This window comes from Thalassotalea agarivorans (assembly GCF_030295955.1).
Lineage (GTDB): Bacteria > Pseudomonadota > Gammaproteobacteria > Enterobacterales > Alteromonadaceae > Thalassotalea_D > Thalassotalea_D agarivorans.
On sequence record NZ_AP027363.1, the window covers coordinates 288357 to 403699 of the forward strand.

119 protein-coding genes, 4 tRNA genes and 3 rRNA genes (2 of these 126 cut by a window edge) are annotated in these 115343 nt (G+C 41.8%); 78 read left to right on the plus strand and 48 right to left on the minus strand.

Features of this window, described 5'->3' with window-relative positions; genetic code table 11:
* The 5 genes from QUD85_RS01280 to rsgA all read right to left on the minus strand — a co-directional run.
* A protein-coding gene (locus QUD85_RS01280; RefSeq protein WP_093332031.1) for a M56 family metallopeptidase crosses the window boundary here: on the minus strand, window positions 1–705 show its beginning. 888 nt of this gene lie to the left of the window's left edge; 705 of the gene's 1593 nt are visible here — the first part of the coding sequence; it begins with the start codon at window positions 703–705; its stop codon lies beyond the left edge, outside the window.
* 83 nt (window positions 706–788) lie between these two features.
* Complete coding sequence (locus QUD85_RS01285; RefSeq protein ID WP_093332028.1) at window positions 789–1178, minus strand: BlaI/MecI/CopY family transcriptional regulator; 390 nt, start codon at window positions 1176–1178, stop codon at window positions 789–791.
* A 199-nt stretch (window positions 1179–1377) separates the two neighbouring features.
* Window positions 1378–2106: a glycerophosphodiester phosphodiesterase gene (locus QUD85_RS01290; protein WP_093332024.1), complete on the minus strand. Its 729-nt coding sequence runs from the start codon at window positions 2104–2106 to the stop codon at window positions 1378–1380.
* Entirely contained in the window at window positions 2107–2973 is an 867-nt protein-coding gene (asd, locus tag QUD85_RS01295; RefSeq protein WP_093332021.1) for an archaetidylserine decarboxylase, read from the minus strand. It abuts the gene before it with no gap.
* A 94-nt stretch (window positions 2974–3067) separates the two neighbouring features.
* The gene (gene rsgA / locus QUD85_RS01300; protein WP_093332018.1) at window positions 3068–4102 is read right to left on the minus strand and encodes a small ribosomal subunit biogenesis GTPase RsgA; all 1035 of its coding nucleotides are present in this window, start codon (window positions 4100–4102) and stop codon (window positions 3068–3070) included.
* Between the two features lie 116 nt (window positions 4103–4218).
* On the opposite strand from rsgA, the gene orn reads away from it, so the two are divergent.
* Both orn and QUD85_RS01310 read left to right on the plus strand, forming a co-directional pair.
* On the plus strand, window positions 4219–4764 hold the full coding sequence (orn, locus tag QUD85_RS01305) for an oligoribonuclease (RefSeq protein WP_093332077.1): 546 nt from the start codon (window positions 4219–4221) through the stop codon (window positions 4762–4764).
* Between the two features lie 82 nt (window positions 4765–4846).
* The gene (locus QUD85_RS01310; RefSeq protein ID WP_093332016.1) at window positions 4847–5332 is read left to right on the plus strand and encodes a DUF4442 domain-containing protein; all 486 of its coding nucleotides are present in this window, start codon (window positions 4847–4849) and stop codon (window positions 5330–5332) included.
* Between the two features lie 133 nt (window positions 5333–5465).
* On the opposite strand, the gene QUD85_RS01315 is transcribed toward QUD85_RS01310, so the two are convergent.
* Genes QUD85_RS01315 through QUD85_RS01330 form a run of 4 tightly spaced genes read right to left on the minus strand, consistent with a single transcriptional unit; the run spans window position 5466 to window position 9479 of the window.
* Window positions 5466–6728, minus strand: a complete 1263-nt coding sequence (locus QUD85_RS01315; protein WP_093332014.1) for a sensor histidine kinase — start codon at window positions 6726–6728, stop codon at window positions 5466–5468.
* 8 nt (window positions 6729–6736) lie between these two features.
* Window positions 6737–7432, minus strand: a complete 696-nt coding sequence (locus QUD85_RS01320; protein ID WP_093332010.1) for a response regulator transcription factor — start codon at window positions 7430–7432, stop codon at window positions 6737–6739.
* Window positions 7429–8355 (minus strand): alpha/beta hydrolase family protein, encoded by a 927-nt coding sequence (locus QUD85_RS01325; RefSeq protein ID WP_093332008.1) that lies wholly within the window; start codon window positions 8353–8355, stop codon window positions 7429–7431. Before QUD85_RS01325 ends, QUD85_RS01320 begins: the two co-directional genes overlap by 4 nt.
* Window positions 8352–9479, minus strand: a complete 1128-nt coding sequence (locus tag QUD85_RS01330) for a type 1 glutamine amidotransferase domain-containing protein (RefSeq protein ID WP_093332005.1) — start codon at window positions 9477–9479, stop codon at window positions 8352–8354. Before QUD85_RS01330 ends, QUD85_RS01325 begins: the two co-directional genes overlap by 4 nt.
* Before the next feature lie 209 nt (window positions 9480–9688).
* Between QUD85_RS01330 and lexA the strand changes: the two genes are divergently transcribed.
* From lexA to QUD85_RS01355, 5 genes are all read left to right on the plus strand, one after another.
* The gene (gene lexA, locus QUD85_RS01335) at window positions 9689–10303 is read left to right on the plus strand and encodes a transcriptional repressor LexA (RefSeq protein ID WP_093332002.1); all 615 of its coding nucleotides are present in this window, start codon (window positions 9689–9691) and stop codon (window positions 10301–10303) included.
* Window positions 10304–10764: 461 nt separating this feature from the next.
* Window positions 10765–12252, plus strand: a complete 1488-nt coding sequence (gene coxB, locus QUD85_RS01340; RefSeq protein WP_093332074.1) for a cytochrome c oxidase subunit II — start codon at window positions 10765–10767, stop codon at window positions 12250–12252.
* A gap of 11 nt (window positions 12253–12263) precedes the next feature.
* Window positions 12264–13850, plus strand: a complete 1587-nt coding sequence (gene ctaD / locus QUD85_RS01345; RefSeq protein WP_093332000.1) for a cytochrome c oxidase subunit I — start codon at window positions 12264–12266, stop codon at window positions 13848–13850.
* 8 nt (window positions 13851–13858) lie between these two features.
* Window positions 13859–14401: a cytochrome c oxidase assembly protein gene (locus QUD85_RS01350; RefSeq protein ID WP_093331997.1), complete on the plus strand. Its 543-nt coding sequence runs from the start codon at window positions 13859–13861 to the stop codon at window positions 14399–14401.
* 15 nt (window positions 14402–14416) lie between these two features.
* Complete coding sequence (locus QUD85_RS01355; RefSeq protein WP_093331995.1) at window positions 14417–15301, plus strand: cytochrome c oxidase subunit 3; 885 nt, start codon at window positions 14417–14419, stop codon at window positions 15299–15301.
* 11 nt (window positions 15302–15312) lie between these two features.
* Here the strand turns inward: QUD85_RS01355 and QUD85_RS01360 are convergent, their stop codons facing one another.
* Window positions 15313–15522, minus strand: coding sequence for a DUF2909 domain-containing protein (locus tag QUD85_RS01360; RefSeq protein ID WP_093331994.1), 210 nt, complete (start codon window positions 15520–15522; stop codon window positions 15313–15315).
* A gap of 23 nt (window positions 15523–15545) precedes the next feature.
* Between QUD85_RS01360 and QUD85_RS01365 the strand changes: the two genes are divergently transcribed.
* From QUD85_RS01365 to QUD85_RS01390, 6 genes are all read left to right on the plus strand, one after another.
* Window positions 15546–16271 carry an SURF1 family protein gene (locus tag QUD85_RS01365; protein WP_093331992.1) on the plus strand — a complete coding sequence of 242 codons (726 nt, stop codon included), beginning with the start codon at window positions 15546–15548 and terminating at the stop codon, window positions 16269–16271.
* Between the two features lie 4 nt (window positions 16272–16275).
* Window positions 16276–16830 carry a hypothetical protein gene (locus tag QUD85_RS01370; protein ID WP_093331990.1) on the plus strand — a complete coding sequence of 185 codons (555 nt, stop codon included), beginning with the start codon at window positions 16276–16278 and terminating at the stop codon, window positions 16828–16830.
* Entirely contained in the window at window positions 16830–17822 is a 993-nt protein-coding gene (locus tag QUD85_RS01375) for a COX15/CtaA family protein (RefSeq protein WP_093331987.1), read from the plus strand. The genes QUD85_RS01370 and QUD85_RS01375 overlap by 1 nt, the downstream gene beginning before the upstream one ends.
* Window positions 17823–17832: 10 nt before the next feature.
* Window positions 17833–18738, plus strand: coding sequence for a heme o synthase (gene cyoE / locus QUD85_RS01380; protein WP_093331985.1), 906 nt, complete (start codon window positions 17833–17835; stop codon window positions 18736–18738).
* Window positions 18739–18741: 3 nt separating this feature from the next.
* Window positions 18742–19374, plus strand: coding sequence for an SCO family protein (locus tag QUD85_RS01385; protein ID WP_093331982.1), 633 nt, complete (start codon window positions 18742–18744; stop codon window positions 19372–19374).
* Window positions 19375–19445: 71 nt separating this feature from the next.
* Window positions 19446–19859: a DUF2147 domain-containing protein gene (locus QUD85_RS01390; protein ID WP_093331980.1), complete on the plus strand. Its 414-nt coding sequence runs from the start codon at window positions 19446–19448 to the stop codon at window positions 19857–19859.
* A 149-nt stretch (window positions 19860–20008) separates the two neighbouring features.
* Here the strand turns inward: QUD85_RS01390 and QUD85_RS01395 are convergent, their stop codons facing one another.
* The gene (locus tag QUD85_RS01395) at window positions 20009–21058 is read right to left on the minus strand and encodes a polysaccharide deacetylase family protein (protein WP_093331976.1); all 1050 of its coding nucleotides are present in this window, start codon (window positions 21056–21058) and stop codon (window positions 20009–20011) included.
* Window positions 21059–21124: 66 nt separating this feature from the next.
* Between QUD85_RS01395 and QUD85_RS01400 the strand changes: the two genes are divergently transcribed.
* Complete coding sequence (locus QUD85_RS01400; RefSeq protein ID WP_245732148.1) at window positions 21125–22471, plus strand: MATE family efflux transporter; 1347 nt, start codon at window positions 21125–21127, stop codon at window positions 22469–22471.
* A complete protein-coding gene (locus QUD85_RS01405) occupies window positions 22468–22890 on the plus strand; it encodes a GNAT family N-acetyltransferase (protein ID WP_093331974.1) in 423 nt (140 codons plus the stop codon). Before QUD85_RS01400 ends, QUD85_RS01405 begins: the two co-directional genes overlap by 4 nt.
* 136 nt (window positions 22891–23026) lie before the next feature.
* On the opposite strand, the gene nfuA is transcribed toward QUD85_RS01405, so the two are convergent.
* Window positions 23027–23605 (minus strand): Fe-S biogenesis protein NfuA, encoded by a 579-nt coding sequence (gene nfuA / locus QUD85_RS01410; RefSeq protein WP_093331971.1) that lies wholly within the window; start codon window positions 23603–23605, stop codon window positions 23027–23029.
* A 144-nt stretch (window positions 23606–23749) separates the two neighbouring features.
* Here nfuA and QUD85_RS01415 point away from each other — a divergent pair, with 144 nt between their 5' ends.
* Window positions 23750–26290, plus strand: coding sequence for a M14 family zinc carboxypeptidase (locus QUD85_RS01415; RefSeq protein WP_093331969.1), 2541 nt, complete (start codon window positions 23750–23752; stop codon window positions 26288–26290).
* A 7-nt stretch (window positions 26291–26297) separates the two neighbouring features.
* On the opposite strand, the gene QUD85_RS01420 is transcribed toward QUD85_RS01415, so the two are convergent.
* On the minus strand, window positions 26298–27065 hold the full coding sequence (locus QUD85_RS01420; RefSeq protein WP_177168935.1) for a ComF family protein: 768 nt from the start codon (window positions 27063–27065) through the stop codon (window positions 26298–26300).
* 75 nt (window positions 27066–27140) lie between these two features.
* On the opposite strand from QUD85_RS01420, the gene bioH reads away from it, so the two are divergent.
* A complete protein-coding gene (bioH, locus tag QUD85_RS01425) occupies window positions 27141–27908 on the plus strand; it encodes a pimeloyl-ACP methyl ester esterase BioH (protein WP_093331964.1) in 768 nt (255 codons plus the stop codon).
* A 144-nt stretch (window positions 27909–28052) separates the two neighbouring features.
* Here the strand turns inward: bioH and pyrE are convergent, their stop codons facing one another.
* A complete protein-coding gene (pyrE, locus tag QUD85_RS01430; protein ID WP_093331961.1) occupies window positions 28053–28694 on the minus strand; it encodes an orotate phosphoribosyltransferase in 642 nt (213 codons plus the stop codon).
* Window positions 28695–28709: 15 nt separating this feature from the next.
* Window positions 28710–29423 (minus strand): ribonuclease PH, encoded by a 714-nt coding sequence (gene rph / locus QUD85_RS01435; protein WP_093331958.1) that lies wholly within the window; start codon window positions 29421–29423, stop codon window positions 28710–28712.
* A gap of 152 nt (window positions 29424–29575) precedes the next feature.
* Between rph and QUD85_RS01440 the strand changes: the two genes are divergently transcribed.
* The 6 genes from QUD85_RS01440 (at window position 29576) to QUD85_RS01465 (ending at window position 37568) form a co-directional block, all read left to right on the plus strand.
* Entirely contained in the window at window positions 29576–30082 is a 507-nt protein-coding gene (locus QUD85_RS01440) for a thioredoxin family protein (protein WP_093331955.1), read from the plus strand.
* Window positions 30082–30768: a gluconate 2-dehydrogenase subunit 3 family protein gene (locus QUD85_RS01445; RefSeq protein ID WP_286219618.1), complete on the plus strand. Its 687-nt coding sequence runs from the start codon at window positions 30082–30084 to the stop codon at window positions 30766–30768. Before QUD85_RS01440 ends, QUD85_RS01445 begins: the two co-directional genes overlap by 1 nt.
* Before the next feature lie 2 nt (window positions 30769–30770).
* A complete protein-coding gene (locus tag QUD85_RS01450; RefSeq protein WP_093331950.1) occupies window positions 30771–32501 on the plus strand; it encodes a GMC family oxidoreductase in 1731 nt (576 codons plus the stop codon).
* Window positions 32494–33414: a DM13 domain-containing protein gene (locus QUD85_RS01455; RefSeq protein ID WP_093331947.1), complete on the plus strand. Its 921-nt coding sequence runs from the start codon at window positions 32494–32496 to the stop codon at window positions 33412–33414. The genes QUD85_RS01450 and QUD85_RS01455 overlap by 8 nt, the downstream gene beginning before the upstream one ends.
* A gap of 73 nt (window positions 33415–33487) precedes the next feature.
* Window positions 33488–34351, plus strand: coding sequence for a YicC/YloC family endoribonuclease (locus tag QUD85_RS01460; protein WP_093331945.1), 864 nt, complete (start codon window positions 33488–33490; stop codon window positions 34349–34351).
* 118 nt (window positions 34352–34469) lie between these two features.
* Complete coding sequence (locus tag QUD85_RS01465; RefSeq protein WP_093331942.1) at window positions 34470–37568, plus strand: FG-GAP-like repeat-containing protein; 3099 nt, start codon at window positions 34470–34472, stop codon at window positions 37566–37568.
* Window positions 37569–37613: 45 nt separating this feature from the next.
* Here the strand turns inward: QUD85_RS01465 and QUD85_RS01470 are convergent, their stop codons facing one another.
* Window positions 37614–37898, minus strand: coding sequence for a MazG nucleotide pyrophosphohydrolase domain-containing protein (locus tag QUD85_RS01470; RefSeq protein WP_218139608.1), 285 nt, complete (start codon window positions 37896–37898; stop codon window positions 37614–37616).
* A 228-nt stretch (window positions 37899–38126) separates the two neighbouring features.
* Here QUD85_RS01470 and QUD85_RS01475 point away from each other — a divergent pair, with 228 nt between their 5' ends.
* Entirely contained in the window at window positions 38127–39095 is a 969-nt protein-coding gene (locus QUD85_RS01475; RefSeq protein WP_093331938.1) for a DUF4382 domain-containing protein, read from the plus strand.
* 42 nt (window positions 39096–39137) lie between these two features.
* On the opposite strand, the gene QUD85_RS01480 is transcribed toward QUD85_RS01475, so the two are convergent.
* Window positions 39138–40694 carry an AbgT family transporter gene (locus QUD85_RS01480; protein ID WP_093331935.1) on the minus strand — a complete coding sequence of 519 codons (1557 nt, stop codon included), beginning with the start codon at window positions 40692–40694 and terminating at the stop codon, window positions 39138–39140.
* A 171-nt stretch (window positions 40695–40865) separates the two neighbouring features.
* On the opposite strand from QUD85_RS01480, the gene QUD85_RS01485 reads away from it, so the two are divergent.
* The 4 genes from QUD85_RS01485 to QUD85_RS01500 all read left to right on the plus strand — a co-directional run bounded on the left by QUD85_RS01485 (window position 40866) and on the right by QUD85_RS01500 (window position 43654).
* Window positions 40866–41111, plus strand: a complete 246-nt coding sequence (locus QUD85_RS01485) for a DUF6482 family protein (RefSeq protein ID WP_093331933.1) — start codon at window positions 40866–40868, stop codon at window positions 41109–41111.
* Between the two features lie 125 nt (window positions 41112–41236).
* Window positions 41237–42076 (plus strand): pirin family protein, encoded by an 840-nt coding sequence (locus QUD85_RS01490; RefSeq protein WP_093331929.1) that lies wholly within the window; start codon window positions 41237–41239, stop codon window positions 42074–42076.
* An 81-nt stretch (window positions 42077–42157) separates the two neighbouring features.
* On the plus strand, window positions 42158–43075 hold the full coding sequence (locus QUD85_RS01495; protein WP_143047975.1) for a patatin-like phospholipase family protein: 918 nt from the start codon (window positions 42158–42160) through the stop codon (window positions 43073–43075).
* A gap of 51 nt (window positions 43076–43126) precedes the next feature.
* Window positions 43127–43654 carry a hypothetical protein gene (locus QUD85_RS01500; RefSeq protein WP_093331924.1) on the plus strand — a complete coding sequence of 176 codons (528 nt, stop codon included), beginning with the start codon at window positions 43127–43129 and terminating at the stop codon, window positions 43652–43654.
* Here the strand turns inward: QUD85_RS01500 and QUD85_RS01505 are convergent.
* Both QUD85_RS01505 and QUD85_RS01510 read right to left on the minus strand, forming a co-directional pair.
* Window positions 43647–44372 (minus strand): hypothetical protein, encoded by a 726-nt coding sequence (locus QUD85_RS01505; RefSeq protein WP_093331921.1) that lies wholly within the window; start codon window positions 44370–44372, stop codon window positions 43647–43649. The genes QUD85_RS01500 and QUD85_RS01505 overlap by 8 nt on opposite strands.
* Entirely contained in the window at window positions 44372–45319 is a 948-nt protein-coding gene (locus QUD85_RS01510; RefSeq protein WP_093331917.1) for a precorrin-2 dehydrogenase/sirohydrochlorin ferrochelatase family protein, read from the minus strand. Before QUD85_RS01510 ends, QUD85_RS01505 begins: the two co-directional genes overlap by 1 nt.
* Window positions 45320–45473: 154 nt before the next feature.
* Here QUD85_RS01510 and prmA point away from each other — a divergent pair, with 154 nt between their 5' ends.
* The 17 genes from prmA to tuf all read left to right on the plus strand — a co-directional run bounded on the left by prmA (window position 45474) and on the right by tuf (window position 63471).
* Entirely contained in the window at window positions 45474–46355 is an 882-nt protein-coding gene (prmA, locus tag QUD85_RS01515) for a 50S ribosomal protein L11 methyltransferase (RefSeq protein ID WP_093331914.1), read from the plus strand.
* Between the two features lie 167 nt (window positions 46356–46522).
* Window positions 46523–47491, plus strand: a complete 969-nt coding sequence (gene dusB, locus QUD85_RS01520) for a tRNA dihydrouridine synthase DusB (protein ID WP_093331911.1) — start codon at window positions 46523–46525, stop codon at window positions 47489–47491.
* A 13-nt stretch (window positions 47492–47504) separates the two neighbouring features.
* Window positions 47505–47792 (plus strand): DNA-binding transcriptional regulator Fis, encoded by a 288-nt coding sequence (fis, locus tag QUD85_RS01525; RefSeq protein ID WP_093331909.1) that lies wholly within the window; start codon window positions 47505–47507, stop codon window positions 47790–47792.
* 144 nt (window positions 47793–47936) lie between these two features.
* The gene (gene purH / locus QUD85_RS01530; RefSeq protein ID WP_093331906.1) at window positions 47937–49523 is read left to right on the plus strand and encodes a bifunctional phosphoribosylaminoimidazolecarboxamide formyltransferase/IMP cyclohydrolase; all 1587 of its coding nucleotides are present in this window, start codon (window positions 47937–47939) and stop codon (window positions 49521–49523) included.
* A gap of 140 nt (window positions 49524–49663) precedes the next feature.
* The gene (locus QUD85_RS01535) at window positions 49664–50467 is read left to right on the plus strand and encodes a class I SAM-dependent methyltransferase (protein ID WP_093331904.1); all 804 of its coding nucleotides are present in this window, start codon (window positions 49664–49666) and stop codon (window positions 50465–50467) included.
* A 40-nt stretch (window positions 50468–50507) separates the two neighbouring features.
* On the plus strand, window positions 50508–51797 hold the full coding sequence (gene purD / locus QUD85_RS01540) for a phosphoribosylamine--glycine ligase (protein WP_093331902.1): 1290 nt from the start codon (window positions 50508–50510) through the stop codon (window positions 51795–51797).
* Window positions 51798–52502: 705 nt separating this feature from the next.
* Window positions 52503–54045, plus strand: a 16S ribosomal RNA gene (locus QUD85_RS01545).
* Between the two features lie 477 nt (window positions 54046–54522).
* Window positions 54523–57407 (plus strand): 23S ribosomal RNA (locus tag QUD85_RS01550).
* A 142-nt stretch (window positions 57408–57549) separates the two neighbouring features.
* Window positions 57550–57664: ribosomal RNA gene (rrf, locus tag QUD85_RS01555) — 5S ribosomal RNA — on the plus strand.
* The 16S, 23S and 5S rRNA genes sit together here, the layout of an rRNA operon.
* A gap of 1056 nt (window positions 57665–58720) precedes the next feature.
* Window positions 58721–59767: a UDP-N-acetylmuramate dehydrogenase gene (gene murB, locus QUD85_RS01560; RefSeq protein WP_286219619.1), complete on the plus strand. Its 1047-nt coding sequence runs from the start codon at window positions 58721–58723 to the stop codon at window positions 59765–59767.
* Window positions 59764–60741 (plus strand): bifunctional biotin--[acetyl-CoA-carboxylase] ligase/biotin operon repressor BirA, encoded by a 978-nt coding sequence (birA, locus tag QUD85_RS01565; protein WP_093332479.1) that lies wholly within the window; start codon window positions 59764–59766, stop codon window positions 60739–60741. Before murB ends, birA begins: the two co-directional genes overlap by 4 nt.
* A complete protein-coding gene (locus QUD85_RS01570; protein ID WP_093332477.1) occupies window positions 60738–61466 on the plus strand; it encodes a type III pantothenate kinase in 729 nt (242 codons plus the stop codon). Before birA ends, QUD85_RS01570 begins: the two co-directional genes overlap by 4 nt.
* A gap of 150 nt (window positions 61467–61616) precedes the next feature.
* Window positions 61617–61692 (plus strand) — tRNA-Thr (locus QUD85_RS01575).
* 29 nt (window positions 61693–61721) lie between these two features.
* A tRNA-Tyr gene (locus tag QUD85_RS01580) sits at window positions 61722–61806 on the plus strand.
* 234 nt (window positions 61807–62040) lie between these two features.
* Window positions 62041–62114, plus strand: a tRNA-Gly gene (locus QUD85_RS01585).
* Window positions 62115–62130: 16 nt separating this feature from the next.
* Window positions 62131–62206, plus strand: a tRNA-Thr gene (locus QUD85_RS01590).
* 80 nt (window positions 62207–62286) lie between these two features.
* On the plus strand, window positions 62287–63471 hold the full coding sequence (tuf, locus tag QUD85_RS01595; protein ID WP_286219620.1) for an elongation factor Tu: 1185 nt from the start codon (window positions 62287–62289) through the stop codon (window positions 63469–63471).
* Window positions 63472–64676: 1205 nt separating this feature from the next.
* On the opposite strand, the gene QUD85_RS01600 is transcribed toward tuf, so the two are convergent.
* Entirely contained in the window at window positions 64677–64955 is a 279-nt protein-coding gene (locus QUD85_RS01600; RefSeq protein WP_093331358.1) for a hypothetical protein, read from the minus strand.
* 203 nt (window positions 64956–65158) lie between these two features.
* Here QUD85_RS01600 and QUD85_RS01605 point away from each other — a divergent pair, with 203 nt between their 5' ends.
* Complete coding sequence (locus QUD85_RS01605) at window positions 65159–65404, plus strand: VF530 family protein (protein WP_093331361.1); 246 nt, start codon at window positions 65159–65161, stop codon at window positions 65402–65404.
* A gap of 1 nt (window position 65405) precedes the next feature.
* A complete protein-coding gene (locus QUD85_RS01610) occupies window positions 65406–65879 on the plus strand; it encodes a LabA-like NYN domain-containing protein (RefSeq protein WP_093331364.1) in 474 nt (157 codons plus the stop codon).
* A gap of 1 nt (window position 65880) precedes the next feature.
* On the opposite strand, the gene QUD85_RS01615 is transcribed toward QUD85_RS01610, so the two are convergent.
* Entirely contained in the window at window positions 65881–66975 is a 1095-nt protein-coding gene (locus QUD85_RS01615; RefSeq protein WP_093331366.1) for a porin, read from the minus strand.
* A 361-nt stretch (window positions 66976–67336) separates the two neighbouring features.
* On the opposite strand from QUD85_RS01615, the gene rplN reads away from it, so the two are divergent.
* From rplN to QUD85_RS01705, 18 genes are all read left to right on the plus strand, one after another.
* On the plus strand, window positions 67337–67705 hold the full coding sequence (gene rplN / locus QUD85_RS01620) for a 50S ribosomal protein L14 (protein WP_093331584.1): 369 nt from the start codon (window positions 67337–67339) through the stop codon (window positions 67703–67705).
* Between the two features lie 12 nt (window positions 67706–67717).
* Window positions 67718–68032 (plus strand): 50S ribosomal protein L24, encoded by a 315-nt coding sequence (rplX, locus tag QUD85_RS01625; RefSeq protein WP_093331369.1) that lies wholly within the window; start codon window positions 67718–67720, stop codon window positions 68030–68032.
* An 18-nt stretch (window positions 68033–68050) separates the two neighbouring features.
* Window positions 68051–68590 carry a 50S ribosomal protein L5 gene (gene rplE / locus QUD85_RS01630; protein WP_093331371.1) on the plus strand — a complete coding sequence of 180 codons (540 nt, stop codon included), beginning with the start codon at window positions 68051–68053 and terminating at the stop codon, window positions 68588–68590.
* 11 nt (window positions 68591–68601) lie between these two features.
* Entirely contained in the window at window positions 68602–68907 is a 306-nt protein-coding gene (rpsN, locus tag QUD85_RS01635; RefSeq protein ID WP_093331374.1) for a 30S ribosomal protein S14, read from the plus strand.
* Between the two features lie 19 nt (window positions 68908–68926).
* The gene (gene rpsH, locus QUD85_RS01640) at window positions 68927–69316 is read left to right on the plus strand and encodes a 30S ribosomal protein S8 (protein ID WP_407705084.1); all 390 of its coding nucleotides are present in this window, start codon (window positions 68927–68929) and stop codon (window positions 69314–69316) included.
* Window positions 69317–69326: 10 nt separating this feature from the next.
* Window positions 69327–69860, plus strand: coding sequence for a 50S ribosomal protein L6 (rplF, locus tag QUD85_RS01645; protein WP_093331379.1), 534 nt, complete (start codon window positions 69327–69329; stop codon window positions 69858–69860).
* A 9-nt stretch (window positions 69861–69869) separates the two neighbouring features.
* A complete protein-coding gene (gene rplR, locus QUD85_RS01650; protein ID WP_093331382.1) occupies window positions 69870–70223 on the plus strand; it encodes a 50S ribosomal protein L18 in 354 nt (117 codons plus the stop codon).
* 9 nt (window positions 70224–70232) lie between these two features.
* A complete protein-coding gene (gene rpsE, locus QUD85_RS01655) occupies window positions 70233–70736 on the plus strand; it encodes a 30S ribosomal protein S5 (RefSeq protein ID WP_093331384.1) in 504 nt (167 codons plus the stop codon).
* A 6-nt stretch (window positions 70737–70742) separates the two neighbouring features.
* Complete coding sequence (gene rpmD, locus QUD85_RS01660; RefSeq protein ID WP_093331387.1) at window positions 70743–70922, plus strand: 50S ribosomal protein L30; 180 nt, start codon at window positions 70743–70745, stop codon at window positions 70920–70922.
* Window positions 70923–70925: 3 nt separating this feature from the next.
* The gene (gene rplO / locus QUD85_RS01665; RefSeq protein WP_093331389.1) at window positions 70926–71360 is read left to right on the plus strand and encodes a 50S ribosomal protein L15; all 435 of its coding nucleotides are present in this window, start codon (window positions 70926–70928) and stop codon (window positions 71358–71360) included.
* Window positions 71361–71368: 8 nt separating this feature from the next.
* On the plus strand, window positions 71369–72694 hold the full coding sequence (gene secY, locus QUD85_RS01670) for a preprotein translocase subunit SecY (RefSeq protein WP_093331392.1): 1326 nt from the start codon (window positions 71369–71371) through the stop codon (window positions 72692–72694).
* 18 nt (window positions 72695–72712) lie between these two features.
* Window positions 72713–72829 (plus strand): 50S ribosomal protein L36, encoded by a 117-nt coding sequence (gene rpmJ, locus QUD85_RS01675; protein ID WP_093331394.1) that lies wholly within the window; start codon window positions 72713–72715, stop codon window positions 72827–72829.
* 158 nt (window positions 72830–72987) lie between these two features.
* Window positions 72988–73344: a 30S ribosomal protein S13 gene (rpsM, locus tag QUD85_RS01680; RefSeq protein ID WP_093331397.1), complete on the plus strand. Its 357-nt coding sequence runs from the start codon at window positions 72988–72990 to the stop codon at window positions 73342–73344.
* A gap of 15 nt (window positions 73345–73359) precedes the next feature.
* Complete coding sequence (gene rpsK / locus QUD85_RS01685; RefSeq protein ID WP_093331400.1) at window positions 73360–73749, plus strand: 30S ribosomal protein S11; 390 nt, start codon at window positions 73360–73362, stop codon at window positions 73747–73749.
* Between the two features lie 22 nt (window positions 73750–73771).
* On the plus strand, window positions 73772–74392 hold the full coding sequence (rpsD, locus tag QUD85_RS01690) for a 30S ribosomal protein S4 (RefSeq protein ID WP_093331402.1): 621 nt from the start codon (window positions 73772–73774) through the stop codon (window positions 74390–74392).
* A gap of 25 nt (window positions 74393–74417) precedes the next feature.
* Window positions 74418–75407, plus strand: coding sequence for a DNA-directed RNA polymerase subunit alpha (locus QUD85_RS01695; RefSeq protein WP_093331405.1), 990 nt, complete (start codon window positions 74418–74420; stop codon window positions 75405–75407).
* Between the two features lie 41 nt (window positions 75408–75448).
* A complete protein-coding gene (rplQ, locus tag QUD85_RS01700; protein WP_093331407.1) occupies window positions 75449–75853 on the plus strand; it encodes a 50S ribosomal protein L17 in 405 nt (134 codons plus the stop codon).
* Between the two features lie 156 nt (window positions 75854–76009).
* On the plus strand, window positions 76010–76909 hold the full coding sequence (locus QUD85_RS01705; RefSeq protein WP_093331409.1) for a phosphoribulokinase: 900 nt from the start codon (window positions 76010–76012) through the stop codon (window positions 76907–76909).
* A 90-nt stretch (window positions 76910–76999) separates the two neighbouring features.
* Here QUD85_RS01705 and QUD85_RS01710 read toward each other — a convergent pair whose 3' ends face one another.
* From QUD85_RS01710 to QUD85_RS01755, 10 genes are all read right to left on the minus strand, one after another.
* The gene (locus tag QUD85_RS01710) at window positions 77000–77404 is read right to left on the minus strand and encodes an OsmC family protein (RefSeq protein ID WP_093331412.1); all 405 of its coding nucleotides are present in this window, start codon (window positions 77402–77404) and stop codon (window positions 77000–77002) included.
* 65 nt (window positions 77405–77469) lie between these two features.
* Complete coding sequence (locus QUD85_RS01715) at window positions 77470–78267, minus strand: DUF1338 domain-containing protein (protein WP_093331414.1); 798 nt, start codon at window positions 78265–78267, stop codon at window positions 77470–77472.
* A 170-nt stretch (window positions 78268–78437) separates the two neighbouring features.
* Entirely contained in the window at window positions 78438–79907 is a 1470-nt protein-coding gene (astD, locus tag QUD85_RS01720) for a succinylglutamate-semialdehyde dehydrogenase (RefSeq protein WP_093331417.1), read from the minus strand.
* 20 nt (window positions 79908–79927) lie between these two features.
* Window positions 79928–80947, minus strand: a complete 1020-nt coding sequence (astA, locus tag QUD85_RS01725; RefSeq protein WP_093331419.1) for an arginine N-succinyltransferase — start codon at window positions 80945–80947, stop codon at window positions 79928–79930.
* Between the two features lie 17 nt (window positions 80948–80964).
* Window positions 80965–82170 (minus strand): aspartate aminotransferase family protein, encoded by a 1206-nt coding sequence (locus QUD85_RS01730; protein ID WP_093331586.1) that lies wholly within the window; start codon window positions 82168–82170, stop codon window positions 80965–80967.
* A gap of 327 nt (window positions 82171–82497) precedes the next feature.
* On the minus strand, window positions 82498–83079 hold the full coding sequence (locus tag QUD85_RS01735; protein ID WP_093331422.1) for an anthranilate synthase component II: 582 nt from the start codon (window positions 83077–83079) through the stop codon (window positions 82498–82500).
* 71 nt (window positions 83080–83150) lie between these two features.
* A complete protein-coding gene (locus QUD85_RS01740) occupies window positions 83151–83486 on the minus strand; it encodes a hypothetical protein (protein ID WP_093331425.1) in 336 nt (111 codons plus the stop codon).
* A 1-nt stretch (window position 83487) separates the two neighbouring features.
* Window positions 83488–84039, minus strand: a complete 552-nt coding sequence (locus QUD85_RS01745; protein ID WP_093331427.1) for an RNA polymerase sigma factor — start codon at window positions 84037–84039, stop codon at window positions 83488–83490.
* Window positions 84040–84042: 3 nt separating this feature from the next.
* Window positions 84043–84402, minus strand: a complete 360-nt coding sequence (locus tag QUD85_RS01750) for a DUF6249 domain-containing protein (protein WP_093331430.1) — start codon at window positions 84400–84402, stop codon at window positions 84043–84045.
* 60 nt (window positions 84403–84462) lie between these two features.
* Window positions 84463–84963, minus strand: a complete 501-nt coding sequence (locus QUD85_RS01755) for a GNAT family N-acetyltransferase (RefSeq protein WP_093331588.1) — start codon at window positions 84961–84963, stop codon at window positions 84463–84465.
* A gap of 24 nt (window positions 84964–84987) precedes the next feature.
* Between QUD85_RS01755 and QUD85_RS01760 the strand changes: the two genes are divergently transcribed.
* Window positions 84988–86127 (plus strand): DUF481 domain-containing protein, encoded by a 1140-nt coding sequence (locus tag QUD85_RS01760; protein WP_177168925.1) that lies wholly within the window; start codon window positions 84988–84990, stop codon window positions 86125–86127.
* 43 nt (window positions 86128–86170) lie between these two features.
* Here the strand turns inward: QUD85_RS01760 and rraA are convergent, their stop codons facing one another.
* From rraA to QUD85_RS01785, 5 genes are all read right to left on the minus strand, one after another.
* Window positions 86171–86656 carry a ribonuclease E activity regulator RraA gene (gene rraA / locus QUD85_RS01765; RefSeq protein WP_093331435.1) on the minus strand — a complete coding sequence of 162 codons (486 nt, stop codon included), beginning with the start codon at window positions 86654–86656 and terminating at the stop codon, window positions 86171–86173.
* A gap of 79 nt (window positions 86657–86735) precedes the next feature.
* A complete protein-coding gene (locus QUD85_RS01770) occupies window positions 86736–87086 on the minus strand; it encodes a gamma-butyrobetaine hydroxylase-like domain-containing protein (RefSeq protein ID WP_093331438.1) in 351 nt (116 codons plus the stop codon).
* 1 nt (window position 87087) lies between these two features.
* Window positions 87088–88416 (minus strand): HslU--HslV peptidase ATPase subunit, encoded by a 1329-nt coding sequence (hslU, locus tag QUD85_RS01775; protein WP_093331440.1) that lies wholly within the window; start codon window positions 88414–88416, stop codon window positions 87088–87090.
* Between the two features lie 24 nt (window positions 88417–88440).
* Complete coding sequence (hslV, locus tag QUD85_RS01780; RefSeq protein WP_093331443.1) at window positions 88441–88959, minus strand: ATP-dependent protease subunit HslV; 519 nt, start codon at window positions 88957–88959, stop codon at window positions 88441–88443.
* 144 nt (window positions 88960–89103) lie between these two features.
* Entirely contained in the window at window positions 89104–89802 is a 699-nt protein-coding gene (locus QUD85_RS01785) for a PEP-CTERM sorting domain-containing protein (RefSeq protein WP_093331445.1), read from the minus strand.
* Between the two features lie 236 nt (window positions 89803–90038).
* Between QUD85_RS01785 and QUD85_RS01790 the strand changes: the two genes are divergently transcribed.
* The 5 genes from QUD85_RS01790 to alr all read left to right on the plus strand — a co-directional run bounded on the left by QUD85_RS01790 (window position 90039) and on the right by alr (window position 94659).
* On the plus strand, window positions 90039–90599 hold the full coding sequence (locus tag QUD85_RS01790) for an RNA polymerase sigma factor (protein WP_093331448.1): 561 nt from the start codon (window positions 90039–90041) through the stop codon (window positions 90597–90599).
* A complete protein-coding gene (locus QUD85_RS01795; RefSeq protein WP_093331450.1) occupies window positions 90589–91092 on the plus strand; it encodes a hypothetical protein in 504 nt (167 codons plus the stop codon). Before QUD85_RS01790 ends, QUD85_RS01795 begins: the two co-directional genes overlap by 11 nt.
* 15 nt (window positions 91093–91107) lie before the next feature.
* The gene (locus tag QUD85_RS01800; protein ID WP_093331453.1) at window positions 91108–92055 is read left to right on the plus strand and encodes a DUF4097 family beta strand repeat-containing protein; all 948 of its coding nucleotides are present in this window, start codon (window positions 91108–91110) and stop codon (window positions 92053–92055) included.
* 103 nt (window positions 92056–92158) lie between these two features.
* Window positions 92159–93562, plus strand: coding sequence for a replicative DNA helicase (gene dnaB, locus QUD85_RS01805; protein WP_093331455.1), 1404 nt, complete (start codon window positions 92159–92161; stop codon window positions 93560–93562).
* An 11-nt stretch (window positions 93563–93573) separates the two neighbouring features.
* Complete coding sequence (alr, locus tag QUD85_RS01810; protein WP_245732140.1) at window positions 93574–94659, plus strand: alanine racemase; 1086 nt, start codon at window positions 93574–93576, stop codon at window positions 94657–94659.
* Here the strand turns inward: alr and zur are convergent.
* Window positions 94656–95093 carry a zinc uptake transcriptional repressor Zur gene (gene zur, locus QUD85_RS01815; protein WP_093331458.1) on the minus strand — a complete coding sequence of 146 codons (438 nt, stop codon included), beginning with the start codon at window positions 95091–95093 and terminating at the stop codon, window positions 94656–94658. The two genes, alr and zur, sit on opposite strands and share 4 nt — an antisense overlap.
* Window positions 95094–95226: 133 nt before the next feature.
* Here zur and QUD85_RS01820 point away from each other — a divergent pair, with 133 nt between their 5' ends.
* From QUD85_RS01820 to arsB, 3 genes are read left to right on the plus strand one after another with little or no spacing between them, the layout of a single operon-like run.
* Entirely contained in the window at window positions 95227–95550 is a 324-nt protein-coding gene (locus QUD85_RS01820) for a metalloregulator ArsR/SmtB family transcription factor (RefSeq protein WP_177168926.1), read from the plus strand.
* Window positions 95551–95561: 11 nt separating this feature from the next.
* Complete coding sequence (locus tag QUD85_RS01825; protein ID WP_093331593.1) at window positions 95562–96032, plus strand: arsenate reductase ArsC; 471 nt, start codon at window positions 95562–95564, stop codon at window positions 96030–96032.
* Window positions 96033–96042: 10 nt separating this feature from the next.
* A complete protein-coding gene (arsB, locus tag QUD85_RS01830) occupies window positions 96043–97059 on the plus strand; it encodes an ACR3 family arsenite efflux transporter (RefSeq protein WP_093331463.1) in 1017 nt (338 codons plus the stop codon).
* Here the strand turns inward: arsB and QUD85_RS01835 are convergent.
* Genes QUD85_RS01835 through QUD85_RS01850 form a run of 4 tightly spaced genes read right to left on the minus strand, consistent with a single transcriptional unit; the run spans window position 97056 to window position 100219 of the window.
* The gene (locus tag QUD85_RS01835) at window positions 97056–98276 is read right to left on the minus strand and encodes a sensor histidine kinase (protein ID WP_093331466.1); all 1221 of its coding nucleotides are present in this window, start codon (window positions 98274–98276) and stop codon (window positions 97056–97058) included. The genes arsB and QUD85_RS01835 overlap by 4 nt on opposite strands.
* A gap of 1 nt (window position 98277) precedes the next feature.
* Window positions 98278–98970: a response regulator transcription factor gene (locus QUD85_RS01840; RefSeq protein WP_245732141.1), complete on the minus strand. Its 693-nt coding sequence runs from the start codon at window positions 98968–98970 to the stop codon at window positions 98278–98280.
* Window positions 98970–99365 carry a DUF3019 domain-containing protein gene (locus QUD85_RS01845; protein ID WP_093331468.1) on the minus strand — a complete coding sequence of 132 codons (396 nt, stop codon included), beginning with the start codon at window positions 99363–99365 and terminating at the stop codon, window positions 98970–98972. The genes QUD85_RS01840 and QUD85_RS01845 overlap by 1 nt, the downstream gene beginning before the upstream one ends.
* An 8-nt stretch (window positions 99366–99373) precedes the next feature.
* Window positions 99374–100219 carry a MipA/OmpV family protein gene (locus tag QUD85_RS01850; RefSeq protein WP_286219621.1) on the minus strand — a complete coding sequence of 282 codons (846 nt, stop codon included), beginning with the start codon at window positions 100217–100219 and terminating at the stop codon, window positions 99374–99376.
* 429 nt (window positions 100220–100648) lie between these two features.
* Between QUD85_RS01850 and QUD85_RS01855 the strand changes: the two genes are divergently transcribed.
* On the plus strand, window positions 100649–105727 hold the full coding sequence (locus QUD85_RS01855; protein ID WP_093331473.1) for a S8 family serine peptidase: 5079 nt from the start codon (window positions 100649–100651) through the stop codon (window positions 105725–105727).
* A gap of 306 nt (window positions 105728–106033) precedes the next feature.
* On the opposite strand, the gene QUD85_RS01860 is transcribed toward QUD85_RS01855, so the two are convergent.
* The gene (locus QUD85_RS01860; RefSeq protein ID WP_093331475.1) at window positions 106034–106315 is read right to left on the minus strand and encodes a pyocin activator PrtN family protein; all 282 of its coding nucleotides are present in this window, start codon (window positions 106313–106315) and stop codon (window positions 106034–106036) included.
* A gap of 226 nt (window positions 106316–106541) precedes the next feature.
* Here QUD85_RS01860 and QUD85_RS01865 point away from each other — a divergent pair, with 226 nt between their 5' ends.
* From QUD85_RS01865 to QUD85_RS01875, 3 genes are read left to right on the plus strand one after another with little or no spacing between them, the layout of a single operon-like run.
* Window positions 106542–109526, plus strand: coding sequence for an Eco57I restriction-modification methylase domain-containing protein (locus QUD85_RS01865; RefSeq protein WP_093331477.1), 2985 nt, complete (start codon window positions 106542–106544; stop codon window positions 109524–109526).
* Window positions 109527–109534: 8 nt separating this feature from the next.
* Window positions 109535–110656, plus strand: a complete 1122-nt coding sequence (locus QUD85_RS01870; RefSeq protein ID WP_093331480.1) for a DUF262 domain-containing protein — start codon at window positions 109535–109537, stop codon at window positions 110654–110656.
* The gene (locus tag QUD85_RS01875) at window positions 110646–111320 is read left to right on the plus strand and encodes an MAE_28990/MAE_18760 family HEPN-like nuclease (RefSeq protein ID WP_093331482.1); all 675 of its coding nucleotides are present in this window, start codon (window positions 110646–110648) and stop codon (window positions 111318–111320) included. The genes QUD85_RS01870 and QUD85_RS01875 overlap by 11 nt, the downstream gene beginning before the upstream one ends.
* Window positions 111321–111497: 177 nt before the next feature.
* On the opposite strand, the gene QUD85_RS01880 is transcribed toward QUD85_RS01875, so the two are convergent.
* The 6 genes from QUD85_RS01880 to QUD85_RS01905 all read right to left on the minus strand — a co-directional run.
* The gene (locus QUD85_RS01880; RefSeq protein ID WP_093331485.1) at window positions 111498–111944 is read right to left on the minus strand and encodes a GNAT family N-acetyltransferase; all 447 of its coding nucleotides are present in this window, start codon (window positions 111942–111944) and stop codon (window positions 111498–111500) included.
* A gap of 384 nt (window positions 111945–112328) precedes the next feature.
* Complete coding sequence (locus QUD85_RS01885; RefSeq protein ID WP_093331487.1) at window positions 112329–113960, minus strand: N-6 DNA methylase; 1632 nt, start codon at window positions 113958–113960, stop codon at window positions 112329–112331.
* Window positions 113950–114138: a hypothetical protein gene (locus tag QUD85_RS01890; RefSeq protein WP_093331490.1), complete on the minus strand. Its 189-nt coding sequence runs from the start codon at window positions 114136–114138 to the stop codon at window positions 113950–113952. The genes QUD85_RS01885 and QUD85_RS01890 overlap by 11 nt, the downstream gene beginning before the upstream one ends.
* Before the next feature lie 274 nt (window positions 114139–114412).
* Window positions 114413–114754: a hypothetical protein gene (locus QUD85_RS01895; protein WP_093331493.1), complete on the minus strand. Its 342-nt coding sequence runs from the start codon at window positions 114752–114754 to the stop codon at window positions 114413–114415.
* 50 nt (window positions 114755–114804) lie between these two features.
* Window positions 114805–115077 carry a hypothetical protein gene (locus tag QUD85_RS01900; protein WP_093331495.1) on the minus strand — a complete coding sequence of 91 codons (273 nt, stop codon included), beginning with the start codon at window positions 115075–115077 and terminating at the stop codon, window positions 114805–114807.
* A 26-nt stretch (window positions 115078–115103) separates the two neighbouring features.
* Window positions 115104–115343, minus strand: partial view of a hypothetical protein gene (locus QUD85_RS01905; protein ID WP_093331498.1) — the 3' end only. 303 nt of this gene lie beyond the right edge of the window; 240 of the gene's 543 nt are visible here — the last part of the coding sequence; its start codon lies off the right edge, out of view; its stop codon occupies window positions 115104–115106.

The following is a 115343-nucleotide window of genomic DNA, read 5'->3' on the forward strand; positions in this document are numbered from 1 at the left end:
TGAAATCCAGCCAACAGCCGGATGGAAAAACAACAATATTTCGACCAGCGTTTGCACGAAATTAACAATGTAGTCGTGTCGTTTAACATGCGCCAATTCATGCAATATAAGCATTTCTAATTGTGCAGGAGTTAAACCCGTCAGCATGCTTGTTGGAATTAATACGGTCGGTTTTAACCATCCTAATGCCATTGGCACAGTTGCTTTTTTCGATAGCAAAAATGCAGGCACCTTACTCAAACCTATTTGATCACATAAGCGTAAAAACGTCGCCAGTAATTCCGGATCTTTAGGAGTGAATGAGTCTTTTGGTAGCTGATTAACTGCTTTTAAGTCGAGGGCAAGTTTAACCGTTAGAATAAATACGCTGGCAAACCAACCAACGGACAAATAGGGAAGATACTGGTTGCTTCGCACACCGAGAATCGTGGTTTCGTTTGAGACAATTTGGAACGACACATAATGCTGTTCCACCACGGACGCTAATTGAGGCTCAAAAACGAGTGCAAAAGTAACAATGGGTGCAATTAAGCACATTAACATTGCTGAACACGCGGCGTTATATCGAGCTTTTGAACGGTTAACAGGAGTGATTAACAGGTAGATTCTGAGGACGGCAGCAATAAGAAGCCCTTGCCACAAAAAGTGCAGCAAAGATACAGCTAGACTATATAACACAGGGCTATTTAGAACTTCGTTAAGCATAGTGTTAAGGGCCCATATACTTGGGCTTCTTTATTGTTAAATCACCGGCACTACTTGGGTAGTAGTGCATATTTTAATTATGTTTAGTTTGCGCGTTTTTCTATTTCATCCAACATACTGCGGATGTCATTTATTTCTTGACGCGTCGTATTATCGTCAATAGCTCGTTGAACTAGACTTGACGTAGATCCACCAAATGCTTTGCGAATCAAATCCTTGACTAGGGAAGATTGCGTAATCATTTGGCTCTCTGCAGCAGAGTATACATGAGCACGGTTGCTTTCGTCTCGGTTAACAAGCGATTTTTCGTGCATAATTTGTAAAATCTTTAATACCGTCGTATAGCCAGTGTTTTGGCGTTTACTTAATGTTTCATGAATCTGACGTACAGTCGCCGGACCGATCTCCCACAAAATATTTAGTAACGTCAACTCAGCCTCGGTAGGCTTAGTACCGTTTTTCTCTCTCGCCATAGATAATTTCCTTTGCTTTAAAGTGAGTGGGTCTTCACTTTATGTCTAGCGGTAGGCATTACTGGAAGTAACCAAATAAGCTAGCGGAAAAGATAACCACTCATATATCTTTTTTTACGAACTGCATCGTACCGTTAGTTTCGTTTTAACTCAACTGTTTTTTAACAATTGACAAATAAAAAGCTATAAGCTGTTGTTATTATTTTAAAATAATTTTTAATTCTTGAATTGTGCTAGCAGGGGTATTAGTTATTATTGCATCGACGCCTAGCGCATAACATCGTTCAATATCTTGTGCTCGATCTACGGTATACACCCATACGTACAGTCCATTTTTTTTCGCGTCATCAACAATTTCTTTATTTAAGCAATCTATGGTGACATGTAACCCTGATGCATTAAGCTTCGTCGCAAAACCCGACAGACTGAGTGGGCAGCTTGCTGTTAACGGCGAAACTGGAAAATCAGAAATTTTGTTAGCAAGGTATCCAATTAGCGGGTGATTAAATGAGGAGACAATCAACTGCTTTGGCTTAAAGTTAAAGCTTGTGGTGGCTTCGTACAGTGTTTGTTCAAGCACGCGACAAAGCCTAGCTAGCGTATTTTTATCACAATCGGCAGTCTTAAGTTCGATGTTGACGATGCAACGACCATTAATGCGTCTTAGTATTTCACTGAGCAAAGATATGTGTTGGTTTTGAGGCAAAGCAATTTGTTGCAGCTGCTTTAAGGTAAAATCGTTTAAGTCGCCATCAAGCGAGCTAATGCGGTCAATGTAATGATCGTGGCAAACAATCAGCTCACCACTTTTATGCAGATGCACATCAAGTTCAATGCCATCAGCCCCTTCGACAAGTGCTTGTTCAAAGGCAAGCACTGTGTTTTCTGGGCAGTTATGACTTGCGCCTCGATGTGCAACAACCAGCATCTATTTAACCATATCAGCGAAGTGCTCGCCTAAGCGTGTCACAGTTTCTGGGCCAGCGTCTGTATTGAATTCGACCATATTTGGTTCAAACGTCGCAATAACGGTAGAGCCTAATTTAAATCGGCCCATTTCGTCGCCTTTCTCGAACGTGATTGCGCCGATACCTTCTGCCGGATATTGCCATCTAAAAATATCTTTACCTGCGGGTGGTGTAATCGTGCCAGCCCAAGTTGTTTCGATACTTGCGACAATGGTCGCGCCGACTAATGTCATTGACATTTGGCCATGCTCGGTATCAAAAATACACACCACGCGTTCATTGCGTGCGAATAAATCTGGCACATTTTGAGCAGTTAGTGGATTCACCGAAAATAGTTCACCTGGTACATAGATCATTTCACGCAGCGTTGCTTTCATCGGCATATGGATACGGTGATAATCTTTTGGTGCTAAATAAATACACGAAAACTTTCCACCTACAAAAGGTGCTGCAGTTGCTTCATCGCCACCGAGTAAACTGGTTAAGCTGTAATTAAAGCCCTTTGCTTGAATTAATTGGCCATCAACAATATCACCTTGTTGGCTGATAGCGCCGTCGACAGGGTAACAAAGTGTGCTTGCATCTTGATCGATTGTACGAGCACCTTCTTCTAGCTCACGTGTAAAAAAGTCGTTGAATGTTTTGAAGTCAGACGCATTTTTCAGTTTTGCCTCTGCCATGTTGATGCCATAAGCTTTAATAAAGCTTTCAATGGCTTTGGTCGTTAACCAGCCCATTTCAGCGGCAGCTAACTTGCCTACTAGGCGTGAAATTAAATGCTTTGGCATTGCGTATTGCAATGCAATTTTAACTCTATCTAATGACATGATTGTCCCTGTTACTACTCTAGATCGCGTGATCATACGCGCGTATAGTGAGTTAACTCATTGCGCATATTGTGACTAACCCTTACAAGGGGGATTAATTGAAGCGCGATGTTAACGTATTTTCATCTAAGCTAGAAATTATACGATGAAAACTATCTAAACGCTCTTCATAAATTTTACCAGATTGTACCGCTGCTTGTAGGGCGCAGCCTGGATCATTAAGGTGCTTACAATCTCTAAACTTACAGTCCCCTAAAAACTCTGCAAATTCAACGAAGCCATTAAATACTTGCTCTGGTGTTAGGTGCCATAAGCCGAATTCTCGAATGCCAGGTGAGTCTATCAGGTCGCCACCATCTGGGAAGTGAAACAAACGAGCAACGGTTGTGGTATGTTGGCCAAGCCCAGAATTTTCCGAAACATCTTTAGTGATCAAATCCAACCCCGGCATTAAAGCGTTAGTTAACGTTGATTTACCTACCCCCGACTGACCAACAAAAATTGAGGTCTCATCGGCTAATTTTTGTTTCAGCGCGTCAATACCATGGCCAGACTCACTGCTGGCAAACATAATCTCATAACCTATATCGCGATAGATATTGAGACTTTCTTCGATAATATCAGCGAGCTCGTCATCTAATAAATCGACTTTGTTTAATAAAATAGTTGGCTTGATGCCAGTGTTCTCACATGCAACAAGGTAACGGTCAATAATGTCGCTATTGTAGGCTGGTAGTACCGAAGAGACGATAATGATTTGACTGATATTGGCGGCAATGGGTTTTACGCCATCATAAACATCGGGCCTTGCTAGTGTTGAACTACGATCTTTTACCGCTTCAACGACACCGCTTACTGTATGCTTTGTTTCTTTTCCTTTTCGCCATAAGACTTTATCGCCGCAAACAAGTGAGGTGATAGTGCGCCTGATGTTGCAGCGAAAAATGTCGCCACTGCTATCTTCGATATCAGCATGCTGACCAAAACGGCTAATCACCACACCGTCAATCGGTGCAGAAAGCTCGTCGTCTAACCATTGCGTCTGGTCTTGTTTGGTATTGAGCTTCTTAGCACGATTCTGCTTAATGCGTCGCGCTTGCCCTTTTGTCAGTTTTGTCTTTTTGGCCACTAATTATTGTCTTAAATCGTTTCTCTGTTTAAATGCATTGAGAAGAAAGAATGATCTGCCGTATTATACTGATTAATTTATAGTTGAGCTAATATGCAATTAAAATGGGTGAATCAATGTCCAAGAATGATACGAATTTGATTTGGTTAGATCTGGAAATGACGGGTTTAGAACCGGCGGTTGATGTAATTTTGGAGATCGCAACAATCGTCACAGATAGCGACCTTAACGTGTTAGCAGAAGGGCCAGTGTTTGCTATTCATCAGAGCGATGAAGTGTTGGAAAACATGAACGAATGGTGCATTGAAACGCATGGTAAATCTGGCCTAACACAGCGTTGTAAAGACAGCACTACCGATTTAGCAAGTGCAATGGCCGAAACTACCGCTTTTGTTGCACAGTATGTTGATAAAGGAAAGTCGCCGATGTGCGGCAATAGTATTGGTCAAGATCGCCGTTTTCTAAACAAATATGCTCCAGACTTTGAAGATTATTTCCATTATCGCAATTTAGACGTGAGCACGATCAAAGAATTAGCGCGCCGTTGGAAGCCTGAAGTGTTGAAAGCGGTTAAGAAAACAGGCACCCACTTGGCACTTGATGATATTAGAGAGTCGATAGAAGAACTCAAAGTTTACAGAGAACTATTCTTCAAACTTTAATTGATAATGTGCAATAAATACTTGCAGGTCTGACCAGTATGAGCCATTATGAAGCAAGTATAGCGTTTATAAGAGCTGAGTTATGGCTAATCGTTTAAATAAAGCCGTTCAATTTGTCTACAAAATGCCCAAGGCATGGCATTCGTTTTTGCTGACTAAACTGTTTAACACGCAGGTAAAGTATGCAGGAACATCGAAAATCAAACTGTTGAAAGTGAGTGAAGAGGAAGCAATCCTTACCATTCCTAACAAAAAGCCAATTCAAAATCATATTGGTGGGGTTCATGCTTGTGCTGCGGCATTACTTGCTGAATCAACAACGGGCATTGTCGTTGGCGTGAACTTGCCAGACGATAAAATCCCGCTGATCAAATCGATGACGATAAAGTACAAAAAGCGCATGCAAGGTGGCTTAATCGCAAAAGCGACACTATCTCCGGCATATATTGCGCGTATGAAGAATGAGGAAAAAGGTGATTTCATCGTGCCAATCAACATTGTTGATGAAAGCGGTGAAGAACCTATTGAAGCGCTAATGGAATGGGCGTGGATATCAAAGAAAAAGTAGTATTTAAAAACGAAAAAGCGAGCTTAGTAGCTCGTTTTTTTTGTTGAATTTATACATGTAGTAAGTAACAAATTGGTTAGGAACACTGTACATTGTTTTAGTCAGTGCTGTGATTGGTGTAACTTTGTTTGATTTAAACTACGTTATCATGTCTGCCTGTCGGCAAGGTTAATCGAACTAAGGTGCCTGAGTTATCAGAAGAAATTGAAATTGATATATCAACTTTTTCGCATAAACGCTTAACTAAAGATAAACCTATTCCAAAACCTGCGCTTTGCTCTCCTTTTACGCCAGTCCGGTATACATCTTTGTATATTTCAGGTGCGATCCCTTCGCCGGAATCTCGAATATCTAAACGATTATCTTGATAGGCGATGTTAATAACCCCTTGCTGCGTATGTTGAAAAGCATTAGCGAGTAGATTACCAACGATCATAGCAAGTGCTTGTTTGTTAGATACTAGGCATACATCTCTTGATACGTCTAGATGCAATGCTATATCTTTGCCTTCCAATAACCCGTGGTGTTCAACAATACATGCTTCGAGTAGTGGTAAAAGCGAAATAGTTTCCTGCTCAAAATCAGTTTCTCGTGCTAACGCGAGCAGAGCGCTAATAAAAGACTGCATTTGCTTTTGCGCATCGGCAATTCGGTTTATTAGCGTTATCTGATCCGGTTGCAAATCGGTGCCTTTAATCAGCGTTAAAGCGCCATCACTGATGGCTATAGGGGTGCGAAGCTCGTGCGATACGTCCCGAGTGAATTGCTGTTCCCTTTGAATAAACTGATCTATTCGATGCATGGCAAGATCGAGTTTCTTTGCAAAAAGTCCAATTTCATCATGTGCAAACGAATCTGAAAATCCGCTCGGAATTGTCTGTGCATCCACTTCAGACAACACATCCATTAAATTATCTATAGGCTTAACAATACGTTTTGCTAGTCTCCAAGACACAAACGCAACGACACATGCTGTTAACAGTAAAAAGATAAACTGGGTTTTAAACATGCCACTTTTCATATCCCGAACAATGAGATACTCGCTAACTTCCGCCACTAAGTAACCACTATCTAGTGCTTTTAGGTGGTAGTGTTTATCGTTGTCGCCTGGAAATTCAATACGATTTGGTTCTTCGTTTAGTAAGCCTTGAATTGCCTTTGGCAACTCATTTTTAGAGGCATAAAAGCTGACAAAGGACAGATTTGGCTCAGGCATTTGCCCGTTTTCAATTTGTTGTTGAACATGTGACAATTCGCTTTTTAATAGTTTGTCGAACAACGAATCTTCTACTAGATACGAAAACAGCAAAGACAAAGCTGATAGAACTAAAAAGATAATGGCCGAGCTAGCAATAAAATAAACAAAAATGCGAGACCGAATTTGATTTGAAAACATCTTCACCTCTATAGATCTAAACTAAATCCAATGCCGTGCAAGGTTTTAATTAAAGGTTGTTGGAAAGGTTTATCTAACGCTTTTCTTAATTGATAAAGGTGAGAGCGCAGTGCGTCAGATGAGGTTTGGTCATCTCCCCAAATACGTTCGCACAATTCACTGCGAGTAACGGCTCTGGGGTGTGCTTCCATTAGAATATGTAAAATGCTAAATGGAATAGGTTGCAGATGGATTTTATGTCCCGCTCTAATGACCTGTTTTGTGGAGATATCTAAACTGAGCCTTTGCTGCGCAGTGCCAAGTGATAGTACTTTCGGCTTATGCAAAGAGTGCCGCTGCGCGAGCGCAATGACCCTGACATATAGCTCTTCCAGTGCAAATGGTTTCGTTAGATAGTCGTCAGCACCCTGTGCAAAGCCTTTCAACTTATCGTCAAGTGTATCTCTAGCTGTAAGCATTATGATGGGTATATGTCGTTGCGATTTTTCGCGCAATTGCTGACAAACAGCTAGGCCATCCATCTTTGGCATCGCAACATCCAACACAACGACATCATAGAAATTTTCGAGCGCAAGACTTGTAGCTTGAAGCCCATCGTAGGCAAAATCTAGTTGCAGATTTTTTTGCTCGAAGAAGGTTGCGATATTTTTGCTTATCGCAACATTATCTTCCACGATGAGCACTTTAAGCGCACTATTGGTCATTTAAACCAACCTGATAATTGATTGTAGTACCCTGTTGGTAACACATGTCCGCCGTCAAATTGGATGTGTTTTTTGTCATCGATGGCAATCATTTCAAACAACTCTTGGTTTTCTGATTTAGACGCGTATTCGTCATCATTGGCTGTCACTAACCATAGCGTATCGACATTGATTGCTCTAGCGAAATTTTTGGGCGCTACAATGGCTGTTTTGTCGTCGAGGTAAGGCGGAACTATCGACAATACATGCTCAATTCGTTGGTCTGTGCTGGCTAATAAGAGCGAGACTTGCGCACCCATGCTATAGCCGGCCACATGAGTTTGTTCTTTATCAAATTGCGATTGGTTGTCCATCCAATCGAGTAAAACGCGGTAATCTTTTACTGTATCTACAACCATCTGTTCATAGGGATCTCGTTCACCCCAAAAGTGCATGTCATCCATAATATCGATAATACTATATGCTGCATCTTTTCGTTTACCGTGATTTCGGCTGTCGATAGCAATTACTATATAGCCGCTTTCGAGCGCTTGCTCAGTGATTTTGTGAGTTTGCTCTAGTGTTGGACGTTGTTTAAAGCTGTCCATCCACCAGCGATTTTCACTGCGTCCCATCGCATGAATGCCAATTAATACAGGATACTTATCGTTGCTATCGGCATGAACATTTACAGGGTATTGAATGCGACCATTTACATTAGCACCGTCAAAACTAGTGTAGGTAAAGCTATAGCTATTGGCCGATTGCTGCTGCATCTTCATATTTATCGCACTGGTTTGATATTGATATCTCTTTGCGATGATTTCAGGGTTTACTTGATAGTCTTTCAATCCCCAAATTGCATACCAAATCGCCCCGAGTACTGCTAAAACGCCAATAATAGATGTCATCATTTTTTTCCAATTTTGCTTTAGCCAGTTCATGATTTTGTCGCCTCATCAAGCAGGATGTTAATCTGTTCGTTTTCAGGAAACTTAGTTTTTGAGTGCTTCAAAACGTTGATAGCTTGTTGTGGATTGTTTTGGTCTAAATAGGTTTGTGCAATTGCGGTATATAACATTGGATGGTCAATATCTTTTGACGTTAACTCCATTAGCATTAACGCAACGTTGCGCTCAGCTTCAGTATTGGCATATTTACTTTGGTAAACACCGAACATGGCCAGTAGCATAGGGCTGTAATCTTGCTTGCTGGTCTCAAAAGTTTGCTTTGCAGCCTGACTATCAACATAAAACTGCTCTACTAGTTTTATTGTATTGTCGTCTTTGAATTGGGGCAGATTGTCTGTGGCTAATCCCAACTTTTCAACAACCGCAATAGCGCTATCTGCCGTTGAAAAAGGATTTTGTCCTGTCACTAAACGGCCATCAATGCTTACTTGATTTAGCATCAATCCATCTTTTATTAGTTGAGCGCCTTGTGCCTTTATTTGATCCTCTAATGAAAAAGGTAATTGCCATTTCTTGGTAAACGCTTGTTCCTCAAGGTTGGTAAAAGCTGATATTCGCTTGCCTGCAAGTAGATATTCTCCATTGCTAAGTTTTATATCCAAAAGCGCGGCAGGACCATGGCATACTGCAGCAACAATACCGTTTTGCTCATAGATTGATTTGATCAATTGTTTTAGCTTTTGGTCTTTAGCCAAGTCATACATTGGTCCTTTGCCTCCAACCACGTATATGGCGTCATACATGTTTGGATTGATGGTGCTCAATGATTTGGTTTGTTTTAGCAATGTGACTGCTTGCTGATCAGTAAGAAATTGTTTGTTGTAAGGTTTTTCAGTGTCAAAATTGTCTGTAATGAGTTCACCGCCACTTGGCGAAGCAAATGTTACGTTAGTACCTGCAGACTTAAATACAAGGTATGACTTACTCATTTCATCAAATTCATAACCAGGCTTTATCAGCTCTCCTTGCTCATTTTTTTCGCCGTAACTACTCAGTACCATTAAAATATTTTTGTTATCTGCTTGCGCTGAATTGCCCAAACTACAGATTAACGTAAACAAAGTTATTGCTAAGTTTTTTTGAAATTTTGTTTTCATTTGTGTGCTCCATTGTTTTGTTAGGAGGACAATGTAGCAATGTGGATGTGAAGAGAGTGTGAAGATGGGGCTAGCTAAATTTGGCTGGTCCTTGTTTAGTTGCTCACTGGGTTTCACATATAACCACCTAATCCTACGGATAATTTTGCTTGCCTTTCGTTATTACCTGTATATACTGACAATACTGTACGTAAAAACAGGTTGGGTAAATGAAGCCGTTAACGCCACGTCAATCACAAATCTTTGATTTAATTAAAGAGAAAATATCCGAAACAGGTATGCCACCCACACGCGCGGAAATCGCCGACTTTTTTGGCTTTAAATCAGCTAATGCCGCAGAAGAGCATTTAAAAGCGCTGGCTAAGAAAGGCTACATTGAAATGTTGCCTGGCACGTCGCGTGGAATAAAGTTGGCCGACGAGTTCTTAGAAGAAGAGGGGCTTCCGTTAATAGGTCGTGTAGCTGCGGGCGAACCGATATTGGCGCAGGAGCATGTTGAAGACAGGTATCAAATCGATGGGGCTTTATTTCATCCACCGGCAGATTACTTACTGCGTGTAAATGGCGAAAGCATGAAAGATATCGGCATTTTAGATGGCGACTTATTAGCAGTACATCAAACCACTGACGTACACAATGGGCAAGTTATTGTTGCGCGTGTTGAAGAAGACGTCACCGTAAAACGCTTTAAAAAAGAAGGCAATGTCGTGTATTTGCATGCTGAAAACGAAGATTTCGCGCCAATTAAAGTTGATTTAGCGCATCAGCCTTTCTTTGTAGAAGGTATTGCTGTAGGTGTTATTAGAAACGCTGATTGGATGTAATAACTGCTCTTAGTATGTTGTTTATATAGAAAAGACCCTTAAGGGTCTTTTTTTGTACAAAAAATAACCTCTTTATTCTGCTCCCTTTCAACTTTTTTCACTTTTTTTGATAAATTGATTATTTATTGAACTAAGCGCTATCCTTTATTACTTCTAGTTATAGAGTTATTACTCCATTGTTATTAAAGCAAAATTTGCAATTGCTTGCGATAAAAGGACTAGATCTTGTTTATTTTTTAAGTAATTCTAGTATGGAATTTAACCGCATTGTTAAATCAGAATAAATAATTAAAAAAAACCAGATCCTGGTACTCATACAACAAGAAATGGGCGAAAAATATCGAGAAATACGTTTTCTCATAGGGGATTTTTCGCACTGCTAACCGGGCAGGAGGATAACTCGCGTGATTAGACGTAATCTAGCGTTGCTGTTAATTTCAGGTTTGTTCGCTAATAGTGCAATGGCACAGTCGAAATACAACCTGACTGAGGGGGTAACAGCAATCAGTAAGGAAGTATACGATCTCCATATGCTTATCATGTACATTTGTGTCGTGATAGGTGTGATCGTATTTGGTGCGATGTTTTGGTCAATGTACTTTCATCGCAAATCCAAAGGTGTAAAAGCTGCAACATTCCATGAAAGCACAAAAGTAGAAATACTTTGGACCGCAATTCCCATTATTATTTTGGTTGCTATGGCTATTCCTGCCACGCAAACGCTAATCAAAATGGAAGACAATTCTGCTGCAGATATGACTGTGCAAGTAACAGGCTCGCAATGGAAATGGCACTACAAGTATTTTGAAGAAGATATTGAATTCTATTCTGTTTTATCTACGCCTCGTGACGAGTTCGATGACCTAGACGGTGTCGCCTCCGATAAAGGTGAAAATTACCTATTAGAAGTAGATAAGCCTCTTGTTATTCCTACCGGCAAGAAAGTTCGATTTGTTATTACCTCTGACGATGTTATTCACTCTTGGTGGGTACCAGCGTTTGCGGTTAAACAAGATGCTAATCCAGGTTTTATTAACGAAGCTTGGACAAAAGTTGATGTACCAGGTGTATATCGCGGCCAATGTGCTGAGCTTTGCGGTAAAGACCATGGTTATATGCCAGTTGTCGTCGAAGTAAAATCACAAGAAGACTATGACGCCTGGGTTGCTGAGCAAAAAGAATTGCAAGCTCAAGCGGCAGAAGCGGAAAAAGCCTCGCTTAATGCTCAAATGACCATGGATGAAGCGATGGACTTAGGTGAAACTATTTACGTAGCGCATTGTGCAGCGTGTCACCAAGCTTCAGGTCAAGGTTTACCGCCGGCATTTCCTGCCCTTAAAGGTAGCCCAATTGCGTTAGGCGATGCGAATGCACATATCGATATTGTATATAACGGTAAAGCGGGCACTGGTATGCAAGGCTATGGTAAACAACTTAGCTTGAAAGAACTTGCAGCTGTTGTCACCTATGAGCGAAATGCTTGGGGTAACAATGTCGGTGATATTGTGCAAGCATCTGATGTACAAGCATTCACTACTGGCGGTGGTGGAGCGGATTCTGCCCAGGCGCCAGCGCAAGCCGAAGAAGCAGCGTCTGTTGAAGAAAAACCTGCTGAAGATTTAACAAAAGTCTACTCAAAAGATGAGCTAATGACCCTTGGCGAACAAGTCTACATGCAAGCATGTGTTGCTTGTCATCAAGCTGGCGGTCAAGGTTTACCACCTACATTCCCGTCACTACTGAAAAGTCCAATTATTACCGGCGATGTAACAGCACACATTGATATGGTGCTTAACGGTAGTAAGAAAAATCCTGCAATGGCTGCGTTTGCTAATCAATTAACAAAAACAGAAATTGCAGCTGTCGTTACTTACGAGCGAAATGCTTGGGGTAATGATACAGGTGACGTCGTTCAACCAGCAGATGTTGACGCTGTAAGTGCGAAATAGGGGAGATAATAATGACTACAGATGTAATTGATTCGCACCATGACGATCATCATGATCACAAACCAACAGGATTAAAGCGCTGGTTACTTACAACTAACCATAAAGATATCGGCAGCTTGTACTTGTGGTTTGCATTCATCATGTTTTTGGTTGGTGGTGCTATGGCCATGGTGATTCGCGCTGAATTGTTCCAGCCGGGTCTACAAATTGTTGAGCCAGATTTCTTTAACCAAATGACCACCGTGCATGGTTTAATAATGGTCTTTGGTGCCATTATGCCGGCCTTTACCGGGCTTGCGAACTGGATGCTTCCTATGATGGTAGGTGCACCAGATATGGCATTGCCACGACTTAACAACTGGAGCTTTTGGATTCTTCCATTTGCCTTCTCTATTTTGTTAGCGTCGTTCTTTATAGGTTCAGGTGCACCAAACTTTGGCTGGACCTTCTACGCGCCGTTATCAACAACATATTCAAACGGTAGTACCGCCTTCTTTGTATTTGCGGTTCATATTATGGGTATTTCATCCATTATGGGTGCGATTAATATTGTCGTAACCATTATGAATATGCGTGCGCCAGGTATGACCTACATGAAGATGCCGCTTTTTGTTTGGACCTTCTTTATAACCGCTTACCTGCTTATAGCCGTCATGCCGGTGCTGGCAGGGACGGTGACTATGGTGCTAACTGATACCTATTTTGGTACTAGTTTCTTTGACGCAGCCGGTGGTGGTGACCCAGTATTGTTCCAGCATATTTTCTGGTTTTTTGGGCATCCTGAAGTGTACATCATGATCTTGCCAGCATTTGGTATTGTATCGATGACCATTCCAGCGTTCTCTCGTAAGAAATTGTTTGGATATTCATCAATGGTATATGCAACAGCGTCAATCGCGTTCTTGTCATTTATCGTTTGGGCGCATCACATGTTTACCACAGGTATGCCGCTCTTTGGTGAACTCTTCTTCATGTATTGCACCATGTTAATCGCCGTGCCAACAGGCGTTAAAGTGTTTAACTGGGTGGCAACTATGTGGAAAGGGGCGATTAGCTTTGAAACACCAATGTTGTTCTCAATAGCATTTGTTATTTTGTTTACGCTTGGTGGCTTTTCAGGCCTGATGCTGGCAATCGTACCTGCTGATTTCCAATACCATGACACTTACTTTGTTGTTGCTCATTTCCATTATGTATTGGTTACAGGTGCACTGTTCTCAATCTATGCTGGCGCCTATTACTGGTTGCCGAAGTGGACAGGGTACATGTACGACGACAAGCTCAGTAAATGGCATTTTTGGTGTTCATTGATATCGGTAAATCTACTGTTCTTCCCAATGCATTTCTTAGGCTTAGCGGGTATGCCACGTCGTATTCCAGATTACGCGTTGCAGTTTGCTGACTTTAACATGTGGGTCAGTATCGGTGGCTTTGCCTTTGGTTTATCACAGCTAATTTTCTTAGCGGTCGTGATCAAGTGTATTCGCGGTGGCGAAAAAGCGCCGGCGAAACCTTGGGATGGTGCTGAAGGGTTAGAATGGACTGTGCCAAGTCCAGCGCCTTACCACACCTTTGAAACACCACCTAAAATCGATTAGGAGGCGATATGTCAGACAATAGGCAGCAAGCAGTTAATAAAAGCGTTAAAAAACTAGTTCTCGTTGTATTTGCAATGTTTGGTTTTGGCTTTGCTTTGGTGCCTTTGTATGACGTGTTTTGTGAGATCACCGGGTTAAATGGCAAAACCTCTGGCGAAGCTGCTCAAGTTTCTACTGCAGGTATCGATGAATCGAGGGAAGTTACCGTTCAGTTTATTAGCCATTTAGCCAAAGGTATTCCTTGGAAGTTTGAACCTATGGTGCGCGAAATTAAAGTGCACCCCGGCGAAATGAAAGTGGTTAAGTTCTATGCCCTTAACCAATCAGAACGCGACATTATAGGTCAAGCTGTTCCTTCGGTATCTCCGGGCCAAGCAGCAATCTATTTTCAGAAAATAGAATGCTTCTGTTTTAATCATCAGCCATTGAATGCGCAACAAGACGTGGAAATGGCATTGCAGTTCTATATCGATCCTGAACTGCCTAAAGATATCAACATGCTGACCTTGTCGTACACCTTGTACGATATAACGGCGCAAGTTGATTCGTAAGATAGGGGAAGAGTTGTGACAACAAAAGAATACGAATCGTATTACGTACCTGCCCAAAGTCACTGGCCAATTGTTGGCGCCGTGGCACTGTTTTTAATTGCGATTGGTGCAGGTAGCTACGTATCGGGTATGGCTACAGGTGAAACCACCTTTGGCGCTGTTACCTTGTGGGCCGGCATTGGCGTCATCGTATATATGATGTTTGGCTGGTTTAATAACGTTATTACTGAATCAATGGCAGGTAAATATAGCCATCAGATGGACAATTCATTCAAGCAAGGGATGAGTTGGTTTATTTTCTCTGAAGTAATGTTCTTTGCTGCCTTTTTTGGCGCATTGTTTTACGCCCGCATGTACGCAGTACCTTGGTTAGGTGGTGACGGTAATAATTTAGCGACTAATGAAATACTATGGCCGGAATTTGTTGCTGAATGGCCACTAATTAAAACGCCAGATGGCACAGAAACAACAGCTATGGGTTGGTACGGCTTACCACTAATTAATACCCTAATATTGTTGGCGTCATCGGTTACTGCACATTTTGCTCACGTATCGCTAGAGCAAGAAAAACGTGGACAGTTAAAATTCTGGTTAGGCTTTACCGTTTTACTTGGTGTGATTTTCTTATTCTTGCAAGTCGAAGAATACATGCACGCCTACTCGGATGAAATGCGCCTTTACTTAACTAGTGGTATATACGGTAACACGTTCTACTTGCTGACTGGCTTCCACGGTATGCATGTAACGTTAGGTACCATTATGTTGATCGTTATGTTCATTCGTATTTGGAAAGGACATTTCACCAAAGACAACCACTTTGCGTTTCAAGCCGCAAGCTGGTACTGGCACTTCGTTGATGTTGTCTGGGTACTACTGTTTGTTTTTGTCTACATTTTGTAGCAACAAACAAACTATCTTGGATGGGGGTTAGGTGTAATAACCCCCGTTAATATCAACACCACAAGTAATAACACGATAGCAGCAGAAAACATCACTCTGCGTCCGATAAATTTGCTCATTGGTGGTTTGTTTGGATTGTTACTGTTCATCACAAACAAGGCGCGAAACAAGTTAAAAATCATCAACGCAAGTAGCAGTAGAATTAACCCTTTTATCCACATAGTAGAACGTATCCATATTAGTAATGCTTCAAAACATAGTATCAAAGATTCGCCTTCCTTGGTTATTTTTTACACTAGCCGTAGCGGCTATTTTATTGAATCTGTCCCATTGGCAATATGAACGCAGTATTGAAAAGAAAATACGTGAACAAAAGATTAGTCAGTATCAGCAACAGCAGCCCGCAAGCGTAGTAAAAGTTCAGCAGTTAATGGCTGATGATTTTGACGTCAATGACTTACCTATGCAGGTCACAGGCCACTTCGATAATGAACATGCCTACTTGTTAGATAATCAAACCTTGGAAGGTCGCGTTGGCTACCGCGTGCTTAAAGTACTAGTGAGCGAAAATGTTAGGGTGTTGGTGAACTTAGGCTGGGTGGCTGCGCCAAAATATCGCGACCAATTGCCAAAAATCGATGCGATTGATGGCCAACATACCATACGGGGTCATATTCGTATTATTGAGCAAAACATCACCTTAGCGAATGAAACTCAGCACAATCAATGGCCTATGCGAATTCAGCAAATAGACTTGGATAAAATATCCTCACTAATCGGTCAAAAACTGTTGCCCTTTGTCCTCTACTTAGATAAAAAAGAAGTATTGGGATACCAAAAAAACTGGCAGCCAATTGTCATGCCATGGCAAAAACATCAAGCCTATGCAGTGCAATGGTTCGCGCTAGCAATCGCTTGGCTTAGCTTGATGTGCTGGGCTGCATTTCGTCATAACAATAAGAAGCGGTAACCAGATGAATCAACAAGAAAAACAATCTGTAAAAAAATCTCGTAGACAGCTATTAATGCTACTAGCTGTATTTATTATTCCTGTTATCGTGGCAAAAATTGCGCTGTCCAATGCATGGTTATCGGAAGCTGTCACCAACAAGGGCGAATTAGTCGATAACATCGAACAGGTGATCACCTTTTCCAACGATAAAACAGATGAAAAATGGTTGTTGCTCGTTAAAGTCGACCAGCAATGTGGTGACTACTGCGCGAGTTACATGCAAACCATAGAAAACACCTACACAGCGTTAGGTAAAGAAATGCCAAGAACAGTGCCAGTTGCACTGGTAGGCGATCAGGATACAGGCGCTTTTACTGCAACACCAAAATGGTATATGGCTACAAAACAAGCAGACAAAACCGCCTTATTTCAATCGGACTATGTCTATGTTGTTGATCCACTCGGTCGCGTCATCATGCGTCATCACATTCCTACAAACAGTGAAGCATTACCGGCCATGGGCAAAGCTATCCTCGCTGATATGAAGAAGTTACTGAAGTATTCGAGGATTGGTTAATGTTTAATTTAAGAAAACTGGTCTTTGTTGCCATTTTACTCGCTATTGTTGTTGTCTCGTTGGGCGCTTATACGCGTTTAACCCATGCAGGCTTGGGCTGCCCTGATTGGCCAGGTTGTTATGGTTTAATCGATGTGCCTGAAACGCCAGAACAAATTGCAGCCGCAGAAAAAGCCTTTCCTGAACGACCTGTAGAACCACAAAAAGCATGGAATGAAATGATCCATCGTTATTTTGCCGGAAGCTTAGGCTTGTTGATTGCTTGGATAGCTTTTGTGTCAATTAAAAAACGAGAGTTTGGCTCACCCGTTAAGTTGCCAATACTATTACTCATTATCGTTACTTTCCAAGCCGTATTAGGTATGTGGACCGTTACCATGAAGCTAATGCCGATAGTGGTTATGGCTCATTTATTAGGTGGCTTCACTACGCTGTGTTTGCTGTTTTTACTTTATCTGCGGCTAAACCCTTACCGCATTCGCAGCGGCGATAAAGCTGCGCGTAAATACAAAAAATATGCCGGTATCGGCATTCTAATTCTTACTATCCAAATAGCTTTAGGAGGCTGGACGTCGGCCAATTATGCTGCCTTAACTTGTACGGAATTACCTATTTGCCAAGACGGTTGGGTTGAGCGTATGACTTGGGGTGATAGTTTTGATCCTATACCGCCAGAGCGTGAGACCTATGAGTATGGTTTTTTAACGCACAACGAGCGTTTAACTATTCATGTCTTTCATCGTATTGGCGCCATCATTACTGCGCTCTATTTAGGCTGGTTGGCACTGATGGTTATGCGACGCTCGCAAACCTATTTCTTCAAACAAAGTGCTGGCATTGTTGCGGGGTTACTTGTTATTCAAGTGATGCTTGGCGCGTCAAATGTCTTTTATTCTTTGCCACTGTTTATAGCCGTTAGTCACAATGTGGTTGCAGCATGCTTGATGATGGCAATGATCGGGCTCACCTATAGCTTGATGCGGAAAACTTAGGAGTAAGATCATGTCAAAATCTACCACAGTTAATGTCGTTGCATCTCCTCGCGCAAGTTGGCGTGATTACTATCAAATCACAAAACCACGCGTTGTGGCCTTACTTGTATTAACCGCATTGGTTGGTATGTGTTTATCTACGCCGGGCGCTATTCCTTGGCAACTGTTGGTTAATAGTATGCTTGGTATTTGGTTATTATCTTCGGCCGCTGCGGCGATTAACCATATCGTAGACGAAAAAATAGATGCGGTGATGAAGCGTACCTATAAAAGGCCAATGCCAAACGGCAAAATTACGCCATTTAACGCCATCTTCTTTGCTTGTATTCTAGCTTTTAGCGGCTTCACATTATTGTATGTGGCGGTTAACCCGTTGACCGCGTGGCTTACTTTATCCGGTTTAGTTGGCTACAGCGTTATCTATACCATGTACCTAAAGCGAGCAACGCCACAAAACATTACCATTGGCGGTTTAGCTGGCGCTATCCCTCCATTATTAGGTTGGACGGCAATGACCAATGAAATACACGGTCATGCGCTATTGCTTGTGCTTATCGTCTTTACTTGGACACCACCACACTTTTGGGCATTAGCTATTCATCGCAGAGACGACTATGCCAAGGTCAATATTCCTATGTTGCCTGTAACACATGGTATTGAATTCACTAAAACACAGGTATTGTTATATACCATCTTGTTGTTTGTCGTTTGTTTGATCCCATATTTGGTTGGCATGAGTAATTGGCTGTATTTAGTTAGTGCGGTGGTGCTTAACAGTATCTTTTTCGCCTATGCCTGGAAGCTTAAGTTTTATCCGGAAGAAAGCACAGCGATGGATACCTTTAAGTTTTCTATTGTGCATTTAATGCTTTTGTTTATCATGCTGCTGCTCGATCATTATTTATTACCGGTGTAACTTGTGAAGAAACTGCTTTACGTCATTCTTGCGCTTACCGCTGCCATTTTAGGTGCTGTGGTTTTTAATCAATTGTCGCAAAAACCAAAGCCCACACACGCGCTTTTTTACGAAACACCACGCGCGGTATCGGCGTTTGCATTAACCGATCATTTAGGTCACACACTCGATAAATCTTGGCTGGAAGGGCATTGGACCTTCGTCTTTTTAGGCTACACCTCGTGCCCAGATATATGCCCAGCAACGTTGCAGAATTTGAATTTTGCTTATCCTAAGTTGAAGCAAATAGACGATCGCGCACGTATTGCTTTAATGTCAGTAGACCCGTTGCGTGACACAGCGGAAAAATTAGCACTGTATATTAATTACTTTAATCCTGAGTTTGTCGCCATGACCGGCGACCACGCCACACTTTACCCGTTAGCCCGCGAAATGGGCATGATGTATTCCATAGTCGACACCGTACAAGAATCATATTATACCGTCGACCATAGCGCTTCTGTGGTACTGTTTAACCCCGCGGGCAATATTGCTGCGGTGTTTAAAACCAAACATGCACTTGGTGAAATCCCTACGGTTAATCCAGCCGATGTGGTGGAAGATTTTGATCGCATCGTTGCTTTGTCTGAAGGCTAGTTTGCCGCATTGACCATTGCTCGACCCTTATCTAGGCTTAAATCATTCTAACGTTTCGGTTTGGAGATTTTATGCGCTTAATATTGGCTTTGTTCATACTTGGCTTTCCTGTCATTGCTTTGGCACAAACGCCTTTCGGTAAATGGAAAACCATTGATGATGATACCGGTGAAGCTAAATCCATCGTCGAGATTTATCAAAAAGATGGCAAGCTTTATGGCAAGATAGCCGACTTGCTTCAAAAACCTAACGATACCCTTTGTGATAAATGCCAAGGCGACCTAAAAGATAAGGTGCTTGTTGGTATGGATATTATTTACGCTATGGAACAAGATGGTGACAAATATAGCGAGGGTGAGATTATGGACCCTGAAAACGGTAAGTATTACGACTGCAAGTTGTGGCTTGATGACAAAAATACGCTTAAGGTCAGAGGCTACATTGGGTTTTTCTACCGCACTCAAACGTGGTACAGAACAGAATAAAAACAGCTGCGTGCTGCGATTAATGAGCTGCGAGCAAAAACAAAAAAGCCAGTTGAGATTTAAACTGGCTTTTTTAGTCTTATTTTCGAAGCCCGAAGCCCGAAGCCCGAAGCCCGAAGCCCGAAGCCCGAAGCCCGAAGCCCGAAATGCTATAAGTGATACCAACTTCCATCTTCTTTCAAAATAAACCAAGGCTTTGAATACCAATAGTATCGACCTGGCTTACTAATGCTCGGTGCGGTGCAATTACAACGTTGGCGACCTGGCGGCAATGGGGCGCTAAAGTCTATGCGAAATTGATTGTCGCTGATCCAATTAATTTTCTGTTTACCAAGACCAGAGATAAAACACGCCACCATAGATTTATAGAAATCATCCACTTCTAACGTAAAAGTAACCGATTGTGTTTCACCCACTTTATAGAGCGTATTAGCTTGTTCGCCTTCAAGCGAGATATTAAAAGCCAATGAATTTAATTTATCGCGCAAGGGGCGCAGTTTGTCATAAGGCTTAGAGGCGGGAAAGCGAGGAATAGAGCTTAAATCAGTGTTCAAACCTACGGCACCAGACTGCTGCGATAATGAAACAAAACCCTCATCTAGCAGCGCTTTTTGCATATTCGGCACATATTCACCATAGGGGTAGGCAAAGTACTTCCAGGTTTGGCCGGTTTCATCCAAAATCTTTTGCTCCGCTTGTTTTAGTTTGTCAATGTACTGAGCAGTCCACGCAGACTCTTCCATGCCATCTGAAATGCGCGCCATCGAATCGTGTTCCCAACCATGGTTGGCAATTATCGCGCCTTCATCACCCATTTTCTTGAGTTGCTGCCAAGACAAATAGGATTTAGAACCTCGGTTCACAATGCCAGGATTAACGAAGATGGTGTAAGGGTAGTTATATTTTTTAAGGATAGGTACGCCATTTTCCAATATGTCGGTATAAGCGTCATCAAAAGTAATGACAACGGTTTTGTCTTCCAACGCTTCTCCCTTCTTCAGACGTTCAACCATCTCAGACAGGGCAATCACTTTAAAATCGTTGTCTTTAAGAAATTGCATGTGTTTTTCAAACTGCGCTGGCGATATACTGGTGCTTGCAGGCGTACTATCACTAACATGGTGATATTGCAGAATGACCGATGCAAATGTTGCTGGCGAAAGCGCAATAAGCCAAAGAGAGAGCAACAGGGATTTCATGTGTATTCCTTAAAAATAAACGGCACTATAAAAATATATAACTTAAACAGCTAGATAGGAAATTATTTGTTAAATAAGTCAGAGATAAGCTTGCACAAACAGCTATTAACCTTAGCGATTCCGATGATCTTATCGAATATCACTGTACCCCTGCTAGGCTTGGTGGATACAGCTGTTTTAGGGCATTTATCGCAGCCTTACTTTCTTGGAGGAAGTACGATAGGTGTGATGCTAATCACCTTTGTTACTTGGTTGTGTGGCTTTTTACGCATGTCTACTACTGGGCTAGCGGCACAGGCCTATGGCAAGCAAAATAATGAAGAAAATACTTATGTCTTGTTCAGAGGTATTGTTGTCGCACTGGCTATTGGATTAGCGGTTATCGTATTGCAAATTCCGTTTATTAGTTCAGGTTTACTGATTGCGGGAGGCAGTGAACAAGTTCAGTTTTATGCCCATCAATATGCCAGCATTCGTGTCTATGGCTTGCCGGCGGCACTCGCCAATTTAGTGATTTTAGGCTGGCTTTTAGGCAACCACAAAGCGAAAGCCGTGATGTGGTTATTGATATTAACCAATTCGGTTAATCTAATATTAGATATCTTGTTTGTTGTGGTGTTTGATTGGCAGGTAAAAGGTGTAGCTTGGGCAACATTGATCGCTGAATATTCGGGGTTCTTAGTCGCTGCGATTTATATTTTTAGACTTAAACGCACTCAAAATACCGAAGTATCGCTGTCGCTATTTAAGAAAGTCGCTGAGCTTAAATCGCTGACCACGTATTTTAAATTAAACGGCGACATTTTAGTGCGTACGATTTGCCTGCAAATAAGCTTTTACTTTATTACTTTTCAAGGGGCCAGATTAGGTGATGTAGTGGTCGCTACCAACGCCATATTAATGAACTTCATATTACTCATCTCATTTGGGTTAGATGGCATCGCCAATGCGGCAGAAGCGATGGCGGGTAAAGCCTATGGAGAGTCTGCGAAAGCCAAATTAAAACAAGTTGTTACAACATCTTTGTGGTGGACGGGTATGCTAGCTATAGTGTATTCGTTAATGTTTGTTTTTGCAGGGGAAGCCATTGTTGGCTTGTTGTCGGATATCGATAGCATCATCGCATATGCAGACGATTACTTGTGGTGGATGGTGATCATACCACTATTTGCTTGTTGGTGTTTCCTATTTGATGGAATATATATAGGGTTGATGCAAGTTAAAGTGATGAGAAACACTATGGCGTTAGCCACTTTTGCGGTGTTTTTCCCTGCTTGGTACTTAACTTCATCATGGGGAAATCATGCATTGTGGTTCGCTATGTCGATGTTTATGCTGTCTCGTAGCGTATTTTTATGGTGGCATTACCGATTTAAACTGTTTGAACAACTATCTTTTAAGGCCGAAACATGAATGTTCAATTAGCAGACGAAACTACGTCTTTAGTACAAATAGCGCAGGTATTACATGAATTGCGCCCCCAATTTTCAGCAGAGAATATCCAAAGCCAAATCAAAGAACAAATGGCCGATGGTTATCAAATTGCCTATGTAGAAGAGGCCGGGGAAGTCCTTTCGGTAGCAGGTTTTGTATTTGGCAAAAAGCTTGCCTGGGGTAAGCACATATACGTCGATGACTTTGTTACCACACAAGATCAACAATCAATGGGGGCAGGTAAGTACTTGCTTGATTGGTTAAAACAGCATGCAAGAGATCACGGCTGTCAGCAATTGCATTTAGACTCAGGCGTACAACGATATATGGCGCACAAATTCTATTTACGAGAAGGATTTATTATTGCTAGCCATCACTTCTCGGTATCACCTTTATAGAATGCTGCGTGCTGCGGGATGTTAGCCGCGAGTAAAACGAAAAACGCCAGTTGAAAGCTCAACTGGCGTTTTTTATTCTGTTAGGAAGCCCGAAGCCCGAAGCCCGAAGCCCGAAGCCCGAAGCCCGAAGCCCGAACTAGTAGTACGAATGTTCACCGCGTTGGTGTTCGGTCATGTCACGCACACCTTTAATTTCATCGCCCATCTGAGCGATAAGTTGTGACTCAATGCCGTCTTTTACTGTGACATCGATTTGGCTACAGCCATTACAGCCACCACCAAATTGTAGCACCGCATAACCGTCTTCTGTGATTTCCATTAGCGTACATTCACCACCATGGCCGGCTAGCTGAGGATTAACTTCTGCTTGAATAAAGTAGTTAACGCGATCAAACAAAGGTGCATCATTAGCAACTTTTCTTAGTTTTGCATTAGGTGCTTTTAACGTTAATTGTGAACCCATTTGGTCAGTAACAAAGTCAATTTCCGCTTCTTCTAAGAAAGGTTTGCTTTCTTTGTCTACGTAAGCAGAAAAACCTTCATAAGGAAATTCAGTATCTTCAGGTTCAATAGCATCAGCAGGGCAATATGAAACGCCGCACTCTGCAGAGGCGGTACCTGGATTTACAACAAAAATACGAATGTTAGTGCCGTCTGCTTGTTGCTCTAAAAGTTTGGCAAAGTGAGCTTGTGCTGATTCAGAAATATTGATCATTAGAATTACCTTACTGCTTTCGCAAAAATACTTGAGTGTTTTACTCAGGTATGTATTTTACATTGCTTTGAAAAATAGTGCTAGGGGCTGTTATCATTAGCCTCTACTATTTGGGGATAAAAAAAGAACTTTCAAGGGTTTTTGATGAATTTGAAACAAACAATCGTAACGCTTTGTTGTGCGTTGTTAGTCACGATAACACATGCTAAAACGGCGCCAGAGTTTATAGGGGCTAATCATAGCTACAATACAGACATTCCACTGCCCGCGGCTAGCTTAGGTTTTGAATTAGGTGAGCGCCATATTCGCCATGATCAACTGGTGGCATACATGGAAGCTGTGGCAAACGTTTCAGATCGCGTTAAGCTAACAGACATGGGCCGAACCACAGAGTTCCGCAAGCAATTATTGTTAACCATTTCATCACCTGAAAACTTAGCCAATTTACCAGCATTATTAAACGAGCGTAAAGATTACCAAGCGCCTTTGAAAGATAACAAATTGATCGTCTGGTTAGGCTATAGCGTGCATGGCGATGAAATTAGTGGTGCTAATGCGTCGCTAGCCGTGGTCTATCATTTCGCCGCGAGCCAAGATAAATCAGTCGATGAACTTTTAAAAGACACCATTATTGTTGTTGAGCCAAGCATAAACCCCGACGGTATGGATAGATTTGTCAATTGGGTCTACACCCACGGCGGCATTACCCCAAATGATGACGCTAATCATATTGAACATCATCAAGGTTGGCGCACAGGCCGAACCAACCACTTTGGTTTTGATTTGAATCGAGATTGGTTGTTACTCGCTCACCAGGAAACGCGCAATCGTTTAAAGTATTTCCATCAATATCGCCCACATGTGTTGGGGGATTTTCATGAAATGGGCGCTAATTCGAGCTACTTTTTTCAGCCGGGTATTCCTAGCCGAACCAATCCATTAACTTCGAAAGAAAACATTGCACTGACTAATGAACTAGCCAAGTTTCATGCCGGCGCATTAGATCAAGAAAAAAGGCTGTATTACAGCAAAGAAAATTTTGACGATTTTTACTATGGTAAAGGCTCAACTTACCCAGATATTAACGGCAGCGTTGGTATCTTGTTTGAGCAAGCAAGCAGTCGTGGTATGCAACAGCAAACGGTCAATGGCTTGCTTACCTTTGAATACAGCATCCACAATCAAGTGTTAACGTCGTTGTCTACTGTCGAAGGTGCATGGAAGAACCAGCAACGATTGAAAACGTTTCAGCGTGAATTCTACAACGGCGCAAAAGACAGAGCTGATGATGAGAAGTTTGACGGCTACATTGTTGGCAGCAAAGACACACATCGAATGACGTTGTTTTTAGATAAACTAAAACAGCATCAGATCAATGCATATCAAGTGACTAAAAGCATCACAGTTAACAAGAAAACGTATCGTTCGGACGAGGCATATTATATCCCGCTAGCGCAAGCGCAATACGGATTGATTAAAGCACTTTTTACGACCCAAAAAAGCTTCCAAGACAATACCTTTTATGACGTCTCAGGGTGGACTTTACCGCTTGCTATGGACATCCCATTTGCACAAGTAAAAAGTAGCCGCAGCGTAAAAACAGCGCAACAAGCATGGCAAAAAGCAAGTGACCTAACCCAAGATGTAGCGGCAGATGGTTATGCTTACATCTTTAACTGGCATTATTACAATTCTCCTGCGTTGCTCAATGATTTGCTAGCTAGTGGTATTTCAGCAAAAGTGGCTACTAAGTCGTTTGGCGCGGAAATAGACGGCAAAAAGCGTGTTTTTCCTGTGGGCACTGTCATGATTCCTGACGCCCTTCAGCAAAACACAGATTGGCAACAGCAGTTAATCGTTACGGCGAAACGCCATAAAGTTCCATTACAAGCATTAACGACCGGCTTTTCAACTTCAGGTATTGATTTAGGTAGCGGTTCTTTCCGCTTACTTAAGCAACCGAAAGTACTATTAGTGGGAGGTAAAGGCACATCGCAATACGAAGCTGCTGAAGTGCTTTACACGCTAGATCAGGAATGGAAAATTCCTGTCACTGTGGTTGAAAAACAGCGACTGCATCGTATAGACCTTGCTGACTATAGCCATGTTTTCATGGTGGATGGTGTTTATAGTGATGTCACCGCATCTTTAAGTAAAAAACTTGATGCGTGGGTTAAACAAGGTGGCGTTATATATGGTCAGAAACGTGCAGCACAATGGTTAGCGACAAAGGGCATGCTAGATATCGACTTTGTCTCTAAAAAGCAGATTGAAAGTGTTTTTGATACAGGCGATTTAAGCTATCAAGACAAAGAATCGCTAGCGGCGAGAAAACGCATTGCTGGTGCAATTTTTGAATCAACCATCGACCTATCTCATCCATTGGCATATGGCTTTGGTGATGCACAGTTACCGCTATTTAGAAACAGCACTTTGATAATGGAATTACCTATTAAGCCATTTAGAACGGTTGCAAAATATACAGAGTCGCCGTTAATGAGTGGCTACACCGACGAATTGCTAGTTGACCAAGTAGCAAACAATGCCGCTATTGTTGCGCATAACCATGGTAAAGGTAGAGTGGTTGCAACGGCGGATGTTCTGGCGTTTCGCGGTTACTGGCAAGGCAGTGCAAAACTATTGGCTAACATTTTGTTCTTCGGCCACGCCTTCAGCGCGAACTAAAAAGTGATTAAGCACCCTGAGTCGATACTTGGGGTGCAATGGGTAGTTTTCCTGTTATTGCTATAGCGGCGGTGACGACAATAATGTCCTTCGCCCCTGCACGCTTGAGCAATTGCGCTAGTGTGTCAACGGTAGTGCCTGTGGTGAGCACATCATCGACTAAAATAATCTTCATCGGTATGTTGTTATGACGGGCTAAGGCAAATGCTTGTTTGAGGTTGCGCCGCCGCTCTACACCACTTTTCCCAACCTGTTGTTCCGTTGCTTTTACGCGATAGCACAGCGCGTTGTTTAGCGGCAGGTCAAGCTTGTTCGCTAGATGTTTTGCCAACTCGCTGGCTTGGTTATAGCCGCGCGTACTCCAGCGATGCATATTGAGAGGCACTGATGTTACAACATAACCTTGCAACATATCTGGTGGAATAGCCGCCATACAATGGCGCGCCATCATATTACCTAGTATTGCAGCAAGTGCAGGTGAGCGTTGGTACTTTAATGCATGAAGCAGTGTTTTAGTGGGCTGTTGGTAAGGCGATAACGCAATTAACTTATTAAAGTGTTTATGGCTCACCTTTTGTTGAACATTGGGCCAATGTAATAAATCTTGATGGCACAGAGACAAATTAATACGCGGTATTTGCGAATAACAGGTTTTACACAAGCACATCGGTTGATGGCTATTTTGTTTGCAAAGCATGCATTGGCCAACGAGCGTTTTTAAACGTCTTATCCAGCGCAGCAACAAAGCATTGAGATAACGGTGATGAGTTAGCATAATCCTTATTTGTACTTGCGAGCTTGCATACATACTCGTAAGATACGCGCATTCGATCCTTGAATAAGAATAAGCATGGCAAATAAATTAAGTCTGTCCAGTTTTGGAGAAGGGCAACCGATAGTATTTATCCACGGTTGGGGATTAAACTCGGGCGTTTGGTTACCTATAGCGCAGGAGCTACAAAGTGACTTTCAGGTAATCACCATAGACTTGCCAGGCTTTGGCCAAAACCTATCTACAATACCTGCTCAGTATTCTCTGACGAATGTCGCAGAGATGATCGCTGATGCTATTCCAGACAATGCTATTTTGGTGGGTTGGTCATTGGGCGGGCTCGTGGCGACTCAGATAGCACTCGATTTTCCAAATAAGGTGAAAAAGCTTGTCACTGTTGCAAGTACACCATGTTTTGTTGAGAAGGAAGCTTGGCCGGGTATCAAGCCACATTTGTTGCAAGGTTTTCATAGCCAGTTGTCTGATGATATCGAAAAAACCTTATCGAACTTTCTAAAGATTCAAGCGATGGGTAGCCCGCAGGTGAGACAAGATATCAAACAAATTAAACAGCTTGTGATGGATTTACCTATTCCTCAAAAGAGCACATTGGATGATTCTCTTTCACTGTTAGATACAGTAGATTTAAGACAAACCTTAGTAAATGTGCAGCAGCCATTTTTGCGCCTTTACGGCAAGTTAGACAGCCTAGTGCCTAAAAAAGCAATTGCATTGATCAATGAACTGTCGCCAAAAAGCGATCATATTGTGTTTGATAAAGCCTCGCATGCGCCGTTTATTTCGCATCCAGAAACGTTTGTGGAAACCCTGAAAAACTGGATTTAGGGGTACGTTGGTTGGCAGGTATAAAAAGGGCAGCTAAGCTACCCTTTTTATTAATTCTGAAATGTCACGAAACACCCCTGGACTATCACTTCTTTAGGAGTGATACTCTCTAAAAGAAAGTCGTACAAACAGCAAGATTAAGCATTAGATCCCGTAATCTTCGCGATATTGCTTAATCGCCGCGAGGCTTTCTGTCATGTCACCTTTTTCTTCAAGGTAGGTAATTAAATCACCTAATGTCACAATCGAAATGACTTTTGTGCCAAAGTCGCGTTCAACTTCTTGAATAGCCGAAAGTTCACCTTTACCTTTTTCTTGTCTATCAAGGGCAATAAGCACACCTGAAAGCTCTGCGCCATTTGCTTGGATGATTTCCATCGATTCACGAATAGCGGTACCTGCGGTGATCACGTCATCTACAAGCATTACCTTACCTTCAAGCGCAGAACCAACAAGATTGCCGCCTTCACCATGGGTTTTTGCTTCTTTGCGATTGAAGCAATAAGGCATGTCCATATCATGATGGTCTGCAAGCGCAACGGCGGTTGTTGTAGCAATAGGAATACCTTTGTAGGCAGGGCCAAAAAGTAGATCAAAATCGATACCACTGTCAGCTAGTGCTGCTGCATAGTAGCGGCCCAACTTAGCTAAATCACCACCTGTATTAAACAAACCAGCGTTGAAAAAATATGGGCTAGTACGACCTGACTTTAAGGTAAACTCGCCAAAGCGAAGTACATTCTTAGCAAGGGCAAATTCAATAAATTCTTTTTGATAGGCTTTCATTTTTAAACTCTTTACTTAGGCAAGCGCTGCTTTTTGAATGTCGAACAATTCGTTAATACCTTGCTTAGCAAGTTGCATCATTGCATTCATTTCGTCGAAACTAAACGGCTCTTCTTCAGCTGTGCCTTGCACTTCGATAAGTTTGCCTGTGTCTGTCATCACAACATTCATGTCTGTTTCAGCAGATGAATCTTCTGCATAGTCTAAATCGGCAACAGGTTCGCCTTTGTATACGCCAACCGAGATAGCAGCAATCATATGCTTAAGCGGGTTGGTTTTGATTAGCTCTTTTGCACGCATGTAGTTAAGTGCGTCAACAAGAGCAACACAAGCACCAGTGATAGAGGCTGTTCTTGTGCCACCGTCGGCTTGAATAACATCACAATCAACTGTGATAGTGTTTTCACCTAGCGCTGATAAATCAACGGCAGCACGCAGTGAGCGCGCAATAAGGCGAGATATCTCAAGGGTACGGCCACTTTGTTTGCCACTTGCGGCTTCACGGCGCATACGGCTGTGCGTTGAACGCGGTAACATGCCATATTCAGCGGTTACCCAGCCTTTACCTTGTCCTTTTAAAAAACGTGGTACGCCTTCATCTACAGACGCGGTGCAAATGACTTTTGTATCACCAAATTCAATCAATACTGAACCTTCAGCATGAGCGGTAAACTGGCGCGTTACCGTTACAGGACGAATTTGCCCTAACGTTCTACCACTTGGACGCATGGTATCCCCTTAACAATAAAAATAAATTGCTGCGCATTATAGTCGTTTAGTCGATAAATCGCACTATAGAAAATGTTGCAGTTGTGAAATTATCTGGAGAATCTTTGGGTCATTGTTTACAGTTGAAGTAATAGTAGAGAAAAAGAGTTGGTATGAAGGCATTTTTGATGAGCATGTTAGTGCTCTTCTCCAGTAACGCATTAGCGGATGAAGTTAGCTTAGATCATGCACTACCAGAGTACAGCGTGGTTTATGATGATAAGCGCGATCCGTTTAAAGATGCAGTAGCAGCTATTGCACTCGCGCAAGCCACTAATCGTAATATATTGATCGAAATAGGCGGCAACTGGTGTACTTGGTGCCACAAAATGGATGCCTTTTTAGAAAAAAATCCTGACATCTACCAGCAGCTACACAATAACTTTGTAGTGCTCAAGGTCAATGTGAGCGACAGCAATGAAAACGAAGCCTTTATGCAATCGCTACCGCCGGTACTGGGCTATCCTCATATGTACGTGTCTAGCGCGTCAGGTAAAATGTTGCTGTCGAAAGATACGGCAGAACTGCAACAAGACGGCGCCTATTCTGCAGTGCAATGGCAACAGTTTTTAACGCAGTGGCAGGTAAGCGACAAAGCGCAAATAGCAGAGGCGAAATAATGCAAGGATTCTTTGATTCAACTTATAAAACGCCAGCCTGGTATCGCCGAAAAATAGAAAACAAGGCGCGACGCAAATTTTTAAAGTCCGCCATGGGGGCGAGTGCATTAACCTTGATGCCAGTACCTTTGTTAGCAAAGGCAAATCAAGCCAATGACCAGCGCCTTGCTACAGACCCTTGGTTAACCCTCGACAGCACCCTAAACCACCTTTTACCCCAATCAGAGATAGGCCCAAGCGCCAAAGATATCCAAGCAATCCAATATTTATTTAATGTCATTGATCAACAACCCATCGATGAAGACGAAAAAGCATTCATCTTTAAAGGTGTTGGATGGCTTAATGGATTTTGCCAAAGCAAACTCAATAAAAATTTTGTTGAGTTAGAGCAAGAAAACAAAGAAGCAATGCTGCGCGCAATTAGTGGTTCAACGGCGGGTCGAAATTGGATAAATACATTGATTAATTACCTATTTGAAGCAATGCTTTCGCCACCAGCGTATGGCGGTAACCCTAATGGTGTAGGTTGGACATGGTTGCAACATCAAGCTGGCTTTCCTTTGCCGAAAGAAGGCAGCAGATATTATGAATTGCCAACCTATCAACAGATAAAAATAAGCTTTCAACCTTGGCGTAAAAATGCACTGGCAAAAACGTCTCATCCAAACGGCAAAAAGGCGGTATAAGCATGAAACACTATGACATTTGTATTGTTGGTAGTGGCGCGGGTGCTTCCCCCATTGCCTATGAACTGGCTAAAGCAGGCGCAAAAGTTGTTGTGCTTGAAAAAGGGCCATGGCTTACCGAAAAAGAATTCTTTAAAGACGAACTGGCCATTAGCCTGCACGATGCATACAACCCATCGCTTAAAGATGAAAAGCATGTAATTGAAGAAGAATACGAAGACAACCAAGGCAACTCGTATTGGCAAGGTGAAGCTACTGACGAATCCGGTTGGAGTTTTTGGAACGGTAATATGGTCGGCGGCTCGTCTAACTTGATGAGTGGTTATTTCCACCGCTTAAAACCTGTCGATTTCAAATTAAAATCAACCTATGGCGACATTGAAGGTGCCAATATTGCAGATTGGCCGATTAGCTACGATGAGTTGGAGCCCTACTATGCGAAAGTAGAGCAGGTAGTCGGGGTGTCGGGCAAAGTGTTAAATCATCCTGCGCAGGAACCTAGATCAACACCAGATTTTCCGTTTCCGCCGTTAGCGGAACATGGCGTATCAAAATGGATAGATGAAGCGGCTGAGCGTATCGGTTTTCACAGTTTCCCTGTGCCACGTGCTGTGCTCTCAAGGCCTGCGATGGGGCGTCGTAGCTGCGAATATTCAGGTTATTGCTCAAGCTATGGTTGTTCATCAGGTGCAAAAGGTAGCGGCCGAGCGGCCTTGTTAAATCATGCGGTGGCGTCAGGCAATTGCGATATTATTCCGCACGCTAAAGTATTCCATATCGACTCAAACGAACAGGCTGATGTCACGCAAGTTAACTACTATGACAAAAAAGGCCGAAAGCAAGCGGTTAAAGCGTCATTGTATGTGGTTGCGTGCCAAGCAGTAGAAACATCACGGTTATTGTTAAGTTCAAAGAGCAAAAAATTCCCAAATGGTTTGGCTAATAACAATGGTCAGGTGGGTAAAAACCTGGTCTTTAGTGCGGGTGGCACAGGTGCAGGCGATTTTTTCTTTAAAGACTTAACCAAAGAACAAGAAGCACAACTTCGCCAAGTTGGGCCTTTTATCAATCGCGGCCTACAAGACTGGTATGAAATTAACGACAAATCATTCGTTGGCGCTAATCCCAAAGGGCAGGCGAAGGGCGGCACTATTGATTTTCTTTTTCACCAAAACCCGATTGCTCGCTCATACGGCAGCCAATGGAGTAACGACGATGAGCTAATGTGGGGCGATGATTTAAAAGAAAGCCTATTTACAGAATTTACCACCTACAAAACGCTCCGTTTTGAAGTGTTCAACGACTGGTTACCCACTGACGATTGCTTTGTTACGTTAGACGACGAAGTAACCGACAAATGGGGCGATAAAGTGGCTAAAGTGCGTATAGGGTATCATCCACACGATTTAAAAGTAGGCGAGTACATCGCCGAAAAAGGTGAAGAACTATTGCGTGCTATGGGTGCAAAAAATGTGTATTCGTCAGTCAGTGGTTATCCACCCTCTAACTTAATGGCGGGTGGTTGTCGTTTTGGCGATGACCCAAAAACTACGGTACTTAACAAAGACTGTCGCGCGCATGAAGTGAGCAACTTATATGTGACAGACGGCTCTTTTATGCCAACCGGTGGCAGCGTGCCCTACACCTTCACTATTTATGCCAACGCTTTTCGCGTTGCCGACAAAATAAAAACACATTGGCAAAATAAAAACAAAGGACAAAACAATGTTTAATCAAAAATTGTATGTGGTTGCCTTTGCAACCATACTAACAGCAGCGTGTGGTTCAGATTCCTCCTCTAGTGATCCACAACCTATGGCTCCTGACTTATCGCAAGGTTTGTTTGTTGATGCCAAGGTTACAGGTCTTAAATACGACACGGCAACACAATCGGGCTTTACCGATGAGGGCGGCTACTTTAACTATATTGCTGGTGAAGACGTAACCTTCTCTATCGGTGGTATTCGTTTTCCAACCGTTGCAGCTAAAGAGTTACTCACTCCGTTAGATTTGTTTAATACGGACAACATCGACGATATAGAAGTGCTTAATACCATACGTTTGTTGCAATCACTTGATGATGATGGTGATTTATCTAACGGCATTCAAATCCCTGAAGTGGTGCATCAATTAGCAAGTACCATAAGTATAGACTTTAACGATCCCAATTTTATCGACGAATTGTCTGAGTTAATTGAACTAAGTGGCGTGATGAACACCGGCTTCGTTTCACTTGCGGAAGCTAAAGCACACTTTTTAGATACATTGGCACAATATGACATTACGCCGGCGCAAAACTGTGGCTCTGACCATCCTATGGTGGGTTATAGCGGTACCTTCACCACCTTTTCACACGACGTTGCCGGTACAGCAACCATCGTGGACAATTGCACCATTGAAGTGACCAATTTCAGCTACGACGGTGGTGGCCCGGATGTCTATTTTTACGGCGCAATTGACCATGCCTATGCGGGCGCGGACGCCTTTTCTATTGGCACACAACTAACCGGTACTGTATTTAACGACGACACTGTTGTTTTGAATTTACCTAGCAGTAAGTCGTTAGATGATTTGAATACCTTAAGCGTTTGGTGTGTCGACTTTAGCGTCGATTTCGGCTCATTGCGCTTTGAAGCCAGTCAATAGCGCAAATTTCACTGGTTATCACAAAGGCTGTCGTGCATAATTTAGCAAGCTTAAATAAACAATAGGTTTGTACATGATCCACAGCATGACAGCATTTGCTCGCACAGAAGTAAAAGGCGAGTGGGGCAACGCCATTTGGGAAATCCGCAGTGTTAATCAACGTTTCCTGGAAACGTATTTTCGTCTGCCAGAACAGTTTCGCGGTATGGAGCCGGTGTTACGAGAGCGTTTTCGTAAAGCATTAGCGCGCGGTAAAGTGGAATGTTCATTGCGTTATAACGCGAATGCGTCTGCTAAAGGCAACCTAAACCTCAATCAAGACATGGCGATGCAACTTATCAAGCATGCCAATTGGGTCAACGAGCAAACCTTAAATAGTCAAATTAATCCGGTTGAAATCATGCGCTGGCCAGGCGTTATGGAAGCCGAAGAAACCGATATGACAGAAATCCAAGCGCAGCTGCTTGGCGCTTTTGATCAAGCCTTAAAAGATTTTATCGCCGCTCGTGCTAGCGAAGGTAAGAACATGAAGGAACTTATCGAACAGCGTTTAGATGCCATTATCGTGCAGGCGGAAACCGTTAAAACACAAATGCCAGAAGTGGTTAAGTGGCAACGTGAAAAAATCATCGAAAAGTTTAATGACGCTGGTATCGAACCAGATTCAACGCGTTTAGAGCAAGAATTAGTATTGCTGGCGCAGAAAATGGATGTAGACGAAGAAATCGATCGCCTATTCAGTCATGTTAAAGAAACTCGCAATATTCTCAAAAAAGGTGGCGCACAAGGCCGCCGTTTAGACTTCATGATGCAAGAATTTAATCGCGAAGCTAACACCCTTGGCTCTAAATCTATCAACGCTGACATCACCAACGCCGCTGTTGAATTGAAAGTACTGATTGAGCAGATGCGCGAGCAAATTCAAAATATCGAATAATAGCAGGGAGGCGATTGGCCTCCCTTCTTTTTACCTACTTTAAAATTGTTGATTGTTAACAAAATAAAACTGCGTTAATCTAACCTGATACAAATAAAATTAAAAATAGGTTGGTGACATGGAAAAGTGGCGGTTATCTAATGGGTTAAATGTGGTGCTTGTGCTGATGTTGGTATTGGCCTGTGTTTCTTGCAAAGAAAATAGAAGCCAACCGCTATTAGAGGTACCTTTAGGCTCATATGAAACTACAACATTTCAAAGCGGCGATGCGTCATTCTATCGGGTAGAGTTGACTGCACAAACAACTGGTGACTATGCCCACGTATCGCTGCAAAGCAATGGATTGTTGCTAATCGATAACCTGGTTCTCCCTAACAACATAGCGCCGCACAAACTCTCTGCGATAATCCAATTAACGCCTAATACTGCGCACCAATTTGATTGGTCTGCGTTCGCCGCGCCGATCACACTGACGGATATAAAATTTACGCCAATAACAGATACATCGTTACCAAAATTTAAAGATATCTCAGAGCAAGCGGGATTAGAAAAAGCTGATTCAATTAAATACGGCGGTCCTACAATTGCTGATATTGATCAGGATGGTGATTATGACTTCATCGTTAATAATCACAACGCGGAATCGAGCAAACTATATTGGAACAATGGTGACGGCACGGTTACTAAGCATAATCAGAATCTTGCACGTTGGTTCATGCATGATTTGCATGGCACAGCCGCAGCTGATTATGACAAAGATGGTGATTTGGATATTGTAGTCACTATGGGTGGTGGTAATGGTACTAACCCGTCAAAAGCCAATTTTTATAAAAATGATAACGGCAATCTCGTGTTATATACAGGTGATGTGGGGATAGATCGTGGTGGGCGTGGACGCGGTGCTCGTTGGTTAGACGCTGACATGGACGGCGATTTAGATTTACTGCTTTTTAATGAAGCAAGTCTTACTAAAAGTAAGCCACAACATTACTTTTATGAAAATACAGGCGATGGCACATTTAGCTTTCGCGATGTCGCAGATATTCAAGATGTTGAACCTTCACGCGTGTTGGTGACTGATATCAACAATGACCAGATCAGCGATATTATTTTCTATGGTCATCATGCACCTTCACTATGGATAGGCAACGGTGACTTCACTTATAAAAATGCTACTTATCAATTTCCTGAACAGGTTCAGGTGTTCAACGACGTGATGGCGATTACCGATATCGATATAGATAATGATGGTGATCTAGATTTGTATTTAGCGCGTGGCAAAGAATTTGGGTTGGGCAACCACCCGTCGCTAGACCATGACGCGATAAACATGGAAATGGATTTTAAGCCTCGTGCTAGCAAAGGCAAAGAAATCATAAATTTTGAAGCACCGAATAGTATTAGATTCTATAAGTATCGATTTTTGGCTCAAGGTATATACCGCGACAAAGACTATCCAATGTTCTTAGGTAGCGATAAGCAAAGATATGTACCTAAACTTGGCGAAGATATTCAAATATCGCAAAAACAAGCGCAGGGTTGGCCTGAAGATATATCAAAAGATGGAATGTATTTTGGTTATTTAGGCGAGCAACAATGGCGTTTGGCGATAGTAAGAAACGGCGATATTTTTTGGGGGTTTGGTTTTAGCTTGTCAGGTGTAAGTACCGTTTCACCAGAGTTTTCACCAGAAAATAGAAATATTGCAGATGTTTTACTGCGCAACGACAACGATAAGTTTATTGACGTATCTGAGCAATGGAACATTCCTAAGGGGGTAAACTCTTTAGGAGTTACACGAAGCGATTTTAATAATGATGGTCTTCAAGACTTGCTAGTGTATCGCTGGGGAAGAATAGGGCAACGTATCTCGGATCTTTTACTGATAAACACAGTTGATAATAAATTTGAATCAATGACACAACATGGCGCTAATGATGTTGGTGGACCAGGCAATGGCGATATGGGACAAGCCTTTGATTTTGATTTAGACGGAAATATCGACGTGCTTAGCGGTAGTGAAGGGGGGCAATGGTACTTGTATCGCAACCAAGGTGGTATGGGGAATTATGTATCAGTTCGAGTTAGAAATTCGCCGCAAAAAAATATAGACGCTTATGGCGCGCAAGTTTTGGTAGACACAAATGATACGCGTTTTACTAAACGAGTAAGTTCGCGTGGCGAAATATTTTCACAGAGTAAGATGGATATTGTGCACTTTGGTCTAGCCAACGCGCAAAACATAAAGCGAATAAGTGTGCGCTGGCGCAATGGCGAAACAGTCGAATTTACAGACAAAGCGGTAAATCAGTTGCTAGATACTAATGCTGTTGACCCAAAAACTATGACATTCAAACAGAACGACATTGAGCTTAGAGTTGGTGCTGCTTTTCCGCTTACCGTGAACGTTACTCCAGCAAATGCAAATCGCGCGGTTGCTTGGTCAAGTAACAACACATCGGCGGTCACTGTTGACGATAAAGGTGTCATTCGCGCGCAAGGAAAGGTGGGTGAAAGTGCCGTTATTTCAGCAATGAGTGTGGCAAACAAGATGACCAAAGATGTAAATGTTGTATTAGTTGATTGGCATGAAAAGCCGGTAGAAGAGATTTCAATTTTATCAATAGATAGTCCTATTTATACTGGTGAAAGGTTGGTTTTAGATGCTGATATTTTACCCATTGATGCCGATAATGCTTCACTTGCGTACACATCAAGTGACCCGAGCATTGCTTCAGTAGATAATCGTGGTTTAGTTACAGCGATATCACCTGGAGAGGCAGTTATTAGCGTCGCAACCTTATCGGGCGCTAGCGCTGAAACATCGATTCGCGTTGAAGCATTAATTATGCCTTTTGTTGAGATAACGAATGCCAATGAACTAAAGCAAGCGTTAAGTTCAGCACAAGATGTTACTGTAAAAGTTAAATATCATGCGGGATCTGGTAATTCAGTTATTTCTTCCGACGAAGGGGGGTTGCGTTTTTGGCTACGTCATTTTAAGTACAAATGGATTCCAGCTAAAGACATTGAACTGATAGATACTTCTGTACTCAATACCACTTCCGGTAGCAGTGAAATGACGTTTTCGCTAAAAGGATTAACGCCAACAACAGATCTACCTGCAGGACACTTTTATCAATTTAGAGTGTCGTTTACTAATAGCAAAGGACAGATGATAGACAGTCATATTTACCCGATAAACATCGTAAAATAGTTGGCAAATAGTTGGGGAGCAGCATATTCAGCTCCCCAATTAGAATTATTTGATTCTTCCTCTATTACCGCGTTCGGCATTCTTTTGCATTTTTAGCGCGATCACTTTTTCCATATCGATACCTTGCCAATGAGCAAGGTCTAGCACACGCAGTATGATATCGGCGAGTTCTTCGCCAAAGTGTTCGGTAGGTGTGTCGCCACGACATTCATTAACCGCTTCGCCTACTTCAGATGCGATAAGTGCTAACGCTTCTAACGGCGTTTTGTTGTGCCATCCCATGGCTTCTACCCAGTCATAATTTGCTTTTGCTATGTCGTTAATGTTCATTGATTCGCTGATCCTATAGAAAGACATACTCGTCACAGATTACTTAATGTCTTACTAGGTTAACAATAATTAATTTCTATTAGTATTTGTTTCATACGATTGTTTTATATGGCTTTTATCCAACTCAATCTTATTTCTACGAAATAGTTAGTAGAAATTTCTGGTGTCTATGCACAATACTGGCTAAACTTTAGTATTAACAGAAACAAAGTTTTATCTGGAAAAAATATGACTAAGAATAAATATCTCATTCCTTTGCTATTGAGCGCGGGTCTACTTGCTGCTTGTGATGATTCTGACTCTCAATACACTGATTTCAACCTTGCTATTAGTGACGCGCCAGTAGACGACCTTACTTCAGTAATTGTCTGTTTTAATGCGGTTGAATTGAATGGTCAAAGCGATCTCACCTTTGAAGTAGGTCAAGACGAAGCGGCTATCGCTGCGAATGACATTTGTAAAGATGAGCAGGGAAACACAATTCCGAACACAGTAGGAATAGACTTGTTCGAATATACCGGAATGGATGCTATCTCTTTTATATCATCTGCACAAATTGAAGCAGGCGAGTATAGCCAACTTAGGTTGCAGATGTCGCCAGGTTCTTATGCGATTATTAAGGGCACAGAAAATACTGACAATGTTGAAACTGTGCCGGTTGTGGTGCCGTCAAATGAGCTTAAATTAGATGGCTTTACCGCAGCAATTGGAGGCGTATTGAACTTCACAGTGGAATTTGATTTGCGCCAAGGTATGACAAATCCTGTGGGCAAAGAAGAGTACTTTTTAAAGCCTAGAGCTGTTCGTTTGGTTGATAATAGTGAAATTGGTCATATAACGGGCGATGTAGCAGAGTCATTTTTACTTGATAATAGTTGCCGATATGCGCCTGCAGATTTAACTGAGCCGGTAGCCGCTGTATATTTATTCGAAAATGCGGATGTTGCATTAGAGGATTTGGCAGATCATGGTGGTGCCGAGTCAGAACAAGCTTTGACAAGCGTCGGTGTTTTTTACGATGGTGTTGATAGTTACAATTTTGAAATTGGTTATGTTAATGCAGGTACTTATGGCATAGCAGTGACTTGTGACACTACTGACAACCCAGAAGAAGATGATGTTGTAGAATTTTTAGAGCTTAAAGCGATTGATGTATTAGAGTCTAATGAGCCTACAAATGTGACATTCGGCTTATAAATAATTCATTATTGGGGCGGAGAATACTCCGCCCCAATTGTATTAAAAGCCTAATGGAATACCAAAGGCAAAGAATGCGACCAATAATGCCGTCCAAAATACTAAGAAGACGATAGAATACGGCATCATCATGATGATCACATCGCCAAAACTTAAGTCTTTTTTGTACTTACGCATAAAGGCTAAGATTACACCAGCGTATGTCATCATTGGTGTAATGATGTTGGTGGATGAATCTGCCACACGATAGGCAGCGGCTACTAAATCTGGTGTCATTGCTGGGTTTACTTGATACAGCATGGGTACAAAAATTGGTCCTAATAACATCCATTTTGAGGTTAAACCGCCAACAAAAATATTGATAAATGCTGTGGTAATAACAAAACCAATAATTAGTGCAATAGGGAAATGTTGTAAACCAAGGTTTTCCAGGAACGTTGCGCCTAAGTATGTAATGTAAGTACCCAAACCTGAGTAGCCTAATAAACCAAGGAAGTTATAACAAAAGAAGGTTAGTACTAAAATATAGCCCATGGTATTCATTTGCCCAACCATGGCATGTACCACATCAATTAACTTTTTAAACTTGCCTGTTGCGTACCCAAAGAATACACCAACCATGATAAAGACAAGTGAGATAAGCAAAATCACATTGTTAAGGTAAGGGTTTACTGTTTTGCCTGCATCATCGACATAAGGTGCAAGCGGGCCATATGCTAGACCTACAATAATACCTAGTGAAAGTAGCAACCCTAGAAACGCTGCTTTAAGGCCTTTTTCTTCTTTTTCAGAAACGGAAAAGTCAGATAAGTCGATATCTTCTGGCAACTCATACGACATCTTCTCTAATCGAGGGGCAACAAATTTATTAGTAACCCATGCGCCTAACCCCACTAAAAGGAAAGTAGAGACAAAGATAAAGTAGTAATGCATGGTTGCTGGCGTAAGCGGTTTGCCATCGCTTGATTCAAATGGTACGCCTTGCGCTTCTGCGAAAATTTGCGCGTTCATACCTAGAATCACATCTATAGGCGTTGCTGGGATCAGGTTAGCACTAAAGCCTGCTGATACACCGGCAAATGCTGCAGCCATACCAATGAGTGGATTTTTGCCTAGACCGGCATAGAGTAAACCAGCAAGTGGTATCAATACCAAGTAACCGGCGTCGGTGGCAATAGAACTCATAATGCCAAGGAATACTAACGCAGGAGCTAGATATTTCTCGTTAAGGCGCGTACCAAGTTTCTTAATGAGTACACCTAAAAGCCCTGACGATTCAGCTACACCAACACCTAGCATGACGATTAAGATAACCCCTAAAACACCGCCACCAAAGCCAAGCCAGTTTTTCAATAAGGCATTGTCAAACAGCCAGCGGGTGTGTTCAGCTTCTCCCATGTTTTTGATGGTGTGAGTGATTTCTGAGCCGTCAGTGCTCAAGGTTTTAAATTCTAATCCACCAATAAATAGGGTAAGGATAAAAGCAAAGGCAAAGAACCAAATAAATATCACGACAGGATCAGGTATTTTATGCCCGATTTTTTCTATCAGTGCGATGGCGCCTTTCGTTTCAGGTTGCGTGTTTTGCGAATCTGCCATAGGAATATATCTTGTTGTAGTCATTATTTTTAGCGAAGTCCATAGTGCCAATTTGTGCTTAAACACGCAAGGGAGTAATCGTTAGTGATATGTAAAGTCTGATCTACACCGCAAGTTGTTGCGTAAAAAATAGACAGTTTCAAATTACGCTAACTAGGTCGGGAGAATCGTATGGATTTGTTTATCGCATCGCTTGAAGGCAACAACTACATTGTCGAAACAGGTGACCATAATGGTCGTACACTGCTCAAAGATGCTAACCATCAACCAATGCAATTTAACAACATTGCGGGTATAAAAGCGCATTTTAACGCGGCGCAGTTTAATGAAGTATGGTTAGAACAATCAACGCCTTATGAAGAGATGTGTGGTTTGCCAAGTTCTAACGAGAAGCTACGCATCAAACTGAATTGGTGATAATCAGCGCAGATCAGGCATGATTGTTCTTAATATGAAACAATGCTTTGCTACTTTGCCTATTTTTCCTTTGCTTCTTTGCCCCTATACTGCTTCACATAGATAGTGAAATACGTGGAGTAGAAATGAAAGTTATCCAAGTACGCAAAGCCTCGCCTACTCAAGATGGTGCCGGCGTAAAAATATCACGCGTTGCCGACTTCTCTGGCGCTATGCTAGATCCATTTTTAATGATAGACGAACTTAAAAGCGACGACAACGCAGACTTTATCGGCGGTTTTCCACCGCATCCGCATCGCGGCATTGAAACTTTCACCTATATGATTAAAGGTGGTTTTGAGCACCAAGACCATATGGGCAACAAAAAAGCAATTCGTGGCGGTGATGTGCAGTGGATGAGTACCGGTTCTGGTGTCATCCATTCCGAAATGCCCTTGGCTACAGATGAAGGCATGCATGGCTTTCAAATCTGGTTGAATATGCCAGCGAAAGACAAAATGCGTGCCGCCATTTATCAAGATTCTGTTGATTCACCATTACCTGAGTTGGTTGATGAACAGGGCAGTAAGTTAAGAGCACTTGCAGGTCAATGGCATTTTGCCGGGCAATCAGTAACTTCACCGCTAAAAGAGTTGTCATCGGGTGGAGCTATTGCCGATTTAACCTTGGCCGCAAACGGCACGGCAGAGTTTGATTTGTCTGATTATGATTTGGCTATGGCCTATATCCATACCGGCAGTTTAGATACTGCTAACGGCGGACGTGGCCATATGTTAGTGCTCGACTCGCAATCGGCGATTCAATTAGAGGCCAGCGCACAAGGCGCAGGTGTACTGCTTTTTGCAGGTAACAAAATAAACGAAAAAATTGTGCATTACGGCCCATTTGTGATGAACACCCATCAAGAAATAGAACAAGCTATTGCTGACTATCAATCAGGAAAAATGGGGCGCCTTAGTTTATAGAAGCACTACAAACAGTAATAAAGCGTGGCTAATTGCCACGCTTTTTTGTATGTTGATAAAAACTCACTGACAATCTCTAACATGAAGCAATTTTTAATTGTATCGGCTCTACTTATTCTATTACTTGTGCTGGCGCTCTATTCAGGTCAGCCAAGCCCCAATAACTATTATGATATTGAAGGCTTAACCCTTGAACAGGTAAAACAACAAAGTTCTGCATCAACAAGTGAATCACCTAAACTCGCGATCGCTTTTGGTGGTGGTGGTGTGCGTGGCTTCATGCATTTAGGTGTAATAAAAGCGCTCGAAGAAGCCAATATTAAAGCAGACATTGTTACCGGTACTTCCGCGGGTTCCTTAGCCGCAGCTTTGTATTCATCAGGTATGAGCTATCAACAGATTTCAGATATTGTGCTGAACTTATCCGAAACCGACCTTGCAGATATTGTGGTGAGTAAAGAAGGGCTTATAAACGGCCAATTTATCGCGCAATGGATTAATGAACAAAGCCAACAAATGCCGATTGAAGGGCGAGACATTGCGCTTGGCATAGCCGTAACGGACTTAACTCATGAACAAGCACTGTTGATCGTTGAAGGTGATGCAGGGCATGCCGTGCAAGCTTCAGCGAGTATTCCTGGCGTGATGATTCCAGTGCAAACACCCAATGCCACCTATGTAGACGGCGGCGTTTTAGCGCTAGTCCCGGTGGAGTTTGCTTATGCGATGGGGGCCAATGTGGTGTTGGCGGTAGATATATACTGTGACAGCCCAGAAGGTATGTCACCTAATTTTATCGGCACATTGCTTAACGCTTTTCGTATTCAAGCGTGCAAAATTAATGAGCTAGAAATCGCTCAGGCGGATCACATCATTAGGCCCGTATTTGTTGTTGAAAATTTTCAAAGCTTTGCAGAACGTGATGACATGATAGAACTTGCTTATCAAGAAACGTTAAAAGTTATTCCTGCATTAAAAGCGCAATTGTCGGCGTTTTGATCTACTGTTGTAGCTATCACGTATTAGCAATAAAAATGACAGGATAATGACATGAAAAACATCGTTGTTGCTTTATGTTGCATGTTTTTAATGGCATGTAGCAGTAAATACCCAAATCAAGACGTGACCAATCAAATGTTCCCTCAAGTGACTGGCGAGTCGCTAGAAAAAGAGGCGAAAACACTACCTGATGATTACAGCGGTAAACCCGTGCTATTGCTAGTGGGTTATGTGCAAGACAGCCAATTTGATATCGACCGCTGGCTGATTGGTTTAGACATGACGCAAACCCGTGTTGCTGCAGTTGAAGTCCCTACCATTCAAGGTATGTTTCCGCGTATGTTTTCTACCATGATAGACAACGGCATGCGTCGTGGTATTCCAAAAGAATTATGGGGTGGTGTTGTAACTGTTTACGAGGACGGTGCTACAGTGCAGCAATTTACCGGTAATGAAAGTCCAAACAATGCGCGGATATTGTTACTGGATAAAACCGGCAAAATTGTTTACTTCTACGATCGCGGTTTTTCGGTTGATGCCTTGAATGCGGTAAGAGAGACACTAGCTACGCTTAACTAGCTCGAGCTTTGCGTCGTTTCAAACGGCGCATCGACGCGCCACCGTTTTGCAACATTAGTAAAAATCCGCTCAGCGCAAACAGCACCGAGCAAGCGGAAAAGCTGATCAGTAGCGGATTGTTGAAGTCTTCTCGTTCGTCGTAATCCATAATATGTAGCATCCAAAATACGTCAAAGATGCGCCAGATATCACTTCTTATTGTGGTTAACTGCCCTGTTTGGTTAGAAAAATAAAGCGTTGTTTGCCACATATCATCATAAGTCACTTGCCAAACATCTGCTTTGTAACCTGTTTCTCTGGGACCTCGCGCTAGCAAATCTATCGCTTGGATGTTCGCATCAATCAGAATATGTTCACCGGCAAGTAGGGCAATTTGCTGCTTAGATAACGTGGTGACTTGTTCGCCTGTATCAGCAAAAAAAGCTAACTGTTTGTCGGGCAGCTGCACCAGATAAAGTGGTCGATTAAACAAATGTGTGTATGTAATCTGCTTTACTGTTTGCTGATCGTTTAGCAAGGAATTGATGTTATAGGTGTAGTCATGGGCAACAAAAGGATTAGCCGTTTGTTTGGTTGCTAAGTGCTTACCATGGACTTTTTCTAATGGAATAGCGCTCATCACTAAACCACCAAGGAGCCAAAGTAGTACTTGTATAGCTAATAAATAGCCTGTGATTTTGTGAAAACTTCGTGCTTGCTTATAAACGGCTTTGTTCATTAATGTCCACTGCGATACACGGATACAGCTCCGCTATTGGTTAATGATTGTGGCAAGTCATAGTGCTTATCTAGTAACAAAATCACTTGGCTACCTTCGTTCATCAGTTGTTTAATTGCATCAAACATTGCTGTGCCTATCTCAGTCACTTCATGCTTTTCGGCGTCTCGGCGGGCATATTCAATAAACGACAAAGGGACCTGCTTAATGTAGAACACATCTTCAGCGCTCTGCATGGCTTGATAGCTTGCAAGAGTGAGTTGATCCGGCGACTGGTTCACTTCTATCACACTCAAGTGTCCTTGCTGTGTTGCTAAGGGTTGATTTAACTGATGCTCTAACAGCGATTGTGCTCGCTCATTTTGTCCGGACAACACTGCTTGACCAATCTCGCCATCAAATACGCCTTGCCAAAATTGTCTGCGCTGTTCAACACTGTTAAGGGCATTTTGCACTCGCTCTCTGTTGTGAAAACTAAACTCTGCTAATAAACCAAAACCACTAGGTAATCGTGTTTCTATTTGTTCTTTTAACTGGCGTAACAATAACGGCGAACTGCCTGAACTAGACAGCGCAACAATCATAGGGTCACGGTCAATAATTGCTGGCGTAATAAAATCACAAATTGCTGGTTGGTCTACAACATTAACCCATTTATCGAGTTGCTGACATTCTTCGGCGACTGCCTTGTTGACGGCTTCATCGTCTGTTGCCGCTATAACTATAGTAAAGGGTTGCAAATGTCCCGGTTGGTAGTTTTGAGCGATATGGGAGATGTTGTTACTTTTTACTAGTTGCTGCACACGCTCCGTTAGCGCCGCCGCCATAACGGTGATGTTTTGCGTCGCTTTTAAATACAATTCAACTTTTCGCGCTGCCACGCTACCGCCGCCAATGATGATGACATTGAGCTTGGATTGGTCGATAAAAATGGGAAAATATTTCATGCCAAAAGCATACCGTTTGCACAGCTAATTACAAGATAGACGTTATATCAAGTGACAAGCCGTTATACCTTTTGTGGTAATTTTATTACTAGGTGTTTTAGAGCTGCGTTTGCTAAAATAGCGGCCAAAGCTTTATAAAAACCCCATTTAATCTATGCCTTGGATCCAATTACGCTTAAGTGCAAACGAAGAAACTGCTGAAAAGTATAGCGACTGGTTGTCTGCTTGCGGTGCTCAAGCAGTGACCTTTATCGATGCTAAAGATACGCCTATTTATGAGCCATTACCAGGTGATGAAGTGACCTACTGGTCTAACACGGTAGTGATGGGCTTATACGATGCAAGCCATGATATGGACAAAGTACTGTCGTATCTTAAAAGCATTCATCCTGACAAAGATGAGATGCAATACAAACTAGAGCAATTGGAAGATAAAGATTGGGAAAGAGAATGGATGGATAATTTCCATCCAATGAAATTCGGTCAACGTTTGTGGATTTGTCCAAGTTGGCGAGAAATTCCTGAGCCTGATGCGGTCAATGTTATGTTAGATCCAGGCTTAGCCTTTGGTACAGGTACTCACCCAACCACATCTTTGTGTCTAACTTGGTTAGATGGTTTGGACTTAACTGGCAAAACTGTCGTCGATTTTGGTTGCGGTAGCGGTATTTTGTCATTAGCAGCCTTAAAGCTTGGCGCTGAAAAAGTTATCGGTATCGATATTGACCCGCAGGCGCTTCAGGCAAGTCGTGAAAACGCCAAACGCAATAATGTCGAAGATCGTCTAGAACTATACCTTCCTAAAGACCAACCCCAATTTGAAGCCGATGTTGTTGTTGCAAATATCTTAGCGGGTCCATTGCGTGAATTAGCGCCGGTAATTACGGCATATGCTAAACCTAATGGCTTACTTGCGCTGTCTGGCGTGTTAGAAGAACAAGCTACTAATTTACTCGAAATCTATGGTCAAAACTGCACTATGGATCCAATTGCTGTGCAAGAAGAATGGGTAAGATTGTCAGGTAAAAAACGTTAATTGATTTTTCAATTCGGTTAAATATTGTACAAAACAGGCGTTTATAAAAAGTCAATATCATTTTGATGAAAAAAAACGACATTTGTACAATTTCTATCCTTTTCAAGTGGCCAAAAAACACGTAAACTTAGCGCCCTTTTGAACGAGAGCTCAAAATTTAGTCAGTTGTGAAGATAGGTCCATATACATTACCTAGTAATGTTTTTTTAGCGCCAATGGCGGGCATTACAGACCAACCCTTTAGGCGACTATGTTGTCAACTTGGGGCTGGGTTAGCTGTATCTGAAATGCTTTCAGCCAATCCTAAAGTTTGGAACACTGACAAATCGAGACTACGCATGGTGCATAGTAGCGAAGCAGGAGTAAGATCTGTGCAGATTGCAGGATCTGATCCAGCAGAACTTGCGCATGCAGCTCAGTTCAATGCCGAAAATGGTGCACAGATTATTGATATCAATATGGGGTGCCCAGCTAAGAAGGTAAATAAGAAGCTGGCGGGTTCTGCATTATTAAAAGAACCAAGTCTAGTGGAAGCAATTGTTAAATCAGTTGTTGATGCAGTTGATATTCCTGTGACGTTAAAAATTCGCACTGGTTGGTGTGAAAATACGCGGAATGGGGTAGAGATTGCTCAAATTGCAGAGCGCAATGGTATTCAATCATTGGCTGTGCATGGTCGCACTCGGTCTGACTTTTATAAAGGTAACGCCGAATACGACACCATTAAAGCGATTAAACAGTCGATTTCTATACCGGTTGTAGCAAACGGCGACATTGACTCTGCTCATAAGGCAGAACAAGTGCTTGATTACACCGGGGCTGACGCTGTCATGATTGGCAGAGCAGCGCAGGGACGTCCTTGGATTTTCCGTGAGATAAATCATTATTTATCAACTGGTCACTTAATGGATAGCCCATCTTTAATGGAACAACGCGATATTTTATTGTCGCATGTAAGGGAACTACATAGCTTTTATGGCGATTTCATGGGTGTACGCATTGCCCGTAAACATGTGTCTTGGTATCTCCAAGTACATGATGAAGAAAAAGCGTTTAGGTCGAAGTTCAATGCGCTTGAGAGTTGCGAAGAGCAATTATCTGCATTGAAGTTGTATTTTGATAATTTGATTAATTAAGAGTTGAAGTTAGATGTTCGAACAAAATATTTCCTCTCCATTTATTACTGGTGATTTACAAACACAAACTAAGGCGTCACCATTGCGTGCGCAAGCTAAAGTAGCGATTAAAAACTACTTGTCTCAATTAAATGGAAACGATGTGGACGATATGTATGAATTAGTATTGTCTGAAATTGAAGCGCCGATGTTAGAGGAAGTAATGCAATATACGCGCGGCAACCAAACGCGTGCGGCCAACTTACTAGGCATCAATCGCGGTACTTTACGTAAAAAATTGAAAAAGTACGGCATGAACTAAGATTTGGCAGGACTAACCTGCCTTAAAAAGCACCCTCGGGTGCTTTTTTGTTTACTACTGCTAAGTAATCATAATGGTCAGCTTAGCAACGCAGCAATAGCTGCATCATTTTTGCAAACGTTATATATAGGTATATAAAACAAAATGAACACACCACGCCCTATCAATAGAGCACTATTAAGTGTTTCTGATAAAACAGGTATTGTTGAATTCGCTCGTGCATTAGCGCAAAAAGGCGTAGAAATTCTCTCTACTGGCGGTACATGTAAACTACTTGCTGAAAACGGCATTCAAGTTACTGAAGTTTCAGATCATACCGGTCACCCTGAAATTATGGATGGTCGCGTAAAGACGCTTCATCCAAAAATCCATGGCGGTATTTTAGCGCGTCGTGGCCAAGATGAAGCAGTAATGGCTGAAAACAACATAGATGCAATCGACATGGTCGTTGTTAATCTTTACCCATTTGCTAATACAGTGGCAAAAGAAGATTGTAGCTTGGAAGATGCGATTGAAAATATCGATATCGGTGGTCCTACAATGGTGCGTGCAGCAGCGAAAAACCACAAAGATGTCACTATCATTGTTAACGCACATGACTATGATCGTGTTCTTGCAGAAATGGATGCAAACGAAGGCTCGCTTACTCATCAAACGCGTTTTGATTTAGCTATTGCTGCCTTTGAACATACTGCACAATATGACGGCATGATCGCTAACTACTTTGGCGCAATGTTACCTGCATATGATGCACAAGAAGATGAAGTGACTAAGTACCCACGTACCTTCAACAGTCAGTTTATTAAGAAACAAGACTTACGTTACGGCGAAAACTCACATCAAAGTGCTGCTTTTTATGTTGAAAGTGCGCCAGAAGAAGCGTCAGTGTCTACAGCTACTCAGCTTCAAGGAAAGGCGTTATCTTACAACAATATTGCTGATACAGATGCTGCATTAGAGTGTGTTAAAGAATTCGACGAGCCGGCGTGTGTTATTGTTAAGCACGCAAATCCTTGTGGTGTTGCTGTATCTGACAACATTTTAACAGCCTACGATAATGCATTTAAGACTGACCCTACGTCAGCTTTTGGTGGCATTATTGCGTTTAACCGCGAGTTAGACGCCGATACAGCGGAAGCAATTGTATCTCGCCAATTTGTTGAAGTAATTATCGCACCAAGCATTTCTGCAGACGCTGCACAAATTGTATCAGCTAAACCAAACGTACGTTTGTTAGAGTGTGGCCAATGGGACACGCAAACAAGCGGTTATGACTACAAGCGAGTTAATGGCGGTATGCTTGTACAAGATCGCGACCAAGGTCGTGTTACGTTAGATGACTTAAAAGTTGTAACTAAGAAGCAACCTTCTGAAGAAGAGTTACGTGACTTATTATTCTGCTGGAAAGTCGCTAAGTTTGTTAAATCAAATGCCATTGTTTATGTTAAAAATAACATGACAATTGGTGTCGGCGCTGGCCAAATGAGCCGCGTTTACTCTGCTAAAGTTGCAGGCATTAAAGCCGCTGACGAAAACCTAGAAGTTAAAGGTTCTGTTATGGCGTCTGATGCTTTCTTCCCATTCCGCGACGGAATTGACGCCGCAGCGGCAGCAGGTATCACTGCGGTAATTCAGCCGGGTGGTTCAATGCGCGATGAAGAAGTGATTGCCGCAGCAGATGAGCATGGCATGGCTATGGTCTTCACCGGTATGCGTCACTTTAGACACTAATATATAAAGAAGTCGCCTTATGGCGACTTCTTTTTAGTTTAACGGTCACTTTCTTACGTTTAAATTCACTGCCTTTGTACGCGTTTTTTGCTATAACTTGTTTTGATAATTTTACCCTTAACAAAACAAGCGGGAATAAAATGAAAACAATAAAAACACTTTTAACAGCTTCTATCGTTAGTTTAATTGCCATGAGCAGCGCGATTGCTGATACATCAAAGTTAGACCAAGCCATAGCAAGCGAAGTGCGTAGCGACAAAAATAAGGCACGTGATGTTTACCGTCACCCTAAAGAAACATTAGCTTTCTTTGGTTTAAGTGATTCAATGACAGTTGTTGAATTAACCCCTGGTGGTGGTTGGTACACTGAAATCTTAGCGCCAACATTAAAAGGCTCTGGTAAGTTATACGGTGCACACTACCCAGATACAGGTGAAGACAACTATTACAGCAACTCGCGCAAGAAGCTTGAAGCGAAAATGGCAAGCAATGCTATTTTCAGCGAAGTTGTATTGACTGACTTCACTCCTCGTCAAGTTAACGAAATTGCTCCGGCAGGCACTGCAGATATGGTTCTAACTTTCCGTAATCTACATAACTGGCGCGAAGACGGTGTTTTAGCTGTTTTTAAAGATGCACACAAAGCGTTGAAAACCGGTGGTGTTTTAGGTGTAGTTGAACATGAATACCCTGCTGACAAAGCATGGGATCCAAAGAAAAGTGGCGGTTACTTCCCGCGCGCTTTAACTATTGAATTAGCGGAAAAAGCAGGTTTTGAATTAGCAGCATCAAGCGATGTCAATGCAAATCCAAAAGATACTGCTGATCACCCGAAAGGTGTTTGGACGCTACCTCCTCGTTTAGCGCTTGGTGATACAGATAAAGAAAAGTATCTTGCGATTGGTGAATCTAACCGCATGACACTTAAGTTTGTTAAAAAATAAGAGTTAGCCGGCTTATCCGGCTATTAGGATCAAAAAATCAATGAATGTTTTAGTTATTGGTAATGGCGGTCGCGAACATGCTCTAGCATGGAAAGCGGCTCAGTCGGCACAAGTAGAAAAAGTTTATGTAGCACCTGGTAACGCAGGAACAGCAACTGAACCTAAGTTGGAAAATGTTGCGATTGGTGTTGAAGATATTGATGCGCTTATCGCTTTTGCAAAAGAAGCCAACATTGCACTTACTATTGTTGGCCCAGAAGCGCCTCTTGTTATTGGTGTGGTTGATAAGTTTACTGAAGCTGGTTTAACTATTTTTGGTCCAACTGAAGGTGCAGCGCAATTAGAAGGGTCAAAAGCTTTTACCAAAGACTTTCTAGCACGCCATAAAATACCAACGGCAGAATACCAAACATTTACTGAGATTGATCCAGCTATTGCATACGTGCAAGAAAAAGGTGCACCAATTGTTGTAAAAGCCGACGGCCTAGCAGCAGGTAAAGGTGTAATTGTTGCCATGACTGTTGCAGAAGCTGAAGAAGCGATTCGCGATATGTTAGCCGGTAATGCATTTGGCGATGCTGGTTCACGTGTTGTTATCGAAGAGTTTCTTGATGGCGAAGAAGCTAGTTTTATCGTTATGGTAGATGGCGACAATATTCTGCCAATGGCAACAAGCCAAGATCACAAACGCGCTTACAATGAAGACAAAGGCCCAAATACCGGTGGTATGGGTGCTTATTCTCCAGCGCCAGTGGTTACACCAGACATTCATAATCGTATTATGGATGAAGTTATTAAACCAACGGTTGAAGGTATGGCAAGTGAAGGTCTTCCGTATACAGGCTTCCTATATGCTGGTTTAATGATCATGGCAGATGGTACGCCAAAAGTTATTGAATATAACTGTCGTTTCGGTGACCCAGAAACCCAACCAATTATGATGCGTTTGCAATCTGATTTGGTTGAGCTTTGTTTACTTGCTTGTAAAGGTGAGCTGGATAAAGGCGAAGCTCAATTTGATCCTAGAGCTGCCGTTGGTGTTGTACTTGCCGCTGGAGGTTATCCAGGTAGTTATGACAAGGGTATCGAAATTAACGGCCTAGAAACTAATACATTAGCGCATGCTAAAACTTTCCATGCAGGTACTGCTTTAAATAATGGTAAAGTCGTGACTGCGGGTGGACGTGTATTGTGTGCAACCGCTTTAGGTAATAGCGTTACTGAAGCACAACAAACAGCTTATGAGCTAGTAGCTCAAATCTCATGGCAAGATGTTATGTTTAGAACCGATATTGCATATCGAGCGATTGCGCGTGAGCAAAACAGCTAAACTGTAAAAAGTCTGTAAAAAAGGTAGCCTTTGGCTACCTTTTTTGTTTTTTATCGAGTTTATTCATACAAAACAGGTTTATTCGAGCGATAAAAATATTAAAAAATAACGTTGGTTATATTTTTATTGTAAAGATCACTTTTTTTACACTTTTCACTAAGTCGCTCTTTATAAAGCACAATAAATACGCGATCTGCGCAAATAAAAAGCGAAAAGTAAAAAAGATCAAAAAAATTAAAAAAAGGGGTTGCATTGACCCAAAAAATCCCTAAAATGCGCATCCACTTCTCGGGGACAAGCCAAGAAGCTGTTTTGATAAGTTTAGTAAGCGAATATGGTTATTAAGCAGTTAACAAAACCTCACAAAATAAATTAAAGTTTTTTTGTGAAAAAGGTTGACATCAAAACAGGGACGCGTAAAATGCGCATCCGCTCTCAACGGTAGAGCACACGCCGAATACGAATGAGATATTCGGTGAGATTCGCAAGAATCGTTCTTTAACAAATAGTTATCAAGCAATTTGTGTGGGCACTCACGTTAATGTTGGTTTTACCAAATAATTAACTCAGTGAGTGACACAAAGTCTAAATCGATATTTTATTGATTAGGCGCTTTTGTCAGTTTTTTGCTTCTGCTTTTTTTAAAAGCGGAGACGATTAATATTCATTGAGCATCGTATCGATTTATCGATACACAAACGATTTTAATTGAAGAGTTTGATCATGGCTCAGATTGAACGCTGGCGGCAGGCTTAACACATGCAAGTCGAGCGGAAACGAAGAGGTGCTTGCACCTCTGGCGTCGAGCGGCGGACGGGTGAGTAATGCTTGGGAATATGCCATAAGGTGGGGGACAACAGTTGGAAACGACTGCTAATACCGCATAATGTCTACGGACCAAAGGAGGGGCTCTTCGGACCTTTCGCCTTTTGATTAGCCCAAGTGAGATTAGCTAGTTGGTGGGGTAATGGCCTACCAAGGCGACGATCTCTAGCTGGTTTGAGAGGATGATCAGCCACACTGGGACTGAGACACGGCCCAGACTCCTACGGGAGGCAGCAGTGGGGAATATTGCACAATGGGGGAAACCCTGATGCAGCCATGCCGCGTGTGTGAAGAAGGCCTTCGGGTTGTAAAGCACTTTCAGTTGTGAGGAAAGGTTAGTAGTTAATACCTGCTAGCTGTGACGTTAGCAACAGAAGAAGCACCGGCTAACTCCGTGCCAGCAGCCGCGGTAATACGGAGGGTGCGAGCGTTAATCGGAATTACTGGGCGTAAAGCGTGCGTAGGCGGTTACATAAGTCAGATGTGAAAGCCCGGGGCTCAACCTCGGAACTGCATTTGAAACTGTGTGACTAGAGTATTGTAGAGGGTGGTGGAATTTCCAGTGTAGCGGTGAAATGCGTAGAGATTGGAAGGAACATCAGTGGCGAAGGCGGCCACCTGGACAAATACTGACGCTGAGGCACGAAAGCGTGGGGAGCAAACAGGATTAGATACCCTGGTAGTCCACGCCGTAAACGATGTCAACTAGTTGTCTGTGCACTTGATGCGTGGGTGACGTAGCTAACGCGCTAAGTTGACCGCCTGGGGAGTACGGCCGCAAGGTTAAAACTCAAATGAATTGACGGGGGCCCGCACAAGCGGTGGAGCATGTGGTTTAATTCGATGCAACGCGAAGAACCTTACCATCCCTTGACATCCAGAGAATTTTCTAGAGATAGATTAGTGCCTTCGGGAACTCTGAGACAGGTGCTGCATGGCTGTCGTCAGCTCGTGTTGTGAAATGTTGGGTTAAGTCCCGCAACGAGCGCAACCCTTATCCTTATTTGCCAGCGAGTAATGTCGGGAACTTTAAGGAGACTGCCGGTGATAAACCGGAGGAAGGTGGGGACGACGTCAAGTCATCATGGCCCTTACGGGATGGGCTACACACGTGCTACAATGGCGTATACAGAGGGCAGCGAGACCGCGAGGTGGAGCGAATCCCAGAAAGTACGTCGTAGTCCGGATTGGAGTCTGCAACTCGACTCCATGAAGTCGGAATCGCTAGTAATCGCGAATCAGAATGTCGCGGTGAATACGTTCCCGGGCCTTGTACACACCGCCCGTCACACCATGGGAGTGGGTTGCAAAAGAAGTGGCTAGTTTAACCTTCGGGAGGACGGTCACCACTTTGTGATTCATGACTGGGGTGAAGTCGTAACAAGGTAACCCTAGGGGAACCTGGGGTTGGATCACCTCCTTATCTTGAAAGGTGAAACAACATTATCGGTCGATAATATAACATCCGTGTTAAATCGACACAGGTACATCCATGTACCAAGAGTGTTCACACAAATTGCTTTGATAACCATTTAGAAATTAAATAAAAGTAATCATCTTGATTGTTTCTATTTAATTTCTTTATGAAATTTTGCTCTTTAACAATTTGGAAAGCTGATATTAATACCCGGTGTTTATAGTGTCGCGCTATAAATACCAACAGATACATAATCTTCCTTGTTATGTATCACGATAAGTTTAACGACTTATCAGATAACGTTTTAATTTATTAAGACGTTCTCAAAATTCTTACTCAAGAAGCTCATTATGAGCGCAATCAGTCCACATACACATCCGTGTTGTTTTAGGTTTTTAGCCGTAAAGCGTTAATGATTTTTTCGTTATCGCCTTATCGCTGACAGCTTACAGCAAATAATCGGTAGATTATTTAGGGTTGTATGGTTAAGTGACTAAGCGTATATGGTGGATGCCTTGGCAGTTAGAGGCGATGAAAGACGTGTTAATCTGCGATAAGCTCAGTTGAGGTGATAAAAACCGTTATAGACTGAGATTTCTGAATGGGGAAACCCACCCGTCATCAGGCGGGTATCTTTATCTGAATTCATAGGATAAAGAGGCGAACCGGGAGAACTGAAACATCTAAGTACCCCGAGGAAAAGAAATCAACCGAGATTTCCTTAGTAGCGGCGAGCGAACGGGAATTAGCCCTTAAGCGGGTGTGCGTTAGTGGAATGTTCTGGAAAGGACAACGATACAGGGTGATAGTCCCGTACACGAAAACAAGCACTTTGTGAAAACGAGTAGGTCGGCACACGTGAAATGTTGACTGAATATGGGGGGACCATCCTCCAAGGCTAAATACTCCTAACTGACCGATAGTGAACCAGTACCGTGAGGGAAAGGCGAAAAGAACCCCTGTGAGGGGAGTGAAATAGAACCTGAAACCGTATACGTACAAGCAGTGGAAGCCCTTCGGGGTGACTGCGTACCTTTTGTATAATGGGTCAGCGACTTATGTTTTGTAGCAAGGTTAACCGATTAGGGGAGCCGTAGCGAAAGCGAGTGTTAACTGCGCGTTTAGTTGCAAGGCATAGACCCGAAACCCGGCGATCTACCCATGGGCAGGTTGAAGGTTGGGTAACACCAACTGGAGGACCGAACACACGTATGTTGAAAAATGCGGTGATGACCTGTGGGTCGGAGTGAAAGGCTAATCAAGCCGGGAGATAGCTGGTTCTCCCCGAAATCTATTTAGGTAGAGCCTCGGACGAACACCATCGGGGGTAGAGCACTGTTAAGGCTAGGGGGTCATCCCGACTTACCAACCCTTTGCAAACTCCGAATACCGATGAGTGCTATCCGGGAGACACACTATGGGTGCTAACGTCCATAGTGAAGAGGGAAACAACCCAGACCGCCAGCTAAGGTCCCAAAGTACTAGTTAAGTGGGAAACGATGTGGGAAGGCCTAGACAGCTAGGAGGTTGGCTTAGAAGCAGCCACCCTTTAAAGAAAGCGTAATAGCTCACTAGTCGAGTCGGCCTGCGCGGAAGATGTAACGGGGCTAAACTAGTCACCGAAGCTGCGGATTTATCCTTTTGGATAAGTGGTAGGGGAGCGTTCTGTAAGCCGTTGAAGGTGTGTGGTAACGCATGCTGGAGGTATCAGAAGTGCGAATGCTGACATGAGTAACGATAAAGGGGGTGAAAAACCCCCTCGCCGAAAGACCAAGGTTTCCTGTCCCATGTTAATCAGGGCAGGGTAAGTCGGCCCCTAAGGTGAGACCGAAAGGTGTAATCGATGGGAAACAGATTAATATTTCTGTACTTCTATATATTGCGAAGGAGGGACGGAGAAGGCTAGGCAGGCATGGCGTTGGTTGTCCATGTGAAAGATTGTAGGCTGGTGACTTAGGTAAATCCGGGTCGCCTTAAGGCTGAGAGTCGAGACGATGTTCTACGGAACAGAAGCTGTTGATGCCCTGCTTCCAGGAAAAGCTTCTAAGCATCAGATATATAGGAACCGTACCCCAAACCGACACAGGTGGTTAGGTAGAGAATACTAAGGCGCTTGAGAGAACTCGGGTGAAGGAACTAGGCAAAATAGTACCGTAACTTCGGGAGAAGGTACGCCGGCTAGGGTGATGGGACTTGCTCCCTAAGCTTTGGTCGGTCGAAGTAACCAGGTGGCTGGAACTGTTTATTAAAAACACAGCACTGTGCAAAATCGAAAGATGACGTATACGGTGTGACGCCTGCCCGGTGCCGGAAGGTTAATTGATTGGGTTAGCTTTGCGAAGCTCATGATCGAAGCCCCGGTAAACGGCGGCCGTAACTATAACGGTCCTAAGGTAGCGAAATTCCTTGTCGGGTAAGTTCCGACCTGCACGAATGGCGTAATCATGGCCACACTGTCTCCACCCGAGACTCAGTGAAATTGAAATTGCGGTTAAGATGCCGTATACCCGCGGCTAGACGGAAAGACCCCGTGAACCTTTACTATAGCTTGACAGTGAACATTGCTCCTACATGTGTAGGATAGGTGGGAGGCTTTGAAGCGCAGACGCCAGTTTGTGTGGAGCCAACCTTGAAATACCACCCTTGTATGCGTGATGTTCTAACCTAGGGCCCTTATCGGGCTTGGGGACACTGTCTGGTGGGTAGTTTGACTGGGGCGGTCTCCTCCCAAAGCGTAACGGAGGAGCACGAAGGTTGGCTAAGTATGGTCGGACATCATACGGTTAGTGCAATGGCATAAGCCAGCTTAACTGCGAGACAGACACGTCGAGCAGGTGCGAAAGCAGGTCATAGTGATCCGGTGGTTCTGTATGGAAGGGCCATCGCTCAACGGATAAAAGGTACTCCGGGGATAACAGGCTGATACCGCCCAAGAGTTCATATCGACGGCGGTGTTTGGCACCTCGATGTCGGCTCATCACATCCTGGGGCTGAAGTCGGTCCCAAGGGTATGGCTGTTCGCCATTTAAAGTGGTACGCGAGCTGGGTTTAGAACGTCGTGAGACAGTTCGGTCCCTATCTGCCGTGGGCGTTTGAGAATTGAAGAGGGCTGCTCCTAGTACGAGAGGACCGGAGTGGACGAACCTCTGGTGTTCGGGTTGTCATGCCAATGGCATTGCCCGGTAGCTACGTTCGGAACTGATAACCGCTGAAAGCATCTAAGCGGGAAACAGGCTTTGAGATGAGTTCTCACTGGACCTTTAAGGTCCCTGAAGGGTCGTTGGAGACTACGACGTTGATAGGCGGGATGTGGAAGCACTGTGAGGTGTTGAGCTAACCCGTACTAATTGCCCGTGAGGCTTAACCATACAACACCTAAATGATTTAGGCCACGTACCATGTTCCAGACAGGTACCTGATGACCTACATCCATGTAGGCCTTGTATGATGATTGATTGAATCGATAAGAATTGAGTATTAGTAGACGCTTTCCAAGTTAACAAGTTTTTGCTTAGCGACAATAGCACTGTAGAACCACCTGATCCCATGCCGAACTCAGAAGTGAAATGCAGCAGCGCCGATGGTAGTGTGGGAGGTCCCATGTGAGAGTAGGACATCGCTAAGCTTCTAATTAAGAGAAAGCCCGCTCATTGAGCGGGCTTTTTTGTTATTAGCGCTTGCATGTCCGTACTCTCGAGTAGGGCTTTTCAGGTTTTCGTAAAGATAAACAATTTTATGTTTACCCTGAAAAGCGGGTTAGCCTCTGGCTTACCCTGGACCTGAGCTAAGCTTTTATTCCTAAGAAAAGCCTGACTTACGTCAGGCTTTTTTTTTGGAATAATTTTAGGATGTCTACTCAGTACATGGGACAGTGTCCTCATGTGACTAAAATATCGGGAATATTTTAGAACGCACTACGTGCGGCCCTTTAGGGTGGAGTACAGGAAGTACGGAATACAAATTTGTCCGGAACAAATTTGAACGCACAATGTGCGGCCCTATAGGGTGGAGTACAGGGAAGTACGGAATACAGTAGGACATCGCGTTATCTCTCGGTCGCAACAATACTTCCATGTATCCTCGCGACATTAGTGAATCCTTTCACGTCAGTAGGGCTTTTCAGGTTTTCGTAAAGATAAACAATTTTATGTTTACCCTAGCACCTAAACTTGCTCCTGCAGATTAGGTATACCGACCATCCATGGCCATATAAGCGGGTTAGCCTCTAGCTTACCCTGGACCTGAGCTAAGCTTTTATTCCTAAGAAAAGCCTGACTTATGTCAGGCTTTGTTTTTTGGAATAAAATTAGGGGCGAGTACGCTAACGCTGACGTATATGGATGTACTAATACTGCGAAAGTATGGATACCAAACAGCAGTGAGAGGGACACGCAGCATAGCTGCTGGGAACAAGGAACGTGGAGTCTTTTTACACACAGCACATAGCTCGAAGCACGCAGCTAAAATAGAAACGATAAAAACATCGTCATCCCGTGATGTCGTTATACGGGATCTCCTACGTTTTTGGTTCGCGTTGCTTAAGGGAACAAGGGACGCAGAGCCTTTTACACCAGCAAGGACTATTATAGATACGAAGTACGAATCGTTTTTCCTTACCGCCTATGGCTTATAGCCTATAGCTATTTGTACTTCCCTTAGTGCAAGCTTTATTCTAGAATGCTTGCAACGTGATTACCCACCAGAGAGCAATTTCTTGCCTTATTTAAGTGCCTACAACTCATTTAACGTCAATGCATATACTAAACAAGTTGCGACGATAGATACTATCGCTGACTTATCCAAGTTAGATGTAAAAGGTTTAACCCCTTTCTATGTCATTGGCGAGGGCAGTAATACATTGTTTGCTTCTGAAGAGGTTTCAAATCTAATAAAAGTTAACTTAAAAGGCATTGATGTCCAGCAGCAAGGCGACGGTCATCTATTAACTGTTGCGGCTGGAGAGAACTGGCATACCTTGGTTGAGCAATGTACCACCAATAACATGCCTGGTATCGAAAATTTAGCGCTTATCCCTGGCAGTGTTGGAGCCGCCCCGGTTCAAAATATCGGTGCATACGGCGTTGAATTTGCCGATGTTTGTCGATGGGTTAAATGGTACGAATTTGCCTCCGGCAAAGTGCATAAGATGAGCAAAGAAGAATGTGAATTTTCCTACCGTGAGAGCATCTTTAAACAGCAGTTAAAAGGCAAAGGGATCATAATAGAGGTCGGTATTTTTCTGAGCCATGCTTGGCAACCTAAGCTGCATTATGCTGGGCTAGATGAACTTTCAATTGACGCGACCCCTGTGCAAGTCATGGAAAAAGTTATCGAAATAAGGCAGTCAAAACTCCCAGATCCAACACTGATTCCTAATGCAGGAAGTTTCTTCAAAAACCCCGTTGTCGAGCGATCGGTTTACGAACAACTAGTTGCTAAGTTCGGCGCTATGCCAAATTATCCTGTAGATAAAAAGCACATCAAACTTGCGGCGGGTTGGTTAATTGACCAAGCTGGCTTGAAAGGCTATGCACATGGCAATGTTGCGATTCATGACAAACAGGCGTTAGTGTTAACAAACCCCAACAATGGAAACGGCGAAGAATTAGTCTTGTTGGCTAAGTATGCATTGGAGCAAGTTAAAGACAAATTTGGAATATCGCTCGAACCTGAAGTACGAATGGTGACTGAAAAAGGTGATACACCATATCAAGAGGTGTTGGTATGACAAAAATTATTAAACAAGAGCTCATACATCGTTTAGCTGATGGCCACTTTATCTCAGGGCAAGACATTGCAGATGAGCTTGGTGTTAGTCGTGCTGCGATATCCAAACAGATCAAACTTTTTGCTGACATGGGCTTAGATGTTTTTTCGGTAAAAGGGAAAGGATATAAGCTAAGCGAGCCATTAGATTTACTTGCAAAGGACAAAATATTAGCGCACTTTCCCGTTAAGGCAGACGATATTGATTTAGAAGTGCATAGCTTGATTGATAGCACCAACTCTTTTTTACTTCGAAAATTACCTAATCAATTGAGTATTGGCCACACTTGTGTAGCCGAATATCAAAGCGCTGGCCGTGGAAGGCGAGGCCGTGAATGGGTGTCACCTTTTGGCGCCAATATTTATTTGTCGATGTATTGGCCTGTTGAACAAGGCATGGCTGCCGCTATGGGATTAAACATTGTTGCCGCACTAGCAGTTTCAGATGCTATTAACCAGTTGTTTGGCATTAAAGTGCAGTTAAAATGGCCTAATGATATCTACCTCGATGGTGTAAAACTTGCGGGAATATTAATTGATCTTGAAGGGCAGCCTCTAGAGACTTGCCATAGCGTTATAGGCATAGGATTAAATCTAAATATGCCAGCAAATGTAGCAAACAAGGTTGATCAGCCTTGGACTGATCTGCAGCAACATGTTGGTCGTCCTATTAATCGAAACCAGCTCGTGGCAACGCTGATAATATGTTTATATAAACGTTTAGTTGAACATGCTGAACATGGTCTGACGGACATGGTTTCTGCTTGGCAAAAACAAGATTTCTTTTTTAACAAACCAGTTAATCTAATCACTGGTGACAAGACCTTATTAGGCACGTGCAAAGGTATCAATTCACAAGGTGCTTTGTTGTTAGAATCCGCAGGAGAGTTAAAAACCATCTACGGTGGCGAAGTCAGTCTGAGGGCAGGTAAATGATCGCACTGATTGACGTTGGCAATACCTATTTTAAATATGTGCTTGTCGATGCAGATACCAAACCTAGTTTTGATGTTGGCTACACCGCAGTTAAGCATAACGATGTAAATGAGCAATTACTGTCGACTATTTTAAAAGACGCAACTACGGTTGTTTATGCCAGTGTTTCCAATAAAGTACTCTTGTCTACTGTGACTACTTATTGCCAACAAAATAGCATCGCCTGTATTCATGTAGAAACGTCTGCTGAGGCTTTAGGTGTAAAGAACGCTTATACGGATTTTAGTAAGCTAGGCGTTGACCGTTGGCTTGCATTGATTGCGGCAAAACATTATTTCCCTGATCAGTCCTGCATGATTGTAGATGCTGGTACAGCGACGACTATCGATATTATCAATAGTCAGGGTGTCCATTTAGGTGGTTGGATTTTGCCTGGTCTCGATACTATGGTAAATGCACTACTTCAACATACCGACAAAATAGAAGCTGAGATTGAATACCCGCAGCAAGTAGCATTTGGGCAAAACACCCAAGGTTGCGTCAATAATGGTGTTGTTGCAGCAACCCTAGGTGGAATAGAAAAGGCATACCAAAAGCTTGATAACCAAGATACTAAGCTAGTGATCACTGGCGGTTATGGTGAACTTTTATCTTCTCAATTGACTATTGATTCGATTTTGGAACCAATGCTTGTTTTTAAAGGGCTGTATCAGTTTAAGGATTAACGATTTCTTATAATTAGACATCGTTAATTTCACCTCTAATTCACAATTGCGTTGAAAAAATCAGCAAACATAGAAAATAGGCATTTTTTTTGGGCTCAGCTATTGCAAGGCGTCTTACATTGCACTAGAATTCGCTCCACTTAATGTAGTGCCGACTTAGCTCAGTTGGTAGAGCAACTGACTTGTAATCAGTAGGTCGCCAGTTCGACTCCGGCAGTCGGCACCATTAATCTTCGTAAGAAGAGTTGAAAATTTGGAGGGGTTCCCGAGTGGCCAAAGGGATCAGACTGTAAATCTGACGGCTCCGCCTTCGGTGGTTCGAATCCACCTCCCTCCACCATTTTCCTTAGCAACGCGTTAGCGGTGCTAGGTGATGGGATTTGGATGAGAACACTGTTCGCCAAAATTGTCAGGAACAATTTTGAACGCTCAAAGAGCGGCCCTTTAGGGGAAAAGACAGGAAGTTTTTTATAATCCACCTCCCTCCACCATTTTTCTTAGCAGCGCAATAGCGATGCTAGAAAAGGAAGGTAGTACTACTTTCCTATTATGCAGAGATAATTCGATAGAATCTGCGGACGTCGTATAGTGGTAATACCTTAGCCTTCCAAGCTAATGCTGCGGGTTCGATTCCCGCCGTCCGCTCCATCTTTTTTGTCTTGTTGCTGATATAGCTCAGTTGGTAGAGCGCACCCTTGGTAAGGGTGAGGTCGGCAGTTCAAATCTGCCTATCAGCACCAGCATCTAAGATCGACTATCCTTACTATCTCTGTACTTTTTAATTATATAACTTTGTTAATCTACCTAGAGGTATTTTAAAATGGCTAAAGAAAAATTTGAACGTTCGAAACCGCATGTAAACGTTGGTACTATCGGACACGTTGACCACGGTAAGACTACGTTAACAGCTGCTATCTCTGCGGTATTAACAAAAACTCACGGTGGTGAAGTTCGTGATTTCGCACAAATCGATAACGCTCCAGAAGAGCGTGAGCGTGGTATCACAATCAATACTTCTCACATTGAGTATGACACAGCAACTCGTCACTACGCACACGTAGACTGCCCGGGTCACGCGGATTACATCAAAAACATGATCACTGGTGCTGCTCAAATGGACGGCGCGATCTTAGTTGTAGCTGCAACAGACGGTCCAATGCCACAAACACGTGAGCACATCCTTCTTTCACGTCAGGTTGGTGTACCTTACATCATCGTATTCATGAACAAATGTGACATGGTAGACGACGAAGAGTTACTTGAATTAGTAGAAATGGAAGTTCGTGAACTTCTTAACGAATACGAATTCCCAGGTGACGACCTTCCAATCATCCAAGGTTCAGCACTAGGCGCACTTAACGGTGAAGCACAGTGGGAAGAGAAAGTACTTGAGCTTGCAGAGCAACTTGATACTTACATTCCAGAGCCAGAGCGTGCGATTGACGGTGCATTCATCATGCCAATCGAAGACGTATTCTCAATCTCAGGTCGTGGTACAGTAGTAACAGGTCGTGTAGAGCGCGGTATCATCAAAGTTGGTGACGAAGTAGAAATCGTTGGTATCAAAGAGACACAAAAGACAACTTGTACTGGTGTTGAGATGTTCCGTAAGCTTCTAGACGAAGGTCGTGCAGGTGAGAACTGTGGTATTCTTTTACGTGGTACTAAGCGTGAAGAAGTAGAGCGTGGTCAAGTACTAGCTGAGCCAGGTTCAATCACTCCACACACGAAGTTCGAATCAGAAGTATACGTACTTTCAAAAGATGAAGGTGGTCGTCACACGCCATTCTTCAAAGGTTACCGTCCACAGTTCTACTTCCGTACAACTGACATCACTGGTGCTGTAGAGCTTCCAGAAGGTGTAGAAATGGTAATGCCAGGCGACAACTTGAAGTTTGTTGTTGAGCTAATCAACCCAGTAGCGATGGACGAAGGTTTACGCTTCGCTATCCGCGAAGGTGGCCGTACAGTTGGTGCTGGTGTTGTATCTAAGATTATCGACTAATCTTAGCTAACACAGCAACCACTAAAAAAGAGCGCTTAGGCGCTCTTTTTTGTTTTAGGCCACCGAGCGGAGAATCCGTGAAGAGGAATAGCGTTAAGAAAAGTGTCCCAATGGACAGTTTTTAGCGTATTTCGCGAGTTCCTCTGGAACGAAGCTGAGAGTCGTACAGTAGGTGCATTCGTTGGCCGAAAGTGTTCCCGACACGTATTGGCATTTCCTCCTTCCATGGAGGTCATACAAAAATTATCGACTAATCTTAGCTAACACAGCTACCACTTAAAAAGAGCGCTTAGGCGCTCTTTTTTGTTTTAGGCCACCGAGCGGAGAATCCGTGAAGAGGAATAGCGTTAAGAAAAGTGTCCCAATGGACAGTTTTTATCTTTGGCATCCTGCCTTCGACCACAAGGGTTGCGTTGCAATGAAAAATTGTTCCCTACAATTTTTTAGCGTATTTCGCGAGTTCCTCTGGGACGAAGCTGAGAGTCGTACAGTAGGTGCTGGCGTTGGCCGAAAGTGTTCCCGACACGTATCGGCATTTCCTCCTTCCATGGAGGTCATACAAAAATTATCGACTAATTTTTGAAGCCTAAGCTTTATAAGAAAGGGTTGCATTAGCAACCCTTTTTTTATGCCTGTTCTTCCAAACTTCGCGGAGAATCCGTGATGACGATTTAGTTCTAAATTAGTCCTAATGGCCTAATTTACTAAATCGCCACATGCCTCTGGCATGGGGATAAATCATTGTATGATTAACATGAGTCGTACAGTAGGTGCATTCGTTGGCCGAAAGTGTTCCCGACACGTATCGGCATTTCCTCCTTCCATGGAGGTCATATAAAAGATTATCGACTAATCTTAGCTAACACAGCTACCACTAAAAAAGAGCGCTTAGGCGCTCTTTTTTGTTTTAAGGCCACCGAGCGTGATTACTTATTTTTACGCAGCACGTAGCTCAAAGCACCAGGCTAGAACAGGTACGAGTTCGCTTCGTTATAGGTACGAGGAACGAGGTGATTGGTCGCTTCGCTAAAGGAACATGGTGCATGGAGCAAGTTGTTTTACTTTAAGCATTCAGCTTTAAAGCCTATGGCAAATAATTTCTACCGTCATCCCCTGATGTTTTACCACTGCATCTGTTAGCACTTCATTGATCATTTAGTTGTTAATGAAAAAGCCAAAGAAAGAGCGCTTTCGCGCTCTTTTTGTTAACTACAATACTTTGAATATGCGGAATAATTAGGAACCGAGAAATCTGGACATACTCTTTGAACAGTCGCTATATTGGTTTTTAACGAGTCACAATATATGTCAACGCCAGCAATGACTTTGTCAGCGTCATTAAACACGGCTTTCGTCAGAAGTTCGCACTCTGCAGTGTGCGCCCGGATTTCAGCGGCGCTGTAAAAAAGATAACCGGCGAACAAGGCTAGCCCTAGGATTCCTAATCTGCGAAGTCTTTTAGCTGCTTCAGCTTCTAATGCCATAACAAATACCCTCACTAAATGTTTATCACAGGTATGATGACTTAATATACCATCCGTGTTTTGTTGCATTTCGTTAGTAAAAAGCAACGAAACGCTATTAATTATAGTAAATAGTCTTTTAGGTACCCTAATTTACTGCGTTGCACGTAGTTTTAAGTTAGCTAGTTGTGAGATAATGCCGGCATCAATCAAGAGAGCGCAACATGAACAACCAACCGAACAATCCACTCCACGGCTTAACCTTAGAAGCGATACTAACTAAATTAGTCGAACATTATGGTTGGCAGCAGTTAAGTTTAAGAATCAAAATAAACTGCTTTAAGAAAGACCCTTCTGTTAAATCATCGCTTAAATTTTTGCGCAAAACGCCTTGGGCTAGAGAGAAAGTAGAACAGCTCTATATTAATACCTTTTCAAAACCGCGTGTGAACCCATGGGACGGACTGTGAGATGGAATCGATTACTATTTTAGTTGATATCCAAAACATCTATTACACCACACGAGACGCTTATCAAAGAAGGTTTGATTACAATGCCTTTTGGCAGCAAGTCACAGAAGGTAAGCAGGTGAACAAAGCAATAGCCTATGCTATCGACCGAGGCGACGAAAAGCAGCGTCAGTTTCAAAACATACTGCGTGGTATTGGTTTTGAAGTAAAACTGAAGCCTTTTATTCAACGCAAAGACGGCAGTGCAAAAGGTGATTGGGATGTTGGTATTACAGTAGATGCAATCGCCCACGGCAGCGATAGCGATAGAGTTGTGTTATTGTCAGGCGATGGTGATTTTGATGTGCTGGTAAAGCACTTAATTCAACACCATAATACAGAAGTTGATGTTTATGGTGTTGAAAGTTTAACAGCGCAATCGCTAATCAATGTGTCTACTCGGTTTCATCCGATTGACAGCAATTTGCTGTTATGATCTACCAATAGGTTCTTATAGCTAACGTTAAGCCGGCGCCATCATAGTCGCCACCATCTCTCGCACTATCTTCCATCGAAGTATACTGAGCACCAAGGTGCACTTTAAATTTGTGTTCATTGAAATAGTAGTTAACCCCAGCATAGAACTCGTTATAGGTATCACCGTTACCTGACGCTATTTCTCTTTCATAACGGCCAAACTTAATGCCATTGTTTTCGCTACTACTGATAAAGGTATACCTGAGCACCCACTGCAGTCGCTCAGACTGGAAATAGGTCGGCATTAACACTAGACCCCACAGGTCTGATTGGCCCATATCACCAGTCCCCATTGCAAGGTCAGACAAGAAAAGAAAATCACCTGTTTGTAATTCACTACTGACACTTAAAATATTGGAAAAGTTATTCGTGCCAGAGGTTGGATCGACATCATTAAAAACATAGTCAATCGAAACTTTAGCCGAATCAAAACCAGAAATATTGAAGTCTTTATCTAATGTGGCTAAACCAAAGTAACTACCGTCGCTAAATCCGATTTCATCACTCGGGTCACTTGAATATATACCACCCTTATATGCCCAACCACTGCCGAATTTACCTTTAGCGCTAACACCGGTGAAGTACTCGTCAGTAAACCAAAGATTATTGGTGAGGTTGTTACGTTGCGGCGTATAGAGTTTTTTGGATGAGGTTTTACCGCCCAGTGTAAAGCCAGCCGATTGTTTAAGGAAGGTTAATGTCAACGCGTCATTTGCTTTCCACGCTATGTAGGCATCTGTTAGTCGATTATACGAGTCACCCAATTCATTGTTTAAGTTGATGTCAGCTTCAAGTCCTGAGGTAATACTGCCCCACTGACCTTTAAAGCCAAACCTAAAGCGTCGCCAAAGCACATCTTGGTAATCACCTTGGTCGGCATCAAACCAGGCGGAGTCGAGTTGTAATCTGCCAGATAGGTTTAAGTAGTCGCCTTGCTCATTTTTATACAGCTTTGCATAGTCCCATACGCTGTTGCTTTCTTCTTGCGCGTTCGCGTGCAATGTTGTTAAACCGCCTAAAATACTTGTTAGTAACACTAATCTGATATTCCGCATTGCCAGTCTCCCTAGGATGCCTGACTAAATGTTATGCAATTGTTAATCAAACGCCAACAAAAATTTGGCGTTTTTCTATTGAAATCACGCTTTTTTGCCCTTACTTAGTTTTTAACGCGGAATTTTATGACTTTAGAGGTCATTTTTAGGGGGCTACAACTTGTTACAAACCCTAATAACGACGCTATCTGTAGGCCTGTGGTGAATAAATGCGCGAATCGCTTATTTTTTAGTTAAATAAAGTACCACTTTTTATTTAGTGGTGTTATAATCTCGCGCCCGCTCTATTTGGGTGGGATTTTTAAAGGCAGTGACGGGTCAAATTTCTGGCCTTGAATTTATTAACAGCGGAGCACAAAAAATGATCCAAATGCAAACACAGCTAGACGTTGCTGATAACAGTGGCGCTCGACGCGTGCAATGTATTAAGGTCCTTGGTGGCTCGCACCGTCGCTATGCACGCATAGGTGACATCATTAAAGTTGCAGTGAAAGAAGCAATTCCTCGCGGCAAAGTTAAAAAAGGTGATGTACTGAATGCGGTAGTGGTGCGCACTAAAAAGGGCGTTCGTCGCCAGGATGGCTCAGCCATTCGCTTTGACGGCAACGCGGCAGTAATGCTTAATGCAAGCTTACAGCCAATTGGTACTCGTATTTTCGGGCCAGTGACACGTGAACTACGTACTGAAAAGTTCATGAAAATCGTGTCATTAGCACCAGAAGTACTATAAGGAGTCACGATAATGGCATCTAAGATTCGTCGTGATGATGAAGTAATCGTACTTGCAGGCAAAGACAAGGGCAAAACTGGTAAAGTTACTAAAGTTCTTGTTGAAGAAGGCAAAGTATATGTGGAAGGCGTAAACTTAATCAAGAAACACCAAAAACCTGTACCTCAGTTACAGCAAGCTGGTGGCATCGTTGAGAAAGAAGCACCTATCCAAGTTTCAAACGTTGCGATCGTAAACCCTGCTACTGGCAAGGCCGATCGTGTTGGTTTTAGAGTTGAAGACGGCAAAAAAGTACGTTTCTTCAAGTCTAATAACGAATTAGTTTAATTAATATTGGAGTAAACGATGGCGAAACTGCATGATTTTTACAAAGATACAGTTGTAGCTGAACTTCAGAAGAAGTTTGAGTACAAAAGTGTCATGCAAGTCCCTCGGATTGAAAAGATCACCCTTAACATGGGCGTTGGTGAAGCTATTACTGATAAAAAAGTATTAGAAGCTGCGACAAATGATCTTACTGCAATCTCTGGTCAGAAGCCTATGATCACTAAAGCTCGCAAGTCAGTTGCAGGCTTTAAGATTCGTGAAGGCTACCCTATTGGCGCAAAAGTAACTCTACGCGGCGAAAGAATGTGGGAATTTTTAGAGCGTCTTATCTCTATTTCAGTTCCTCGTATTCGCGATTTTCGTGGTTTAAACCCGAAGTCGTTCGATGGTCGTGGTAATTACAGTATGGGCGTTCGTGAGCAAATCATCTTCCCAGAAATCGATTATGATAAAATCGATAAGATTCGTGGTATGGATATTACTATCACTACTACAGCAGAATCTAACGAAGAAGGTCACGCTCTGCTTTCTGCCTTTAACTTCCCGTTCAAGAAATAAGGTGTAGAGTTATGGCTAAATCGTCAATGAAAGCTCGTGAAGCTAAACGTACAAAACTAGTAGCACAATACGCTGAAAAGCGTGCTGCTTTAAAAGCAATCATCTCTGACGTCAATTCTTCTGAAGAAGAGCGTTGGGATGCGGTTTTAAAACTTCAAACTTTACCTCGTGATTCGAGCTCTTCACGTCAACGTAATCGTTGTAACGTGACTGGTCGTCCACATGGTTACTTACGCAAGTTCGGCTTAAGCCGTATCAAATTGCGTGAAGCTATGATGCGCGGTGAAGTTCCTGGTCTTAAGAAAGCTAGTTGGTAATTCACGGGAGTAAATGGTTATGATGACTGATCCTATCGCGGACATGTTTACACGCATCCGCAACGGTCAATCTGCAGCGAAAACTGCAGTAACAATGCCATCTTCTAAGCTTAAAGTTGCAATTGCTAACTTGCTTAAAGAAGAAGGTTATATTTCAGACTACGCAGTAGAAACAGGTACTAAGCCTGAGCTAACTGTTGAATTGAAATATTTTGAAGGTAAAGAAGTAATTGAATCAATCAAACGTGTTTCACGTCCTGGTCTTCGCGTATACAAGGGTGCTACTGAGCTTCCTAAAGTATTAGCGGGTATGGGTATTGCGATTGTTTCTACTTCTAAAGGTTTGATGACTGATCGCGCCGCTCGCTCTGCGGGTCTTGGTGGCGAAATCATCGGTTTCGTAGCGTAAGGAGCAAATTATGTCTCGTGTTGCAAAAGCACCTGTCACAGTTCCTGCTGGCGTTACCGTAACGTTATCAGGTCAAGACATTACAGTTAAAGGTCCAGTAGGCGAACTTTCTCACACGGTTCACGGTTTAGTTGCTGTTTCTCAAGAAGAAAACACAATTACAACTAACGTAGCTGAAGAAAGCAAAGCTGCATGGGCTCAAGCCGGTACTGCTCGCGCACTTATCAACAACATGGTTGAAGGTGTAAGCAAAGGCTTTGAAAAGAAATTAGTTTTAAACGGTGTTGGTTACCGTGCACAAGCTCAAGGTAAAGTGTTAAACCTTAACTTAGGTTTCTCTCACCCTATCGCGCACGACATTCCAGCTGGAATCACTGTTGAAACTCCTAGCCAAACTGAAGTTACACTGAAAGGTGCTGACAAGCAGTTGGTTGGTCAAGTAGCAGCGAACATTCGCGCATACCGTAAGCCAGAGCCTTATAAAGGTAAAGGTATTCGTTATGCAGACGAACATGTACGCCGTAAAGAAGCTAAGAAGAAGTAGGGTAATACGATGGATAAGAAAACATCTCGTTTACGCCGTGCAAAACGTGCACGCGCTAAAATCAGCGAGTTGGGTGCGAATCGTTTAGTCATTCACCGTACTCCTCGCCATATTTACGCTCAATTGATCGCGCCAACTGGTTCTGAAGTAATCGCATCAGCGTCTACTTTAGACAAAGAAGTTAGTGCTCAAGTTGAGAAAACAGGTAACATCGAAGCAGCTGCAGCCGTAGGTAAAGCAATTGCTGAGCGTGCTAAAGCAAAAGGCGTTGAGTCTGTTGCATTTGACCGCTCTGGTTTCCGTTACCACGGTCGCGTAAAAGCGTTAGCTGAAGCAGCTCGTGAAGCTGGCCTTCAGTTCTAGGAGTTGATGATGGCTAATGTAGAAAACACACAACAAAGTGAATTAGCTGAAAAGTTAATCGCCGTTAACCGTGTATCTAAAGTGGTTAAAGGTGGTCGTATTTTCAGCTTTACGGCACTAACAGTAGTTGGTGACGGAAACGGCCGTGTTGGTTTTGGTTACGGTAAGGCACGTGAAGTTCCTGCTGCTATCCAAAAAGCAATGGAAAAAGCACGCCGCAACTTAGTAACTGTTGACTTGAAGGGAACTACTCTTCAACACCCTGTTAAGGGCCGTCACTCAGGTTCTAAGGTATACATGCAACCTGCTTCTGAAGGTACAGGTATCATCGCCGGTGGTGCGATGCGTGCAGTACTAGAGGTTGCTGGCGTACAGAACGTATTGTCTAAGGCATACGGTTCTACTAACCCAATCAACGTTGTACGTGCAACTGTTTCAGCACTAGCGAACATGAAGTCGCCAGAAGCTGTAGCAGCTAAGCGTGGTAAAAGCGTTGCTGACATCTTGGGGTAATTGAACATGGCTAAAACAGTTAAAGTAACTCAAGTAAAAAGCTCTATCGGTCGTTTACCGAAGCACAGAGCTACATTGAAAGGTCTTGGTTTACGCAAAATCAACCACACAGTTGAACTAGAAGATACTCCTTCAGTTCGTGGTATGATTAACCAAGTCTATTACATGGTTAAGGTGGAGGACTAATCGATGCGTTTAAATACATTATCTCCTGCACCAGGTGCTAAATCAGCGAAGAAACGCGTAGGTCGTGGTATCGGTTCTGGTTTAGGTAAAACAGGTGGTCGCGGTCACAAAGGTCAGAAGTCTCGTTCTGGCGGTGGCGTTCGTCCAGGTTTCGAAGGCGGTCAAATGCCATTGAAACAGCGTTTACCTAAGTTCGGCTTTACATCACGTAAGTCGTTAGTACGCGCTGAAGTACGCTTACATGAATTAAACAACGTTGAAGCAGACGTTATCGATATTCATGCTTTAAAAGACGCTAACATCGTAGGTCGTAACATTGAAACAGTAAAGATCATGCTTTCTGGCGAGATCAACAAAGCTATCACTGTTCGCGGCATTGCGGTAACTAAAGGTGCACGTGCAGCCATCGAAGCTGCAGGCGGAAAAATCGAGGAATAATACGGATTATGGCTACACCAGGACTGGATAATAAAGGCGCAGGCGGATTGTCTGAGCTAAAACAAAGATTATGGTTTGTATTCGGGGCACTACTTGTGTTTCGTTTAGGATCTTTCGTGCCAATCCCTGGTATTGACGCCGCTGTATTAGCTCAGTTGTTTGAACAACAAAAGGACACCATCATTGGCATGTTTAACATGTTCTCTGGTGGTGCTCTTGAGCGAGCCTCTGTATTGGCACTTGGTATTATGCCGTACATTTCAGCTTCTATTATCATGCAAATTAGTACTCACGTAGTACCAAGTTTGCAAGAGCTTAAAAAAGAAGGTGAAGCTGGACGTCGTAAAATCAGTCAATACACCCGCTACGGCACTTTAATATTGGCAACATTGCAATCAATTGCGATTGCGAAAAGTCTACCGGGTATGATGCCAGGTCTAGTGTTAAACGCTGGCTTTGGTTTCTACTTTGCAGCTGTTGTTTCTTTGGTTACTGGTACCATGTTCTTAATGTGGTTAGGTGAGCAAATTACAGAGCGCGGCATTGGTAATGGTATTTCTATCCTTATCTTTGCAGGTATTGTTGCTGGTATGCCATCAGCTGTTGGTCAAACAGCTGAGATGGCGCGTCAAGGTGAATTGCACTTATTAGTATTGTTGCTAATTGGCGTTATCGTATTTGCGGTAACTTTCTTCGTAGTGTTTGTTGAGCGTGGTCAACGTCGTATCGTTGTTAACTATGCAAAACGTCAGCAAGGCCGTAAGGTATTTGCTGCACAAAGCACACACTTACCGTTGAAAGTGAACATGGCGGGTGTTATCCCACCAATCTTCGCCTCAAGTATTATCTTGTTCCCAGCGACCTTAGCAGGTTGGTTTGGTCAAGGTGAAGGCGCAGTAGCTGACATGTTACAGAATTTGTCTGCGGCAATTTCTCCAGGTCAGCCGTTATACGTAATGTTGCTTGCGGCAGCGATCATATTCTTCTGTTTCTTCTACACGGCGTTAGTATTTAACCCGCGTGAAACAGCAGATAATTTGAAGAAGTCAGGTGCTTTCATTCCAGGTATTCGCCCAGGTGAGCAGACTTCTCGTTACATTGATAAAGTAATGACACGCCTTACATTAGCAGGTGCGTTGTACATTACCTTTATTTGTTTGGTTCCTGAGTTTATGATGATTGCTTGGGATGTTCAGTTTTACTTCGGCGGTACGTCGATACTGATCATCGTTGTTGTTATCATGGACTTTATGGCACAAGTACAAACTCATTTGATGTCTCATCAATATGACAGCGTACTTAAGAAAGCTAATCTTAAAGGCCACGGCCGCTAAGATTTAACGGAGTAGAAAATGAAAGTTCGTGCATCCGTAAAAAAGATTTGTCGTAACTGTAAGATCGTTAAACGTGCAGGTGTTGTTCGCGTAATTTGTAGCAGCGACCCTAAGCACAAGCAACGTCAAGGTTAATGGTTAACATTAACTTACACAGCTAAATCTTTTAGAAGTGGTATTATGCAGATTTTTCTGTATAATGCCGCATCGCATTGCAAAAAAAGTAGGCAGGTTGAGTATCCTAACGGGCTTTTCAACCTGTAGTTTTTAATTTTTATATAGGAGATGTGTTAGTGGCCCGTATCGCTGGCATTAACATCCCTGATCGTAAGCATGCAGTAATTGCCCTTACTGCGATTTACGGTATCGGTGCAACACGCGCAAAAGCTATTTGTGCAAGCACAGGTATCGCAGAATCAACTAAGATCAGCGAATTAGACGAAGCTCAAATCGATTTGCTTCGTGCAGAAGTGGATAAGTACACTGTTGAAGGTGACTTACGCCGTGAAGTTTCAATGAACATCAAGCGTCTGATGGACCTTGGCTGTTTTCGTGGTATTCGCCATCGTCGCAGTCTACCTCTACGTGGTCAACGCACTAAAACAAATGCGCGCACCCGTAAAGGTCCTCGTAAGCCTATTAAGAAGTAAGCGAGGAGATAAGACATGGCTAAAACACCAGTTCGTTCACGTAAACGTGTAAAAAAACAAGTTGCTGATGGCATGGCTCATATCCATGCTTCTTTCAACAACACAATCGTAACTCTTACAGACCGTCAAGGTAATGCATTATCTTGGGCGACTGCAGGTGGTTCAGGTTTCCGTGGTTCACGTAAATCTACACCTTTTGCTGCTCAGGTAGCTGCAGAGCGCGCAGGTAAAGCTGCACAAGAGTTTGGCTTGAAGAATATTGAAGTATTCGTTAAAGGTCCGGGTCCAGGTCGTGAATCTGCAATCCGTGCTTTAAATGCTGCTGGTTATAAAATCACCAACATTACTGACGTTACTCCTATTCCTCATAATGGTTGTCGTCCTCCTAAGAAACGTCGCGTTTAATTAGGATAGTTGGAGAAAGAAAATGGCAAGATATTTAGGTCCTAAGCTAAAGCTTAGCCGCCGCGAAGGAACAGACTTGTTCCTAAAAAGCGGTGTTAGAGCAATTGACACTAAATGTAAAATCGAAACTATTCCTGGTCAGCACGGCGCTCGTCGCGGTCGTTTATCTGACTATGGTTTACAGCTTCGTGAAAAGCAAAAAGTACGTCGTATCTACGGTGTATTAGAAAAGCAATTCCGTAACTACTACAAGGAAGCTGCTCGTCTTAAAGGCAACACAGGTGAAAACTTGTTACAGCTTTTAGAAAAGCGTCTTGATAACGTTGTTTATCGTATGGGTTTTGCTAGCACTCGTGCAGAAGCACGTCAGCTAGTTAGCCACAAAGCTATCGTAGTAAACGGTCAAGTTGTTAATATTCCATCTTTCACTGTTAAAGCAGAAGATGTGGTTTCAATCCGTGAAAAAGCAAAATCTCAAGCGCGTATCGTTGCTGCTTTAGAACTTGCTGATCAACGTGAGAAGCCAGTCTGGGTTGAAGTAGATAATAAGAAAATGGAAGGCGTGTTCAAGCGTATTCCAGATCGTTCTGATTTATCTGCGGAAATTAACGAACAGTTGATTGTCGAACTTTACTCTAAGTAAAGTTGAACTTTAAAGAGAGGACATAATGCAGGGTTCTGTAACCGAATTTCTAAGACCACGTTTGGTAGAAGTGGAAACTATCAGCACTACGCGTTCTAAAGTTATTTTAGAACCATTAGAGCGTGGTTTTGGTCACACTTTAGGTAACGCTTTACGTCGTATTTTACTTTCGTCTATGCCAGGTTGTGCAGTAACGGAAGTTGAAATTGATGGCGTATTACACGAGTACAGCAGTAAAGAAGGTGTACAAGAAGACATCATCGAAATTCTGTTGAACTTAAAAGGGCTTGCGGTAGGTATTGAAGGCAAAACAGAAGCCGTTCTTACCTTAACTAAGTCTGGCGAAGGCCCTGTAACGGCAGCTGATATTCAGCATGACGGCGATGTAACTATCGCTAATCCAGAGCACGTTATCTGTCATTTAACAGGTGACGGTTCAATTGACATGCGTATTAAAGTTGAAATGGGACGTGGTTACGTTCCAGCATCAGCTCGTCGTAATGCCGAAGAAGAAGATCGAGCTATCGGTCGTTTATTAGTAGATGCGTCTTTTAGTCCTGTAGAGCGTATAGCCTACGATGTTGATTCAGCTCGTGTTGAACAACGTACGGACTTAGATAAATTAATCATCGATATGGAAACTAACGGTACGTTAGATCCTGAAGAAGCGATTCGTCGTGCTTCAACTATTCTAGCTGAACAGTTAGATGCGTTTGTTGAATTACGCGATATCTCAGAGCCGGAGCAAAAAGAAGAGAAACCTCTATTTGATCCGATTCTACTTCGTCCAGTTGATGATTTAGAATTAACAGTACGTTCAGCTAACTGCTTAAAAGCAGAAGCAATCCAATATATTGGTGACCTTGTGCAACGTGCTGAGGTAGAGCTTCTTAAAACACCTAACTTAGGTAAGAAGTCACTTACTGAAATTAAAGACGTATTAGCTTCTCGTGGTTTATCTCTAGGTATGCGCCTAGAAAACTGGCCACCAGAGAGCCTAGCTGATAACGATTAATTCGGTCAACGTAAATTATTAGTTAAGATAAGGATTAACTTATGCGCCATCGTAAAAGCGGTCGCCAGTTAAACCGTAATAGCAGTCATCGTCAAGCGATGTTCCGCAATATGGCAAGCTCTTTAGTTAAGCACGGTGTTATTAAAACTACAGTTGCTAAAGCTAAAGAATTACGTCGCGTTGTTGAGCCATTAATTACATTGGCTAAAGAAGACAGCGTAGCAAACCGTCGTTTAGCGTTTGCACGTACTCGCGATCAAGAAGTAGTAGGTATTTTATTCAACGAACTTGGTTCTCGTTACCAAGATCGCCCAGGTGGTTACACACGTATTCTTAAGTGTGGTTACCGTACTGGTGATAAAGCACCTATGGCTTTCATTGAGTTAGTAGATCGCCCAGTTGCAGAAGAAGCTGCTCAGGTTGAAGAAACTAGCGCAGAAGCATAATTCAGTTTTGAGTTATCAAAAAACGGAGCACTTAGTGCTCCGTTTTTTTATGGGTAAACGTTAATCGCTTGACCAGACTCACTATTAAACGTATAAAAATAGGTCCGCTATTTTATTGTCCATAGCGATTGGCAGAAACAACAATAAGGTTAAAAAATGTCAGCTCGAAATCCTATCATTGCAGTTACCGGTTCTTCAGGCGCTGGAACATCAACCACGACGGAATCGTTTGAGCACATTTTTCGTTCCTTAAATATCAAACCTGCCATGGTGGAAGGCGATAGTTTTCATCGATTTTCTCGTCAAGAGATGGGTGTAGAACGACGTAAGGCTGAAGAAGAGCAGCGCACCATAAGTTACTTTGGCGAGCAGGCAAACGACTTTGATTCACTAGAAAGCCTTTTTAAAGACTACTCAGAGCGCGGAGTGGGTAAAGTGCGCCGCTATCTGCATACCTTTGACGAGGCGGTACCATATAACCAAATGCCAGGCACGTTTACGCCATGGGAAGATATGGGACAGGGTACAGACTTGTTATTTTATGAAGGTCTTCACGGTGGTGTAGTTACCGAAAAAAATGATGTAGCTAAACATGTCGACCTACTGATAGGCATGGTTCCTATTGTTAACTTAGAGTGGATACAAAAGATTCACCGAGATATCAATCAGCGTGGACATAGCAGGGAAGCCGTAACCGCTTCTATTGTTCGAAGTATGGAAGATTATATTTCTTACATTACACCTCAATTTTCAAAAACACATATTAATTTTCAGCGTGTACCAACAGTAGATACCTCTAATCCATTTAGTGCCAAAGCAATACCAACGCTAGATGAAAGCTTTGTTGTTATTCGATTTAGAGAATCAAGCAATGTCGACTTTCCTTATTACCTAAGAATGATTCAAGGTTCATTCATGTCGAGAGTTAACACCTTAGTGGTACCTGGTGGGAAAATGGGCTTGGCAATGGAGCTTATTTTAAAGCCATTGATACAAGATCTAATGACGAAAAAGGCGGAAGCTAATAGTCAGCTCGATTGGATGAGTGATTTGTAACACCACCTAAATGGGCTAATATAAACGAGCCCAATGCTAGCTTTATATCAAGAAAGCTATACTTTACTGATAAAATATAGCTTCTTAAATTTAGCTATTTACGATTTCATAGCTGTGGGTAATATTAACCGCTTTATTGAGCATTAGGGCAACAGAGCAATATTTGTCAGCAGATAAATTCACGGCGCGTTCAACATGCTTTTCAGCAACATCGGTACCGGTGATCACAAACGTTAAGTGAATATCACTAAACAAACGCGGTACAGTGTCGACACGCTTACCTTCTAGGTGCACTTCACAGCCTGTAACCTGTTGACGTGCTTTTTGCAAAATACTGACAACATCGACAGAGGAACAACCACCTAGAGAAAGTAAAACATTCTCTAGTGGGCTCGGCGCCGTCTTACCGCCATTGGCATCTAAAATTAAAGAGTGGCCGCTTTCAGAAATACCCATAAAGGTCTCTTCACCTACCCATTTTACCGTTGCTTTCATGTGTTTAATCTCTTAATTAAAGTGCCGCAAATATAAAACGAAACTTACCCTTGTACAACTATTGTTTATTGCGCGTTTGTACTTTCAAAAATTTTGTCGGCAGACGCCGCAACAAAGCCGGTATAAAGCTTACCATCTGGCATGGGATAGCGTTTGGCAAATTCGTAGAAACAACTTGGAATTTCCATTTCAACATCGCTAAATGAAACTAATGCTTTGTCAGCAAGTGTCGATGATTGTTCTAACTTAACGGTCTCATCGCCTTTCACTTCACCACCTGAACTATTAAGCTTGAAACCAGCATCTTTTAGCGCTTGATTAACTGCGTGTATATCATCAAAATTTTCTAGATGATTAATGCTCACGGTAAAATGATTGGCTCTATAGCCCCATGCTGCCATCCACGCTGCATATTCACTCTCTGCCAATAACGTTTGGTAATCTTGATAGCTAACCTGCCAATGAGTGCCTGAATACAAAAAGTCTTCTCGAGATGCTACATCAGCAGGCATTTGATCTACTAAGCGGTGAATAATGCTTTGCACCTCTGGCGAAAACTCTTCAACTAACAATTCACTGATGAAGACCTTAGGCATAGTGTCATTAGGGTGTTCATAATGTTTTGCGACGAGTTTCTTTTGTTCGAAGTGATAGTCGCCACAAGCCTTGTAACCCAATTTGGTTAAATGTTGAGCGAGTTTATCTAGTCCTATCGAAGGTAAATTGAAGGTCCTGTACGCAACATGATCATTGATTACATCGCCACCAGAACCAAGCAATTGATGAATTTTTTTAGCAGACGGCGTGACCGTAAGATAGTCTTGCCAAATTTTATCGAATAGCGCTTGAACTTGTTGTGTCATTTTTCATTCCTTATCATTAGGGTGAAACGTGTCAGTACGCGCGTGCAAATAAATCAGGGCGAATACTGACATTCGCCCTGTTATTAAATTTGGTCGATACTTTTAAAGAATCCTGGTTTACTGGCTGCTGTCGCAGGTAGGGTTAAGTATAAATGCATCGACTTATATGCCTATATGGTTAAACCTGGGCTTAACTGTGCAGGCAATTGTACTTTGTCGGCTTCTACTGATGCTACCGGGTAAGCACAGTAGTCAGCGGCGTAGTAAGCACTTGCTCTATGGTTGCCGCTCGCGCCAATACCACCAAATGGGGCCGCACTGCTAGCACCAGTAATTGGCTTGTTCCAGTTTACAATACCCGCTCTAATTCTTGCGAAAAAGTGTTGGTAATCAGCTTCGTTGTCTCCTAGGAAACCCGCAGACAAACCAAAGCTCGTATTATTCGCTTCATTAATCGCTTGGTCGAAATCATTGTAACGATAGATTTTTAACAATGGTCCGAAGTGCTCTTCATCAGCCATACTAGCTAATGAAGTTACATCGACAATACCTGGCGAAACAAAACCAGTGCCTGCTTCAAGGTGTTTTAATTCAACTAGTGAAGTAGCTCCTTGCGATAGTAACGACTGATAAGCGTCAACTAAACCCAGCGCCGCTTTTTCAGATATCATTGAACCGATGAAAGGTTGCTCTTCATCATCATAAAAACCAATTTTAATCTGTTTAGTGACTTCCACTAATTTATTGATAATACGATCACCCTGTTCGCCAGCTTCGATAAACAGGCGACGAGCACAAGTACAACGTTGCCCTGTGGTGACAAAGGCTGATTGCACAATATCATGCACTACAGCATCAACATCGGCGACGTTTTTAACAATCAACGGGTTATTACCGCCCATTTCTAATGCCAAAATTTTACCCGGCTGACCGCCAAATTGTTGATGTAATAGGTGCCCAGTATTTGAGCTACCTGTGAAAAACAAACCATCAATTTGAGGGTGTGATGCTAGTGCTTTTCCTGTCTCTACTTCACCTTGTACTAGGTTTATAACACCGTCTGGTAAACCTGCCGCTTGCCATAGCTTCATTGTTTCTTCAGCTGTTTTTGGCGTTAATTCGCTTGGTTTAAACACAACCGTATTACCAGCAATTAGCGCAGGGACAATGTGACCATTAGGAAGGTGGCCAGGGAAGTTGTATGGACCAAATACCGCAACCACGCCATGTGGTTTGTGGCGGATAAAAGCTTTAGCGCCAGGCATGTCGTTTTCTACGGTACCTGTACGTTCATCATAAGCACGCAGCGAAATAGCAATCTTGCCGATCATAGCGCCAACTTCGGTACGGGTTTCCCATAGTGGCTTGCCGGTTTCTTGTGCAATTGTGGTTGCTAACGCTTCTTTTGCATCGGTAAGCTTTTCAGCAAAACGCTTTACCAGTTCAATACGTGATGACAAAGACGTTTGGCCCCATGATTCAAACGCAGTACGAGCGCTTAAGATAGCATCATTAACTTGCGCTTCTGTGGCACTTAAACCACGCCATATTTCTTCATTTTTTGCTGGATTCAGTGAAAACACTTCATGGCCTTGGCCAGCTAACCATTGACCGTTTATAAATTGGATGTTCGATGACATTATTTATCTCCGAATAGATACTAGGCGCTTACTATGCGCACCCAGTCATCTTTTTCAACGCCGAGTGCATCGGCAACTTGCTGACTGATAACAACTTGGTTTGCGGTTTCTCGATGAAGCAGCGGCGCTGCTGTCGCCCTAAAATCTTTGACTTTAGTATTACAAATAAGAAACTGCTGACTCTGCTCGTCAACTTCATCAATGATTACTTGGCAGGCATCACTTTGCTTAACAGTGCGAATATCGTCTAGTTTTGCTTCTACCGTAGGACCAGCATCGAAAATATCGACATAGCCGCCACGCGAAAAACCTTCACCTTGCAGTAATTTAAGTGCTGGTACCGTATTTTTGTGCACTTTATTTATCACTGCTTGCGCAGCGTCACTTAATAAATTGACATAAATAGGGTATTTCGGCATTAATTCAGCGATGAACTGCTTTTTGCCAATGCCAGTAAGATAATCTGCAGTTGGAAAGTCTATTGAGAAAAAGTGGTCTTGTAACCAATCCCAAAACGGAGAGCGTCCTTGATCATCCGAAACACCGCGCATTTCTGCAATAACTCTATCTGCAAAACGTTTTTGGTGTTGAGCCATAAATAAAAATCTAAAACGAGACAATAGTCTGCCGTTATTATTTTTTCGATGGCTTTTATTTAAAAATAGCGTGCAGATTTCAGTCACGCCCGTGTAGTCATTACACAGGGTTAAGGTATCTACAGATTTGTATATGTTGAGCTCTCGTGAGCTGTGAACTACTTTACCAAGGTGGTAGTGATAAAAGGCATCGGTTAATCCGACAGAGGCTTCAATGCCACTAGTACCAACCACTTTGTTGGTTTTAGTGTCTTCCATCACAAACAGATAGCTTTCTGTCCCAGGCTTGGTGACGTTTTTGGCAAATGATGCTTCGGACGCGGCTATACGGTTTCTAAGTAACTCTTCATTAACCGGCAGGGAAGTAAAGCCGTGGCCAGATTCCACGGCAATATTTTCCAAATCTGAATAATCGTTTGCTCTAATTGGGCGAATGATAATCATGATGTTGGCTTTTTAATTTATCCAGCAGTAACTGCAGCTACAGCTTTTTCAAATCGAGCCATACCTTCATCAATCAACTCATCTTCGATCACCAAAGAAGGCGCGAAACGAATAACATTTGCACCCGCTACCAGCGTCATAAGACCTTGCTCCATAGCAGCAACTAAAAAGTCTTTAGCTCTACCTTGGTACTTTTCATTTAACACAGCACCAATTAATAAACCTTTACCACGTACTTCACTAAATACGTTGTACTTTTCGTTTATCGCATTTAATGCTGCAAAATATCGTGCCGATTTATTAGTAACGCCAGTTAAAACGCTTGCGTCATTGACCGTATCAAAAGCTGCTTCTGCTACTGCACAGGCAAGAGGGTTACCGCCATAAGTACTACCATGTGTGCCAATTTTTAAATGCTTAGCAATCTCAGTTGTTGTTAGCATAGCACCGATAGGGAAACCGCCACCCAACGCCTTAGCCGTTGTTAGAATGTCAGGTGATACGCCAAGGTCCATGTAGGCGTATAAGTGACCTAAACGTCCTACACCTGTCTGTACCTCATCAAACACAAGCAATGCATTGTGCTTGTCACATAGCGCACGTACACCTTGTACAAATTCGCTTATTGGCTCAATAATACCGCCTTCACCTTGCAATGGTTCCATCACAATCGCACAGGTATTATCAGAAATAAGCGCTTCTACGCTTTCAAGATTGTTGTATTCGGCATGCACAACATCAGCAGGCTTTGGACCAAAACCGTCAGAGTATGCTGGCTGACCACCAACAGTAACAGTGAAAAATGTACGACCGTGGAAGCCTTGTTTAAACGCAATAATTTGCGATTTGTGCTCTCCAAAGTTGTCGATTGCCCAACGACGCGCAAGCTTTAATGCTGCTTCATTTGATTCTGCGCCTGAATTGGCAAAATACACTTTTTCTGCAAAGGTGTTGTCGACTAACTTTTTAGCAAGACGAAGTGCAGGTTCATTGGTCATGACATTAGATAGATGCCACAGTTTTTCACCTTGCGTTTTTAACGCATCAACTAATGCAGGGTGACAATGACCTAAACAATTTACGGCAATACCGCCAGCGAAATCGATGAATTCTCGATCTTGCTGATCCCAAACGCGTGAACCTTGACCTCGCACTGGAATGACTGCTGAAGGTGAGTAATTAGGTACCATTACCTCGTCAAAAAGTGCTCTATTCACGGACATAGAATCTGCCATTATTTGCTCCCACTTGTTTAATAATTAACTATTAGAACTCGCCATTATTACAGAAAAAAGCATGCATGTCTTGCCAACACCTTTCGATGAAAGGCACGGTTCTACTGCGATTGCGTAAAATATTCACTTAGTTTGCATAACTATATATTGCACCAAAATAGGTCATTAAAACGGCGCTATAGGGGGTATGTAAATATTTGTAATTTTCCTAACTATTGGCGAAACATAAATAATCAAAAATATTTTTATAAAAATTTTCGATAAATTCACTTTTTTATGAATAATAGCGCAAAATTTAAGCGGATATTCAGTTTGTTATAGATATTTTTTGAAAAAATTTGAAAGCAATTGATGTCCTTGCGCGGTAAGCACAGACTCGGGGTGAAATTGCACGCCAACAATAGGCAGTGACTTATGTTCTATTGCCATAATTTCTTGTTCGCCCAACTCATTATGATGCCAAGCTGTTACATTGAGCGAGTCTGGCAATGAACTGGGCTCGATAACAAGCGAATGATAACGAGTGACGGTTAATGGGTTTGTTAAACCCTCAAATGCGCCTTCGCCCGTGTGAGTAATTTCTGATGTTTTACCATGCATAACTTTGTGCGCTTTTATAATGTTAGCACCAAAAAACTGGGCAATAGTTTGATGGCCTAAACACACGCCTAATATGGGTAAACGTTGAGCAAAATGTTCAAGTACTGTGAGCGATATGCCTGCTGCATCTGGATTGCATGGGCCTGGCGATATAACAATAGCTTGCGGCGACAATTGCTCTATTTGTTCGATGGTAATGTCGTCATTTCGATAAACAATAACCTCCTGCCCTAACTCCTTAAAATAGCGGACAAGGTTAAACGTAAACGAATCATAGTTGTCGATCATTAAAATCAATGCAGGGCGCCCTAATGGTTTATATCGTTGGCAAAAATAGGGCGCTATTCTAACGCAAAGTTGTGCAATGTTTAACGATTGTCGCTAAATATAAATCCAAGCAATATTGCGAAAGTGCAAACTATGGTAGCCAATGCAGGCGAACTAATCGCTTGAACAAGCGAATCGCTAATGACGGGTGATGGAGCGCTGGGTATTGAAAAACTAAATACCTGTGTAAGGTTTGAAAACCATTGCCCAAGCGGCAAAGTGAGCGCAAATATCGCTGCAAACAAGACAACAATACTAGCGATTATGCGATTCTTAGCACGCTGATAAGACTTGATACGCTGCATCGTTTGCACAGTAAAGCCATTATCCTCAATTTCAGGCAGTGGTTGTTGTAAAAGGGAATCTAAATTGTCCATGTTAAGCCACTCCTCTGTTGTTTTGCGTTGATGGATTTAATAACTGCGTTAGTATCTCTTTGCCTCTGCGAACGTGCGATTTTACGGTACCGACAGGCAAATCAAGCATAGCAGAGATTTCTTCTTGGTTGTAACCAAAGTTAAATTGTAATGTTATACAGGCGCGTTGCACGGCACTTAATTGAGCAACCGCCCATTCCAAGTCTCGTTTTTCAGTCATTTGACTGACATTGTCACTTGCCTCTTCATTGCCTGACAGTTCGTCAACCGGCTTTTGCTTTCTTAATAATTGCAAAAACTCGAAATAAGCTATGCGAAACAACCATCCTTGGAACTTTCCTTTGCCTTGGAACATGGAAAGCTTTTGATAAACCTGAATAAACGTATTTTGTGCGACATCATCTGCCAATGAAAAATCATTGCTACAAAGCCTGCGACAATACTGTCTCAAGCTTTGTTGGTAGTGCGTAATAAGTTGAGCAAACGCATTTTCACATTGTGTTGCTAATACTTTTGCAATCAACTCATTTTCATTGGACAGAGGTTGCACCATAAATTATGACTGCGTTGGTTTAAACTTATGAATAAGTAAGAATGCTATACCTAAACATAGTGGAAACACGCCAATACTGACAATATCTAAGTCTCCGCCTGGTGTAATCCAACCAAATAAAAAGAAGGCAATAGCGATGCTGACAAAAATAATGCCTCTTGTTAAATCCTTAGTGCCTGTATCTTTCTTAACTGTTGCTAAGCTATCAAGTAACTCAGGAGACAATTGTTGGCCACTTTCTATTAATTTGTGGATAGTCTCATGTTGCATCTGTTTGCTTTGACTACTGTGCTTTAGAATTAAGTAAACGGTAAAGCATACGGCAATAAAAAAGCCGCTTGGTATAATGATATCTGGTCCCATTATTATTCTCCTTTAATGTCTTTATCTCTATAGATGCGGCAAGTTTGCAAAAAGATGCAACTAGTTTAAAAAAGTTTGATAAATCTCCGCATCGAGCCAGCGCTCAAATTTATAGGCAATTTGTTTCAGCGTGCCGCAATAGCTAAAGCCACATATCTTGTGAAGTTTCTTGCTGGCGAGATTGTCACTATCGATAACCGCGACCATGGTGTGAAAGCCTTGTTCACCGGCTTTTTGTTTTAGTGCTTTAAGTAGCATTCTGCCTAGCCCTTTTCCTTGTTCATTAGGGTCAACATATATTGCACATTCACAACTTTTTGCATTGGCTGGGTAGGGGCGAAAATAACCATAGCTAGCAAAGGCAAGTAATTCGCCCTGTTCATTCTCAATCCCCAGAATAGGTAATTGGTTCGTTTGCTTATCCTCAAACCATTTTTCAATGTCTGCTTTTGATCGCTGTTTATATTCATATAAGGCGGTGGTATGCACAATTGCATGGTTAAAAAGTGCACTAATTTTTTCTTGGTGCTGAGCGAAATTGCAGTTTATGATGGTAGCCATAAAATCATTAAGGTTTTCAATATAATGGCAATATCTTGGCGCAGAGCGAACAAAGACTCAAATATTTTGATGGCTTTTCGCGTTCTGTTCATCGCTTTTTTGTCTATTTCGTATTCGGTAGCCGTTGCACAAGAACAGCAATGGCAAACGCCGGCGCCTGTTATTCAACAAAACTTTGATTGGTTAAAGACAAGTTCCGGGGAATGGCTTAAAGGTGACATTGTAGCCATGTATGACGAAGAGCTTGAATTTGACAGCGATGAATTTGGCTTGGTCACCGTTGATTGGGAAGATGTCGCTGAATTATATAGTAAAGAAGAGCAAAGTATTCGTTTGTCTCGCGGCAGAATTGTTGTTGGTCGACTAACTTACAAAGCGGGCAATATCTCCATCAGTACGGCGAGTGGTGTAAAGCAATATAGCAATCGAGAGTTAGTCTCTGTCGCATCCTCTAAATCGAATAGGTGGGATCTATGGGACGGCAAAATAAGCCTTGGCGCTGATTTGAAAAAAGGCAACTCGATTCAGAGCGATTTAACCATAGATATTGAGTTTAAACGACGCACATCTAGTAGTCGCTTCGAGACAACTTATGTATCAAGCTACAGTGAAACCGAAGATGCAAAAACAGGCAATACTTTTGTTACCACCGAAAACATTAGGCTGAATAGTTTTATTGATTTGTTTGTCAGTCAGAAGCTGTTTTTACGAATTGCCGAATTTGAATACTTTAGAGATGAGTTTCAAAATATCGATTATCGTATTACCGGCGGTGTCGCTGTTGGTTATCAAGTGGTCGACACCTCCAAAGTTGACCTAGAATTTACTGCGGGTCCGAGTTATCAGGAAACAAAATATATCGAGGTTGATAGTGGCGAAGAAATAGAAGATTCCGGCGTTATGACATTAGGAAGTAATTTTGATTGGGAAATCACTAGTAACATTGATTATTTCTTTGACTACCAATTGCAACTTGTGTCTGAACAAGCAGGTAACCAATTGCACCATATAGAAACTGGATTCGAATTCGAAGTAGTGAATGACTTTGATATCAACTTTACTTTTTACATGGATAGAACGGACAAGCCGAGAACAGACTCAGACGGTTTTACACCTGAAAAGGATGACTTTAGATATGTCGTCAGTATTGGCTATGAATTTTAGCGAATGTAAGTAGTAACAAAAAAAGCGGCTGTTGCCGCTTTTTTTATTCTATATCAAGTGGGTCGGGTGACAGAATAATGCCCGTATTGTCCACATAAATATGATCTTCAGGTAAGAAGGTTACGCCACCAAAATTAATAGCAACGTCAACTTCGCCAATGTCGTCGTCAGATGCACCTACTGGAATAGGGACTAATCCTTGAATGCCTATTTCAACGTCTTCTAACGCATCTACATCACGCACACTGCCATAGCAAACAATACCTTCCCAACCATTTTTGGCTGCGGCCTCCGCAATATAAACATCAATCAGAGCGCGGCGTGTTGAACCGCCACCATCGATCACCAAGACTTTACCGCTACCGTCATTTTCAACGACCTGCTGAATAAGTCCATTGTTTTCAAAACATTTTATGGTGACAACTTGCCCTCCAAAAGAGCTTCTACCACCATAATTGCTAAATATCGGATCTACAACGTCAATTAAATCTGCATATAAGTTACATAATTCAGAGGTGTTATATTCCATAGCACAGCCTTACGGGTTTGTTCTTTGCTAATCAGTATATAACGAAGCGAAGAGGGAACAAATGAATTTTTTGAAATAGCTACAAGGATTTAAAATTGATCAATGCTTCTCTGGAAACACCGTGCTGTTGAATATCGGATAAATATTTTTGCCATAGCACTTGCTGTCGTTGGCTTAACGAGAATAATTGGTCGGCGGTAATTATTGTCGCATGTTGGTCGTCAAAGATAATGCGAAATCCATGGATTGCTACCGATTCAATCGCCAAAATAGCGACCGTTTTTTTATGGCCTATTGGGGTGTTTTTTTCTTTATCGGAGGGGGTCATCACGCGCAAGAACTCAGCACTCAATGAACATGCAGGCTGACCATCAAACTTGATGGTCAAACTGTTTGTCGCTGTGCAAAGTTCAAACGCGTTAATGTGCATACTAAAGAATAAACCTACTTAAATCTTCATCTTTAACGATTTCAGTAAAGACGCCATCTACATATGCTTTATCGATAGTGATCTGTTCACCACTTCGATCATTGGCGTTGTAAGACAATTCTTCCATCAATCGTTCCATCATTGTATGCAAGCGGCGAGCACCAATGTTTTCTGTGCTCTCATTTACTTGCCAAGCAGCGGCGGCTATTGCTTGGATGCCATCTGGTGTGAATGAAACGTCAACACCTTCTGTTTTCATTAAAGCCGAGTACTGTTCAGTAAGTGAAGCATGTGGCTCAGTTAAAATGCGCACAAAATCTTCTGTAGTTAACGCACTAAGCTCAACTCGAATCGGTAAACGCCCTTGTAGCTCTGGAATCAAATCAGATGGTTTCGCCATCTGGAAAGCACCTGAAGCAACAAATAAAATATGGTCTGTCTTTACCATGCCGTGTTTTGTGCTTACTGTAGAACCTTCAACTAACGGCAGTAAGTCACGTTGCACGCCTTCACGCGATACATCTGGACCAGAGGTATCTCCACGCTTACAAATCTTGTCGATTTCATCAACAAATACAATGCCGTTTTGTTCAACCGCATCTAGCGCTTTTTGTTTAATATCGTCTTGGTTAACGATTTTAGCGGCTTCTTCTTCCGCTAAGGCCTTCATCGCGTCTTTAATTTTCAACTTACGCTTTTTAGTTTTGTCTTGAGACAAATTTTGAAACATTGAAGACAGCTGCGACGTCATATCTTCCATACCCGGAGGAGCCATAATTTCGACGCCCATTTGTGGTACTTGCAGATCGAGCTCTACTTCTTTGTCGTCTAATTTACCTTCACGTAATTTTTTACGAAAAACTTGGCGAGTCGAGGCGTTATCGCTCTCTTGCTCATTGCCCCAATTGTCGCGAGGATTCGGTAACAAAATATCGAGAATGCGTTCTTCAGCAGCTTCTTCTGCTTTAAACTTTACTCGCTCCATTTCCTGTTCTTTGGTCATCTTTACTGCAATATCAGCGAGATCTCTGATAATGGTTTCAACTTCCTTGCCGACATAACCTACTTCTGTAAACTTGGTCGCTTCTACTTTAATAAAAGGTGCATTAGCAAGCTTAGCTAATCTGCGTGCGATTTCGGTTTTACCTACACCGGTTGGACCGATCATTAAAATATTTTTGGGCGTAACTTCAGCGCGCAGCTCGTCATTAAGCTGCATGCGGCGCCAGCGATTTCGCAATGCGATGGCCACAGCGCGTTTTGCTGATTGTTGACCAACAATATGGCTGTCTAATTCGGAAACAATTTCTCGGGGAGTCATGTTAGACATGTAAATTCCTTAACTTTTACTGCGTTAAAGTTCATCTATAGTGTGGCTATGATTGGTGAATACGCAAATATCACCTGCAATCGTAAGTGATTTCTCTACGATATCTTTAGCCGACAATTCTGTGTTTTCTAGCAGGGCAATCGCCGCAGATTGTGCGAAGTTACCGCCACTACCAATGGCGATCAGGTCATGCTCTGGTTGCACCACATCACCGTTACCAGTGATAATTAACGATGTTTCTTCATCGGCAACAGCAAGCAGCGCTTCTAAACGTCTCAATGCTCTGTCACTGCGCCAATCTTTTGCTAACTCTACTGCGGCTTTCGTTAAATGCCCTTGGTGCATTTCGAGTTTGCTTTCAAATCGTTCAAATAAAGTGAATGCATCGGCAGTGCCACCGGCAAAACCAGCGAGCACCTTGTCGTTATACAAACGACGTACTTTCTTGGCATTACCTTTCATTACTGTATTTCCAAGTGAAACTTGGCCGTCACCACCTATGGCGACTTTACCATTGCGCCTTACTGAGACTATTGTTGTCATCGCAAGTCCTCTATTTATTAACTCTATGATTATTGATAAAAGGTGAGGGTGAACTCAGAATTTTCAAGGGAATGGGTGAATTATTTAAATGGCGACGAAAAAAAAGCTGCCATTGGCAGCTTTCTAAAGATTCAAAGTGTGCAATTACACAAGACTTTTGCGACTCGCTAGTCCTAATAAACCAAGTGCAAATATAGCGAGCGTACTTGGCTCTGGCACACTTGCATCAGGGCGAGGTGCACTTGCCGGAAGCGGGATATAGCTAGTTTGCAACGTACTTACACCAAAACAACAACGCTCGGCAAAAAACAAATCTACTGTGACGATTTCGTCGCTAGGTAATTGGTACGCAACATTGAACACATCATTGTGCCCCCAATTGACGCGCCACCATAAATCAGTTGCTTGATCGGGACTATCGCTGCCAAACATTAGGGATGCTGCATGACTTACGTGAACTTCTGCACCAAAACCCGCATCTAAACCTAAATCGAGATTAAGAATGCCACCGAACCCCGCATCGACATCAAACGATACATGAGTAATGGTTGCATAATCACAATTATATCGACCTTTATATCCACAGTTAGCCTGATCCCAAGCTGATGTGTAATTGGTTAAATCTGAAATTGGGGCTAGCGCACGCAGTATAGCGCCACTTTCAAAAAGAGACTTTAAATCTAGGTCAATGTCATCTTCTGGTGCTCTATTGTCGGTGTGGACAAGGCCTGAGATATCCACAGAACGGTCTTCGACAGTCATCGAAATGATACCAGCATTAGCCGCTGGCATTAATATCACTAACAAACAAGCTATTATTTTTCTTAAATGTAGCTTACACATAGTTTCTTCCTTTTTGTCACTTCTACTTCTACTTCTACGTCTACATCACAACTCAAAACTTTCATTTGCAATTTACATGCCTTTGCTGCAAGTTGTTGTTTTATATTGATTTAAATATTCTTGTAGGAATGTAAAGTCGCTAGTTGTAAAAAAATCCGACACTTTTAAAATTAATTTAAACCTTTTATTGTTTAGCGGTAACTAACTAAATATCGAATGGAAATAAAGGCAACATTTTGGAAGACAGTAGCGTTATAGACGCACAGAGTAAATTCAGATTAGCGCAAGAAGATGAACTAATCGCATTGACTAAAAATGGTGATACTAAAGCTTTTAATCAGCTTTATATGACTCATCATGCCCGAATTTACGCGCTCTGTTTACGAATGTTAGCCGATGCGCATAGTGCGGAAGATGTCTGCCAAGAAGTGTTTGTGCAGGTGTGGCAGAAAATTATCAACTTTCGAGGAGAAAGTAAGTTTTCAACATGGCTACACAGTGTCGCGACAAACGTTGTTTTAGGGCACATGAGAAAGCAAAAAAATTGGCTACAAAAAGTCTTCAGCATTGAAGAAAAGCCGGTTGAGCAAGCAATCGAAATGCTACCTGAGATACATGGTTTAGATAAAAAAATAGTGAGGTTGCCAGAAAGAGCTCGAGTTGTTTTTGTATTGTTCGCTGTAGAAGGTTATCGCCATGAAGAAATTGCCCAGATGATGGGCATGGCAGTAGGGTCTAGTAAAGCGCAATATCACCGAGCACGGCAATTGTTGAAAGAGTGGGTAAATGATGAATAACAGTATTGATGATAAGACATTGCAACAGCAAGTAGAGTCGTTACCTGAATCATATCGCCCGAATCGCGATCTATGGCCAGGCATTGAAAAGGCTATTTATCAACGCCAAAACTTGCCACAGCAAGAACAGCCGAAGCAATACGCTAAAGCGCCTTTGGCTTGGGCTGCTTCTATTGTAGTTGCTGTCATGGTGACATGGCTTGGCGTACAAAATCCACAAACGGACGGCACGGGTATTGTACAGGTAATGCAAGATAGTTTTGCACAAGAAAAGCAGTTGATGCTGACAAGTTTTGGCAATCCAGAAATTACGGCGCTTCCTGATGATATGCTGGTACAACTAAGTCAGCTGGCAAGTGCTAGGGCCTCTATAGTTTCAGCTTTGGAGTCAGATCCACAAAATAAAGATTTGATGAATCTGCTGCGCTTTACCCAGCAACAAGAATTAGACCTTTTGCAAAAGTTGTATGCAACCAAATGGCAAAGTATTTAGTGAGTTGAGGATGTTATGAAAAAGAACTTACCTTTAATAGGATTACTGATAGCTGCATCATTTAATGTGATGGCGGGCGAGAAAGTAGATAAAACGTTGCCAATCAATGATGCATCGGAAATAGATATCAATAATTTACGAGGCATTGTAAAAATTATTGGAAGCGATAGAAACGATGTCCGTGTTGTTGGCGAGTTAGATGACAAAGCGCAAGCGCTTGAATTCGAACAAGTAGGCTCTCGCATCAATGTAAAAGTTAAAATGCCGAAGAGCTCGAGCAAAGGGTGGGGTAGTCATCAGGAAACAGAGCTGACCGTATACGTGCCAAGCTCTGTGCGCACCAATTTCAACGGTGTTAGCAGTGACGTAGAGGCAGATAATTTACTCGCAGGCTCTAATCTTCGCTCGATAAGCGGTAGCATAATCGCAAATAACTTGGGTCAATATATCGAGTTGAGTTCAGTCAGCGGCGATATTAAGGCAACAACATTTGATGGAAAAGTTAGTTTATCTAGTGTCAGCGGTAATATTTACGGCAGTGATATTGCAGGAAGATTGAATGCTCGCACCGTAAGTGGCGACATCGAATTGTCTAGCATTGCGAATGAGGTGTTTTTTAAAACAGTATCGGGTGATATCGACGCGCAATTGGAAAACATCGATGAAATTGACCTAGGTACAGTGAGTGGAGATATTGAAACTCAGCTAACACTCAATGATGATGCAGCGATGAAAATGTCGAGTGTTAGCGGCGACTTCGATTTATATTTTTCAGGTAAAGTTAACGCGTCGTTTAATCTGTCTAGTAATGCAGGCGGTAGCTACGTTAATAAGTTAAGCAAAGACAAACCTGTAAAAGCAAAATATGGACCGAGTTCTAGTTTAGTTTTCGACTTAGGTAACGCCAGCGCAACTGTGCGAGGAACAACCGTCAGCGGTACCTTCACCCTCAAGCAAAAATAATCGCTTATTTTGGACGCCACAGTGGTCATGTGGCGTCTTTTTATGTAATCTACCTGTCTACATTTTTTTTCATAAATAGTTAAGAATTTAGGGTAGATCCCACATGGCTGATATAAAACCAGTGCAGTTCTCTGGTAAAGATAAAAAAGTCGAAGAATTAAAAGTGCCGCCGCATTCCCTCGAAGCAGAACAGTCTGTTATCGGCGGTTTGTTGTTGGACAATGAAGCATGGGATCGGGTTGCTGAACGTGTAGTAGCGCAAGACTTTTATACACGCGCTCATCGTATAATGTTTGAAACAATTGGCGCCCTAATTGAATTGGGCGATCCTGTCGACCTTGTTACCCTGACCCAGTCGTTAGAAAATGATAAAAAGATTGATGATGTAGGCGGTTTTGTCTACGTTGCCGAGCTAGTAAAAAACACACCATCTGCTGCAAATATAACAGCCTATGCAGAGATCGTACGCGAACGCGCTGTGACCAGAGAAATGATCTCTGTTGCCAATGAAATCGCTGAAGCAGGTTACGATGCGCAAGGTCGCAATAGTGCCGATCTTCTCGATTTAGCAGAAACAAAAGTCTTTCAAATTGCTGAAAAACGAGCCAATAAATCAGAAGGTCCTGAAAATATTCATACCGTTTTAGAGAAAACGGTCGATAGAATTGAAAAGCTATATCAGCAGCCACATGACGGTGTTACTGGTGTTAGTACTGGCTTTTCCGATTTAGATAAAATGACGGCGGGTTTGCAGCCCTCTGATTTAATCATTGTCGCGGCACGTCCATCGATGGGTAAAACCACATTTGCGATGAACTTAGCTGAAAATGCCGCCATGACAGAAGATAAACCAGCCCTTATTTTCAGTCTAGAGATGCCGTCAGAACAAATCATGATGAGGATGCTGGCGTCACTAGGTCGCATTGACCAAACTAAAATTCGTACCGGTCAATTAGGTGATGAAGATTGGGCTAGGCTTTCGTCAACTATGGGGCTTTTGATCGAAAAAGGTAAAATGTTTATCGATGATGCTGCAGGTCTAACCCCAACTGAAGTGCGCTCAAGAGCAAGACGTATTGCACGAGACCATGGCGGACTTAGTTTGATTATGGTGGATTATCTTCAGTTAATGCGAGCCCCTCAATTTTCAGATAATCGTACCTTAGAAATTGCAGAAATTTCGCGCTCATTAAAAGCATTAGCGAAAGAATTAGAAGTGCCTGTTGTGGCGCTTTCACAGCTAAACCGTAGCTTGGAGCAACGAGCTGATAAACGTCCGGTCAACTCAGATCTTCGTGAATCTGGTTCAATCGAGCAAGATGCCGATTTGATCATGTTTATCTATCGCGATGAAGTCTATCATGACGATTCTGAATTTAAAGGCATGGCTGAAATCATCATCGGTAAACAACGTAACGGCCCTATTGGCCGTGTCCCGTTAACCTTCCAAGGCCAATTTTCTCGATTCGATAACTACGCTGGTACACATGTACTTGAAGAAGATTAGTGGAATCACCCTTGGCTAACATAGTAACAGCGACTGTAACAATAGATGCTAGTGCGTTGGCGCATAATATTGCGCAAGTAAAGCAATGTGCGCCGCACAGCAAGATTGTTACTGTGCTTAAAGCTAATGGTTACGGCCATGGCATTGAGCGCATTGCTAAAATGCTTCCTGAGCAAGCCGATATGATTGGCGTGGCCAGAGCATGTGAAGCAATTCAACTGCGTGAGGCGGGTATTAAACAACCCATTTTGTTGATGGAAGGCTTTTTCACAGAGCAAGATTTAGCACACGTTGTTACCTATGACTTGCATACGGCGATATCGACGCCTGAACAACTGGAAATGCTGTTGTCAGCTAATCTATCTCAAGCAATCAACGTCTGGCTTAAAGTCGATACAGGTATGCATCGACTCGGCATAGATGCCACAAATTTTGATGCCGCTTTTACACAGCTTCAACAATCCAATAATGTAGCCGACGATATCGTGGTGATGACGCATTTCGCAAGTGCTGATATTGCCAGTGGAGCGTCAGCTCAGGCGCAGTTGCAACAATTTGAGCATTTAGTTGAAGGTAAGCAAACGGCATTATCTTTAGCCAATTCAGCCGCTGTGGTCGCTTGGCCACAGGCTCATCAGGATTGGGTTCGTCCTGGTGTGATGCTATATGGTGTTAACCCAATGACAACGGAAAAATCACTATCGCCAACCCTCAGACCGGTCATGACATTGCAAGCAAGTCTGATTTCAAAACGTTTGATATCAGCAGGCGAAACTGTTGGTTATGGCGATACTTGGACAGCAAAGCAAGATACCTATATCGGCGTTGTCGCGGTAGGCTATGGCGATGGGTATCCTAGACACGCTGAATCTGGCACACCAGTCCTAATTAATGATCGAATTGTTCCACTAGTTGGGCGCGTTTCAATGGATATGATCACCATAGACCTTGGCCCAGATAGCAGTGACAATGTTGGTGATATTGTTACCTTGTGGGGCAATGGCTTGCCCATTGAAGATGTGGCTGAATGTGCGTCTACAATAGCCTATGAGTTATTGTGTAATATTGCGAGTCGAGTGAAAGTAATCGAACGCTAGTTCTGACACTTTTTACAGAGGCCGTGAGCTTCAACGATTTGATGTGAGATTTTAAAACCGCTTGCATCGGCCATCGAACGTATCGCTAAATCTAAATTCTCTGATTGAATCTCTTCTATATAGCTGCAGTTGTCACAGATCAGTAGTTGTACTGGGTGGCTACAATCACCAAAATGATGACACAGCACAAATGCGTTTAGCGATTCAATTTTGTGAACAAAGCCTTGTTGGCTGAGAAAATCAAGTGCTCTATAGATAGTTGCTGGCTTAGCACCGCTGTCGATGGTCTTTAATTGTTCCAATAAATCATAGGCACCAATAGCACCTTCTTGCTTGGATAGTAACTTAAATACTTGTTCACGCGTTGGTGTTAGACGTGCACCGCGTTTTTCGCATACAGCTTTTGCTTTTTCTAATAGGGCAACTTCAGACATAAAGTTCAACACTCAATACTTTGACATGAGTTTATCATACTTGTTTGAAACTACTACCTTTGTTTGACAGTGTTCGTTGACATATGAAAAAACATATATATACTTTTCCATATATATTGATTTGGCTAGCCACATGTTAGATATCCTTACCTTTTATAAAGTCATGTCGGATGATACTCGACTGAAGATTGTTTTGTTAATCACGCAGCATCAGCAGCTGTGCGTTTGTGATCTCACCGCTGCTTTGTCGCTAAGTCAGCCCAAAGTTTCAAGGCACTTGGCTCAGTTGCGTGATTCGCAATTATTGATCGGCGAGCGTGAGGGCAAGTGGGTACATTATCGCCTTAACCCTACTTTACCAGCTTGGATCAAAACCATTATTGAGCAAAGCTTAACCCATAATGAATCATACTTAGCGCAATGTCAGCTGCCTCAGCCAGTGCGCAGTGCATGTTAATTGGAAAACTTATGAAAATTTTATATATCTGTACCCATAATCGTTGTAGAAGCATTCTCTCTGAAGCTGTCACAAATCATATTGCAGGAAGTCGCATAGTAGCAAAAAGTGCGGGAAGTCAGCCTGCCGGTGAAGTGCACCCTTTGTCATTAAAATACCTCGACAAAGCAGGCTTTCCTATTGATGGATTGCAGAGTCAATCATGGGACGACTTTGAAGATTTTGCTCCTGATCTTGTCGTTACATTATGCGACTCCGCTGCTGGTGAAGCCTGTCCGGTATGGTTTGGCAATGCGATAAAACTTCATTGGGGCTTAGAAGACCCGTCTAAACTAGAAGGGAGTGAAGAAGCGTTAGAGCAAGCATTTAATAACACCATTGAACAGATTAGCGAGCGAGTACGTGCATTGATGTCTTTGACATCAGAACAAATGGAAGTAGAGAACTTAGCGCAAGCAATCGCTTCACTCGATATAAAATAAAGAGATAAACATGGGAATTTTTGAACGTTATTTATCGGTATGGGTTGCCCTTTGCATCGTTGCAGGTGTTGCACTTGGTGTATTGCTGCCAGATGTATTCGCATTAGTAGCCAGTTGGGAAGTAGCTAACGTAAACCTGGCTGTCGCCATTTTAATTTGGTTGATGATTTATCCAATGATGATTCAAGTGGATTTTTCTGCAATTAAAGATGTGGGTAAAAAACCAAAGGGGTTGATGTTAACCATCATCATTAACTGGTGTGTTAAGCCTTTCACGATGGCTGCATTAGGTTGGCTATTTTTCGAATACTTGTTCGCACCATGGGTTGATCCGCAATCGGCAAGTGAATACATCGCAGGTATGATCCTATTGGGTGTGGCCCCTTGTACAGCCATGGTGTTTGTGTGGAGTCAGCTGACTAAAGGTGATGCGAATTACACCTTAGTGCAGGTATCGGTGAATGACGTCATTATGATATTTGCGTTTGCACCTATTTCTGCTTTTTTGTTGGGTGTAAGCGATATTGAAGTGCCGTGGGAAACATTGCTTATCTCTGTTGTTCTTTACGTATTGTTGCCACTTATTGCAGGCGCACTAACTCGAAAAGCGCTAGATAAGAAAAATGACCATACCCAGTTGGATGCCTTTGTAGGCAAGTTAAAACCTTGGTCAATTATCGGATTACTCGCCACCGTTGTGTTGCTGTTTGGCTTTCAAGCGGAAACCATATTGGACAAACCACAAGTGATTGTCTTGATCGCGATTCCACTGCTGATCCAAACGTACGGCATTTTTGCGATTACCTATTACATCGCAAAGAAAATAAAGTTACCCCACAACATTGCCGCACCAGCTTGTATGATTGGTACATCAAACTTCTTTGAATTAGCTGTAGCAGTGGCAATATCATTGTTTGGCTTACACTCAGGTGCTGCACTCGCAACCGTTGTTGGTGTGCTTGTCGAAGTGCCGGTTATGTTATCGCTTGTTTGGTTTGCCAATAGAACTAGACATTGGTTTGCTTAGGGCTCGATAGGGAGATACATTTTAAAGCAAGCACCTGGCAATAAATCGCTGTTGCTTGCTTTAAGTTGCCCTTGATGCCACATAATAATTTTGTTGGTTATGGCAAGTCCAAGGCCATAACCCGGTTGTTTTTCATCGGCGCGAGAGTAGGGGAGGAATAGGTCATCTAAGTTCGTCGAATTAACCCCTTTGCCATCGTCATCTACCTGAAAAACGAGACTATTGTTTTCTGTGTATAACTGAATATGGATAGCATGCGTGGCATATTTTAATGCGTTATCTATTAAGTTTTTGATAGCACGCGAAATCGCTCGTTCGTCTACTTTTGTATCTGCTGCGTGAGAAAAATCAACCGAAACACCTTTACCCGCAAATTGCCCTAATCGTGCAATATGGTATTCAATAATGGGTTTTAGAGATTGCTGTTTAAAATCTAATAGTGGTGTTTCATGTTCTTGCTTAGAAAAGCTAAGATATTCGCTCACTAAAGATTCTATTTCGTTAATATCTTCTTTGACCCAACCTTTTATTTTTTCCTGATTGTGCTCGTTAAGCGACGCAAGATTGAATTTTAATCGCGACAGGCTAGTGCGTAATTCATGAGATAAGGTATCGGATAATTCTTTTTTCAGTGCTGACAAGCGTGCGATCCGGTAAATCATCCAGCTTACGGCGTCGTAAACCGGTTGAAAATAGGTACTTTGCTTGAGCTTAAATTGGCTTATATCTTTGTGTTTAGTAAAGCTTCTGGCAGCATTTTTAAGCTGAGACATATCTTTGAATAATGGCAGTAAGCCAAGCAATAAGGCTAAGCTCACAAGAATATAAAATACAGTAACAACCCAAAAATCATGATTTTTGGCAACATTGACAGGGCCTAATTCGATAAAATAACCCGGCTCAATTGAGGCATAAAAATAGGCACCATTTGCGCTACTTACCTGTAATATTTCTCCTTTTAACATTGCATCTAAAGAGGTGCTGGGGAGCGCAATTTCGTCACTTGCTATTAAGGAGATACCGCTAAATGGCAAAGGTGAATGAATACAATCGTTAACTTCGCAATAATCGTCCACCTGTTGTAGAACAAATTCGCTATCTAGTAGCGGCGTGGTGTTGTTTTGCAACCATTTACTATAGCCAAAGTCGGCCAATACAATGGCTCCGACAAAACAGATGATAAATATCGCGTAGTATTTTAAAAAGGAGCGTAGCATGTTAGTCAGTGCATGCCAGCATGTAGCCTTGTCCCCATTGCGTACTAATACGACAATTAATGTTGGGTACAGCTTCTAGTTTTTTTCTTAGTCGGCTAACGCGTCCGTCAACAGTGCGATCTAAACCGTCGTATTCTCTGCCGACGGTATTAATAAAGAGAAATTCACGACTGACTTGTGTGCCTTGGTGGCTCGCTAACAACCACAGCAAATCAAATTCATAACGAGATAAAGCAACATCGTCTTGTTCTACCTTAACGATACGAACTTGGTTATTGATTGATAAATTGCCCACCGCGATTTCGTTGTTTGACTGTTGGCGTCTATTGCGTTTTAAACAGGCGTTAATACGAGCCAATAGTATTGCTGGCTCTACTGGTTTCGCTAGATAGTCATCAGCACCCAATTCAAAACCTTTAAGTTGGTCTTCCATATTGCTTAGCGCCGTTAAAAATATAAACGGCCCATCAAAGGTGTGCCTGACGCGCTTCGCTATTTTAAAACCGTCGGTACCTGGGAGCATCACATCGCATATAATCAGGTCAATGCTGTTGCTTTCTATTAATAGATCGAGATTCTCGCCACTAATAAAGTGTTTAACATGAAAACCTTGTTCGGTTAAAAAATTAGCGACAGATCTGGCTAGTCGATGATCGTCTTCTATCAATAAGATGCGATTCTTCATGCTAGTCATTAAAAGACACTCCACAGGTGGCGCCTTGATTGTCGTACTTCCTTACCTAGGATTCTAACGTCGATGGTACGCTCATCTAAAGCAATATGATCTGCTGTTTTTAATCGAAATGCACTGGTTGCGTCGATATCGATGGCAAGGTCGATTTTGACCTCTTTGGTTTTTTTCGCGCAATGCAGGGCTTGTTCTAGCTTTTGTTGATGCAAACAGGTATCAATTTCGCGATCGAGACGCCAATGAAAGGTAAAATATTGGGTGCAACTTTGTCCTTCTTCAACCACGCATATACTTGGTTTAATGGTAAACAATTCAACTTTCACTTGGTCACTAGCGTTTGTTGTTGGTAATAAGCTACCAAACAGCAAGAGTGAAAAGTGTGAAAGATATTTACCCATACTAGCCTCTAATAAATGTACTTAACGCCAGTAAAATAAGCCAACGTGTTATCATCTTGCACCATTGGACTGTCGGTTATTTGCGATGATAAATGTTCATACTTTAGCGCTGATACAAGATACCAGGTTTCGGCTAACGGGTAACTTAATGTGATACTAGCGTTTACATTAGTGCCTGCTGCTGCTTGATATAGATTAGCTGCTACTATGGTGTGCTCAACGCTGTAATAGTAGTTGTTTAACTTATCGCTTTTGTAAACGGCGCCAATTTCAACTTCACCCAACAAGTTGTATAACGAAAAACCGTATTGTGCACGCAAGTTAACTTCGTATCCATGATGCACGTTGGAAATGTCATGCGCGATAGATGCTAGCCAGTCAATGGTCCCATAGCGTCTCACTTCTAATCCGGCAAGATAGGATAAAGAGCGATGGATTGGTTTTTGAGGAATTGAAACAATATCGCCGTCAGGTCCAAACGGGGCTACTAAGGCCGAACCCGACATGGCCGCAATTGCTCTCCTACCGTTACCAGGAAAGTAAATACCATCAATGTTTTGTTGCCCAATGACTTCAACAACCCAATTGGGCTTTTCTATCAGCGCATAGGAAAGGTTTAAGTTTTCCAACGAAAATTTTTCGCCGTAATAACGAATATCAGGCAAGATATAGAGAGGAATGTCTTCTTCATAATGCAACGGATTGGCAAATGCCCCCACGCCCAGTGATGCGCCAAACATCCATTCACCTACATTAACAATACGGTCTTTTTCTACAGGCGCGCTTGCATGTGCTTGGCTAAACGCAAGCATTATTGCAATTAAGAAGACTGTACAACGATTTTGGGAGAACACCTGTTTGCCCTGAAAACCTCAAACTTGGACACAGAATAGCCAACTCTTTAACGCAAAACAATCGACCCAATTGGGTAAAAAGCTTTTTATGTTTGAAATGCTTTAAAATGTTAAGTGTTTGTTTTTAAATATTTTTAATGGGTTTTTAAGTGGTTTTTTTTATTGTAATTTGTACAAATTTGCACAATTTCGCGAAATTGTTACAACATTGCTAATTCAAAACAAAACATCTTCTTCCCGCTCCTTTATTTTTCTATGTAATACAAATTGTTGCTGTCATTAGCTGACACATCGTTTATTTATGAAAAACACATTTGTGTACAGCATTTGTACAAATTCCGACAATATCTCGCTTAGCCCTGTGGTTATCTGTATAGCGCTAATTTAGCAAATAAAAATGATTATAAAATTCCATAGGGAGTGTAAAAGATGAAGTTGAAGTCTTTAACAATCGCAACCTTGTCAGCAATATACGCAGCAGGCGCAGCCGCTTCTGCAAATGCGATGGACAACGAAGGTGGCTGGAAAAATATCCAGATTACACCTGAACAGTTGTCGCAGCGACAAGAGAATGTGCGAAACAAAAGAGGTCAGTATGAGCACTTAAGCCCACGTTCAAGATTTGGTGCAACCAATCGTATAATGCAACGTAAAAGTGCTGAAGATAAATTTAAGTTAGAACCTGATGTTGTTGGTGAACATGTATACATCATTCAACTTAAGGACCAACCAGTAGCCACCTATCAAGGTGGTATCAAAGGTTTACCAGCCACCGCTATTTCCGGACCACAAAGTTGGAATGGGGCGACGACTAGAGCGGCTAAACCATCTAAATTGTTTTCGCAGCATGCAACAGTTAATGCCAATGTTGATGCCTATCGTCATCACTTAGTCAATCAACAAAATGCGTTTGCAAGCGAAGCACAGTCGATGGGTGTACCACTAAACATTGGTCAGCACTTTACTGTGACATTGAACGCTATCACCGCGACATTAACGCAAGAACAAGCGCAACAACTTGCTCGTTCAAACAATGTTGTTAGCATTCAACGCTCAATACTTCACAAACTTGATAGTGACGTAGGTCCACAAGCCATTGCTGCAGACAGTATATGGTCTGGTGAGGGCTCGCATGACGGCATGCCTTATAAAGGTGAAGGTCAAATTGTAGGTGTTATCGACACTGGTATAAACACCGATCATGTTTCATTTGCTGATATTGGCGACGATGGATATGACCACACTAACCCACTAGGTTCAGGTAACTACCTTGGTGAGTGTCAACTTGAAGAGTTTCAAGAGCGCTGTAATGACAAACTTATAGGTGTTTATACGTGGGACAAGATTACAGAAATGTACTCAAGTATTTATTACCAACCAGGTTATCCAGAGAATCCACCACAATGGGAATGGGACTTTGTACAAGTTCGTCCTAACTTTGGTGAAGATTACAACGGCCATGGTTCTCATACAGCTGGTACCGCTGCAGGTAACGTTGTAATGGAGGCGCCATTGCAGTTGCCAAGTTATGATTTTGATCCAGAAGTTGTTGGTAACTCTGGCGACGGTCGTGACACGGGCTTAACGCGTAAGGTATCTGGTGTTGCACCACATGCTAACGTTGTAATGTACCAAGCGTGTTACGGTGGTGACGGTGGTGCAAGCCCATATTGGGGTTGTCCAACGGAAGCAACTTTAGCCTCAATTGAGCAAGCTGTACTTGATGGCGTTGACGTTATCAACTATTCAATTAGTGGTTGGGGTTTCCCGTGGGATGATGTCATTGAGCAAGCATTCTATTCAGCGTTTGCTGCAGGTATTAACGTAGCTGCCTCAGCAGGTAACGGTGGTTTTGGTTCACCAGCTAACCATAACTCACCTTGGTTGTTATCAGTAGCAGCAACGCATCATGGCAGAACGTTCAATGTCGATCCAAACATGGTTTCTGGGTTTGCCGGTGGTGACACGCAACCAATGGACATTGAAGGTGCGGGTATTTCAGAAGAATTCACAGGCTACGTTGTATCAGGTGAAGCTTTTGGTGATCGCACGTGTGATACAGGCTTTGCTGAAAATACGTTTACTGCTGACCAAATCGTTATGTGTGAACGCTCGGATCAAGCACGTGTCGATAAAGTTGAGAACGCGAAGGCTGCTGGTGCAGGCGCTGTAATCATTTACAACCGTGATAGCTGGGGAACCTATGGGTCTCTTGTACAGGACAAGTTCTCGTTACCTTCTGTTCACATCAGTAGAAACGATGGCGAGACCTTACTAAATTGGTTAAGCACTGGCACGGGCCATATGGCAACAATTGAGGGTTCAGAGGCTTATGCTGCAATGGATGAGTCGATGGCAAATCGTATTGCTGCGTTTACCTCAGCTGCCGAAAACCCAACATTTGATGGTACGTTAACGCCAAGTATTGCCGCTCCTGGAGTAGATGTAATTGCCGCTTGGGCTGATGACTTGCCGTTTAGTGCTGCACCTAATGCGATGGATTGGTCAGCAATTAGTGGTACTTCAATGTCTTCTCCACATATTGCTGGTGCTATGGCGTTAGTGCGTCAAGCTCATCCGGATTGGTCAGTTGCACAAGTGCAATCAGCGCTACAAATGACAGCTATCAATAACCTTGATGATGGCAGTGGTGACGACCCATTCTTTAGAGGTGGTTCAGGTTTAGCCAATGTTGCTGCAGCAATAAACACAGGTTTATTGATGGACGAAACAGCTGAAAATATGGCGATGGCTAACCCACAAAACGGTGGTAACCCAACGACATTAAACTTACCAGCATTAGTTGATACAGCATGTCAAACGCGCTGTAGCTGGATTCGTACGGTTACTGCGACAAAAGATGGTACTTGGTCTGTAACAGCTGGTCCAAATCACGATCCTGTTTCGATTAACATTGAAGCACACCCAGCACAGTTCTCACTAAAAGCGGGCGACAGCCAAGCGGTTATCGTGACAGCTGAAATCTTAGATGCGAGCGCTCGTACAAGTAATACGGAAGATCCGTATTTGTTTGGTGACGTGATGTTAACAGCCGAAGAAGCGGATATTCCAGACGTACATTGGCCAGTTAAGATGCGCTTTAGCCGCAATGAGCTGCCAAATTTACTTCGCATAGAAGCACATGCGAACAAAGGTAAATATACGCTACGTAATGTGCCTGCTGAAAAAGTAAAAGACTTTTCTGCACAAGCATTCGTTGCAAAATCGCCAGAAATCAACGTGATTGCTTTAGAGCAAGATGATGACTACACGTCACCGTTTTGGGATGAAGACATGAATGGTACGCAAACTTTCTGGATTGATGTTCCTATGGGCGCGAAACGTGTATATGCAGAAACGCTAGCACGTGTTGCGACAACGGCGGAGACTCAGTGGCTTGCTGGTGACGCTGACATTTTAGTTGGTATTGACGCCAACAATGATGGTGAAATCAACTTCCAAGATGAAACCATTTGTTGGTCATACTCTGAAGCTGAAAAAGATTTCTGTAGTGTCAATGACCCAGCGCCAGGCAAATACTGGATTGTTTATCACGCGTATAAAGGTTCATTCGATCCAGGTGTAATAGACACTTATAAATTTGCTCATGGTTATGTGTCAGACGATATTGCAACAGATATTGTTGTTTCAACGCCAACAAGTGTAGATGCTTCAACGCAATCTGTTGATGTAGAAATCGAGTGGAACATTGATGACTTGATGCACGGCGACGCGTTATTCACTGCAATTCAGCTTGGTACATCTGATATGGATGCAGGTAACTTAGGTCTTATTCCCGTCAATATTTACCGTGGCGATGACAATGTTTCTATGAAAATGTCGCAGTCGCAAGTAAAACCAGGTGATACAGTTCAAGTTGAAATGACCGTATTAGCGAACATGTCGGGTGCTGATCGCAATGTTGATCTAACTACAACGTTACCAAATGGATTAACGCTTGTTGAAGATTCAGTGCGTATCGACAACCACAAGTATGCAGACAACACAGTAACTGTAGACGGTCAAATGCTAACGATTGCTGCCATGCAACACGATACGTCTGCATTAAATCGTTATTACAACATCACTACTAATGCTGATGATGAAATGTGTCGCATGCCTTGGAGCGCTGATGGCGGATATTTAGATTTATTCTCTGAATACGGCTTCCAACCGTCTTTCGGTGGTACATGGGAGCAAAGCGTACGTTTTGATTTCCGTGATTTCTTCCAAGCAGAAGAAACATCGTTTGCACTGTATGAAAACCGCGATGAAGTTTATGGGTCAGTCAATATTAGCCCACAAGGCTATTTGCAATTTGATGAAATGCCTAAGTTCTTCTCGGATCACTACCCATTAACTCCTGAAACGATCTACTTTGGTGGTAACCCAGATACTATGGTTGCGCCATTCTTTAGAGGTGGAGCGTTCGACGGTGCCTTAGGTACACCATATCATTTAGCACCTTTCTGGGATCCATCAGCTGAATCAACGGGTATTACTGTTGCTTATAACGATGAGCCTAAAGCGATTCTAGTTGAGTGGGATAACGCAACGACTGAAACTTATGTTTGGACGCCAGAAGGTGGTGAAACAACCTCATGGGGTGATAGCTATGACTTCCAAGCTTATGTATCGTTAGGCTACAACTATGGCGATAATCAACATGAAATCGTTATGGCGTATGACAACATCACTTTTGTTGACGAAATGAATATGCCAATTCAACCATGGTTCATGGGTCCACATGATGCAAGTATTGGTTTATATGGTTTCCATGGTCCGCGCGCGCCATTTGCGCCGGTATATGGTGCTCTAGCTGATTCATTCCATTTTGGTGATGTACGTGACGTATTATCAGACGGCTTAGTGGTTTGTTATGACTACGTTGGTCCAGAATCAAGTAAGTTTGTTGTCAGCTTTGACGTATTCGTTACAAACGAAGCTACAGGTAATGACTTGATGATCATGACCGAAGCTAAAGTTGCTGGTTTAGATAACAATACCATTATGTCTAAACTTGCTTCGCCAAGTAACATTACGTTGGTTGCTATCGATGACCAAATGGTTGAAGAAAATGAAACGCTTGCGGGTATCGAAGTGATGTATCACGACACTGACCACGTATCTAATGTAATCACTGTAAGTGGTGACAATGTGACAGCGACAGTAAATGGTCATGAGAGTGGTTCTACATTTGACTTAACGCCAGATGAAAACTTCTATGGCGACACTGAAATTACAGTGACTGTAGCTGATGCTAACTTCCCGAATGATGCTCAAAAAGTAACGTTTACCTTATCTGTAATGAGTGATGGTATTGAGTATGGTTGTACCGATAGTGGCGCAACTAACTACGATGCTAATGCAAACACAGATGATGGAAGCTGCCAATATCCAGCACCGGCGCCGACGCCAGAGGTTGAAGAACCTCAGTCTAACTCGTCTGGTACCATGTATTGGATTTTCTTGACGCTACTTTGTTTACTTCAAAGAAGAAGACGCTAGTACTCCCTAGTGACACGTAAAAAGGGCTCTTTGTAGAGCCCTTTTTTTATGTCTTATGAATTGCGCAAAGCTTGCTAGAATTTGGTAGATCGCTTAAAATTCGCCCCCCGTTTTTCAGAGGAAGCCACATGACGATTTCACATAAACTCTCCATAGCACCCATGCTAGATTGGACATATAGATTATAATAGTTGATGTAAAACAGTGGTTTATGTTTTTACCCTTTGTTGGTAGGGTACAAAAGGGTACTATTTTGCTAAGGAAAAGGAGGCACAACCTTATGCCTCCTCAGTAGTCCCTTAAATACTAAAAATCTTGTAGTTTGTTCCACTCAATTCTCGCAGTATTACATCGTCCCTCGATATAGTTAGCTAAATCGTTAATACTTACGAGATAAGGAGCCTTCTGACTATCGTTAAGCTTAACGGTTGGAAAGGGCAATTCGCAGCTCTTTGCTCTCCGTTTCGCAACATTAATACTCAAGCCAAGAACTGATTGAGCAAGTTCCTCAAGTGGTATCATCATTCGAGAACCGAACTCAGCCATTAACAAATATAAGATTGTTGAAGTACCATTTTGATTAGCCATTAGACCATCCTTCTTTTGTTAAAGTGGCACGTTTACCCAATGGTCTGCGGTTGTTAAAAATCAACTCGCCATATCCTTATCGAATCCTTTCACTAATAACAATCAAACTTAATCTTAACAGTAACTTACGTTGTTGTTAACTTAGCTTTTTTAAATGGCTCTCTTGTGGTTATTTAAAATGGGTTCAGATATTATGTTCCCAAAGATATAAAGAATTTTCATAAATATGGATATAACTGCACTTGTAGAAAAGTTTGAAAAAGGGAAGCAAGAATATTTATCTCCTTCCTATAACGAAACACAGCTTCGTACAGATTTCTTAGACCCTCTTTTTTCTTTATTAGGATGGGATATTACTAATGCCAACGGAAACCCAACGAATGAACGGGAGGTTTTAGTTGAAGAAGGTTTAAAAGCTAAAAAGGGCGCAAATACAAAAAAGCCAGATTATACGTTTCGTTTATTTTCTGAACGGAAGTTTTTTTTAGAGGCTAAAAAGCCTGCTGTAGATATTAGCTCAGACTCCTCTCCTGCCAAACAAGTAAGAAGGTATGGATTTACAGGTAAACTTAAAATTTCTGTCTTATCAAACTTCGAATACTTAGCCATTTATGATTGTTCTTCTCAAGTCAACGAAGAAGAGCTTGTTAATCACTCAAGAATTAAGCTTTATCACTATACTGAGTACGCTGAAAAATTTGACGAGCTGAATTCACTGCTTGGACGAGCAAATGTATATAACGGTAAGTTTGATGAAGAATGGAGTCACATTGAGGATAAAATCAGTAGGTTTAGTATTGATACCCTATTTCTCAATCAAATTAATGAATGGCGAGTTAATTTAGGCAAGAAATTTGTTGAAATTAAGCCTAATATTTCAGACCTAGAATTAAATGACCTAACGCAGTTATACATCAATAGTATTGTTTTTCTGAGGGTCTGTGAGGATAGGGACTTAGAAGAATACGAGACGCTATTCTCATTTGCCGAGAAAGAAGATTATGCATCTTTGATAAATAAGCTAAAAGAAGCTGATAAAAAATACAATTCAGGACTATTTTCACTAAATCATATAGATGAATTTATTAGTGATAAGAACTCCTATATTTGGACTATTATTAATCAGCTTTATTACCCTGAAAGTACATACTCATTTTCTGTTTTTTCTTCTGATATTCTTGGAAATATTTATGAAATTTTCTTGGGTGAAAAAATTGTCAGCTCAGAAGGACAATTAAAATTAGTACCTAAAGAAGAGAATGAAGATAGGGACATAGTAACAACGCCTACTCACATTATTAAAGATATTCTTAGAAAAACTGTTGTAGACTATTGTAGAAACAAATCAGATACCGAAATCCTATCTTCGAAATTTGCGGATATCGCTTGCGGATCAGGAGCTTTTCTTTTAGAGCTTTTCCAGACACTCCAAGACATACTAATTGATTATTATATTAATAATGATCAATCTCAGTTGCAGAAGATTACTCATAATACATTTAAACTTAAATACGGAATAAAACAGCAATTATTAACTTCATGTATCTTTGGTGTAGATAAAGATTTAAACGCTACTAAAGCTGCTGAATTTGGATTATTACTTAAGCTATTGGAAGGGGAAGATAACGAAACTATTTCTATTCCAGCATTACCAAAGTTAAGTAATAATATTTTCTTTGGTAATAGCTTAGTTGAAAGCTCTGATGTTAAGAACTCTGCGGATTTTGAGGTAATTAACCCTTTCGATTTTGGTTCATTGACTTTTGATGTTGTAGTTGGAAACCCTCCTTATTTAGCAACTGAAAATATTAAGCAAGTAACTCCAAAAGAGCTTGTAATTTATAATAAAAAATATAACTCCGCATATAAGCAGTTTGATAAATATTTCGTTTTTGTAGAGCGAGCAATAGGTTTGTTAAATGATGGTGGGTACTTTGGATATATTCTGCCTTCAAAATTTATGAAAGTTGGTGCAGGTAAAAATTTAAGAGCATTTCTTTCCAAAAACAAACTCGTATCTGAAATAGTATCTTTTGGTGCTAATCAGGTATTCAAAAACAAAACTACTTATACATGTCTGTTATTTGTGAGAAAACAAGAAAACGAAAATTTTCATTTCGTTGAAGTTTCTAATTTGGATGATTGGAAAGTTAGATCAGATGAAGAGGATCAGGTAGACACTGTAGATAATGATTCTTTGACATCTGATACTTGGATTTTAGAGAAAAACACTCAAAAATTGTTAGATATATTTGAGCAAAAAACCGTGCCACTCCTAGATATTTTGGGAAACAAAACTATTGAAAATGGCATACAAACAAGTGCTAATTCTGTTTATATCCATAAAGCACTGAGTGAAGATGAAAATTTCATTTATTTTGAATACGATGGAAATAATTACAATGTAGAAAAGGAATTAACTAGACCTTATTTTAGAACGGGACGAGGTGACGAAACTTTATATACTTATAGAGATGTTCAGCCAAATACGTTTGTTATTTATCCATATCGTAAAGTTGATAATCGTGTTGTTTTAGTCGAATACGATGACCTTAAACGCAATTTTCCAAATTTATTCGATTTTTTACAAGTTATCCGTAATAAGCTTGATAATGATACTAGGAGTATTAAACCAGATCCTATATCGCCTAACGAATGGTATAGGTATGGTAGAAGTCAAGGCTTGGAAAACTGTGATGTGCCAATAAAAATAGCAGTGGGTGTGCTTTCAAACGGATTTAAATATTCGATAGATAGAAAAAGAACCTTTCTTTCATCGGGTGGTACGGCAGGCTATTGCCTCATAAATGTTCCACCTGAATCATCATATTCTATCTATTATATACAAGCTCTATTGTCTTCAAAATACCTTGAGTGGTTTGCATCGATTTATGGCGAAGTATTTAGAGGCGGTTTTGTAGCAAGGGGGACAAAGGTACTTAAGAGGATGCCAATTATCCCAATTGACTTTCAAAATGAAACACAAAAACTTCTGCATGATAGCATCGCCTCAAACCAAGAAAATTTAAATCATCTATTTCAACAAATAGAAGATAATAAAGACAACGAGCGAATAGGAACTCCGTTAAAAAGGCAGTTTGATATTATTCATCTGGAGCTAGAAAAGCAGCTAGTTAAACTGTTTGATCTTGGAGAATTTGATCAGTTAGTTCCAACTATTTCGCAAATTTACAATAAAGATACAGATTAAAGAAAAATATGGAAAATTTACAGTCACAGATTGAAACTGCAAGAATGCAGGTACATACAGATTCATATCCAATGTCAATTGGCGAATTAGTAAACCTTTATGATGATGATGAGTTAGATATTCACCCTGAATTTCAAAGGGTATTTAGATGGACAGAAGATCAGAAAAGCAAGTTAATTGAATCAATCTTATTGGGGATTCCATTACCATCTATTTTCGTAGCTCAACGCAAAGATGGTATTTGGGATGTTGTGGACGGACTTCAACGCATATCAACTATTTTGTCTTTCCTTGGTAAGTTGAAAAACGAAACGGGCGAGGTTTTGCCTCCTTTAGAATTAAGTGCAACTAAATATTTACCCGCACTAGCAGGGAAAGTGTGGGAATCAGAAGATAAAAGCAAAGAGATTGATATTGAGATTAAACGAGTTTTCAAACGGGAAAAGCTCGATATAAAGATTATCAAGAAAGAAAGTGAAGGTGATACAAAATACGAATTGTTTCAGCGGTTGAATACGGGCGGAACAAAATTATCAGATCAGGAAGTACGAAACTGTATGCTACTGATGCTAAATTCAAAGGCGTATCACTGGCTAAAAGAATTAGCTAATTCTGATAATTTTAGCATCACCACACCAATATCCGAAAAGCAGATAGAGGAATGCTATGGTCAAGAATTGTGCTTACGATTTTTCGCATTGAGACATACTAATGTAGATGCTCGAAGGTCACATTCTGATGTTCGCCCTTATTTAGACTCAGAAGTTTCTAGGTTATTTTCAGAAGACAGTGATTTTGATTACGAAAGTGAAAAATTGATATTTGAAGAGAGTTTCTCAATATTGAGTGAAGTTTTGGGCGATAACGCATTTAGGAAATTTAATACCGAAAAAGGCAAATATGAGGGTGCTATTTCGGTACTTGTTTTTGAAGCGTTGGCCTCAGCACTATCAGTGGCCGTAGAGAAAAAAGAAAAAACACGGGGCGAGCTACTCGAATTAGTTAAGGCCTCTTCAATAGCGTTGCCTGTGCATCCCAAATTTATTGATACATTAGATAGAAGAGTGCGTCCTATGGACAGGATGGTTATTATGAAGGAGCTAGGCATGGAGTTGCTTGGTGAAGATTAGAAGTGCATCGGAACTGGAAGATTTACTTGATAAAGATTTAGCTTGGAGAAAGCGGGAATTTACCACCATTAAATTTCTCATCGCAGATGCAAGAAATCACGAAAAAATAGTATTGATCAGAGCTGGTGTAGCATTGATGTACTCACATTGGGAAGGACATGTAAAAAAAGCTTCTCAAGGATATTTAGCGTATCTAAATTCTCAAGCACATAATTATTGTGATATGAAAGATAACTTTACTCAGCTTAGTTTGGGTGAGAAATTCTCACAAGGCTTTTCCATCCGCCGCTATGAATCTCAAGAAAAAATATTCAAATATTTGACAGGTGAATTAAAAGAAGCTTTTAAGTTAGATGAAAAGGCGGCAATCGATACTGAATCAAACCTAAAGTATCCAGTTTTATTGAATATAATGAATCAACTTGGGTTAGATGTTAGTCAGTTTGAACTAAGGGAAAATTTTATCAACAACACATTATTAGAGAATAGAAACAAAATTGCTCATGGTGAGAGGTTGAATGACCAAGTAATCCAAGGGGCGTATAACTCCTTAGAGAAAGAGCTATTAGATTTGATCGTTTTATATCAGAACTTGATAAGAAATGCTGTTACAGAAAAAAGCTATTTGAAAGTAAATAGCTATGAAAATGTAACAGCATCATAAATCAGGTGAACTGCACTAATGTGAATAAGTCTCAACTTGATCTGTCAGATTCAATTAATAGAACTCAATCAAATCTGACGGTGGCACATGTGCCAATAGAAGCCATTCATTTTAATGCCTGTTTATGAAAGTTGATCATAAAAAAGGCACCTTTGCGGTGCCTTTAAGTAATAGTATTTAAGTTAGTGATTTCCAAAACACAATTTTGTCATCGCCTTTATCATAATACTCAGGGATAACTGCGACTTGTATATAGCCGCACTTGGGATAGAATTCACGAGTTAACTTATATTCTGGAAGACCTGACGTTTCAACCAGTAAAACTCGAACGTTTTTACTATAGAGAGTAAACTCAACATATTGCATAAGTTGTTTACCTATACCAATACCTTGATGCGTTTTAAGTACCGCAATCAAAAGTAGATTCCAAGTTCCTTCTGTCATCTTTTCAGGCGAGCAATAGGCACATCCCACAACTTGCTTTTCAGAATCTTCAGTTACAAACCACTTTTCTTCTGATTCTTGAGCGAAAAATGCTTGAGTCATTTCATCTATAAATTCAGATGGGAACATTTGGTTATCGTCAATAATTAGCTTTACTGCTGGCAAATCAGACGGGATCATTTCACGTATATATGTATTTGTTTTCAATTGTATTTACTCATATTTTGATAATAGAAAGCCGCTCAAAAACATCACTGTTTTCGAGGGAATAAGTTCTAGCAATCGAATGTTGCTAGGCTTGAATTACAATCGTGTTCAAAAAATTACCAGATAAAATTAAATTAGGGTGCCCTAAGGCAGGCATATGATAGCATTTTTATGCGTTTAAACAACAAGAGGACTAGTAAAAAAATATCGCATCGAGGTTTATTAGGTAGATATGTTATAGAATTTAGTAATCTTCACCAGTTTCATTTTAATGTTCGTTTTTCGCTCATAGCTGTCTGTCAGATGAGATATGAACCTATTCAGCAACATTGTAAGATCAGATATGAGCTACTACAACTAATGGTCTTTTCTTTGTCGCCTATGTTTTAATTTTTCCCAAATTAACACTAAAAGATCAGACTCTTCCTGAGTAAATCCAAGTGCTCCAAAAATTAACCTTCCTTGAGCTTGGAGCACTTCTCTAATATTTCCATTTCTAATTTGCTGGTCGATATTTCTAATATCAAATTCAATATTTTCTGGTAATGGTATATATAACTTTTCAATTTCTGAGGGGACGAGTTCGAGAACACCGCCACCATAATATCTCCCTTCTAATTCAGCAAAAATTGCTGTTAGAGGGTTTAAAAAACTACAAGCTAAAAGCGATGGTTCAGTACCCAAAGATGTGATTCTATAAGCTGTATCTGTTGTATATGCTTCGATTTCGTTAAATATTAACCTAGGGGTATCGTGTGATCGTTTCAACATTCCCAAGCTTCTACTATATACGGAAGGTACTTTATACCACGGCTTTCGAATTCGGCATTTATATCTTTCGTGAAGCCCTTCTGACTCACCTAGTTTTATATATTCTTGAACATTTGAAGGTAATGTATCAAATTCGTCCTCTATGTATAAAAAGTTGGTTGGAAGCTTATTTTCTTCATTAGAAGTATGTTGTTGCTGATCGTAGACAATCCCTTTGCAATGTTGGCTTTTTCCAAACATAGGGTGAGCGTAGTCATGCAAACCATATTGATCGACAATTGAGTGTTCAACTAAAAAAAACTTATTTGCTCCAGTAACTATTCCAACGTCAACATCAGCAACTTCCGTGAACTTATATACATTAGGGTGGCTTTTTATTTTATTTATTAAATCAAGTTCACTTTTGTCCAATAAGGCTTTAGTCCATTTACCTGAAACTGTTTCTCCATTGATTCCTGACGTTTCATCAAAAATTGTTTCAGGATCTGTTTTTAGAAATTCAAACCCCTTTACGTGCTTAATACCAACACCTTGTGAGACTTCGTTAATATCATTTTTCTTTTGTGCGAATAAAATTACAGCACCCTGAAGAGTATCTTTAAACCAAATTTCTTGAGGATCAATAATTACTAATTTGGAGCATTGTTCACCTAAGAATGTTCGTAAGGATTGAGCATGCATTACGTGAATAATCTCTGAAGGTATTACCATGCCGAATCTTCCACCTGCTTCAAGTAGTTTTATAGAAGCTAAAATAAACGGAACCCAAGCATTTGTATGTTTAGTAAATTTAAGATTTAATTGTTTAAAAATTAATTCAGCTTGTTCTTGAAAGTCTTTTTCTAGGAATTGGTATCTAATAAAAGGGGGGTTTCCAAGTATCCCTGAAAACGTAGTGTTATTTTCCCTAATAGCACTATTCGCCCAAGTTAAAAAATCACCTTCATGGACATCATAGTTTTCAAAACCATATTTTGAACATTTTTTTAATGATTTTTTGGCTTCTGTATCAAAAAGCTCAAATGCTTTAATGTTGATATCTTTTCTTTCAGTATTAACTGAGATTGAATCAATGAATGTTCCATCACCGCAACTAGGTTCTAAAATTGAGTTTGTTTTAGAAGTAATAACCCACTTTGTAACATAATCAGCCAAGTTTTGAGGAGTGTAGTAGCCACCTCTTAATTTCTGAGTTGTCTGATCTGCCTTAAATTTCATTGTCTTGTTGCTCTAATGATTTTAATAATTCTTTCTTCTGGTTTTTGATATGTTTTTCAGCGCAATCGATAAACCAGTCTTTTAAGGTTTTTTGTTCAAGTGCCAGCATGGAATAGAGTGATTTTTTAAGGTTAGGGTCAACTTCAAGTACAATTCTTCCTGATTCACCTTTAGCCATTTATAATTCCCATTTAAATAGTAGTTCTATTTACTCTATGTTACATATGTACTTAATGTGATACAAGTTACTTATGTGATTTATATAACTTATGTAATATAAGTTATATATGCCTCATGTGAAGGTTAGGTTTTCGTTGGGGTAATTTTTAAAAAGCATCTAATGACTTTAGCCTGAATTAATCCGAATTACGGACTAAACACAAATATGCGGAGTAAAAAGCAGTCCAATAATCGGAGTTAATTGCTTTTGACCTTCATTGTTATTGCTAAATTTATCCACCCTGTAGCAAACTTTTAAAATCTTCATAATTATTAAGGTCACTACGTGATTCAGTTCTATAAAACTCAGCCAGTTCATAGTTAATTTCATTCATTACTTCTTTGTAATCTTTCGCATAATATTCTATTTGCTCTTCTGCTAATTTCTCTGTAACCAAATAGAACTTATGTCCCTCAAGTTGCCTCCAAGCACTGAAAGAATCATGTCGTTTTTTCTTCCATGTATCTCTGAAATAATTGGTCATTGCTAGTTTATAAGCACCAAGTATCTGACCTTTCGCTTCAGCCACTATTAGCATTCTCATCACTTCTATTTCATCAAATGTTTTTCTCATTTTTCACCTGTATTGTTAATTAGTTAGTTAGATTGGATTTCTTTTAGTTCTTAGTATCGGTATTCATCATTTTTCATGTCTTCTTCAGTGATTTTTTTAAAACAATCAAGACAAATAAAATCGTAAAAACTGTGATACAGAATTACATCAAGTTTTTCTTTTGATTTTCCACAGTTGCCACAATCACAAAATGTATTCTCAAATTTAGTAATTAAGCTGTCGTGAAATGTACGTTTAACTTCAACTTCATTCCCATCAATTGTCTCAACTAATAACATCCCCCCTACAATATGTTCATTGTAAAAATCTATTAATTTATTCATTTTCAACCTCTTCTCTTTTTTAATGTTTAGTTGATTGTGATATCAAGAACGCTCAAGGCAGTTATCAAACCAGCGGATATGAGTGAAAATAAAGCTACTGGTTTTATAATTTTCCACATACCTAAGGGCTGTTCTACTCCACCTTCTTCGGACGGGGTTTTAATGTCAGCTAACTTTTGCTTTAAGTCTTTGATTGTGAGTTTGTTGTCATTAAGCTGATTGATATATGAAATAGCCTCATCTTTATCTTGATTAATTTTATAAAT

What these genes read in the sequence shown, in the direction of transcription:
- QUD85_RS01285 (WP_093332028.1), bottom strand. Translation starts at nt 1,178, where the DNA reads ATGGCGAGAGAGAAAAACGGTACTAAGCCTACCGAGGCTGAGTTGACG.
- QUD85_RS01290 (WP_093332024.1), bottom strand. Translation starts at nt 2,106, where the DNA reads ATGCTGGTTGTTGCACATCGAGGCGCAAGTCATAACTGCCCAGAAAAC.
- asd (WP_093332021.1), bottom strand. Translation starts at nt 2,973, where the DNA reads ATGTCATTAGATAGAGTTAAAATTGCATTGCAATACGCAATGCCAAAG.
- orn (WP_093332077.1), top strand. Translation starts at nt 4,219, where the DNA reads ATGTCCAAGAATGATACGAATTTGATTTGGTTAGATCTGGAAATGACG.
- QUD85_RS01310 (WP_093332016.1), top strand. Translation starts at nt 4,847, where the DNA reads ATGGCTAATCGTTTAAATAAAGCCGTTCAATTTGTCTACAAAATGCCC.
- QUD85_RS01315 (WP_093332014.1), bottom strand. Translation starts at nt 6,728, where the DNA reads ATGTTTTCAAATCAAATTCGGTCTCGCATTTTTGTTTATTTTATTGCT.
- QUD85_RS01320 (WP_093332010.1), bottom strand. Translation starts at nt 7,432, where the DNA reads ATGACCAATAGTGCGCTTAAAGTGCTCATCGTGGAAGATAATGTTGCG.
- QUD85_RS01325 (WP_093332008.1), bottom strand. Translation starts at nt 8,355, where the DNA reads ATGAACTGGCTAAAGCAAAATTGGAAAAAAATGATGACATCTATTATT.
- QUD85_RS01330 (WP_093332005.1), bottom strand. Translation starts at nt 9,479, where the DNA reads ATGAAAACAAAATTTCAAAAAAACTTAGCAATAACTTTGTTTACGTTA.
- lexA (WP_093332002.1), top strand. Translation starts at nt 9,689, where the DNA reads ATGAAGCCGTTAACGCCACGTCAATCACAAATCTTTGATTTAATTAAA.
- coxB (WP_093332074.1), top strand. Translation starts at nt 10,765, where the DNA reads ATGGCACAGTCGAAATACAACCTGACTGAGGGGGTAACAGCAATCAGT.
- ctaD (WP_093332000.1), top strand. Translation starts at nt 12,264, where the DNA reads ATGACTACAGATGTAATTGATTCGCACCATGACGATCATCATGATCAC.
- QUD85_RS01350 (WP_093331997.1), top strand. Translation starts at nt 13,859, where the DNA reads ATGTCAGACAATAGGCAGCAAGCAGTTAATAAAAGCGTTAAAAAACTA.
- QUD85_RS01360 (WP_093331994.1), bottom strand. Translation starts at nt 15,522, where the DNA reads ATGTGGATAAAAGGGTTAATTCTACTGCTACTTGCGTTGATGATTTTT.
- QUD85_RS01365 (WP_093331992.1), top strand. Translation starts at nt 15,546, where the DNA reads ATGCTTCAAAACATAGTATCAAAGATTCGCCTTCCTTGGTTATTTTTT.
- QUD85_RS01370 (WP_093331990.1), top strand. Translation starts at nt 16,276, where the DNA reads ATGAATCAACAAGAAAAACAATCTGTAAAAAAATCTCGTAGACAGCTA.
- QUD85_RS01375 (WP_093331987.1), top strand. Translation starts at nt 16,830, where the DNA reads ATGTTTAATTTAAGAAAACTGGTCTTTGTTGCCATTTTACTCGCTATT.
- cyoE (WP_093331985.1), top strand. Translation starts at nt 17,833, where the DNA reads ATGTCAAAATCTACCACAGTTAATGTCGTTGCATCTCCTCGCGCAAGT.
- QUD85_RS01390 (WP_093331980.1), top strand. Translation starts at nt 19,446, where the DNA reads ATGCGCTTAATATTGGCTTTGTTCATACTTGGCTTTCCTGTCATTGCT.
- QUD85_RS01395 (WP_093331976.1), bottom strand. Translation starts at nt 21,058, where the DNA reads ATGAAATCCCTGTTGCTCTCTCTTTGGCTTATTGCGCTTTCGCCAGCA.
- QUD85_RS01405 (WP_093331974.1), top strand. Translation starts at nt 22,468, where the DNA reads ATGAATGTTCAATTAGCAGACGAAACTACGTCTTTAGTACAAATAGCG.
- nfuA (WP_093331971.1), bottom strand. Translation starts at nt 23,605, where the DNA reads ATGATCAATATTTCTGAATCAGCACAAGCTCACTTTGCCAAACTTTTA.
- QUD85_RS01415 (WP_093331969.1), top strand. Translation starts at nt 23,750, where the DNA reads ATGAATTTGAAACAAACAATCGTAACGCTTTGTTGTGCGTTGTTAGTC.
- QUD85_RS01420 (WP_177168935.1), bottom strand. Translation starts at nt 27,065, where the DNA reads ATGCTAACTCATCACCGTTATCTCAATGCTTTGTTGCTGCGCTGGATA.
- bioH (WP_093331964.1), top strand. Translation starts at nt 27,141, where the DNA reads ATGGCAAATAAATTAAGTCTGTCCAGTTTTGGAGAAGGGCAACCGATA.
- pyrE (WP_093331961.1), bottom strand. Translation starts at nt 28,694, where the DNA reads ATGAAAGCCTATCAAAAAGAATTTATTGAATTTGCCCTTGCTAAGAAT.
- rph (WP_093331958.1), bottom strand. Translation starts at nt 29,423, where the DNA reads ATGCGTCCAAGTGGTAGAACGTTAGGGCAAATTCGTCCTGTAACGGTA.
- QUD85_RS01440 (WP_093331955.1), top strand. Translation starts at nt 29,576, where the DNA reads ATGAAGGCATTTTTGATGAGCATGTTAGTGCTCTTCTCCAGTAACGCA.
- QUD85_RS01445 (WP_286219618.1), top strand. Translation starts at nt 30,082, where the DNA reads ATGCAAGGATTCTTTGATTCAACTTATAAAACGCCAGCCTGGTATCGC.
- QUD85_RS01450 (WP_093331950.1), top strand. Translation starts at nt 30,771, where the DNA reads ATGAAACACTATGACATTTGTATTGTTGGTAGTGGCGCGGGTGCTTCC.
- QUD85_RS01455 (WP_093331947.1), top strand. Translation starts at nt 32,494, where the DNA reads ATGTTTAATCAAAAATTGTATGTGGTTGCCTTTGCAACCATACTAACA.
- QUD85_RS01460 (WP_093331945.1), top strand. Translation starts at nt 33,488, where the DNA reads ATGATCCACAGCATGACAGCATTTGCTCGCACAGAAGTAAAAGGCGAG.
- QUD85_RS01465 (WP_093331942.1), top strand. Translation starts at nt 34,470, where the DNA reads ATGGAAAAGTGGCGGTTATCTAATGGGTTAAATGTGGTGCTTGTGCTG.
- QUD85_RS01470 (WP_218139608.1), bottom strand. Translation starts at nt 37,898, where the DNA reads ATGAACATTAACGACATAGCAAAAGCAAATTATGACTGGGTAGAAGCC.
- QUD85_RS01475 (WP_093331938.1), top strand. Translation starts at nt 38,127, where the DNA reads ATGACTAAGAATAAATATCTCATTCCTTTGCTATTGAGCGCGGGTCTA.
- QUD85_RS01480 (WP_093331935.1), bottom strand. Translation starts at nt 40,694, where the DNA reads ATGGCAGATTCGCAAAACACGCAACCTGAAACGAAAGGCGCCATCGCA.
- QUD85_RS01485 (WP_093331933.1), top strand. Translation starts at nt 40,866, where the DNA reads ATGGATTTGTTTATCGCATCGCTTGAAGGCAACAACTACATTGTCGAA.
- QUD85_RS01490 (WP_093331929.1), top strand. Translation starts at nt 41,237, where the DNA reads ATGAAAGTTATCCAAGTACGCAAAGCCTCGCCTACTCAAGATGGTGCC.
- QUD85_RS01495 (WP_143047975.1), top strand. Translation starts at nt 42,158, where the DNA reads ATGAAGCAATTTTTAATTGTATCGGCTCTACTTATTCTATTACTTGTG.
- QUD85_RS01500 (WP_093331924.1), top strand. Translation starts at nt 43,127, where the DNA reads ATGAAAAACATCGTTGTTGCTTTATGTTGCATGTTTTTAATGGCATGT.
- QUD85_RS01505 (WP_093331921.1), bottom strand. Translation starts at nt 44,372, where the DNA reads ATGAACAAAGCCGTTTATAAGCAAGCACGAAGTTTTCACAAAATCACA.
- QUD85_RS01510 (WP_093331917.1), bottom strand. Translation starts at nt 45,319, where the DNA reads ATGAAATATTTTCCCATTTTTATCGACCAATCCAAGCTCAATGTCATC.
- prmA (WP_093331914.1), top strand. Translation starts at nt 45,474, where the DNA reads ATGCCTTGGATCCAATTACGCTTAAGTGCAAACGAAGAAACTGCTGAA.
- fis (WP_093331909.1), top strand. Translation starts at nt 47,505, where the DNA reads ATGTTCGAACAAAATATTTCCTCTCCATTTATTACTGGTGATTTACAA.
- purH (WP_093331906.1), top strand. Translation starts at nt 47,937, where the DNA reads ATGAACACACCACGCCCTATCAATAGAGCACTATTAAGTGTTTCTGAT.
- QUD85_RS01535 (WP_093331904.1), top strand. Translation starts at nt 49,664, where the DNA reads ATGAAAACAATAAAAACACTTTTAACAGCTTCTATCGTTAGTTTAATT.
- purD (WP_093331902.1), top strand. Translation starts at nt 50,508, where the DNA reads ATGAATGTTTTAGTTATTGGTAATGGCGGTCGCGAACATGCTCTAGCA.
- birA (WP_093332479.1), top strand. Translation starts at nt 59,764, where the DNA reads ATGACAAAAATTATTAAACAAGAGCTCATACATCGTTTAGCTGATGGC.
- QUD85_RS01570 (WP_093332477.1), top strand. Translation starts at nt 60,738, where the DNA reads ATGATCGCACTGATTGACGTTGGCAATACCTATTTTAAATATGTGCTT.
- tuf (WP_286219620.1), top strand. Translation starts at nt 62,287, where the DNA reads ATGGCTAAAGAAAAATTTGAACGTTCGAAACCGCATGTAAACGTTGGT.
- QUD85_RS01600 (WP_093331358.1), bottom strand. Translation starts at nt 64,955, where the DNA reads ATGGCATTAGAAGCTGAAGCAGCTAAAAGACTTCGCAGATTAGGAATC.
- QUD85_RS01605 (WP_093331361.1), top strand. Translation starts at nt 65,159, where the DNA reads ATGAACAACCAACCGAACAATCCACTCCACGGCTTAACCTTAGAAGCG.
- QUD85_RS01610 (WP_093331364.1), top strand. Translation starts at nt 65,406, where the DNA reads ATGGAATCGATTACTATTTTAGTTGATATCCAAAACATCTATTACACC.
- QUD85_RS01615 (WP_093331366.1), bottom strand. Translation starts at nt 66,975, where the DNA reads ATGCGGAATATCAGATTAGTGTTACTAACAAGTATTTTAGGCGGTTTA.
- rplN (WP_093331584.1), top strand. Translation starts at nt 67,337, where the DNA reads ATGATCCAAATGCAAACACAGCTAGACGTTGCTGATAACAGTGGCGCT.
- rplX (WP_093331369.1), top strand. Translation starts at nt 67,718, where the DNA reads ATGGCATCTAAGATTCGTCGTGATGATGAAGTAATCGTACTTGCAGGC.
- rplE (WP_093331371.1), top strand. Translation starts at nt 68,051, where the DNA reads ATGGCGAAACTGCATGATTTTTACAAAGATACAGTTGTAGCTGAACTT.
- rpsN (WP_093331374.1), top strand. Translation starts at nt 68,602, where the DNA reads ATGGCTAAATCGTCAATGAAAGCTCGTGAAGCTAAACGTACAAAACTA.
- rpsH (WP_407705084.1), top strand. Translation starts at nt 68,927, where the DNA reads ATGATGACTGATCCTATCGCGGACATGTTTACACGCATCCGCAACGGT.
- rplF (WP_093331379.1), top strand. Translation starts at nt 69,327, where the DNA reads ATGTCTCGTGTTGCAAAAGCACCTGTCACAGTTCCTGCTGGCGTTACC.
- rplR (WP_093331382.1), top strand. Translation starts at nt 69,870, where the DNA reads ATGGATAAGAAAACATCTCGTTTACGCCGTGCAAAACGTGCACGCGCT.
- rpsE (WP_093331384.1), top strand. Translation starts at nt 70,233, where the DNA reads ATGGCTAATGTAGAAAACACACAACAAAGTGAATTAGCTGAAAAGTTA.
- rpmD (WP_093331387.1), top strand. Translation starts at nt 70,743, where the DNA reads ATGGCTAAAACAGTTAAAGTAACTCAAGTAAAAAGCTCTATCGGTCGT.
- rplO (WP_093331389.1), top strand. Translation starts at nt 70,926, where the DNA reads ATGCGTTTAAATACATTATCTCCTGCACCAGGTGCTAAATCAGCGAAG.
- secY (WP_093331392.1), top strand. Translation starts at nt 71,369, where the DNA reads ATGGCTACACCAGGACTGGATAATAAAGGCGCAGGCGGATTGTCTGAG.
- rpmJ (WP_093331394.1), top strand. Translation starts at nt 72,713, where the DNA reads ATGAAAGTTCGTGCATCCGTAAAAAAGATTTGTCGTAACTGTAAGATC.
- rpsK (WP_093331400.1), top strand. Translation starts at nt 73,360, where the DNA reads ATGGCTAAAACACCAGTTCGTTCACGTAAACGTGTAAAAAAACAAGTT.
- rpsD (WP_093331402.1), top strand. Translation starts at nt 73,772, where the DNA reads ATGGCAAGATATTTAGGTCCTAAGCTAAAGCTTAGCCGCCGCGAAGGA.
- QUD85_RS01695 (WP_093331405.1), top strand. Translation starts at nt 74,418, where the DNA reads ATGCAGGGTTCTGTAACCGAATTTCTAAGACCACGTTTGGTAGAAGTG.
- rplQ (WP_093331407.1), top strand. Translation starts at nt 75,449, where the DNA reads ATGCGCCATCGTAAAAGCGGTCGCCAGTTAAACCGTAATAGCAGTCAT.
- QUD85_RS01705 (WP_093331409.1), top strand. Translation starts at nt 76,010, where the DNA reads ATGTCAGCTCGAAATCCTATCATTGCAGTTACCGGTTCTTCAGGCGCT.
- QUD85_RS01710 (WP_093331412.1), bottom strand. Translation starts at nt 77,404, where the DNA reads ATGAAAGCAACGGTAAAATGGGTAGGTGAAGAGACCTTTATGGGTATT.
- QUD85_RS01715 (WP_093331414.1), bottom strand. Translation starts at nt 78,267, where the DNA reads ATGACACAACAAGTTCAAGCGCTATTCGATAAAATTTGGCAAGACTAT.
- astD (WP_093331417.1), bottom strand. Translation starts at nt 79,907, where the DNA reads ATGTCATCGAACATCCAATTTATAAACGGTCAATGGTTAGCTGGCCAA.
- astA (WP_093331419.1), bottom strand. Translation starts at nt 80,947, where the DNA reads ATGATTATCATTCGCCCAATTAGAGCAAACGATTATTCAGATTTGGAA.
- QUD85_RS01730 (WP_093331586.1), bottom strand. Translation starts at nt 82,170, where the DNA reads ATGTCCGTGAATAGAGCACTTTTTGACGAGGTAATGGTACCTAATTAC.
- QUD85_RS01740 (WP_093331425.1), bottom strand. Translation starts at nt 83,486, where the DNA reads ATGGACAATTTAGATTCCCTTTTACAACAACCACTGCCTGAAATTGAG.
- QUD85_RS01745 (WP_093331427.1), bottom strand. Translation starts at nt 84,039, where the DNA reads ATGGTGCAACCTCTGTCCAATGAAAATGAGTTGATTGCAAAAGTATTA.
- QUD85_RS01750 (WP_093331430.1), bottom strand. Translation starts at nt 84,402, where the DNA reads ATGGGACCAGATATCATTATACCAAGCGGCTTTTTTATTGCCGTATGC.
- QUD85_RS01755 (WP_093331588.1), bottom strand. Translation starts at nt 84,963, where the DNA reads ATGGCTACCATCATAAACTGCAATTTCGCTCAGCACCAAGAAAAAATT.
- QUD85_RS01760 (WP_177168925.1), top strand. Translation starts at nt 84,988, where the DNA reads ATGGCAATATCTTGGCGCAGAGCGAACAAAGACTCAAATATTTTGATG.
- rraA (WP_093331435.1), bottom strand. Translation starts at nt 86,656, where the DNA reads ATGGAATATAACACCTCTGAATTATGTAACTTATATGCAGATTTAATT.
- QUD85_RS01770 (WP_093331438.1), bottom strand. Translation starts at nt 87,086, where the DNA reads ATGCACATTAACGCGTTTGAACTTTGCACAGCGACAAACAGTTTGACC.
- hslU (WP_093331440.1), bottom strand. Translation starts at nt 88,416, where the DNA reads ATGTCTAACATGACTCCCCGAGAAATTGTTTCCGAATTAGACAGCCAT.
- hslV (WP_093331443.1), bottom strand. Translation starts at nt 88,959, where the DNA reads ATGACAACAATAGTCTCAGTAAGGCGCAATGGTAAAGTCGCCATAGGT.
- QUD85_RS01785 (WP_093331445.1), bottom strand. Translation starts at nt 89,802, where the DNA reads ATGTGTAAGCTACATTTAAGAAAAATAATAGCTTGTTTGTTAGTGATA.
- QUD85_RS01795 (WP_093331450.1), top strand. Translation starts at nt 90,589, where the DNA reads ATGATGAATAACAGTATTGATGATAAGACATTGCAACAGCAAGTAGAG.
- QUD85_RS01800 (WP_093331453.1), top strand. Translation starts at nt 91,108, where the DNA reads ATGAAAAAGAACTTACCTTTAATAGGATTACTGATAGCTGCATCATTT.
- dnaB (WP_093331455.1), top strand. Translation starts at nt 92,159, where the DNA reads ATGGCTGATATAAAACCAGTGCAGTTCTCTGGTAAAGATAAAAAAGTC.
- zur (WP_093331458.1), bottom strand. Translation starts at nt 95,093, where the DNA reads ATGTCTGAAGTTGCCCTATTAGAAAAAGCAAAAGCTGTATGCGAAAAA.
- QUD85_RS01820 (WP_177168926.1), top strand. Translation starts at nt 95,227, where the DNA reads ATGTTAGATATCCTTACCTTTTATAAAGTCATGTCGGATGATACTCGA.
- QUD85_RS01825 (WP_093331593.1), top strand. Translation starts at nt 95,562, where the DNA reads ATGAAAATTTTATATATCTGTACCCATAATCGTTGTAGAAGCATTCTC.
- arsB (WP_093331463.1), top strand. Translation starts at nt 96,043, where the DNA reads ATGGGAATTTTTGAACGTTATTTATCGGTATGGGTTGCCCTTTGCATC.
- QUD85_RS01835 (WP_093331466.1), bottom strand. Translation starts at nt 98,276, where the DNA reads ATGCTACGCTCCTTTTTAAAATACTACGCGATATTTATCATCTGTTTT.
- QUD85_RS01840 (WP_245732141.1), bottom strand. Translation starts at nt 98,970, where the DNA reads ATGACTAGCATGAAGAATCGCATCTTATTGATAGAAGACGATCATCGA.
- QUD85_RS01845 (WP_093331468.1), bottom strand. Translation starts at nt 99,365, where the DNA reads ATGGGTAAATATCTTTCACACTTTTCACTCTTGCTGTTTGGTAGCTTA.
- QUD85_RS01855 (WP_093331473.1), top strand. Translation starts at nt 100,649, where the DNA reads ATGAAGTTGAAGTCTTTAACAATCGCAACCTTGTCAGCAATATACGCA.
- QUD85_RS01860 (WP_093331475.1), bottom strand. Translation starts at nt 106,315, where the DNA reads ATGGCTAATCAAAATGGTACTTCAACAATCTTATATTTGTTAATGGCT.
- QUD85_RS01865 (WP_093331477.1), top strand. Translation starts at nt 106,542, where the DNA reads ATGGATATAACTGCACTTGTAGAAAAGTTTGAAAAAGGGAAGCAAGAA.
- QUD85_RS01870 (WP_093331480.1), top strand. Translation starts at nt 109,535, where the DNA reads ATGGAAAATTTACAGTCACAGATTGAAACTGCAAGAATGCAGGTACAT.
- QUD85_RS01880 (WP_093331485.1), bottom strand. Translation starts at nt 111,944, where the DNA reads ATGATCCCGTCTGATTTGCCAGCAGTAAAGCTAATTATTGACGATAAC.
- QUD85_RS01885 (WP_093331487.1), bottom strand. Translation starts at nt 113,960, where the DNA reads ATGAAATTTAAGGCAGATCAGACAACTCAGAAATTAAGAGGTGGCTAC.
- QUD85_RS01890 (WP_093331490.1), bottom strand. Translation starts at nt 114,138, where the DNA reads ATGGCTAAAGGTGAATCAGGAAGAATTGTACTTGAAGTTGACCCTAAC.
- QUD85_RS01895 (WP_093331493.1), bottom strand. Translation starts at nt 114,754, where the DNA reads ATGAGAAAAACATTTGATGAAATAGAAGTGATGAGAATGCTAATAGTG.
- QUD85_RS01900 (WP_093331495.1), bottom strand. Translation starts at nt 115,077, where the DNA reads ATGAATAAATTAATAGATTTTTACAATGAACATATTGTAGGGGGGATG.